This is a genomic window from Rhizobium sp. 268 (genome assembly GCF_036571585.1).
GTDB lineage: Bacteria > Pseudomonadota > Alphaproteobacteria > Rhizobiales > Rhizobiaceae > Rhizobium > Rhizobium redzepovicii.
Map to the genome: position 1 here is coordinate 1 of NZ_JAPPSO010000017.1, position 112,920 is coordinate 112,920.

Here is a 112,920-nt window from a genome sequence, read left to right on the forward strand (position 1 = left end):
CCACCGCATTAGCTGTTCCCCTCTGGAGGTTTTTGACCTTCACAATTACAAGGGCCCTGGTTTTCCGGTGGCCCTCTTTTTTTGCCCAAATTTTGCTCACTCAATAAAACGCACGGCCTCACGCCTCCGTGATTTGCATATCGACGCCTGACGATCAATATATCGATCGAAGACGATTTATAGTTCGGCTAACGACGATGGACAAAGACGAGATTATCAAGGCACTCGCCCATCCCACCCGGATGGACATTCTGAGCTGGCTGAAAAATCCCGAGCAGCATTTTCCTTCGCAGGAGCATCCTTTCGAAATGGGTGTCTGTGCCAGCCAGTTCGAACGCTGCGGCCTGTCGCAGTCGACGGTCTCGGCCCATTTGGGAACGCTGCATCGCGCCGGCCTCGTCACCACCAAACGCGTGGGACAGTGGATCTTCTACAAGCGCAACGAAGAAACGATCGCTGCATTCCTCAAGCAGCTGACGCAGGACCTATAAAATGCCCCTCGCCCTTCTCGTCCTTGCCTTGAGCTCGTTTGCTATAGGCACCACCGAATTCGTCATCATGGGTCTTCTGCCCGAGGTCGCCACCGATCTCTCGGTGACGATCCCGCAGGCCGGGTGGCTGGTAACCGGTTATGCACTGGCGGTCGCAATCGGCGCCCCGGTGATGGCTATTGCGACGGCCAAGCTGAAGCGCCGCACCGCCCTGATCGCGCTGATGGCCTTCTTCATCGCCGGCAACCTGCTTTGCGCGCTGGCAAGCGACTACTGGGTGCTGATGATTGCCCGTGTCGTGACCGCGCTTTGCCACGGCGCCTTCTTCGGCATCGGTTCGGTCGTCGCCGCCAGCCTGGTCGCCGAAGACCGCAAGGCCCGCGCCGTCGCCCTGATGTTTACCGGCCTGACGCTCGCCAATGTTCTTGGCGTGCCGCTCGGCACCGCCATCGGCCAGGCTTATGGCTGGCGCGCCACGTTCGGTATCGTCACCGTCATCGGCGTCGTCACCATATCAGGCCTGATCGCCATCCTGCCCAGGGATAAGCAGCAAGAGAACGGCAGTATCCTGCGCGAGATCGCCGCACTCCGGAATGGTGGCCTGTGGCTGGCGCTGTCCACCACCGTCTTCTTCGCCGCCTCGATGTTCGCGCTCTTCACCTATATCGCGCCGCTGCTGCGTGACGTTACCGGCATTTCCCCGGAAGGCGTCACCTGGACACTGTTCCTGATCGGCCTCGGGCTGACCATCGGCAATCTCGTCGGCGGCAAACTGGCCGACTGGCGGCTTGGCGCGACGCTTGCCGGTGTCTTCGCCGCCATCGCCGTTACGTCGATCGCCTTCAGCTATACCAGCCGCTTCTTCATCCCGGCTGAAATCACGCTTTTCCTCTGGGCCTTGGCAAGCTTTGCCGCTGTGCCGGCGCTCCAGGTCGGCGTCGTCGGTTTCGGTAAGGACGCCCCGAACCTGGTTTCAACCATCAATATCGGCGCCTTCAACACCGGTAACGCGCTCGGCGCCTGGGTTGGCGGCCTGGTCATCGATGCCGGCTTCGATCTTACCCGCGTCCCGCTCGCCGCAGCCTTGATGGCCCTGATCGGCCTCGGCGCGACTGGACTCACCTATCTCTCCGCCAGGGGCCGAGCCGCCCTCGCCCCTGCCGAGTGATCCTCCCGCAAAAGAAAGGACCATCATGGCCAAGCTTTTCGAACCCACCAAGGTTGGCGACATTACAGTCAAGAACCGCATCGTCATGGCGCCGCTCACCCGCAACCGCTCGCCGGGCGCCATCCCCAACGACCTCAATGTCGAATATTACCGCCAGCGCGCCACGGCAGGCCTGATCATTACCGAAGCGACCGCGATCACCCATCAGGGCCAGGGCTACGCCGACGTGCCCGGCCTTTACAGCAAAGAGGCTCTCGACGGCTGGAAGCGCGTCACCGACGCCGTTCACGCGGCCGGCGGCAAGATCGTCGTCCAGATGTGGCATGTCGGCCGCATCTCGCACACTACGCTGCAGCCGAATGGCGGCAAACCGGTCTCCTCTACCGACCGGATCGCCAAGGCCAAGACCTACCTGGTCAATGGCGACGGCACCGGCAGCTTTGCCGACACCTCCGAGCCGCGCGCCCTCGATACCGCTGAAATCCCGGGTATCATCGAAGATTACCGCAAGGCCGCGCGTGCGGCGATCAATGCCGGCTTCGACGGCGTCGAGATCCATGGCGCCAACGGCTACCTGCTCGACCAGTTCATCCGCGACGGCGTCAACGACCGCACCGATCAATATGGCGGCTCGATCGAAAACCGCGCCCGTTTGACCTTCGACGTCGTCGATGCCGTCGTCAGTGAAATCGGCGCAGGCCGAACCGCGATCCGCATATCGCCGGTGACACCGTCGGGCGAAAGCTACGATTCCAATCCGCAGGCGACTTTCACCCGTGTCGTCGAGGGGCTGGCCAAATACGATCTGGCCTATATCCATGTGATCGAAGGCCAGACCGGCGGTGATCGCGACTACCGCCAGGGCGACAATCCTTCCTTCGATTACAAGGCGTTGCGCCAGGCTTATGAAACCGCCGGCGGCAAGGCCGACTGGATGGTCAATAACGGTTATGACCGCGATCTAGCGATCGATGCTGTGGAAAGCGGCCGCGTCGACCTCGTCGCCTTCGGCAAGCCCTTCATCGCCAATCCCGATCTCGTCGAACGCTTGGCGAAGAACCTGCCGCTCAACACGCCCGACCAGTCGACCTTCTATGGCGGCACCGCCAGGGGCTATGTCGACTATCCCGCTCTCGAAAAGGTCGCCTGAACCTTTGGAACACACATTGCGAATCCCGCCGAAAGGCGGGATTTTCATTTCCCACGGATCTTTGTAGGGTGTGCCTATGTTCGCTCCCCATCTTGATCGCTGGTCGCTGATATCAGACGGCGAGCCCATCATCACCCATTCAAGCCGTCTGCTGCCGGTCCTCTGGCAGGAGAAGCCTGCCATGCTGAAAGTGGCCGCCGATGTCGACGAACGATACGGCGCGCTGTTGATGCAATGGTGGGATGGCGACGGCGCAGCCCATGTCTACGCTCATGAGGGCGACGCGGTACTCCTGGAACGGGCGATGGGGGAACGCTCGCTGCTTGCCATGGCGATGAACGGCGAGGACGACGAGGCAAGCCGCATCCTCTGCCGAACGGCCGCAAGGCTGCATGCGCCGCGCGAAAAACCGCTTCCCGATCCCATCCCCCTCAGCCGCTGGTTCCGCGATCTCGAGCCGGCGGCAGGCAAACATGGCGGCACGCTGGCCGAATGCTCGGCGATTGCCAATGCGCTGCTTGCCGATCCGCGCGACCTCACCGTCCTCCACGGCGACATTCACCACGACAATATCCTCGATTTCGAGGCGCGCGGCTGGCTGGCGATCGATCCGAAGCGACTGCATGGCGAGCGCGGCTTCGATTTCGCCAACATCTTCGCCAACGAGGAACTGCCGACCATTACCGATCCGGCTCGCTTCCGCCGCCAGCTCGCCATCGTCTCGGCGGAGGCTCGGATCGAGCCGAAGCGGCTGCTGCAGTGGATTGCCGCCTATTCCGGCCTTTCCGCCGCCTGGTTCCTCGGCGATCCGAACATTGAGCAGGCCGAGACGGCGTTGAAGGTCGCCCGGATTGCGCTGGCAGAACTCGAGGCTTAACCCGCACTCTCGGACGAAGGTGCGATCAAGGCCGCCGCCATCTCACGATGCGGTTCAGGCAGGCAGCCGAGCGCCACGAGCGAAGCTCTGACGGCCTCGTCGATCGGCGTCTGCGGTTCCTTGCCGAGTTCGGCAGTGAGCTTGGTGTTGCTCATCCTCAGCGGCACCTTCCAGAGATACCGCATCTCCTTGATCTCCCGCAGCATCGGAGCGAACGGCGCGGCGAGCGGCACGATCCACCAGGGAAAACGGGCGATCCTGGCTTTGCCGCCTGCGACACGCTTGATCGCTTCGGCCATCTGCATACCGTCTGCATCCCAGAACCCCTCCATATGATAGACGGCAAAGGGGGGCAACCGATCGGCGCGCTCGATGAGCTGGGCCATGGTTTCCGCCATATCGGGCAGATAGGCCCACTGATGGCCGATGCCGCGCTGCCCCGGATTCTTGATCGTGCCGACGGGTTTACCCGGCGTGACCAGGCCCGATGAAAACCAGCTGTTTCCAGTCGTGCCCGGGCCGAAGAAATCCCCTGCCCTGACGATGATCGCTCCAACACCAGCTTCACATGCCGCTTCCAGCCGCTTCTCCATCTCGACGCGGATTGCCCCCTTCTTCGTCAGCGGATGCTGCGGGCTTTCCTCTGTCGGCGCCGGCAGGGCGTCCGGCCCGAAATTGTAGACGTTTCCAGGCAGTACAATGCGGGCGCCGACGGTGCGGGCAGCAGCGATGGTATTGTCCATCATCGGCAGCACCAGCGTTCCCCAATTGCGATAGCCGGGCGGATTGACGGCGTGGACGATCATGCTGACGCCTTCGGCCGCCCTCAGGACGTCACCAGCATTGATCGCATCGCCCTGCACCCATTCGAAAGCCGGCTCGCGCCTCGACACCTTGGCGGCGTCACGGTTAAGCGCCCGGATGCGCCAGCCGCGCGCAAGCAGCTTGCGGGCAACCGCGCTGCCGATACCGCCGGTGGCGCCGAGAACGAGGGCCGTCTTCTTCATTTCGCTGCTCATGACAATCATCTCCTTCGCTTGAATGGAGGGATTATGCCATCGGCCCCAAGTAAACAAAATTGACGAAATAAATGCAGCTGCTATACAAAAATATATGAACATAGAACCGAGCTGGGATTTCTACCGCACCTTCCTGACCGTGCTCAAGCAAGGGTCGCTTTCGGCCGCCGCCCGCGAGTTGGGGCTGACGCAGCCGACCATAGGCCGCCATATTGACGCATTGGAAACGGCAATCGGCGCCGAACTCTTCACCCGATCCCCGAACGGGCTGCTGCCGACCGACGCCGCATTGGCGCTGAAGCCCTATGCCGAGACGCTGGCGGCAACCACTGCCGCGCTTTTGCGCACAGCATCCGGTGAGCGCGAGCGCGTCGCCGGAACCGTCAGGGTCAGCGCCAGCGAGGTCATCGCAGTCGAAGTACTGCCTGGGATTCTCGGCCCGCTGCAGGACGCTTATCCCGAACTCCAGATCGAGCTGTCGGCTTCCGATGCGATTGAGGATCTGGTGAGCCGCGAGGCCGATATTGCCGTGCGCATGGCCGAGCCGCAGCAGGGTGCGCTCGTCGTGCGCCGCATCGGCGATATCCCGCTTGGTTTCCACGCCCATCGCCGCTACCTCGAACGACACGGCATTCCGCAAACCCTGGCCGACCTCGCAAACCACCGGCTCATCGGCTTCGACCGCCAGACGGCCTATGTCCGCCTGGTAACAAAACGCTATGAGGTGCCGGGCATCGACTTCTCCTACAGGACCGACAGCAATCTTGCCCAGCTTTCGGCGATCCGCGCCGGCGTCGGCATCGGTCTCTGCCAGATTGGGCTCGTACGTGACAATCCCGATCTGGTGCACCTCCTGCCCGATGCGTTCAAGATCCCGCTCGGCACCTGGGTGGCGATGCATGAGAGCCTGAAGACCTCGCCGCGCTGCCGCGCCACCTTCGACGCACTGGTCAAGGGGCTTCAGGATTATCACCGATATTCGACCGGCACATAACCTCGAAATCCGGAATCGATTTTTGGAGAGAATCATGCGCACATTTCAACGCAAGAGAGCAACCGAAATCTGCCTTGTCGGACGCGCGGCGCTGTAAGCGGAAGAAAATGATGAGCCACGATCCGGTTGAACTCGTGCCCTACGATCCGCAATGGCCGCAGGCGTTCCGGCGCATCCGTGACAGGTTGCTCGTCTTGCTGCCGCAGGCGCTCTCCATCGATCACATCGGCAGCACCTCCATATCGGGCATGACCGCCAAGCCGCTGATCGATATCGACATCGTTCTTCCCAGCCTCGGGCATATCGAGGCTGCCACCGATGTGCTTCTGGCCGAAGGTTACGAACCGCGCGGCAATCGTTATGACGACGAGGTCTGGGCGTTTTTATCGAGAGGTTTGGTGCCGCGGGAGCGGGTCTACCTTTGTCCAGCCGGCAATGGCACGCATCGAAACAGGCTAGCTTTCCGGGATCATCTCATTGCGCATCCCGAGGCTGCGGCCGAATATGCCGCGCTCAAACGCAGGCTGGCGGGCGAATTCAGGATGGATGGGGACGGCTATACCGCGCATAAGCGCGAATTCGTCGACGCAATCGTCGCGCGGGCATTGGCGGACGATCGCTGACTTCAAAAGCCTTGCGAGGCCCCGGCCCCGCGGTCCTTCCACTGACCGTCTACCACCTCGGTTTCCGGCCGGTCACCGCCTTCGGCATATTCCTCATGCCACTTGCCATTCTCGTCCTGCCAACTGATCTCGGCGGAATCGCCGCCGACCTGCTGTTCGGCCGCGACGATGCGCGCGGCTTCGAGCGCCTCGGCATGAGTGGGGAATGCCTCGGAATAAACGCCTCCGAGCCTGTAAGCCCAACCGCCGTCATGCGGCACGACTTCGTAGACCACCTTGATCATGCATCCGTCTCCTCATCTTCTTGTTGCGCATTCGCACGCTTCCGGACAGGATCCGGATCATCGCGGCCGCTTGACAAGAATTCGAGGACGCCGCGATCTGCTTTCCGGCCCCGATGACATTCAGTATTCCATTAAACGCCGAAGACTGCAAATGGCCCCAGACCGCGGCTTTCTTGATATGCGAAATCAGTGACTTAGATAAAACGCATGAATCGGGACAGGAGCTGAGACTTGGCGATTGCGTCACGCTTAAAAGAAGAGAAGTTTCTGGTCGCCTCAATTGCCGTTGCAGCGATCGCCTATCTCTTGGAACACGCGGTGATCGAGATGGGACGCGGCGTCGCGTTGATTGCCGCCGCCGCCCTGGTCGGCACCATCGTTCTCGCCTCGATCCGCGTTGCCCATCATGCCGAACTGCTCGCCATCAAGGTCGGCGACCCCTATGGCACGATGATCCTGACACTGTCGGCTGTTGCCGTGGAGGTCATCATCCTCGCCATCATGATGAGCGGAGAGAGTTCGCCGACACTGGTGCGCGACACGATCTATTCCGCCCTGATGCTCGATATCAACGGCATTCTGGGTCTCGCCGCCCTGCTCGGCGGCCTGAAGCACGGAGAACAGCCCTACAACGACAATTCGGGCAAGACCTACGGCGTGATGATCCTCACCGCCATGGGCATCTCGATGATAGTGCCGGAATTCGTGCCCCGCGACAAATGGCACTATTATTCCGCCTTCACCATCGTCGCGATGATTGCGCTCTACGGCCTCTTCCTGCGCATGCAGGTCGGCCAGCACAGCTATTTCTTCAGCTACAGCTACCCGCGCTCCGAACGGAAGAAAGGGGCTTCGGATGCGCACGGCGCTGACGAACCGGCCGCGATATCGATCGCCACCATTCTCGTCGGCGTCGTCATCATCGGCCTGCTGGCCGAGTTCATGTCGGCCTTGATGACCGAGGGTTTGCGCGACAGCGGCGCGCCGATCGCCGTCACCGCCGTCGTCGTCGCCGCGATTTCAGCTGCCCCCGAGATCCTGACCGCCTTGAGGGCAGCGCTCAGAAACCGCATGCAGGCGACGGTCAACATCGCCATGGGCGCCTCGCTTTCGACCGTGATCCTGACGGTGCCGGTCATGGAGGCGATCGCGCTCTATACCGGCCAGCCCTTCATCATGGCGATGACCCCGGTGCAGACGGTGATGGTGACGATCACGCTGATTGCCGCAGCGATCAACCTCAATGACGGCGAGACCAACGCCATCGAAGGCATGACGCACTTCATCCTCTTTGCCACCTTCGTCATGCTGACGGCACTGGGGCTTTGAGAGAGCGGTCACGCGCTCGGCAGGTCACGCCCGTCGGCGAGGTCCTGCGTCGGTCAATCCTTAGATTTTTCCAGGAAGCGCTCTTTACGGGTTTTTGGTTTGAAGCGCCGGAAGAAGTTTTCGACGGCGCGGATGGATTTGGTGACGGACATCAGCCTGTCGATCTGGCTGTTCGCATTGTGAAGCCGCTCAGACAGGACTTCGGCCGCCGTCATCGCGATTTCGACCGGCGGCACCTGCGGAAAGCGTTTGGCGAGCGCCGCATAGGGGCTGGCATCGACGCCGCCCATCATCGAGATCGTGCCCATCCTGGCAAAAAGACGCAGGAAGATTTGCTCGAACGTCCAATCGTGTACGTCGAAGACCTTCCACTTCTCGCTTCTCTTTGCCGAAAAGCCGGCAAGCAGGATCTTGCCCGGCAGCTGCAGATCGGCGAGCCAGAGCGCCATCGCAAAGCCGCTCGTCGCGATCTTGCCTGCCGGATAGAGATCTCCGATCATTTGCGTCAGATCGAGGTGGCGGGCGCGAGTGCCGTTGAAGCGGCTCTCCTCGCTGAAGTTCTCCTCGGGGGAAACGCGGATGTTGACCACACCCAGAAAATCATCGCCGGCAAAGAAGCGCAAGACATCCGCCACCTCGCGCCGGTGAACGATATTGGCGCCCATCACACCGCTGCGGGCGACCAGCACCGCATGTCCGGCGAAGGGTTCGTCGAGCACCTTGTAGACGTTGTTGAAGAAGACGTAGAGCGTCGTCTCCGGCAGCTCGCTTCGCAGCCGCTCCAAATCGACAGCCTCGCTGTTTGCCACCAGCACGATGTGGGAATAGCGCGACAGCAGCGCCTTCCACGCGTCCGGCGTCAGGAAATTGAAGCCGCTATCGGCGGCGGCTAGCCTCTGCGTATCACTGGGGATCGATTCCATATCGGCTCACATGCACTTTCCAAGGACGCGCCTTGCTAGCTGTTGCTGAAATAGGCGCGCATCCGTGCAAGCCGCGCCAGCCCGCCGATCTGCTTTCCCATATGCAAGACGAATCCGCCGATCCGGCCCGCAGCCGACGGCTGCCTGCAGAAGGACGCCCAGGGCGTGTTGCGGAGATCCTCGACATACTGCCTGGCCATCCGCCGATGCACCCAGGAAACGGTCGCCTGCCACGGTTTCTTGCGGCCGGTAAAGTGAAAGATGGCCGGCCGATCGACGAAAGGCAAAAGCCCCGTCTGCGTGTTCCAGCGCGGATCGAGCACCAGCCAGTCGCCGTCGAAACTGACGTTCAGCGCATCCTGGTCGTTGTTTTCGAACAGATGCGACCGCTCCTCGAAGATCTCCCGGGTTCTGGCGAAAAGCCCCTTCGCGCGGCAGGCCGACCAGTCAAACAGCAATACGCCGGCATTGAAATAGCGTCCGCCCTCGCCCATACCGATCTTGCGCTGCCGTGCGCCGGCTTTCTCTGGGAAGGCCATGACATAATCGTCGACCGCGGCAAGCGCCTTGCCTCGGAGATCCCTGGTAAAGAGTTCGTCGACGGGCGCCACCGCGAGCACGTCGGCATCAAGGTAAAGCAGGCGCTCGATATGATCGGGAATATGCAGATCCATGTAGAGCCGCGCCAGTGTCGCGCCCGACCAGCGGCCCCGGGCCTGCTTTGCCGTATCCGGGGTATTATAGGGCAGCACAGTGATCGCCATGTCGTGCAACTGCGCGAAACTACCGACCTCGGCGATCTCGTTCGGCTTGAGGTCGATACCGAGAAGCAGGAACTCCACGCCAGGAGCGTCGAGATTGCGCTTGACCGAAAGCAGCGTGCAGCAGGCAGCCGGCAGCATGTTGACATCCGAACAGACGATCACCGCACTCTGCTGCAAAATCCCGGCCCCCCGAAGCGGCAACTTAAACTTGATGCCGGATATCTAGTGGGTTTGGTGGCCGCCCGCAACCGCAGATCACCGGCCGAACCGTCGCTCCTCGTCACGTTTTGAATCGGAATTCAACGACTTGCGAGGCAAAGCGGAATCAACGCCCTAAGGCCTTGAATCGGGACATGAGCCTAAAGTCGCAGCGCCAGCGGATGATCGACGAGCAGGCGGTCGACTGTCGCAAGTTGCAGGCCCTCGACCTTGCATTGCGCCAGCAGCAATCGGTCGAAGGGATCGCGCGTGTCCGGCTCTGGGTCGGCGGCGATGATGACGTGCTGAATTTCGATCCGCAATAATATCAGCCCTATTTCTTCAAGAGACCGCGCGATGTCTTCAAGCGGCATGCCAGTATCCAGCTTTCCCAGACGAGCCTTGATCGCCGTTTCCCAGAGACTTGCGACGCTGACGAAGCCCTCGGTCTTGCTATCACCAAGCAGCGCCGCGATCTCTGGGAACCGTTGTCCCACGTCCTTGCGCAGGATCGCGAGAACGATATGGGTATCGAGGAGAAGCCTCATCGCTACGGCAAAGGTTTCAGGAGAAAATCCTCCGGCAGCGGATCATCAAAATCATCCGCGATGAACGGTACAGGATTGGTGATGCCCCGCGCACGCAGATAAGCCTGACCGGCTTCCAGGTCCAAGCCGCCGCGCTTCTGATGCGGTACAAGATCGAAGACCGGGCGGCCGTTGCGCGTCACGACGATGGTCTCGCCTTCCTCGACCTCGCGGGCAAGCTCGGTCAGGCGGTTCTTCGCGTCGCGGATCGAAACGGTCTTCATGCCACAAATGTAGCTACATGCAGCCACATCGTCAACGTCGCCACAAGCAAAAGGCCCGCCGTCGCCGGCAGGCCTTCGATCGATACTATCGCAGTCCGCTTACTTGCAGGCGGCGCAAAAACGCTGGATGCGGCGGCAGGCTTCCTCGAGAAGATCTTCCGACGTCGCATAGGAGATGCGGAAATTAGGGCCGAGGCCGAAGGCCGAGCCATGAACGACGGCGACGCCTTCCGATTCCAGAAGCTCGGAAACGAAATCCTCATCCGTCTCGATGACTTTGCCGGAGGGTGCGGTTTTGCCGATCAAGCCCTTGCAGGAGGGATAGACGTAGAAGGCGCCTTCCGGCACCGGGCAAACGATGCCCTTGGCCTGGTTCAGCATGGAAACGACGAGATCGCGGCGGCCTTCGAAGATCTTCTTGTTCTCAGGAATGAAGTCCTGCGTGCCGTTCAGCGCTTCGACGGCGGCCCACTGGGCAATCGACGTCGCGCCTGAGGTCTGCTGGCCCTGGATCATGTCCATCGCCTTGATGAGCTGGATCGGGCCTGCGGCATAGCCGATACGCCAACCGGTCATCGCATACGCCTTGGAAACGCCGTTCATCGTCAGTGTGCGGTCATAGAGCTTCGGCTCGACTTCGACGGGCGTAACGAACTTGAAGTCGCCATAGGTCAGGTGCTCGTACATATCGTCGGTCAGCACCCAGACATGCGGATGCTTCATCAGCACGTCTGTCAATGCCTTCAGCTCGGCATGCGTATAGGCCGCACCCGTCGGGTTGGACGGCGAGTTGAAGATGAACCACTTGGTTTTCGGCGTGATCGCCTTTTCCAAATCGGCGGCCTGGAGCTTGAAATTATGCTCCTGGGTCGCGGAAACGAAAACCGGCGTGCCGCCGCACAGCGCCACCATCTCAGGGTAGGAAACCCAGTAAGGTGCGGGGACGACGACTTCATCGCCGGGGTTCAGCGTCGCCATGAAGGCGTTGAACAGGATCTGCTTGCCGCCGGTGCCGACGATTGTCTGCTCCCAGGAATACTCCAGGCCGTTTTCGCGCTTGAATTTGGCGGCGATCGCCTTGCGCAGTTCGGGAATGCCGGAAACCGGCGTGTACTTGGTCTCGCCGCGGTTGATCGCCTCGATGGCGGCCGTCTTGATATTCTCCGGCGTATCGAAATCCGGCTCGCCTGCGCCGAGGCCAATGACGTCACGTCCTTTTGCTTTCAGCTCACGCGCTTTCTGGGAAACGGCGATGGTGGCTGAAGGCTTCACACGGGAAAGAGCATCGGCAAGGAAGGCCATGATATCGGTCCTAATGGTTGATACGGGCAGAAAGCCGCGACCGGAGTTCTGCGGTTAGCTCTATGTCCAATGTATGACGGCATTTCAAGCGTAAAGGCGTGATGGGGGCAATGATTCTTATTGATCCTTTTGCCGCACCGCCCCCCAGTTTGCCGGCGCTTCGGACAGCAGTTGAAGTGCGCGGCGCAACTCTTGCACTGAGATCTGAGACCATTGTGGTTCTCCGTTTCCTCGAAGTCATTCGCGGGCATGTCGAGAAGATCAGGATTATCGCCGGCAACTGGCGCGACCTGACCTTCGTCATCATGCCGATCAGCGAGGGTTGTTGTCACAAAGACAGCGGCGGACGGTCGGCGACATCTCCACAGCGTCCGGCACCTTCGCGGTTGCGATGATCGCGTTTTTCCTCACCTATGTCTTTTTGAAATCAGAGAGATCGCAGGATTTCATCGCCGCCACGAATAAGCCGCAACAAATGCCGGGCCGCGCCGTAATTCGGTCGCGAGCGCGCCGAGATCGAAGCCGCATCATTGACTTATCCAAAATTGGTTATTGAGGGTATGCCAATGTTTCTGGAAGACGAATATGCCATAGGGCGCATACGTGCGCGCCGGATTTCCATTTCATTTCTTGTCGCCGCCACCGCCTTTGTCGCCTGTGTCACGGCAATGCTGGGGCTTGTCTCCGCCGCTCGCGCCGAGACGCAGCAGGCGCCCAGCCAGCTTGCAGCACTGGTGCGGCCGAACGACGTCAACAGCGGTTCGCTGCTGTTTCCTTCGAAGGAGCCGGGCTTCTACGTCGAAGCGCCGCGGCTGAAGAGCGACGTCGCGATCGATGTCTCCGGCCCGATCGCGAGGGTGAAGGTGACGCAGCGTTTCCAGAACCCGAGCAAGGGCTGGGTCGAGGGCACCTACGTCTTCCCACTGCCGGACAATTCCGCCGTCGATGCGCTGAAGATGCAGATCGGCGAACGCTTCATCGAAGGCCAGATCAAGCCGCGCCAGGAAGCCCGCGAGATCTACGAGCAGGCCAAGGCGGAGGGCAAGAAGACGGCGCTGCTCGAACAGCAGCGGCCGAACATCTTCACCAACCAGGTCGCCAATATCGGGCCCGGGGAAGAGATCGTCGTGCAGATCGAATATCAGCAAACCGTCCACCAGTCGGGCGGCGAGTTCTCGCTGCGCTTCCCGATGGTCGTCGCCCCGCGCTACAATCCTGCGCCGATCGTCCAGACCGTCGAGTTCAACAACGGCGCCGGTTTCGCCACGCCGCGCGACCCGGTGGGAAACCGGGATAAGATCGAAGCCCCGGTGCTTGATCCGCGCGACAATGCCAAGATCAACCCGGTTTCGCTGACCGTCGACCTCAAGGCCGGTTTTCGGCTCGGCGAGGTCAAATCCTCCTTCCACGAGGTCGATATCCACCAGGACGGCGACCAGACGAGAACGATCAGCCTGAAGGGGGACGCCGTCCCCGCCGACAAGGATTTCGAACTGACCTGGCAGGCCGCGCCCGGCAAACTGCCGAGCGCCGGACTCTTCCGCGAAGTGATTGATGGTAAGACCTATCTGCTCGCCTTCGTCACCCCGCCGACGGCGCCGGATGCGGCAGCGCCGCCAGCCAAACGTGAAGTGGTCTTCGTCATCGACAATTCCGGCTCCATGTCCGGGCCGTCGATCGAGCAGGCAAGGCAGAGCCTGGCGCTTGCCATTTCCAGGCTGAACCCCGACGACCGCTTCAACGTCGTCCGTTTCGACGACACGATGACCGACTATTTCAAGGGCCTGGTCGCCGCCACCCCGGATAACCGCGAAAAGGCGATCGCCTACGTCAGGGGCCTGACCGCCGACGGCGGCACCGAAATGCTGCCCGCACTCGAGGATGCGCTGCGCAATCAGGGACCGGTTGCAACCGGAGCGCTGCGGCAGGTCGTGTTCCTGACCGATGGTGCGATTGGCAACGAACAGCAGCTCTTCCAGGAAATCACCGCAAGCCGCGGCGATGCCCGCGTCTTCACCGTCGGGATCGGCTCGGCCCCGAACACCTATTTCATGTCCAAGGCCGCCGAAATCGGCCGTGGCACCTTCACTCAGATCGGCTCGACCGATCAGGTGGCAAGCCGCATGGGCGAGCTTTTCGCCAAGCTGCAGAACCCCGCCATGATCGATATCGCCGCAAATTTCGAAGGCATCGCGGCCGAGGATATTACGCCGAACCCGATGCCGGACCTTTATAGCGGCGAGCCTGTCGTTCTCACAGCGGAACTGCCGGGGGATAAGCCCGCCGGCAAGCTTGAAATCATCGGCAAGACGGGCGACCAGCCCTGGCGCGTCCAAATGGATATCGCCAATGCCGCCGACGGCAACGGCGTCTCCAAGCTCTGGGCGCGGCGTAAGATCGATGATTTCGAAGCCCGCGCCTATGAGCGTCAGAATCCGGCCGCGCTCGACAAGGATATCGAGACGGTGGCGCTCGCCCACCATCTCGTCTCCCGCCTCACCAGCCTGGTCGCCGTCGACGTCACGCCGTCGCGACCGGCAAGCGAACCGCTCGGCTCAGCAAAGCTGCCGCTGAACCTGCCTGAGGGTTGGGATTTCGATAAGGTCTTCGGCGAAAACGTTGTTCCTTCCGGTGGCGGAGAACGTCATGGCGCAGCCACCCCTGCAGCAAACGCCGGACCGCAACAGGCCGTGGTCGAAACACCGGATCTCGCCGCATCGCCTGAGCTCGCCAACATGATGGCCGCGGCCCCGACCGCTAAGGCCGCCACCCTGATCGCGCAGAAGAGCTCGACCGTGAACCTGCCGCAGACGGCGACGCGCGCCGACGAGCAGATCATCCGCGGGCTTACCATGCTGCTCCTGGCGCTGACGGCGGCAAGCGGGCTGGCCGTCTGGCGCCGGCGCATCAAGCGGTTGATCGCGGTGGGAGCCAAGCCAAATGGTCTCTAGGCTAGCAGCAAGCCGGAACGAGGAAGCGGCCGAATTCGAGCCGCTTCCGACCTATCTGGAACTCGCCATGGCGGCCGCCACGGCCCACGACAGGCCCAAGGTGCGCCAGAGGAAAGGCTTCTTCCTCTGGCGTCTTTCCCCGATCGAAAAAGCGATCGCCGTCGGTATCGCCGGCCTTGCCCTTTACGGCTTGGCGCTGATCGGCGACGGTTTCCTGCTGAAGGCGAAGGCGGAGCTTTCCCAGGTTCTGCTGAAACGCGCCTTCGCTGCCGAACTCAGGGGCGAAGCGACGAAACCCTGGCCTTGGGCTGATTTCACTACGGAAGCCAAGGTGCGCGCACCGCGCCTCGGCAAGGAGGCGATCGTGCTTTCCGGCGCTTCCGGCGAAGCTCTCGCCTTTGGTCCTGCCTGGCTCGCCAACACGCCGCAGCCAGGCGATGAAGGCACCGCGGTTATCGCCGCCCATCGCGACACGCATTTTCGCTGGCTGCAATATATAAAGCCCGGCGACACCATCGAGGTCACCCGTCGTGACGGCAAGGTCCTGACCTTCAAGGCCGGCGAAGGCCGTATCGCCCCCTGGGATGCCAGCGGCATCGATCCCGCCTCCAACGGCCGCCATCTGGTGCTGACCACCTGCTGGCCCTTCGATGCGACCGAACGCGGGCCGTTGCGCTATATCCTCGAAGCCGAACTGGTCGATGGGCAAGTGACAGGTTCCGTTCAACCGGTAAACACAAAGCCGTTATATCGGATCGAATGAGGGTTGAAGCTCTCCCCTGCCCGCTCCACGTTCCAGCGTGACAGACGACGGGGAAGCAAGATGACCAGAATATCCGCCTTTCAAATCGCCGCAGCGCTGCTTCTGATCGGCGCCTTATCAGCCGGTGCGGACGACACCGTCAACACGCAGGATCTGGCGGTCCGTGTCGACAAGCTTGCCGACGGCCTCGAACATCCCTGGGCGGTCGAGGTGTTGCCCGACGGCGCCTACCTCGTCACCGAGCGGCCGGGTCGGATGCGCATCGTCCGCGACGGCAAAGTCTCCGGCCCGATCGGCGGTGTGCCCAAGGTCAGCGCCCGCGGCCAGGGCGGCCTGATGGATGTGGCGCTGGCTCCGGACTTTGCGACGTCCAGAAAGCTCTATTTCACCGCTGCCATCGCCAATAAACAGGGCTCAGGCACCGAGGCCTTCACCGCCACGCTTTCCGCCGACGAGAAGGCACTCGATGCGGTGACGCCTGTTTTCACCATGCAGCGCTTCACCACGGGCAATATCCAGTACGGCTCGCGCATCGCCATTGCCCGTGACGGTTCGCTGTTCATCAGCGTCGGCGACCGCGGCGACCGCGACCGCTCGCAGGACTGGCGGGACGATGCCGGCTCGATCATCCACATCAATGCCGATGGCAGCATCCCGGCCGACAATCCGTTCAAGGACGGCGGCAAAGCGCTGCCGGAAATCTGGTCGAAAGGCCACCGCAACCCGCAGGGTATCACCTTCGATAGCAAGGACGGCAAGCTTTATACCGTCGAACACGGCGCCCGCGGCGGCGACGAGATCAATGAGCCCGAGGCGGGCAAGAATTACGGCTGGCCGATCATCACCTACGGCCGCGACTATTCCGGCGCCGAGATCGGAGAAGGTACAGCGAAGAAGGGACTGGAACAGCCGCTGCATTACTGGGATCCGTCGATCGCGCCCGGTGCGCTCGCTGTCTATCGCGGCGCCATGTTTCCGGAATGGGACGGCAATTTCATCGTCGCGGCGCTGAAGTTCCAGCTGCTATCGCGCATGCAGCGCGACGAAAGCGGCGCCTTCGTCGCCGAGGAGCGGCTGTTCGAGGGCGAATACGGCCGCATTCGCGATGTCATCGTCGCGCCCGACGGCGCGCTGCTGATGGTGACGGACGAGGATAACGGCGCGCTGCTCAGAGTTTCGCGCGCTGAGGCCAACAACGGCTGAAAGATCACAAGGTCCCGCGAAGTTCCTTGCGGATAACGAATTTCAGCCCGGACCAGATTTCGTCGACGGCGCAGACCTTGACGTCGACAAGACCGGTCGGAAGGAGGATCTTCCGGAGCACGTCCTCGGTGACATCGGTCGGCACCCGCGAACTCTTTTTTGGCCAGGAGATCCAGAGCATGCCATCCGGTTTGAGAACGCCGAAGAGCCTAACCGCGACAGCCTCCAGCGCTGCCCGTTCGGTCACAAACAGATGCACGTAGTCGAAAGCCCGCCGAGGCGTCTCCGGCAGCGCAAGGGCGACCGAGGCAAAACCATCGAAGCCATGGATATCGCCAATCGTTTCGGGAACGCCGAGAAGAGCAGCCGCCTGCCCGCGCCCAAGGCCGAGCTTGCTGGCGAGCGGCCTGCCTGAATAGCCAGCCGTCCCGGACGTTGCAGCCGTATCGCCGGCCGGCCGGCTTTCTTCCTGTCCCATCCTGTCATCTCCGCCGATAGAAGTCTTTGCCCTTGCCTGGAGGAAATGCAACTGCTAACCGCTCCGGCCTACCCTTCCCCATAGAGGACGACATGACGCGCGCTCAGGCGAACCTCCTGCTATTGTTCGCAGCCGCCATCTGGGGCGGCGGCTTCGTTGCCCAGTCGACGGCGATGAAGGCGATCGGCCCCTTCTGGTTCATCGCTCTGCGTTTTACCGTCGCCACATTGGCCGTGCTGCCCTTCGTCGTTTTCGAAGCGCGCAAAGCCAAGGCGAAGACAAGCGCCCGCCATGCGAAACTCTATATCCTCACCGGCCTTGCCCTTTTCAGCGGCGCAGCCACACAGCAGGTCGGGCTGCAGACGACCACGGTGACGAATTCCAGCTTCATCACCGGTCTCTATGTGGTCTTCGTGCCGCTGATCGCCGTGTTCTTCCTGCGCCGTGCCCCGCATTGGATCATCTGGCCGGGCGCGCTGATGGCCGTCGCCGGCATCTATCTCCTCTCCGGCGGTCATCTCTCGGCCCTCACCTCAGGCGATCTCCTGACAGTCGCCTGCGCCGTCTTCTGGGCAATCCAGATCACCCTTGCCGGCACGACCGTTTCTGCGACCGGAAGGCCGCTTGCACTCTCGGCCACGCAATTCGCCGTCACCGCGGTCTGCGCGCTCGCCATTGCCGCAGCCTTTGAACCGATCACGCTGTCGGCAATATGGGCCGCAGGACCTCAGATTCTCTATGTCGGCATTTTCTCCTCGGGCTTGGCCTTCGTGCTGCAGGTGATCGCCCAGCGTTACACGACGCCCTCGCAGGCCGCGATCTTCCTCTCCTCCGAAGCGCTTTTCGGCTCGTCGCTTGCGGCCCTTGTGCTCGGGGAGACGATGCCGGCGACGGGTTATGCAGGTTGCGCGCTCCTGTTTATCGCTATGCTTGTGGTCGAACTCGTGCCCGGATTTGCCCGGCGACGCTTGCCAGCCGTCTGAACACGCCTCCAAATATGGGCGATTGGCGAATCCGAAAAAAAATTAACGAGAGCGGCAAGACGCGTTCACGTTGCATTTTTGGGAAAATCTGCTCGAAACTTATATTGCAGACGATGTAAAACGTTAATCATTCCCTATCGGCGAAGGAAATTTTGCGTTTTTGCGCAAATTGGATATCCGGGCAGGTGTGCCTCGAACGACACGGAAAAAAACTTTTACTTGCCAAAATTCGTTTAACGCAGCACTCTCAGCGCGTTCGGGCATTTTGCGAGCATGGGAAGTCCTAAAGTATTTGCGCGCCGGGAACGCCAATTATCCCGGTCAGCCGGTTCCGATTATGGCGGGCGAAAGTCCTGTCTGGAGCAGGCCGAGGTAGAGGGGACCTTTTTCTCACATTTCAAGAATTGCCTGCCAACGCCTCCCGCAAGGAGGCAATGCTATGATGCTGCCCGTGTGGATGGCGGGCGGAGAGAAAAGGACCTGACGCATGGCAGAGACTGGCACTGTAAAATTCTTCAATACCGACAAAGGCTTCGGCTTCATCAAGCCGGACCGGGGCGGCGCCGATATCTTCGTTCACATTTCTGCCGTTCAAGCCTCCGGACTGGCCGGCCTGACGGAAAATCAGAAGGTAAGCTTCGACACGGAGCCGGATCGCCGCGGCAAGGGCCCAAAGGCCGTCAATCTGCAGATTGCGGGCTGAACCCTTAACAAGGCTGTCGAATTTCGAGTTGAAGCCCGGCAGCAATGCCGGGTTTTGTCGTTCAGCCTTCGTTCAGCTACTGATCTCTACTACCATCATCATCGAGATAGGAACCGGCGTTCGGTTCCCGGGATTGGGATTTATGCTTATGAACAGGCTCGCCAAAACTCTTCTGCTGACGGCAACGGCTGCTGCGCTTACCCTTTCTGTTATCGGCGAGGCATCGGCCGGCGACCGCCATTGGCGGCATCATGGCAATAACGACGCGCTCGTCGGAGGCGCAGTCGGCCTTGCCACCGGCCTGATCGTCGGCTCGGCCATCGCCAACGCCAATAACGGCCCTGTTTACGACGAGCCTCGCTACATCGACCCGCCCTACGAACCCGGATATTACGAGCCGGCTCCGGTCTATCGCGCCCCGCGCCGCGTTTATGTCGAGCAGCCGCAATATGTCGAACAGCCGCGCTATTATGCGCCGGTCCGCACGGCAGTGGAGCCCTGGTCGCCGCAATGGGAGCGTTACTGCTCTTATCGCTACCGCTCCTTCGATCCGCGTAGCGGCACCTATATCGGCAATGACGGCCGCAGCCATTTCTGCACCGCCGGCTGATCTCTCTTCATCGCTGATGCCGAGCGCCGCTTTTTAGCGGCGCTTTCTTTTTGCCCATCTGTCAGCCGAGTTTCTCAAAGGGTCTCGGCATCGGGCTCAAAATCGGTCGAGACGCTGACGGCGCGCCATTCCCGATCAGCCTCAATACGCGCGGCATCGGCTTTTTCGACATTGCTGACCGCATCGCTGCCGAGCAGCAGCCGGAACGGGGGCTGGTCGAGACCGGCGATATGGATAATGACCGCAGCCGCCTTGGCGGGATCGCCGGGCTGGCGGCCATTATACTCACGCTGGAAGCGCACGGTAGCGCCGACCGTCTCCTCATAGTCCTGCCGCCCTTCGGCAAGCATCGTCGAGGCGCCGGCGAAATCGGTTCTGAAGCCGCCGGGCTCGATCACTGTCACCTTGATGCCGAATGGCGCAACCTCTTTCGACAGCACCTCAGAAAAGCCCTCGACAGCAAATTTCGCCGCCGAATAGGCGCCGCGCCCGGCAGGGCCGATACGGCCGCCGACCGATGAGAACTGGATGATGTGCCCCGCCCCCTGCCCGCGCATTAAGGCGATGACCGCCTTGGTCATGATGATCGTGCCGAACAGGTTGGCCTCGACCTGTGCCCGGAAATCGGCGAGACTGGTATCTTCGATCGAGGAAACATTGCCGTAGCCGGCATTGTTGACGAGCACATCGATACGCCCGAACCTCTTCACGCCAGCCTCGACCGCCACTGCTGCCGCCGTCTCGTCGGTCACATCGAGCGCTATCGTCAACACCTGGCCGCCATACCGCTCGGAGAGATCGGCAAGGCGGGCGGGATCGCGCGCCGTCGCCACCAGATTGTCGCCGGAGGCCAAAACCGCCTCCGCCAGCGCCCGGCCGAGACCGCGCGAACTTCCTGTGATCAACCAGACCCTGGACATCGGAAACCTTTCCCTTCTTTGGTTCCCGGCTGATGTATGGTCTGTTGTATCCAATCGAAAGAAGGTACCCAGACGATCTATACACACCTTGAGGTAACTGACATGACCAGTGACATGTTCGACTTCTGCTGCTCCATGACGGACGAACAGGATGCGCGCGCTCGCGAACTGATCGAGCGGGCGGCGGCGAAATGGCCGCTGCGCATCCTGCACGTGCTCGCCGATGCCGGTGCACCCTTGCGCTTCTCGCGCCTCATGGAAAGGGTCGAGGGCATCAGCCAGAAAGTGCTGACGCAGACGCTACGCACCCTCGAAAGAGACGGTCTCATCATCCGCACCCTCTATCCGCAAGTGCCGCCGCGCGTCGAATATGAGTTGACGCCGCTCGGACGCGACCTCCTCATGCAGGTTGCCGCCCTCTGGCGTTGGATCGTCGAACGTTTGGGCGATTTCGATGCGCGCAAGGCCGTGAAGCTGACCGTGACAGGCGTTTAGGCCGGGATGCGGATCGTTGCCCTCAGTCCGCCGAGCGGGCTGTCGCCAAGGGTGACGTTGCCGCCGTGACTGCGGGCGATGTCGCGGGCGATCGCAAGGCCGAGGCCGGTGCCCGAGGCATCGAGATTACGCGCCGCGTCCAGCCGGAAGAACGGCTTGAACACGTCCTCGCGATTCTTTTCCGGAATGCCCGGCCCGTCGTCGTCGAAGATGACGGTCAACCATTTGGCACTGTGCTTGGCCTCAATGTCGAGCCTGCCCGCATAACGCCGCGCATTCGATGCAAGGTTGGTGACGAGACGCATGAAGGCGTTCGGCCTGACCGATATGTCGTCATCGCCTTCGATCGTATAGCTGAATGTCTTGCCGTGCAGGGCGAAATCGGATTCCAGCTTTGCGAAGACCTCGCTGAGTCTTAACTCGCCGACATCTTCTTCGACCTCGCCGCGTGCGAAAGCCGTATAGGCCTCCAGCATGGCCTGCATATCGTCGACGTCGTCGTTCAGCCCATGCAGATCGGGATTGTCGCCGGCGAGCGCCAGTTGCAGTTTGAAGCGGGTCAGGATGGTGCGCAGATCATGGCTGACGCCCGACAGCATCGCAGTGCGCTGCTCGATCTGCCGCTCGATTCGCTCGCGCATCAGGATAAAGGCAAGGCCGGCGCGCCGGACCTCGTCGGCCCCGCGCGGATAGAAATTGTCGGGTTTCTGCCCCTTGCCGAAGCTTTCGGCCGCGCGCGCCAAGGTCAGGATCGGACGGATTTGTCCGCGCAGGAAGAGGATCGAGATGCCGATCAACACCAGCGAGGTGCCGACCATCCAGACGATGAAGATATGGGTGTTCGAGGCATAGGTCTGGCTGCGCTTGGTCAGCACCCTGAGGATCTTGTTGTCAAGCTTGATGCGGATCTCGACGAGGTTCGAGTTGCCGACCGTGTCGATCCAGAAAGGCCGGTGGATCTCGTCGGTGATCTCGTCGCTGAGGATGCCATCGAGGATCGAGAAGAAGGGCTTGACGCGCGGCGGCGGCAGATCGCCGTCCGGCTCGATCGAGATCTGCAGGCTGAGCTGATCGCGGGCGATGCGGACGATCTCGCTATAGTCCGAATTCTGCGGGTAGGTCTCGATGATCTCTATGATCGCGGCAATGTCGCGGGTGACGGCAAGCGACAGCCGCTCCGTCACCATCTGCCAGTGGCGCTCCATGAAGACGGCCGCGACAACGGATTGCAGTAGCACCATCGGAATGATGATAATCAGCAGCGAGCGCGCGTAAAGCCCGGTCGGCAGCCGCCGGCGCAGCCAGCGGACAACCGAGCGCCAGCCTGGCGCAGAATTGCGGTCTTCCCGCCGCAAGCTGTCGATCGTCACCATCAGCGCCGGTCCTGGCCTCTATCCTTAGACCTAAAGCGCGTCGCGACTTTCAGATTCGCTCCTTGCGCTTTAGGTCTTTGTTTTCAGCATGTCGTTGCCGCAAAACCGCTGCACAGTTTTGCGCGACATGCATTAGTCGATGCTCAGCCTGTATCCGATGCCGCGCACGGTCTGCAGCCAGACGGGATTGGCCGGATCATCCTCGATCTTACGCCGCAGCCGGTTGATCTGCACGTCGATCGTCCGTTCGCCCACCTCGGTGTCGTTGCCGATCAGCTCATGGCGGGGGATCGTATCGCCGGCACGCCGCGCAAAGAGCAGCATGATCTCCTGCTCGCGGTCGGTCAGCCGGATCACCTCGCTGGCCTTCTTCAGCTCCTTGCGGGTCAGCGAGAATGTGTAGGGGCCGAACATCACTTGTTCGATCTTCGGTCCCTCCCCGCCGGCATTGCGACGCAGGATATTGTTGATGCGCAGCACCAGTTCCCGCGGATCGAAGGGCTTGGAAAGATAGTCGTCGGCGCCTGCCTCGAGGCCTTCGATGCGGTTGCCGGACTCTGCCAACGCCGTCAGCATGATGATCGGCACATTCTTGATGGCGCGAAGCCCGCGGGTGACGTCGATGCCGGATTCGCCCGGCATCATCACATCCATGATGATCAGGTCGAAATCGAGACCCGCGAGCTTGCGCTGCGCCTCGGCGCCGTCGGCGGCGACGGTCACGCGAAAGCCGTTCTCGGCGAGATAGCGATTGAGCAGCGCGCGGATGCGCGAGTCGTCGTCGACCACCAGCAGATGCGCCGCATCGTCGGAAATACCTGTCTTGACCGCCATTCAATCCGCCTTCTGTCTGTCCCGCATGCCTCTAAGGAAAGCTTTTACGCCCTCCCGCACCTCCGCAGAAGCCCCTTCGAATGCCCGCTCAATGCGGCGCGATTGCGGCTCGGCAAGAGCAAGCGCCAGCTCTCGTCCCGATTTCGTTGGATAAAGCTTGCGCTGCCGCCGGTCCTCCGGCCCCGCCACCTGGCGAATATAGCCTGAATCGATCAGCTGTTTCAGCACCCTTGCAAGGCTCTGCTTGGTGATCTTCAGCGTATCGAGAAGATCGGCCACCGTCATGCCGGGGTTACGGTTGACGAAATGCACGACGCGGTGATGCGCCCGCCCGAAGCCGCTTGTTTCGAGGATGGCGTCAGGATCGGAAACGAAGTCGCGATAGGCGAAGAAGAACAGCTCGATGATCTCGAAATCGATGATGTCGGTATCTTCCATCGGCGTGGCCAGCGGCTCTGACTTGCCTACTTTCGGGCCGGTCTGTCGTGACACGCGGCATTTCCTTTCTCTTCCCGCCCCCGCGGGAAATTTCGCCAAAATATGCCAGCTTTATTGACATAAATTGCGTCACTGTGAGTTTTCCGACCTCTACGGGAGACTCGCACGGACTTTTTTCCTCAGCATTTCCATGAAAACCAAGACCCGCCCGGCACTCCGACGCAATACGCGATTTCCCCTTGCGTCTGTGGATAAAACGTAATGGGGACAACAATCAACAGGCTTGGCGCTTGAAGCGCCGGCTTTAAGGGCGAGCGCGCTGGCCGGATGTTCAAGCTCACCTATATAACCAAACGGTTTCGCCAAGCGCTGCGGCATCGAGGTCATCGAGCGCGCAACCCCGCGGAAGAATTCCCCGGCTTCAGCGAATGCTTCCTCACCGGCTCGGCTGCTGAGGTGACGACGATTTCCGAAAGGCCGATGAACGGCTACCAGCCGCAGTCGCGGCCGGGCAAAATGCGTCATGCGGTCGACACAGTGATTCAAAGCGTTACGGCGCCGCACGGCTGAAAAGACGCGCGGCGCTAGGCTGAACGCCCGCGGGCATTTACCGATGTGCCCGTGCCATGACCAGACCGGCGAGCGTCGAGAGAATGCCGCCGCCGATCAGGCCGCCGATGCCGGCAGCGATCAGGCCGGTCATAGCCGCTTCCCCACCGACCATGCCGAGCAGCATGCCGCCGGCGACACCGCCGATCGCGCCTGCGATCGTTCGAGCGACGACATTGATCGCATGCTGCTTCAAGGCGGCGCTCGCGGCATTGCCGCCAATGGCACCGGCAATCAATTGTATGACGAGCGGAAGTAGCGCTTCCATGACTTTCCTCCTCTGGCGATCTCCCCGATCGCCGCTTTATATGCCGAACCTTCAGCATATTAGCATTTTATCATATTACGAAGGAAAGCGTTAAGAAAAAATCAACCCATGCGGGAGGCAAGGGAAGAAGTTGACAGACGTGAAACGAGGCGGCCAGTTCGACCGCCTCGTTGTATTTTTCCCGGTTCGATTATTGATAAACGTAGACGATCCGGCGTGTACCGGGATCAACCAGAACCGGTCGGTCGTTGATCCTGGTATAGCGGTACTCGTAATCCGGGATCGACTGGAAGGTAACATCGGCGGGCACCTCTGCACCGACGACGACATCGCCGCCGAGCTGCACCGTCTGGCCGGGATTGGTGTCGATATAGGTGCGGACCGTCTCCGGCGGCGTGATGCTCTCGACAGCCCCGACCGGGCCGAGCAACTCGTCGCCCGGGGCCGGCTGCGGGTCAACGGGAACGACGCTGGCGGTCGACTCGTAGGTTACGACAGGAACGCCGATCTCGTCGCGGTGCTGTTCGACGATGACCTGGCTGCCGCCGCGGTCGACCTGCAGATAGTCGGCGTAGACCCAGCCGCGCATCCCGTTGACGTCGACGCGGCACCAGCGGCTGCCTTCGATGCAGCCGTCGAGCACCGCGGTCGAGCCGCGGGTGGCAAGACCGACCGCCGGATATTGCGGGCCGGGGCCGGCACGGACATTGAGATCGTTGACGGTCGTCGCCATCATCTCCGCCTGCGCCAGACCGCCGCTCGCCAGGAGCACGGCTCCGGCCAATAGAATGTTTCTCTTCAAGGTCATCTGAGCGTCTCCTTGGTTTCGATGGGCTGACAACGCGCGGCGTTCCACGATGTTCCCATCGACTGCCTAGCATCAAAGACCGCTTGCAGAATGCACTTCATAAGCAATTGAAAAAATTCAATAAAACAAGGTTTTTCGGCATCTGACGACACCATCGGAAGGCATAAATTCTTGTTGCAGCCCGTCTTCTTGCCGTGAGGCAAGGCAGCAAACACGGAAAATTCCGGCTGTCCTTGACGCGGTTTCGGACTATACCCTGAGCATCCCAGACACCAAGCGAGGCACTTATGGGCATGCTCCAGGCCGGCATCATTCCGGTGACACCCTTCCAGCAGAACTGCACGATCTTCTTCGATCCCGAGACCAAGGAAGGCGTCGTCGTCGATCCGGGCGGCGACGTGCCGCTGATCCTTCAGGCGATCGCGCAAAACGGCTTGATCATCAAGGAGATCTGGCTGACGCACGGCCATCTCGACCATGCCGGCGGTGCCAGCGAGCTAAAGGAAGCCCTGGGCATCGAGGTGGTTGGCCCGCATCAGGACGACCTGCCGCTGCTGCAACGGATCGAGACCCAGGCCGAAAAATACGGCATATCGGGATTGCGCAACGTCCTACCCGACCGCTGGCTGAAGGATGGCGACAAGATCTCTTTCGGCGATCACGAATTCGAGGTCTATCATGCGCCCGGTCATGCGCCGGGCCACGTCATCTATTTCAACCGTGCGCAGAATTTCGCCCATCTCGGCGACGTGCTCTTCAACGGCTCGATCGGCCGCACCGACTTGCCGGGCGGCAATCATCAGCAGCTTCTCGACTCGATCCGCGACAAGGTGCTGCCGCTTGGCGACGACGTCGGCTTCATCTGCGGCCACGGCCCCGGCAGCCGCATCGGCGATGAGCGGCGCAGCAATCCATTTTTGCAGGAAATCAGAACCGGCTGAGCGTTCGGCGCGGGCTCACATCATCTTCCGGCCATTCGGCACGGGCTGCTCGACATCAGCAAGCACGATCGCGCCGTTCTCGTCCTCGAATCCAAGCGTCAGCACTTCCGAGCGGAACGGCCCGATCTGGCGCGGCGGGAAGTTGACGACACCGAGCACCTGCCGGCCAATCAGGCTTTCCGGCGTGTAATGCACGGTAATCTGGGCCGAGGATTTCTTCGTGCCGATCTCGGGACCGAAATCGATGACCAGCTTGATCGCCGGCTTGCGCGCTTCCGGAAACGGACTGGCTTCGATAATCGTGCCGACGCGAATGTCGACGCGCTCGAAATCGGCGTAGGCAATTTCCTCGGACATATCGTCTCCGCTAGCGCATTAATCCTTTGCGAAAATCGCGATCGGTTTTCGCAAAGGATTAATGCGCAAATTCATAATGTCAGAGCGTCCTTAGCGCGTCTTTATAGACGCGCGGCGCTCTAGCCGGCCAGTTCTTCGGCCCGCTTGCGCGCCGCTGCCAGTGCTGCGTCGAACAGAGGCTGCATGCCGTTTTCGGCCATCAGCACGGCGAGCGCAGCCGCCGTCGTGCCGCCAGGAGAGGTCACATTCTGCCGCAGCCGCGAAGCGTCGTCGGGGGACTGGTGCAAAAGTTCACCAGCCCCCGCGACTGTTTCCCGCGCAAGACGCATGGCGAGGTCCGCCTGCAGGCCGAGTTTACGGCCTGCCTCCGCCATGCATTCGACGAGATAGAACACATAGGCAGGACCGCTGCCCGAAAGCGCCGTCACGGCATCGATATCGGCCTCTGCAGGCACCCATTCCACAGGACCCGAGACGCTGAGAAGAGAATGGACACGTTCGCGCTGCTGATGACTGACCCCTGAATTGGCAAAGGCGCCGGTGACGCCGCGCCCGACCATGGCCGGCGTGTTCGGCATGGCCCGCACCATGGCGGCTTTGCCCAGATGTTTCTCGAGGAAAGCGAGCGTCTTGCCGGCGGCCACAGAGACGACGACCGTTTCCGGCCCGACGGCGCTCTTCACCGCCGGCAGCACCGTCTCCATCACCTGCGGCTTGACCGCGAGAAACAGCACGCTTGCCTTCAAATCCGCCGGAGCCGCGGTAACATGGGTCGCGCCGGCCTCGCTGATCGTCGCCAGCATCGCCGGCGACGGGCCAGGATCGACGACAAGAACGGCCGAGCCCGGCACGCCGCTTTTCAGCCAGCCGGAGAGCATCGCCCCGCCCATGTTGCCGGCACCGATCAGGACGACGGGATTTGTCGAGGAGAAAGCGTTCGCGGGCATCTTATGCCTCGCCGACTGTTTCGAACAATACGGCTTCCATCGCCTTCGTCGCTTCCATGCCGGACCAGACGACGAACTGGAATGCCTGGAAATAGGCTTCGCAGGTATCGAGCGCGCTGGAAAGCAGCACTTCCACCTGGCGGTTGGTGGGCTCCGCGCCGCCGGCGAGCAGCAGCGACTGGCGAAAGATGACGACATCTTCCTGGCGCCAAAGGTCGAAATGCCCCATCAGCACTTGCCCGTTGATCGCCGAAAGCAGCTTGACCACCTCGTTGACCCTGATGTCGGGAACTTTGATATCGAAGGCGCAGCCAAGGTGCAGCGCCTCGAATTCCTCCATCCAGGAGAAGGAGACGTGATAGTCCGTCCAGCGACCCTCGACCGTCATCGCGATCTCGTCCTCGCCGGAGCGTTCGAACGACCAGTCGTTGTTGGAGGCAACGTACTCGATCATATCGACCGGGTTCGACTGACGCTCGACTTCCAATTCCATCAGGTTCATGCAGCACCTTCTTGACCGGAACGAATGCGACCTAACTTTGTGTACGCACACAAGAAAGACACACGCAAATACCGGAACCACCACTCGGATGATCGTTGAACCGCTGCCAGACTTAACGCAGATAACCTGCCCGGAGCTTACCAAGTCGCTTCGAATCATCATTTAAAATCAGTGTATAATGCGCCTTGCCCCCTGCCAGCCCCCTGAGGGGAAAATAGGCCGGACCACTGTGGAAAGGCTCTTCGAAATTCAATTCAGAAGGGAGAATAAGCGACTCTGCGAATTGGCTTTTTTGGCAGTGTCCACAGGTGGAAAAACTCACCTGATTTTTTTGTGACGGATGCGGCGTGTGGCATGAAGGCAACGCCGCGTCTGCGTCATATCGGGACTTTCAGCCATGTCGCGCAAAAGTGTTCAGCGGCTTTTGCGCTACATGCGGGAAAACGAAGACCTGCAGCGCAAGGGGCGAATCTAAAAAGACCGCGGCGCGCTTTAGTGCCCTTCGCCGGCAAGCCTCGCCTCGAGCGCCGCGATGCGGGCGGCAAGCGCCTCGTTCTCGTCGCGCGCCTTGATCGCCATCTCGCGCACGGCCTCAAACTCCTCGCGCTTGACGATATCCATGCTGTTCAGCCAACGCTCGGCCTGGGCGTTGAAGGCGGTCTCGATCTCCTTGCGGACGCCCTGGGCAGCACCTGCCGCATCGGTCATCAGCTTGGCGAATTCGTCCATGATGCGGTTCGTTCCGGTCGCCATGGCGTTTTTCTCCCTTCGCATGAGGTGAATTTCAGCCCTTTGGGGCCCCAAGGATTGAGGTAGGGCTTCGCCACCCGCGATGCAAGCGCTTTGCATCGGATCGGCTTGCCGTACCCGGCCGGGAAAGAGCCATCACGAACAATGGACTTGACCGTCCGGGATCGCAGCGGCATGTTCCGCGCGACCAAACAGGTGGGAAAACCTTGCCGACAGCAGCCAATCTCCTTGCTATCATGCCTTTTCCGGACATCGATCCGATCGCCTTTTCGATCGGCCCGCTGGCGATTCATTGGTACGGTCTCGCTTATGTCGCCGGCATCCTGCTCGGCTGGGCCTATGCGCGCCGCCTCGCCGCCAATGACAGTCTCTGGCCCGGCAACGTCTCGCCGATGTCTAAGACGCAGCTCGACGATTTCATCGTCTGGGCGGCCCTCGGCGTCGTCCTCGGCGGCCGTCTCGGCTATATTTTCTTCTATGATCTCCCCGCCGTCCTTCGCAGTCCCATCCGTGCGCTCGAGATCTGGAACGGCGGCATGTCCTTCCATGGCGGCCTGACGGGTACGACGATCGCCATGATCGTCTTTGCCCGCCGCAACGGCATCCCGATCTGGAGCCTGTTCGACATCGTCGCCACCGTCGTTCCCTTCGGCCTCTTCTTCGGCCGCATCGCCAATTTCATCAACGGCGAGCTCTGGGGCCGGCTGACCGACGTGCCCTGGGCGGTGGTCTTCCCGACCGGCGGCCCCTTCGCCCGCCACCCGAGCCAGCTTTACGAAGCCGGCCTCGAAGGCATCGTTCTTCTGCTGGTGCTGGCCGCCTTGGTGTATGGCATGCGCGCTCTGAAAAGCCCCGGCTTCATCACCGGCGTCTTCGTCTCCGGTTATGCCCTGTCGCGCATCTTCGTCGAATTCTTCCGCGAGCCTGACGCCCAGCTCGGTTACCTCCTCGGCACAAACTGGCTGACCATGGGCATGGTGCTCTCCTCCCCGATGATCCTGCTCGGCATCTGGGCAATGCTCAGGGCCCGCCGCCAGGCTGCGCTGCAGCTCTGAAAACGGCAGGACGCGCGATATGACCACCGCTCTAGGCGAAAAGATCAAGGCGATCATCCAGGCCAACGGCCCGATCAGCGTCACCGATTATTTCTCGCTCTGCCTGGCCGATCCTGAACACGGCTACTACCGCACCCGCGAGCCCTTCGGCCGTGCGGGCGATTTCGTGACCGCGCCCGAGGTCAGTCAGATTTTCGGCGAAATGATCGGCGTCTTCATCGTTCATGCCTGGCAGCGCCACGGCACGCCGGCGGGCGTCCGTCTCGTCGAGATCGGACCCGGCCGCGGCACGATGATGGCCGATATGCTGCGCGTCATCTCGCGCATCGCCCCGCCGCTGCTGGATGCTATGACCGTGCATCTCGTCGAAACCAGCGAGCGCCTGCGCGACGTCCAGAGCCAGACGCTCGAAGCTTACGATGATAAGATTGCCTGGCACGACGGCTTCGACGAAGTCCCGCCGGGCTTCACGCTGATCGCCGCCAACGAATTGTTCGACGCCATCCCGATCCGCCAGTTCGTCCGCATGCCGACGGGTTTCCGCGAGCGCATGATCGGAATTGATGCCGATGGGGAGCTGACCTTCTCCGCCGGCGTCGCCGGCCTCGATCCGGCGCTTCTGCCCGAACCGGTGCAGAACCTGCCGCTCGGCACGCTCTTCGAGATCTCGCCTGCCCGCCAGGCTGTCATGATTGCGATCTGCGAGCGGCTGCGCGCTTTCGGCGGCACGGCGCTCGCGATCGATTATGGCCATCTCGTCACCGGCTTCGGCGATACGTTGCAGGCCGTGCGCATGCATGAATTCGATCCGCCGCTCGCCCATCCCGGTGAAGCCGATCTGACGAGCCATGTCGACTTCCAGCAGCTCGCCGAAACCGCACTTGCGGCCGGCGTCCATCTGAACGGCGCCCTGCATCAGGGTGATTTTCTGACCGGTCTCGGCATCCTCGAACGTGCCGCCGCCCTCGGCCACGACCGCGAGCCGCAAACCCAGCAGGTTATCCAGGCGGCGGTCGACCGGCTCGCCGGCGCCGGTGAAGGCCGGATGGGCGAACTCTTCAAGGTGATGGCGGTCTCTCATCCCGCGGTCGACCTCATGCCCTTTCGCCCGGTGGATTGACAGGGCGCACGCGGCTGGTTCAACATCCGCGCGAACAAGAACTTGAAGCGCGCCGCCTGTGCGATGCGCTTGGGATAATAACAAACCCCTTAAAAAACCCCGGAATCACAGATGCAGGAAGCGGCCTCTCCCGCACCGATCGAAAGCGCGCTGCTGAATGAAGCGGCAGGCGGCACTATCCGCCACGGTTATTTCACCCGCGCCGGCGGCGTGTCCGAAGGGCTGTATCGCGGCCTCAATGTCGGCCTTGGCTCCAACGACGAACGCGACAAGGTCCTGGAAAACCGTCGCCGCGTCGCCGCGTGGTTCGACCTGCCGGTCGAGCGGCTGGCGACTGTGCATCAGGTCCATTCCCCTGACGTCGTGACCATCGATGCCGATTACGACGGCGCCCGCCCCGAGGCGGATGCGATGGTAACGCGCACCCCCGGCATTGTGCTTGGCGTGCTTGCCGCCGATTGCGGCCCGATCCTGTTCGCCGACCCGGACAATCGCGTCGTCGGCGCCGCCCATGCCGGCTGGAAAGGCGCGCTGACGGGTGTGCTCGAAAATACCATCGCCGCCATGGAAGCGCTGGGGGCGGATCGCACACGCATTATCGCCTGCCTCGGCCCCTCGATCAGCCAGGCAAGCTATGAGGTCGGTCCTGAATTCGTCGAGCGTTTCGTCGCCGGGAACCCGGAAGATGCGCGTTTTTTCGTGCCTTCCGCAACCTCCGGCCACGCCATGTTCGACCTGCCGGCGCTGACTGTCGACCGGCTGACGAAAGCCGGAGTGCGGGCCGAAAGCCTCGGCCTCTGCACCTATCCGGACAGCGAGCGCTTCTTTTCCTACCGCAGGACGACGCATCGCAAGGAGCCGGACTACGGCCGGCAGATTTCCGCGATATCAATCAGGGAGACGTGAGCAGAATGGCACTGCACTTCGAAAAGGCCGAATTCGCAAGCCGGCTTGCGCGCCTCACCGAGAAGATGAAGGAAGAAAAGCTCGACGCCCTGCTGCTCTTCGCCCAGGAAAGCATGTACTGGCTGACCGGCTACGACACCTTTGGCTACTGCTTCTTCCAGACGCTGGTCGTCAAGAGCGACGGCACCATGGCGCTGCTGACCCGCTCGGCCGATCTTCGCCAGGCCAGGCATACCTCGATCCTCGACGACATCCATATCTGGGTCGACCGGGTCAACGCCGATCCGACGCTTGACCTGAAGAACCTGCTGGTCGAGATGGATCTGCTCGGTGCCCGCATCGGCGTCGAATATGACACGCACGGCATGACCGGCCGTATCGCCCGCCTGCTCGACGCACAGCTGACCACCTTCGGCCAGATCACCGACGCGTCCTATCTCGTCAGTCGCCTGCGCCTTGTCAAAAGCCCGACCGAGGTTGCCTATGTCGAGCGCGCCGCCGTTCTCGCCGACGATGCGCTCGACGCCGCGATCCGGCTGACGAAGCCCGGTGCCGACGAGGCCGATATCCTCGCCGCCATGCAGGGCGCGATCTTTTCCGGCGGCGGCGACTATCCCGCCAACGAGTTCATCATCGGCTCCGGCGCCGATGCCCTGCTTTGCCGCTACAAGGCCGGCCGCCGCAAACTCGACGCCAGCGACCAGCTGACGCTCGAATGGGCCGGCGCTTACGCGCATTACCATGCCGCCATGATGCGCACGATCGTCATCGGCGAGCCGATGCAACGCCACCGCGAGCTCTATAATGCCTGCCGCGAAACCATCGAGGCGATCGAGACGGTGCTGAAGCCGGGCAACAGCTTCGGCGACGTCTTCGACATGCATGCCAGGATCATGGACGAACGCGGTCTTGCCCGGCACCGGCTGAACGCCTGCGGTTATTCGCTCGGCGCCCGCTTCTCGCCCTCCTGGATGGAGCATCAGATGTTCCATGTCGGCAATCCGCAGCCGATCGAGCCGAACATGTCGCTCTTCGTGCACATGATCATCGCCGATTCCGACACGGGCACGGCGATGACGCTCGGCCAGACCTATCTGACGACGGCGGATGCGCCGCGCGCGCTATCCCGCCATCCGCTCGATTTCATCGGTCTTTGACCGATGAGAATCCGGAATTGACAGACGCCCGCCGCCGCCCGCATAAATTCGGGCGGGGCTGATGCGATTGTGGGAAGGACGGATCAAGGGATGACGCGAGCTGCGATTGTGCCCACGCTCCTGGTCTTCACGGCCCTGCTGACCGCCTGCAACACAACCGATGCACTGACACCGCAGGTCGATATCGGCGATTCCTCCGCGCGCGCGTCGTCGAGCCCGGTGACACAGAACGAGGCCGAGCGTCTGGCTGGTTCTCGCCAGCGGGCCTTCGCCCAAAGCTCCCAGCCGGGCGGCTACCATCCAGCTTACGATCAGTCGCAGCAGGCCTACAGGCCCGGCACCGGCGCGCCGCCGACGACAATGCAGCAGCAGGCAGACGCCCTGTCGAGGAGCAGTTCCTCGCCGGCCGCCTCCGCCCCGATCGAGGAACAATCGCTGCCACCGCCGGCTTCCAGCGGTGAGCTTCCCGCACAACCGGCTCAGCCGCCCGCCGTACAACAGCCGCAACGGACCGCCGCCCTCAACACCGGCGCCTCCTCTGTGCGCGGCAACACCGTGCGCTTCTTGCCGATCATCGGCGCGCCGGTTCAGGCGGTGACCCCGCTGTCGCGTCAGCTTGGCGCCGAGGCGCGCGCGCACGGGCTTTCCATCAAGAGCTCGACCGATGCGAGCAGCGATTACATCCTCAAAGGCTACCTCTCAGCCTTCAGCGACGACGGCAAGGTCACCGTGGTCTATGTCTGGGACATTCTCGACAGCGCCGGCGGCCGCCTGCACCGCATCCAGGGGCAGGAAAGCGTGCCGACGGCGGCGGCCGATCCCTGGGCTGGCGTTCCTGCCTCGGTGATGCAGCAGATCGGCTCGAAAACCATCGCGGAATTCTCCTCCTGGCGGCAGACGCGGGGTGGTTAGTCACAAACTTTTCGCAAATATGAAAGCCTGTGGCGCCTTTGCCCTTGCATTCACGGGGAAGCTGGCTAAAAAGCGCGGCTATCAGCGCATAACGGGCGGACCAAAATGAAGGTTTTCGCAGGCAATTCGAACCGGCAACTCGCCGAAGCGATCTGCACCTATCTCAACGTTCCCTTGGGGAGAGCCAGTGTTCGAAGGTTTGCCGATCAGGAAATCTTCGTGGAAATCCAGGAAAATGTGCGCGGCGAGGACGTTTTCCTCGTGCAGCCCACCGCCTTCCCTGCCAACGACCACCTGATGGAACTGTTGATCATGATCGACGCGATGCGTCGTTCTTCAGCCCGCCGCATCACCGCGGTGCTTCCCTATTTCGGCTATGCGCGCCAGGATCGGCGCGCCTCAGGCCGCACACCGATCTCCGCGAAGCTGGTCGCGAACCTCATCACCGAAGCCGGCGCCGACCGGGTGATGACGCTCGATCTCCATGCCGGGCAGATCCAGGGCTTCTTCGATATACCCACGGACAATCTCTTCGCCCTGCCTGTGCTGACGCGCGACATCAAGAGCCATTACGACCTCAGCAACGTTGTGGTCGTTTCGCCCGATGTCGGCGGCGTGGTTCGCGCCCGCGCGCTTGGCAAGCGGCTGGACTGTCTTCTGGCCATCGTTGACAAGCGTCGCGATCGGCCGGGTGAATCCGAAGTCATGAACATCATCGGCGATATCGCCGGCAAGGACTGCCTGCTGATCGACGACATCGTCGATTCCGGCGGCACGCTCTGCAACGCGGCCGACGCGATGCTCGCCAAGGGCGCAGCCAGCGTCACCGCCTATATCACCCATGGCGTCCTTTCCGGCGGCGCGGTCACCCGCGTCACCTCCTCGAAGCTGCGCGAACTCGTCATCACGGATTCGATCCAGCCGACGACGGCCGTGCTCTCGGCGCACAATATCCGCATCGTGACGACGGCGCCGCTGATCGGCGAAGCCATCAGCCGAACGGCCCAGGAAGAGTCCGTCTCCAGCCTCTTCGATTGAAAAGAGCCGGCATTCGACCGGCTCTTTCAATTTCTACATCGGATGGACCTGGCTATTACCGGGCATGCTCGCTGAACAGTATGAATTACCCAGAATAAACCGCCCCGATCATTCGGCGAAGCTTGTCACATAAGGCGTAAAAAGCCGGCACAAGGCCGGCTTCATTAGTTTGTTATCATGACAGACAACGCTCAAGGCTGCTGCGGCGACGCAGGTGCCGCATCCTGGCCCTGATCCTGCTCCTGGTCCTGCTCCAGCCCCTGATCCTGATCCGGAGCGTCCGGCCCCTTGACCACCTGTCCGTTAACGGCAACCGCGCCGTCGCGGCTGACGCTGATATCCCAGCGCGAGCGGCCGTCCGCATCGGTCTTGGCGAAGCCCTTCACCATCATGATGCCGAAGGAAACCTGGTTGAGGTCGGGATCCGTCTTGGCAAGTTCCTGAACCGCGGCAATCGTCTTGTCGAGATCGCGGGCAAGGATGGTCGCCTCCATCGAATAGTCCTTCTCGGTGTCGACCCGTCCCTCGATCTTGCCGGTCACGTCGATGTCGTAGACATTCGACTTGGCGCTGATCATCGGAAAGTCGACCGTGACCCGGCCGTCGCGGAAGAGCTTCTTGCCCATCTCCTCGCCGCTCGCCTCCGGCGCATTTTCCTTGAAATCCATCGCCATCAAGGCATCGCCAAAGCTGGCAAAGTCCAGATTCGGCACGGCAAGCTGCAGATCGAAGCTGGTCGGCATGAATGTCGAATAGCTTGGCGGCATCAGCGGACTGTCGAGGCTGATGTCATGCGCATTCATGCCGAAGCCGAAACGCATCGCGTCGCTCGGCCCGTCCATGGCCACGTTATAGCCGAACTGCTTGACGCCGCCATTGCCCATCTGAGTGCTGACGGTCAGATTGTTGACGCCAATCGTCTCGCTGAAGGAGGCGAGAAGCGGAAAGGCGTCCTTGAGTATCCCCTTCACCTTGGCGCTGTTTTCGGGGCTCAGTTCCTTCTCGTCGGCATGATCGAGAATGAATAAGACCATCTCGCGAATCTGCTTGGCCGGCAGAGCGTTTATCTTGGCTTCGACATCGATCGAGTCGGCGCGGATTTCGACGGGCGGCATTTGCGCGCCGGAGACCTGCTCGACGAAAGTCGATGCCGAGCCGCTGCCTACGATATCGATACGCCCGTTGCCGCCGGCACTGTCGGTCGAACTCAGCTTCTGATCCATGCTGGCGATGCTGGCGCTGACTTCTTCGGTCTCGGACTTGCTGGTGAGCTTGATGTCCTTGGCCGTGGCGGTGCTGGAGCGCAGATAGCTGATCGCCGGATCGAAGACTCCGGCATAGACAAGCGAAGCGATGGAGTAGGAGAAATCCGTCGGCTTTTCGTCGGGTCCTTTGAAATGGCCGGAGACATCAAACTTATTGTCGCCTTCGATGTTCCAGAGGCCGCTGTCGAGCGGTGTGGCAAAGGTCGAGAACGGCGTCAAACCGTTGATAGTGAATTTCGAAGGGTCAGCTTTGGAAAGCAGCTTTGCCAGATCGTAGATGATTTCGTAGCGCGTGCCCGCCGGATTGACGGTGATTAGGCCGCTCTTTGCCAGATCCTCGGGAAGCAGCTTCGTCAGGTTGCCCTTGAGCGCATCGGCGCCGTTCTGGTTGATCTCGACACCCTGGGCGGTGGTGACAAGGCAAAGTGCCAGCAAGCTCGTTGCCGTGACAAGTTTAAGACGCATAGTCCGATTTCTCCTCAGCCGCTTTTTTGATTGCGGCATCCAAAGAGGGGAAGCGCGCCGATGTCAACCTCAGCCATAGCGGGACTGGTGATTTCGCCGCTTTGCGGGGCTGCGGAATTCGCAGCAGGCGCAAACATCGCCTTCCCGAACGCGGCATTCGGCTTGCCGCAAACATGCCTGATCCGCAACTTGCGTTTCCGAGCGACTTATAATATAGGCCACCGGTCCGTGTAGACACCCTTGGAGGCAACGCGGATGAGGATGGGGAAACCCGCCTCCGGTTCGACGGAACAAGGCTTTTGCCCGCCGACGAACTCTCCAAATAACCTCGAAAGGAATAGCCATGAGCCAGGAAACTTACGAGCTCAAGGCCGAGGCGCGCGAACGGGTTGGTAAGGGGTCCGCCCGTGAACTTCGCCGCAACGGTTTGATTCCCGCTGTCATCTATGGTGACAAGCAGGCCCCCATTGCCATCGCTCTCAACACCAATGAGGTGACGAAGCGCATTCATGCCGGTGGTTTCATGACCACCGTGGCGACGATCGAAGTCGACGGCAAGAAGTACAAGGTTCTGCCGAAGGACTACCAGCTCGATCCGGTCCGTGACTTCACGATGCATGTCGATTTTCTGCGCGTCTCCGGCAACACCCAGGTGACCGTTGAAATCCCGGTTCACTTCATCAACGAAGAGAAGTCCCAGGGCCTCAAGGTCGGCGGCGTTCTGAACATCGTTCGCCATGAAGTCGAAGTTCACTGCCCGGCCGATGCGATCCCGGAATTCTTCAACGTTGACCTCAGCGGTAAGAAGATCGGCGACAGCATCCATATTTCGGAAGTCACTCTTCCGAAGGGCGTCACCACCGTGATCGACCGCGACTTCACGATCGCGACCATCATCGCTCCGGCTGCCGGCATCGACGAGAGCGCCGCGGAAGGCGAAGCCGAAGCCTGATAGCTTCGACAACTTGCAAAGCATACGGCCCGCTTTCCCGTGAACTGGGAAGGCGGGCTTTTCATTGCCCGGCAAGCCCCTGTTTCAGCAACATTTAACGTATTCATGAAAGCATGCTTCGTCAGCTGCAAAGAAGCCCGCCTTAGCGCGCGACAGCAGATAAGGGTCGGCCTGGGGGAGTAGACGGAACCATGAACAATTCCGTTGAGAACAGATTTTTTGGAATTGTTTGCGGAGCGCTGCTCGTCTTTGTCGCTCCCCTCTTTGTTCTCTTCCTTTTTCTTTCCTCGGAACGGGCCGACAAGGAAATCCGCGATCACATTTCCGTTCTCCTTGTCGCCAATGCCCAGGCGCTGGCAAAGCCGCTCTGGGATCTTGATGAGGAGAGCGTCACCCAGATCAGCGCGACGGTCGTCTCCCAGGGCGCCATCGTCAAGGTCGAGGTGCGTGACCAGTCGGGTCAGCTCGACATCAGCCAGTCCACCATTCCGCGCTCCTTCGACGGCAAGCTCGTCCAGGTATCGCGCGCCATTATCTACAACACTGTCGACGGCCCGAAGAATCTCGGCAGCATCAGCGTCTACTATCCCGCGCTCGGCTTGTTTTCCGGCCTGAAGCAGGAAGAGGTCGTCTTCATCTCGATCTTCATCTTCGCCGTGCTGACCGTTTTCGGCACCGCGCTGATCGGCAACCGGTTCTTCGTCATCCAGCCGCTGATGCGGTTGACGGCAGCGATCGAGGCCACCCGGCAGCTCGGCTCCCGCCACCATGTCGACTGGCAGTCGAACGACGAGATGGGACGGCTTGCCCGCAGCTTCAACGAGATGCAGACCAAGCTCGAAAGCGAGGAGAAGGAGCTGAAATTCGCCCATCGCCGCGCCACCGACATCTATAATCTGACGCCTGCCATGCTCTTCTCGCTCGACGAGGAAGACCGCATCACCGCCGTCAGCGATTACTGGCTGCTTGCCACGGGTTATAACCGCGCCGCCGTCATCGGCCGCAACTTCGCCGATCTCGTGACATCGACGACCCGCGACAAGTTCGTCAAGCGCCGCCAGGCCGAAAGCGGCATCGCCGTCACCGTCAAGTTCGTCTGCCTGGACGGCCGCACCATGGACGTCCTCATCATGGAGTCGGAGGCGGAAGCCGGCGCTCACGACCGCCTCTCGCTGTCGGTCATGACCGATGTGACCGAACTTAAGGCCTCCGAGGACCGCAACCACCGCCAGGCGATTACCGATCATTTGACCGGGCTGCTCAACCGCCAGGGCTTCGAAGCCGTGCTCGACAGCAAGATCGCCGCTGCCGACGCCGCCGGCCAGGAACTCGCCTGCCTCTTCGTCGATCTCGATCGCTTCAAGTGGATCAATGACAATATGGGTCATGCCGCCGGCGACATGGCGCTGATCGAACTCGTCGAGCGCCTGAAGACCTATCTCGCTCCCTCCGATGAGGCGGCCCGTCTCGGCGGCGACGAATTTGCCATCCTGCTGCCGGCGAAGGACGCCGAAAAACGCGCCAGGATAATGTGCGAGCAGATCGCCTCGATCTTCGAAACGCCGTTTACGCCCGACATGCATCTGAGTGCTTCCGTCGGCATCGCCATTTATCCGCATCATGCCGCAACCGCCGCCGAACTGCTGCAGAAATCCGACCTGGCAATGTATGCCAAGAAACGCGACGGCAAGAACGGCGCCCAGCTTTTCGACAACGCCATGCTCGACCGTGCCCGCAGCCGCGCCGAGATCGAGGCCAATATTGAATCCGGCCTCGTCGACAACTGGTTCGAGGCCTTCCTGCAGCCGATCGTCAATCTGAACGGCCGTGGCATTGCCGGTTTCGAAGCGCTAATGCGCCTCAACCATCCGCAGAAAGGCCTGATGCCGCCGGCCGAGATCATCAGCGTCGCCGAAGAGACGGCAAAAATCGTCCGCGTCGGCAATGTCATCATGGAAAAGGCGATCTGCAATCTCGCCAAAATCTCCCGCATATCAGGCATGCAGGATACCTATCTCGCTATCAACTTCTCGCCCCTGCAGTTCGAGCCGGCGCTGCCGGCCCGGCTTGCAGCCATCGTCGGTCGCCATGGCATCCGGCCGGAGCGCATCGTCGTCGAGATCACCGAAGCCGTGCTGATGCACGACAACCCGCAGATCCGCATGATCGTCACCGAGCTTCGCCACTTCGGCTGCCGTATCGCGCTCGACGATTTCGGCACCGGCTATTCGTCGTTGAGCTACCTCAACCGCTTCCCTGTCGACATCATCAAGATCGACCAGTCCTTCACCCGCGCGATCAACGATGGCGACGACGACGTGCGCCAGAAGAGCCGCATGCTGATCGAAGGCATTACCACGCTCTCTCACAAGATGAACTGCACCGTCATCGCCGAGGGTATCGAGACCGAAGAGGAATGCCGCACGCTCCATCAGATGGGTCTCGATTATGGCCAGGGCTACCTCTTCCATCGTCCGCAACACGCAGCCGTACTCATCGAAGAACTGATGGCCTCGGAATCGGCCGTCGCCCGCGCCTCATAACGAAGGAGACGAGATGATGAAAAAGCTCCTGCTTCTCGCATGCCTGGCGATGCCCTGCGCCGCGCATGCACAAACGGTGACCTTCACCACCGAGGATTATGCCCCCTTCAACTATCGCGACGGCAAGGAGATCAAAGGCGCGACCGTCGAGCAGGTCGAAAAGGTAATGGCCGCGATCGGCGTCGACTACACCATCGAGATCATGCCCTGGGCGCGCGCCTTCGGCCTCGCCCGCACCGCACCGATGACCTGCGTCTTCGCGACCGCTCACAACAGCGCCCGCGACCCCCTGTTCAAATGGGTGGAGCCGCTGCTCATCGACCGCAACATCCTGATTACCCGCAAAGGCTCGGGCGTCATCGCCAGCAATCTGGACGAGGCGAAGAAATATACGATCGGCACGCAGCGCGAGGATTATACCGAGACGATCTTGAAGGAAAAGGGCTTCACCAAGCTGGATGTCGCCAGCGATTTCAACGCGACGCTGCGCAAGCTGCTCGGCGGGCGCATCGACATGATGCCGATTTCCGAACTTTATTTCGAAAAGCTCAAGGCCGACCAGCCGGTGGAAATGGTGACCGTGCTCTCCGCCCAGCCGATGAGCATTGCCTGCGAGAAGAGTTTTCCGGACGATCTGCGCGCCAGGATGCAGGCAGCCCTTAACAAGCTGATCGCCGATGGCGACCAGAAGCAGATCTTCCAGAAATACGGCATGAACCTCTCGGAGTAACGCTGCCGGCGGGCTTGCCCTTTCCGCTTGACTTTGGTCTCGTTTCCGGGTGGTGAACGTGGGCAAAAGTTAAGCGAGGACGACAGGCCATGCTGATCATCGCGGGTCTCGGCAATCCCGGCGGCAAATACGCCGGCAACCGCCACAATATCGGCTTCATGGCCGTCGACGCCATTCATCGGCGTCACAGCTTCTCGCCCTGGTCGAGGAAATTCAGGGCCGAGATCGCCGAGGGCGAACTCGGCGGCGAGAAGGTTCTGCTGATCAAGCCGCAAACTTTCATGAACCTCTCCGGCGAGGCCGTCGGCGAAGCGATGCGCTTCTACAAGCTCCAGCCCGCCGATCTTGTCGCGATCTATGACGAACTCGACCTTCCCGCGGGCAAGGCACGGCTGAAAACCGGCGGCGGCCATGGCGGCCACAACGGCATCAAGTCGCTGGATGCTCATTGCGGCAAGGAGTACCGGCGGCTGCGCCTCGGCATCGGCCACCCCGGCATCAAGGAAATGGTGCAGAACCACGTGCTCGGCGATTTCGCCAAGGCCGACAAGGCTTGGCTGGAGCCGCTTCTCGATACGCTCGCCGACAATGCCGACATGCTGGTGCGAAACGAGGATTCGCAGCTGATGAACAAGATCGCGCTGGCACTCGGCGGCAAGGCCGAGGAGGAGAAGCAGCGCAAGGACAACAAGACTACCGAAAAGAAGCCGGTCGACCAGTCGCATATACACCAGGCGCGCAATCACAATCAGCCGAAGGTGCTGGCCACCGGCCCGATGGCCGATATTCTGAAGAAGATGTTCGGCAACAAGGGGGAATGAGGCCGGTGCCGGATCAGAATTTCGCCATCCGTCCGGCCGCCGCCAGCGACCTTCCCGGGCTGACCACCCTCTACCAGCATTTGAACCCGGCCGATCCGGTTCTCGACAAGGCCATGGCCGAAGAGCTGTTCTCCACCATCCTCGCGCAGCCCGGCATGATCGTATTCATTGGCTTTGCCGGCGATATCGCCGCCGCAACCGCCACCTTGATCGTCGTGCCGAACCTTACGCGCAACGGCGCCTCCTATGCGTTGGTTGAAAACGTCGTCACCCACGCCGATCACCGCCAGCGCGGTTATGCCGGCGCCGTCATCGGTCATGCAGTGACCGAGGCCTGGAAGGCCGGCTGTTACAAGGTAATGCTGCTGACCGGCTCGAAGAACCCGGCAACGCTGCGCTTCTACGAAAATTGCGGTTTCGTGCGGGATAAGACCGGTTTACAGATCCGCCGGCCTGAAGCAGAGCTTATTCCTCCGGCTCCGTCGTAAACATTAGCGGAAAGCCCATCTCCTTGGCGAGATCGATGCCCTCCTTGGCCTTGGTCTCGGCAATGTCCCTGGCGCAGACCACGACCACGCAGGAGCCGAGCTTGTGGGCGGTCATCATCACCCGATAGCCGGTCTCCTCGCTCATGCGGAAGACGGCCTTCAGGATCACGATGACGAACTCACGCGGGGTATAGTCGTCATTGACGAGGATGACCTTGTAGAGCTTCGGCTTGTCCAGCTTCGGCTTCACCTTGGTCTTCGGTTTCAGGGCAACGTCATTGTCACTCATCGGAAAATCCACCCGTCGATGACATGGTCAAGAATCTTCAAAACAACTAATCATTGTCGATGACGAATTTTCGACGGTCCCCGGTCGCTGCTTCCACCAATCAGGAGGAAAGGCCCGCTGGCTTGAGACCCTACCGTTATTGCGGCCAGGCAAGAGCAACCTTGCATCTGACGAAATCCGCAATGCATCGAAACCGAAATCGCCCTCCAAAATAGGGCGCCACTGTTCCGTGAGCAAGTGAGCAACGCTAAAAGCTCGCGAAGACTTGACCACATTGCTCCTTTATCCCATAGGCACCAGCAAGAAATTCAAGAACAGCAGGTTTTAGCCATGGGCTTCAAATGCGGCATCGTCGGACTGCCGAACGTCGGCAAATCGACCCTCTTCAACGCGCTCACCAAGACGGCGGCCGCACAGGCGGCGAACTATCCCTTCTGCACCATCGAGCCGAACACCGGCGAAGTCGCCGTGCCCGATCCGCGCATGCGCAAGCTCGCCGACATCGCCAAGTCGAAAGAACTGATCCCGACCCGCATCTCCTTCGTCGACATCGCCGGCCTCGTGCGCGGCGCCTCGAAGGGTGAAGGTCTCGGCAATCAGTTCCTTGCCAATATCCGTGAAGTCGACGCCATCGTGCATGTGCTGCGTTGCTTCGAAGACAGCGACATCACCCATGTCGAGGGTCGTATCAATCCCGTCGCCGATGCCGAGACCATCGAGACCGAGCTGATGCTCGCCGACCTCGAAAGCCTCGAGCGCCGCACCGAGCAGACGCGCAAGCGCGCCACCAGCAAGGACAAGGAATCGATGGCGATGCTGCCGATCATGGAAGCGTCGCTGAAATTGCTCAACGAAGGCAAGCCGGTGCGCACGCTGCTGTCGACGCTGGATGCCGAGGAAATCGCCATCCTCAAGGGCCTCAATCTCCTGACCTCGCATCCGGTCCTCTACGTCTGCAACGTCGCCGAGGCCGAGGCCTCCACAGGCAATGAATTCACCGAGGCCGTCGCCGCCATGGCTCGGGAACAAGGTGCCGAAACCGTCGTCATCTCGGCGGCGATCGAGGCTGAAGTCGCTCAGCTTCCCGAAGATGAGGCCAAGGAATTCCTCTCCGCGCTCGACCTTGACGAAGCGGGCCTCGACCGGCTGATCCGTGCCGGCTACAAGCTGCTCCACCTCATCACCTATTTCACCGTCGGCCCGAAGGAAACACGCGCATGGACGATCGAGCGCGGCACCAAGGCGCCGCAGGCCGCCGGTGTCATCCATTCGGATTTCGAGCGCGGCTTCATCCGCGCCAACACCATCGCCTATGACGATTACATCAAATACAACGGCGAAGTCGGCGCCAAGGATGCCGGCAAGGCGCGTGACGAAGGCAAGGAATACGTCGTCCAGGACGGCGACGTCATCCACTTCCGCTTCAACACTTAAATAAAAGAGCGCTGCCGCCTTAACCCGGCGGCAGCCTGTTTGCGATGGCCGGCGGTAGTGCGCGCAACACCAGCCGGCGAAGCGGCATCCAGCCGGTGCCGATGATCAAGACGATCGCGCCGACGACAATCAGCGTCGTGAAGATGTAGGTGTTGACCGTGGCGCTTCCCTGCCGGAAGACGCTGAAGATCGCAACGCCGAGCGACAGCAGTCCCGAAGTGACAAAGGCCCGCCGGTCGATGACCAAGCCGATCAGCATCAGCACCGCCACCGTCGCGACGACCACCGGCGTCCGGGCCGACATGTTCGCCAGGTCGAAGATACGGCCGCCTTCTCCGAAAGACATGAGGGAAACAGTGCTATAGAGCAGCGCCGGCGCCGCGCCGAGATGCAGCCAGAACGCAATATCCGAACGCGTAGTCCGGCGCAGCCGGTCGCCGAAATCGAAATAGAGCGCCGTGGCGAAGAGGCCGAGCGAGCAAAGAAGAGAGATCGCCGCCAGCAGGGCAACATGATCGACGAAAAATTCCGGATTGCCGCTTATCCATTGTACGAGACGCAACAACAGGGTGAGTGCCAAGGCAAGCGCCGACATAATGGCAAGCGCCAGCGACAAGGGCACGCGATAGCGGGCATAGTAGACGCCGAGAAGGATCGGAAAGCCGGCAACGAATTGCGTCAGCCCCGCGCCGATTTCGGAGGTCCACGGCGTGAAAACGCGGGACATCAGCAAGAATGTCCAGCAGAATAGGGCGATCGTCAGGCCGACGGCCGGCAAAGCGAGCCGCTGGCGGCGCACCAGGATTTCCGAAAGCACCAGGATCGCGGGCGGCACGGCATAAAGCGGCGCAAGGCCCCAGAGGCCGACGAGCGCCACGACGACGCCGATGGTGATCAGCACGTCGTGAAACCCGCGCACGAAGCGCGGTGTCTCCGTATCAGACCAAGCCTGCTCTTCGGCTGCCTGTGCAGGCTGTGGCTCAATGACAGCCACGCCACGCTCGGTCAGAAACGGCAGAAGCCGCCCGCCCGCCTCCGGCGAAATCAGCCCCTGGCGCGCTGCCTCGTCGAGTATCGACCTCAGATCAGTCATGCCGGTTTATCTCCCCGGAATCATTGAGCCCACGCGGATGCTATTGTAAGCATTGTGCGCTTGATATGGCGGAGGAGCGAATGTCGGCAGAAAAGCTAGCCTTCGAGGATTTCGAACCCGGTCGCCGCTTTCCCCTCGGCCCGAAACCGGTGAGCGCCGAGGAAATCGTCGAATTCGCGCGGGAATTCGACCCGCAGCCGATGCATCTCGACGAGGCTGCTGGCCGCGCCAGCATTCTCGGCGGCCTCGCCGCCTCCGGCTGGCATACGTCCGCGATGCTGATGCGGATGATGGCCGACAGCTACATCCTACATGCGCTTTGCGAGGGTGCGCCGGGCATCGACCTGATGGAATGGCGAAAGCCGGTGCTGTCAGGCGATACGCTGCAGGGTCAATCGACCGTGCTCGAAGCCCGGCCGATGCGCTCGCGCCCCGGCATGGGCATCGTCAAGTTCCGCCACGAGGTGGAAAACCAGCGCGGCGAACTCGTCTGCCTCTCGGAAAATTCGGTCATGATCCGCATGCGCCCGGAGATTGCAACATGAGAATGTCCGAACTTTACCCCATCGGTGAAAAGGCCGAGATCGGCAGCTACACCTTCACCGAGGAAAACATCATCAGTTTCGCCGAGCGCTACGATCCGCAGCGTTTCCACGTCGACAAGGCAGCAGCCAAGGATACCATGTTCGGCGGCCTTTGCGCGTCGGGCTGGCACACCACCGCCGGCTGGATGCGAACCTTCCTCGCCTTCTGGAAAAGCCAGAGCGTCGCGCTTACGCAAAGGGGCCTGAAGGCGCCGAATCTCGGCCCTTCGCCGGGCTTCCAGAAACTGCAATGGCTGCGGCCGATCTTTCCGGGCGACGTCGTGACCTATTCCGTCGCCCTCCTCTCCAGCCGGCCGCTCGCATCCCGGCCGGGCTGGCACCTCAACACCATTCTCTGCGAGGGCGTCAATCAGAACGGCGAAGCCGTCATGCGCTTCGAAAGCGGCGTCTTGGAATTCGACTGACGCCGCAAGAGCAATGCCGGGTCAGTGGCCGGAGAATTCGACCAGCGTGTGCACGACGACGCCGAGCTCTTCCAGCTTCTTGCGGCCGCCAAGGTCCGGCAGATCGATAACGAAGCAGGCGCCGACCACCTCGGCGCCGATCTGCCGCAACAGCTTGGTAGCACCCACCGCAGTACCGCCGGTGGCGATCAGGTCATCGACGAGGATCACCTTCTCACCAGGCTGCACCGCATCGCGATGCATCTCCATTTCGTCGACGCCATATTCCAGGCTGTAGGCGATGCGCACTGTATCGTGCGGCAACTTGCCCTTTTTGCGGATCGGTACGAAGCCGGAGGAAAGCTGGTGCGCCACCGCGCCGCCGAGGATGAAGCCGCGCGCCTCCATGCCGGCAATCTTGTCGATCTTCGTGCCGGCATAGGGCTGCACGAGTTCATCGACCGCTCGGCGGAAAGCGCGGGGATTGCCGAGCAGCGTGGTGATGTCGCGAAAGATGATGCCCGGCTTGGGATAGTCGGGAATGGAGCGGATGCTTGCAGCAAGCTCCGAAGTCATATTCTTGTCCATGGAAAGTCCATATCTGCGAGCGCTTTAAATCGGCCGCACCCTATCAATTGCCAGGGGCGGAACCAACAAAAAAGGCGGCCGAGGCCGCCTTTTGAATGTTGATCGGGAGCGCTCAATGTTCCTTATTGGCATAGACCGAGCGCTTCGTCAGGTAGATCAGCACCGTGAAGATCGCCAGGAAGACCATGACCATGAAACCGGTGCGCTTGCGCTCCTCGAGGTGCGGCTCGGCAGCCCACATCAGGAAGGACGAGACGTCCTTGGAATACTGGTCGACGGTCTGCGGCGCGCCGTCGTCATAGGTCACCTGGCCGTCCGAGAGCGGCTTCGGCATGGCGAGGACGGCGGCAGCATGGAAATACGGGTTGTAATGTCCGCCCTGCGGCACCTGGAAACCGGCCGGTGGTTCTTCGTAGCCGGTCAGCAGCGCGTGGATGTAATCCGGGCCGTTCTCCTGATACTGCGTGAAGATGTCGAAGACGAATTGCGGGAAGCCGCGCTCGACTTCGCGGGCCTTGGCGATCAGCGAAAAGTCAGGCGGAGCCGCGCCGTTGTTGGAAGCGGCAGCCGCCTCCGCATTGGCGAAAGGCGCCGGGAAGTGGTCGGAAGGGACCGCCTTGCGGGTAAACATCTCGCCGGCCGCGTTCGGCCCGTCCTGGACTTCGTAGTTCGCGGCGAAAGCCTTCACCTGCGCCTCGTTATAGCCGAGCTCGTCGAGCATGCGGAAAGGCACGAGGTTCATCGAATGGCAGGCGGAACAGACTTCGGTGTAAACCTTGAGGCCGCGCTGAAGCTGAGCCTTGTCGTAATGGCCGAACGGACCGGCAAAAGTCCATTCCTCCTCCTTCGGCTCCTTCAGCGGATAGTGCGGCGTCGCACCTTCCTCGTGATGGGCAGGTGCTGCTCCATTGGCGGGCGTCGCTTCCTGGGCCAAGGCTGCGCTGCCGAGAACGGCAGCGACTGCGAGCGAAAGAATGCTTGCAACAAGCGTTTTCATATTTCTGTTTCCTTCCGCCGCTCGCTTACGCATTGGCCGCTGCACTGGCAGCAACTGTCTTGTTGCGCTTTTCGAGCACCGCTTCGGTGATCGAGTTCGGGATGCGGCGCGGTGTTTCCACCAGGCCGAGAACTGGCATCGCGACCAGGAAGAAAGCAAAGTAAAGAAGCGTGCAGATCTGTGAAATCGTCGTGAACAGGCCTTCCGCCGGTTGTGAGCCGAGCCAGCCGAGGATGATCGCATTGATCACGAACAGCCAGAAGAACAGCTTGTACCAGGGACGGTAGACGGCCGAGCGGACCTTGGAGGTGTCGAGCCAGGGCAGGAAGAACAGCACGATGATCGCGCCGAACATGACGAGCACGCCGCCGAGCTTGGAGTCGATCGGGCCGACGTTGAAGGTGATCGAGCGCAGCATCGCGTAGAACGGCAGGAAGTACCATTCCGGAACGATGTGGGCCGGCGTCTTCAACGGGTCTGCCGGGATATAGTTGTCGGCATGGCCGAGAAAGTTCGGCAGGTAAAAGACGAAATAGGCATAGACCAGCAGGAAGACGGAGACGCCGAGCGCATCCTTCATCGTCGCATAAGGCGTGAAGCGCACCGTGTCCGTCTTCGTCTTAACCTCGATGCCGGTCGGGTTCGTCTGGCCGGTGACGTGCAGCGCCCAGATGTGCAGGACGACGACGCCGGCGATCATGAAGGGCAGCAGGTAGTGCAGCGAGAAGAAGCGGTTCAGCGTCGGCTGATCGACGGCGAAGCCGCCAAGCAGGAACTGCTGGATCCATTCGCCGACCAGTGGGAAGGCTGAGAAGAAGCCGGTGATGACGGTCGCGCCCCAGAAGGACATCTGGCCCCAGGGCAGAACATAGCCCATGAAGCCGGTCGCCATCATCAGGAGGTAGATGACGACGCCGAGAATCCAGAGGATTTCGCGCGGCGCTTTGTAAGAACCGTAATAGAGGCCGCGGGCAATGTGCAGGTAAACGGCGACGAAGAAGAAGGAAGCGCCGTTGGCATGCATATAGCGCAGCAGCCAGCCGTGGTTGACGTCACGCATGATCTTTTCAACAGAGTTGAAAGCAAGCGACGTGTCGGCGGCATAATGCATGGCGAGCGTAACGCCTGTCAGGATCTGTACGATCAGCATGACGGCGAGCATGGCACCGAAGGTATAGGCATAGTTAAGGTTTCTGGGAACCGGATATGCAATGAAGCTGTCATAGACCATGCGCGGCAAAGGCAGGCGCGCATCGACCCATTTCTCAAGGCCGGTTGATGGCTCGTAGCTGGAATGGCCACTCATTAATCAGTCTCCCCTCAACCGATCTTGATCTTGGTATCGGATATAAATGAAAAGGTCGGAATCGCCAGATTCTGCGGCGCGGGACCCTTACGAATGCGGCCGGCCGTATCGTAGACCGAGCCATGGCAGGGACAGAACCAACCATTATATTCGCCGGCCTGGCCGAGCGGAACGCAGCCGAGATGGGTGCAGGTGCCGATCATGACGATCCAGTTTTCTTTGTCCTTGCCGCCTGAACGGTCAACACCCGTTGCCTGGGCCTCGGGCGGCAGGTTGGCATTGCGGGCGACCGGATCCTTGAGATCCGCCAGCGGAACATCGGCGGCAGCCTTCACTTCTTCAGGCGTACGGTTACGAATGAAGATCGGCTTGCCGCGCCACTTGACCGTCAATGACATGCCGGGCTCGAGGCTCGCGACATCGACTTCGATGGAGGCCAGCGCCAGCGTCGACGCATCCGGTCGCATCTGGTCGACGAACGGCCAGGCAACCGAGACGGCGCCGACAGCGCCCGCCATACCAGTGGTGAGATAAAGGAAATCACGGCGAGTAGGCTCTGTCGAAGCCTCGCTTGTCGTTACGTGTTCGCTCACGGCCTAACCATCCTCTGCGCAAATATTGCGGAATTCCGCCCTGCCCCCTCTGCCGGCGAATCGATCTGGACACAATTCGGCCATAGATTCCCCGGCAATCCGGCGCGTTCTAAGCTTGATCGCAAATTATGTCCAGCCTTGGCAAGGGGACGAGGGCACAATGTCGCGGGAATTTCCGATGAATTTTTTAAGGCAAACACGAGCTTGCCCTCATGTTGCATTGCAACAAAAAAGCCACCGTGATAGGCGCAGTCGCAGCCAAGCCAGCGAGCCGGACCGGAGCGGATGAGAGACACGATTTTTTGCGTATTCAGCGTTCTCACCACCCTCGTCCTCGCTATCGTCTCGCTGCGGTATGTCACCGATTTTTATCTGCTCTCCTTCTTTTACAGCTTCCAGGTCCACTTGGCCGTTGCCGCGGCAGCCGCCTCCGTTGCGGCCCTTCTCGTCAAACGGCACTGGTATGCGCTGCTGACGCTCGGCGTATCCGTCGTCCTTGCCGTCCATGGCGTCGTGATGATGCGCGAGTTCGTCGAGCCGGCTGTCGATCAAAACCGTCCGGCCCTCTTCAAGCTGATGTCCTTCAATATCGAGAATGATAATTTCGCCAATGGCGCCGATATCGCCGACATGGCGATCGCCTCAGGCGCCGACGTCGTCAGCATCCTGGAGGCCGAGCCGCTGCTGCCGGAACTGCCTCGGCTCTTGAAGACTTATCCCTATTATATCGGCTGCGGAGTCGGCATGCAGGAATGCGACACGCTGGTGCTGTCGAAGCGCCCGCTCATCGAACCCCGCATCCGCAATCTCGGACTGCTCTGGCGCAACCGGCTGACGATCTCGACGATCGATTTCGACGGTCAGAAGGTCAATTTCCTCGCCGCGCACCTGACCAAACCCTATTACGACGAATTCCACGGCCTGGAAATCGAAGATCTCGCGGAAATTATTCCGTCCCTGCCGGGGCCACTCGTCCTTGCCGGCGATTTCAACACGTCGATTCTGGCGCCCGACGTGCAGTATCTGATGCGCAGCCAAGGGCTGGGCACGGTCTCGCTGGAGCCGGCGACATGGCCGATCGCAGCAGGCGCCTTCGGCATTCCGATTGATCACGTTTTCAGCCGGGCGCCTCTGCGGCTGAAATCGGTCCGCCGCATCGAGAACAGCTTCGGTTCAAATCATTTTGGCCTCATGGCGGAATTCGCCGTCGACCCTTGAGACCGCGTCGCCGTCCGCCGCGAGGAACCCGCCGGACTGGCGCGCCCAGAGCTCGGCATAGAGCCCGCCGCGGCGAAGCAGTTGATCATGGCTACCCTCCTCGATGATGCGGCCGAGATCGACGACGATCAACCGGTCGAGTGCTGCAATCGTCGATAGCCGATGGGCGATCGCAAGCACGGTCTTGCCCTCCATGATCCGGTGGAGATTGGACTGGATCGCTTCCTCCACTTCCGAATCGAGCGCCGACGTCGCTTCGTCGAGGACGAGGATCGGCGCGTCCTTCAGCATGACGCGGGCAATGGCGATGCGCTGCCGCTGGCCGCCTGACAGTTTGACACCGCGTTCGCCAACATGCGCATCGAAGCCTCTGCGCCCCTGCTGATCCTGCAGACGCTCGATGAAGTCGATGGCTTCGGCGCGTATGGCTGCTTCGACCAACCGCTCCTCACCGGCATCTGGCCGTCCGAACAGGATATTGTCGCGCACCGAACGATGCAGCAGCGAGGTGTCCTGGCTGACGACGCCGATCTGCATTCTGAGCGATTCCTGCGTCACGGCTGCAATATCCTGGCCGTCGATGAGAATGCGCCCGTCCTGAATGTCGTAGAGGCGCAGCAGCAGGTTCATCAGTGTGGACTTGCCCGCGCCCGAACGACCGACGATCCCGACCTTTTCGCCGGGATGGATTGTCAGGGAGAAATTCTCGACGACCGGCAGGTGACCCTTGCCGTAGCGGAAGGAAACATTGTCGAAACGGATGCCGGGCTGCCGGATCACCAGGCTCTTCGCATCCGGCCGATCGACGAGCCCCAGCGGTTGAGAGATCAGCTCGGCGGCGTTCTGGATGGTGCCGAGATTGCGCATGATGCCATTGAACTGCGTCATCAGCCGCCCGAGCAGAAAATTCAGCCTGAGCACCAGCGCCAGCGAGAAGGCCACGGCTCCGGAGCTTACCATGCCGCGCAGCCAGAGATCGACGCTCAGCCCCGCCATCGTCACGATCATCAGGCCGGAGAGCAGCGCCATCGAGGCCCTGACCCCGGTGATGAAGCGCGTGAAGCGCAGCACCGTATCCTGATAGATATCGAAGCCCTGCCGCATATAGCGGTCGCTTTCCTCGTCGCGGGCAAACAGCTTCAGCGTCTGCATGTTGCTGTAGGAATCGACCATCCGCCCGTTCAGCATCGATCCGGCCTCCGCCGTTTCGCGGGAATGCTGGCGGATCCTCGGAACGAAATGGCGGGCAAGCAGGCTGAAGGCGCCAAGCCAGAACAACACTACGGCGGCAAGGGAAAAGTCCAGCCGGGCGACGAGCACGAGCGTCGTCACGGCATAAATGCCGACGAACCAGACGCTTTCCATCAGCGAAGTGACGAGATCTCCGGTCGCCTGCCCGGCCGACCAGACCTTGGTAACGATGCGCCCGGAGAAATCGCTCTGGAAGAACGATAAAGACTGCCTGGAGACATGGAGATAGGATTGCCAACGTGCTAGATTATAGAAGCCCGGCGTGATCACCTGCTGATCCACGAGCGCGATCAGGAAGGCGACGACGAAACGCACGAGCCCGATGAGAGCGAGCATGCCGAACAGCTCGCCGCCATGGGCCGCCAGAAGACCGCTCCAGCCGGCGCCGGGCGTGATACTGCCGAGGATATCGACCAGCCGGCCGACGAACCAGAAAAGTGCCGCCTCGATTGCCGCCGATGTGCCGCCGAGAACGAGCATGGCGACGAAGGGCATCTTCGCCTGGCCGATATAGAACCGGATGAATCCGAGCGTCGAGCCCGGCGGCTGAAGGTTGGCGCGCGGACGGAACGGATCGATCCAGGTTTCGAACAGGCGAAGGATGGGGCGCAGGAACATGGAAGCGATATAGGCGGATTGGGAGGAGCGGCAAAGGGAATGAAAAGCGGACTCAACCTTATATTTTGGTAATGATCGATAACATCGGCGGCATCGCCATTGATTACCCCCGAACCGGTCACAATCTGACGATACGATCGCGCTTCACCGGAGAGAAGGCCCATGGAAACGAAAATGCTCGATGCGCATATTCCGCTTCCGCTCGCGGAAAGGCTCGACGCCCTCGCGCTCGACCTGGCATTGCCGCGCGACGTAATTGTTACCGAGGCCGTTACCGCCTGGCTCGACCACGAGGAGCGCCGCCGCATCGCCACGCTGCGCACACTCGCCGCCGCCAACACCATCATCCTCGTCGAACATGACCGCGTGATCGACTGGGCCGACAGTCTGTGAATAGATAGCGCGGCCGCCAGCAGTCCGCAGCACCGCTGGCAGCCACACTGTAAAGCCAGGATAGGAATTACCGGCCCTCCCCGCCTCCGCCGGGAGGGCCCTTTATCATTCCGCCGCCACTTCCGCTTCCTCGGCGTGATCGGAGAGGAAGCCGCCGGACTGGCGGTTCCAGAGGTCGGCGTAGATGCCGCCGCTCTCGATCAGTTCGCTGTGTGAGCCGGCCTCGATGATCCGGCCCTTGTCGAGCACGATCAGCCGGTCCATCTCCGTCAGTGTCGACAGCCGGTGGGCAATCGCGATCACCGTCTTGCCCTCCATTAGGGCGAAGAGGTTTTCCTGGATAGCCGCCTCGACTTCGGAATCGAGCGCCGAGGTTGCCTCGTCGAGCACCAGGATCGGCGCGTCCTTCAGGAAGACGCGGGCGATCGCGATGCGCTGCCGCTGACCGCCGGAGAGCTTGACGCCGCGTTCGCCGACCTGCGCATCAAGCCCTTGGCGGCCCTGCATGTCGACGAGCCCTTCGACGAACTCCCAGGCATTGGCACGCTTGGCAGCCTCGATGATCTCGGCATCCGAGGCGTCGGGTCGGCCATAGGCGATATTGTCGCGAATTGAGCGATGCAGCAGCGAAGTATCCTGCGTCACCACGCCGATCAGCGAGCGCAGGCTTTCCTGCGAGACGCCGGCGATATCCTGCCCGTCGATGGTGATGCGGCCGCCCTCCAAGTCGTAGAAGCGCAGCAGCAGGTTCATCAGCGTCGTCTTGCCGGCTCCGGAGCGCCCGACGAGACCCACCTTCTCGCCTGCCTTAATATCGAGCGACAGGTTGTCGATCACACCCTTGCTCTTGCCATAGTGGAAGCGGATGCGGTCGTAGTGGATCGCGCCCTTCTTTGCCGTCATGGGAGGCGCGTCCGGCTTGTCGACGATGTCGTGCTGTTTGCTCATCATCTCCATGCCGTCATAGACTGTGCCGATATTCTCGAACAGCGCCGAGACTTCCCACATGATCCATTGCGACATGCCGTTGACGCGCATGGCAAGACCGATGGCGATGGCGATGGCGCCGACCGAGATCGCCCCGTTCAACCAGAACCAGATCGACATGCCCGAGACGACGAACAGCGCAACGCAGTTGTTCAGGTAGACGCTGATATGGAAGAGCGTCACCTTGCGCATCTGCTTGTGCACGGTCTGCAGGAACTCGTCCATGCCTTCCTTGGCATAGACCTCCTCCCGGCCGGCATGTGAAAACAGCTTGACGGTGGCGATATTCGTATAGCTGTCGACCACGCGCCCCGTCATCATCGAGCGGGCATCCGCCTGCGCCGCAGCGATCTTGCGAAGCCGGGGCACGAAATAGGAGACGATGCCGATATAGACGGAGAGCCAGACGAGGATCGGGATCATCAGCCGCCAATCGGCAGCCGCGATGACGATGATCATCGTCAGGAAGTACGTCACGACATAGACGAAGACGTCAAGGATCTTCATCACCGTCTCACGCACGGCGAGCGAGGTCTGCATCACCTTGGTCGCCACACGCCCGGCAAACTCGTTGGCGAAGAAGGTCATGCTGTGGCGCAGCAGGAAGCGATGCATCTGCCAGCGGGCGCTCATGGGATAATTGCCGAGCAGCATCTGGTGCATGATGAGGGAATCCAGGCCCGCCGTCAGAGGCAGGCCGATCAGCACCAGCGCCGCCATCCAGAAAAGCTTGTGGCCTTCCGTCTGCAGGAAGGTGGCGCGGTCGGCATTCGTCAGCCAGTCGACGATATCGCCGAGGAACTGGAAGAGCGCCACTTCGCCGACGGCGATCAGCGCCGTCAGCACGGCCATCAGGCAGAGCCACGGCGCTGCCGGCTTGCTGTAGTGCCAGCAAAAGGCAAAAAGACCCTTTGGCGGAGCGACGGGCTCCTCGCTCGGAAAGGGATTGAGTCGCTGTTCGAACCAGCCAAACATGAAATTGCTCCGAAACGTCAGCGTTTCGGCTCCCGGCTTCGCGCCATCCCGGCGTTACGCAAGCACATATGGGAACCGAACGTTCAAGGGGCGAGGCTGAAGCAGCCGCACAATGGATCAAAAAGGGGGATTCAAGAAGAAAAGCGCTCTAGCGGCGCCATGTCGCCCTAATCGGCATCACGGCGGGAAAGCGCATATCGAGCAAAATATTCATGACGGCCCTCCCTGCTGGCGATTAAAGATGTGCATGGATAACGCGAAAATGGCGAAATTTCCAGCCCTATAATGGCGTAAATTGAACGTTTCTCGGCCAAAACGCGCAGTTGCGGCGAAATGGCAGTTGCTTTAGGTCTTGCCCGTTCTAGCGAAATAAGCAGCGTGTGATGACCGACCTCAGATTGGCACTCTACCAGCCGGATATAGCAGGCAATACCGGCACGATCCTGCGTCTTGCCGCCTGCCTCGGCTTTGCGGTCGATCTGATCGAGCCCGCCGGCTTCGACGTTTCCGATCGCAACCTGAAACGATCCGGCATGGATTATATCGCCGCCGCCGCGCTGACCCGCCATGTCAACTGGGACCGCTTCGAGGCGTGGCGCGCCACGACCGGCCGCCGCCTGATCCTCGCCTCGACCAAGGCGGCCGATCGCTACACCGATCTGGTCTTCCGTTCGGACGACATCCTGCTTTTCGGGCGCGAAAGCGCCGGGGTGCCGGATCATGTGCACGATAGAGCCAATGCCCGCATCCTGATCCCGATGGTCGGCGGACAGCGCTCCATCAACGTCGCCGTCTCGGCTGCCATGATCGTCGGCGAAGCGATGCGCCAGACGGTCTGGGCATAACTGTATCGGTTCGACGCCACGACTATCAGCTCCCGAATATGTCGCAAAACGACGTTGCCAATCCGCCAAAGCGGCGTATATTTATTAGCCGGGCAATCAAAAAGATCGCATTGCTCCTACGATTCCAAGCGGTTGGAACAGCCCAAATCTCGTTAGCTTCGCCTCTTTGGAAGGAAGAATAAAAACAAGAAAATGGATTCCACAATTATCATGATCAACCTGTTCGGTGCCGTGGCATTGCTGCTGTTCGGACTTGCGCAGGTGAAGGACGGTGTGTCCAGGGCCTTCGGCGCACGGCTGAGAACGGGGTTGGCGACCGGCACGCGTGGCGGTTTCCGTTCCTTCCTGTCCGGTCTCGTCGCGACTATTGCACTGCAGAGCTCCACGGCGACGGCGCTGATGACCGCGTCCTTCGTCGAGCGCGATCTGATCAGGCCGCGCATGGCGCAGATCGTCTTGCTCGGCGCCAATGTCGGCACTGCGATCACCGCCTGGATCGTCGCCACCGGCATCGAATGGCTCTCGCCCCTCCTGATCCTGGCCGGCATCGTGCTTTACCGCGGCCGCTCCAGCACCCGCCAGGGCGGCGGCGCAGCGCTGATCGGCATCGGGCTGATGCTGCTGTCGCTGCATCTGCTCGGCCTCGCGACGGAACCGATGCGCGCCTCCCCCGCTCTCGCCGCCTTTATCGGCCTGCTGGACGGCGCGCTGCCCGTAGCGCTGCTCTTCTCGGCGGCCCTTGCCTTCCTCTCCTCATCGAGCCTGGCAGTGGTGGTGCTTATCCTGTCGCTCGCCTCAGCGGGCCTCGTCTCGGCTGAACTCGTCATCGTGCTCGTGCTCGGCGCCAACCTCGGCGGTGCGATCCCGCCCGTTATCGCGACATTGTCCGGCCCGGTTTCGGCGCGGCGCGTCACCCTCGGCAATCTCGCAGTGCGCGCGTTCGGATGCTTCATCGCCCTACCGCTGGCGGGTTATGGCGCCGAACTCATCCAGATGCTGCCCTTTGGTCCGGCCAAGCTTCCGGTCGACGCGCATCTCGCCTTCAACCTTCTGCTCGCAGCACTCGCCTGGCCTTTTTCCCGGCCGCTGGCCACCCTGATGGCTCGGCTGGTGCCGGATCAGCCGGAGCCTGACAACGCCCCGAAATATCTCGATGCGCAGGAGCTTTCGACACCCGTCATCGCGCTCACCAGCGCGACCCGCGAAGTGCTCGGCGTCGGCGACCTCATCGAGCGCATGCTGGTCAGGGTCTCAGAAGCCTTCGAACAGAACGATTCCGGCAAACTTGCTGAAATCCCCGCGCTCGAGGAGCGCGTCGACCGGCTGCAGCAGGCGGTGAAGATCTATCTCTCGAAGCTCGGCCGCGAAGGTCTCAGCGACGAAAACGCCCGCCGCTCAATCGTCGTAATCGACTACGCGATCAATCTCGAACATATGGGCGACATTATCGAGAAAGGCTTGCGGGAAGAGGTGGCGAAGAAGATCTCGCTCGGCCTGAAATTTTCCGACGACGGCCATCAGGAACTGCGCAAGCTGTTCGATCTGACGATCGACAATCTGCGCGTCGCCCAGACGATCTTCGTCACTCGCGATTTCAATCTGGCGCGGCAGATGATGGAGGTAAAGGTCGAAGTGCGCCGGATGGAGAAGCAGTCGGCCGAGCGCCATCTCGAACGCTTGCGCGACGGCCGCGCCGACAGCCTGCAGACGAGCTCGCTGCATCTCGACATGCTGCGCGACCTGAAGCGCATCAATGCCCACATCGTCTCGGTGGCGCATCCGATCATGGATGAGAGCGGCCTCTTGATCGAAAGTCGCGTGCGGCCGGCGGCTGAGTGACGATCAATCGGCCGAAGGCAGGCGGCGCATGGTGAATTCGATCTGGTCGCCGTCGAGCTGACGCCAGCTTTCCACCTCGGTCCAGTAGGCGGCTTTCGGATATTCGTCGAACCATTCGCGCGCCTTGGCGCGTGCATCGAGAAGGCCGAGGCAATATGTCTCACGCACGAAATGGTCTTTCCGCCGGGAGGACGTTTCCGCCCGATGTCTCGCTATCCTGCGCTTCAGGCCGTCGAAGGACGGAGGCCCTGGAACTTTTTTCATCAAACCTACCTCTTCGGAAAAGGTAGTATCGAAATTCGGGATTTGCGAGTCGAATCTTGGAAGCGCGTGGGCGTGCCGCCTTGGCTTGGCGAGACGCGGGGCCACCTGCTAAACGGGGCGGGTAATCGAGAATGAGCGAGTCGCTTCCTATGCAGATGCCGACCGCCGGAGGCGCGACATGGAAAGACCGGAACTGCCGATCGGCTTGCCTGAGGATATCGAAGAGAAGAAGGCCGCCGCCCGCAACTGGTTCGAAGGACTGCGCGATACGATCTGCGCCTCCTTTGAAGCCCTCGAAGACGAGCTGGAAGGCCCGCTCTCCGATCAGGAGCCCGGCCGCTTCACCGCCAAGGACTGGTCGCGCGAAAACGGCGCCGGCGGCGGTGGCCGCATGTCGATGATGGAAGGCCGGGTCTTCGAGAAGGTCGGCGTCCACACCTCCACCGTTCACGGCGAATTCTCCCCGGACTTCCGGGCGCAGATACCCGGCGCCAAGGACGATCCGCGTTTCTGGGCCTCGGGCATTTCGCTCATCGCCCATCCCGTCAATCCCAACGTTCCGGCCGTGCATATGAACACCCGTATGGTGGTCACCACCAGCCGCTGGTTCGGCGGTGGCGCCGACCTGACGCCGGTTCTGTCGCGCCGCCGCACCCAGGAGGACGAGGACAGCCAGCTCTTCCACAAGGCGATGGAGATCGCATGCCGCAATCATGCCGTCGCCGATTACGATGCCTACAAAGCCTGGTGCGACGAATATTTTTTCCTGAAGCATCGCAACGAGGCCCGCGGCATTGGCGGCATTTTCTATGACTGGCTGTATTCGAGCGAGGATGCCGGCGGCTGGGACGCCGATTTCGCCTTCACCCGCGATGTCGGCCGGGCGTTCGCCATGGTCTATCCGAAAATCGTCCGGTCCAACTTCAATAAGCTGTGGACAGAGGCCGATCGCGACGAACAATTGATCCGCCGGGGCCGCTACGTCGAATTCAATCTGCTGTATGATCGCGGTACGATCTTCGGCCTGAAGACCGGCGGCAACGTTGAATCCATTCTCTCGTCCTTGCCCCCCGTCGTCCGCTGGCCATGAGACTGTGATATCTCGTCGATAAATTCGAGTTGATTGACCTTCACGAAAATTAAGCGCGTCCTAACTTTATATGTATGTGCGTAACAATCGGAGGAGGATTGTCATGACGATACAAAGTGGTTCGCCTGCGTCCACGGATGTCCAGGAAACATCCCGCACAATCGACACATCCGAGTTTCTGACACGCATCGCCGAGAAATTGCGGGCCAAGAGCGGCTCGGATCTGCCGCTGTCCTGCTTCATCGAGCAGGTCAAGCTGCAGCTGGCCGGCGGAAAATCCCCGGAACAGCTGCAGAACGAAGCAGCGGCCGCCAATAGCAACATGCCCGGCCAGCTTTCGGATACCTACAAAGCCTGGGCGATGCCCGACTGACACGGCCTCTACTGGCCGGCATATCGATGCCGGCCGGAACCTTCCCTCCCCCCGCACATTCATAAATCGCGTGAGAAGCGCGATCGTCTTTGTGTTTTAAACAGAGGAGAAGACCATGCGACTTTTCGAATGCGGCACTCTCGTCCCGGGCTGCGCCTGGCATACACGGGCGGATAGCGACGCCGAGGTGGTCCGCCGCGCCGTCGAGCACCTGAAAAATGCTCACGGCGAAACCACGATCCGCGAGAACATGGTGGATAATATCAAGTCTCGCATCCGAGACGAGGTCAACGCAGCCTGATTATTGCACTCGTTCCTGCAGCCGGGCGAGCAGCGCCGCCCGGTCGGAAACGAAATTTTCTTCCACCCACTGGTTTTCCAGGCCGGCAAGCAGCTCACCGACGCGCGGGCCGGACGGAATTCCCGCAGACATCACGTCGCCGCCGTTCAGCGGAAATTGCGGCTTCTTCCAGTTCGCGGCCTGATCCAGGAGCTTGGTGAGCCGGGCGGACCGCGCCATTTCGTCGAAATCCCCTTCAGCCTTGCCCCGCGCAACGCCGAGCGCCAGCTTCAGCCGCGTCGTGATGCCGTCGGCACCGTTGCGGTAGAGCAACCGTTCGAAGGCGGCCGACGACATGTCGTCATTGACAGGTGCTGCCATTGCCCAGGCCTTGAGGAAAGCCGCTTCCGCGTTCGCAAGCTTGAGCCGGGCTGCCAGTGCCTCCAGCCGCGCCGCATCGGGCGGCACGATCGCCGCAAGCCGCAGCAGCGGATCCGGCGTCCAGCCGAGCGCCTTTTCAGTGGCGACCAGCGAAGGGATCGCATCGATCCCCCATTTTTCCGATTCCGGCAGGATTTCCGTCAGCACTGCCACCTGCCGCATCCAGAGCAGCGCCCGGCCGGGATCGACAGCACCGAGCAGCTTGCGCAGCTCCGACCAGACCCGCTCCGCCGACAGCGTCTTCAGCTTCGAACGCGCCGCCGAACACGCCTTCAGTCCCTCGGCATCCGGGCGTCCGGAGCCGTAATAGGCAAAGAAGCGGAAGAAGCGCAGGATGCGCAGATGATCTTCCGCAATACGCTTTGCCGCGTCACCGATGAAGCGGATGTTACGTCTCTCGATATCGGCAAGCCCGCCGACCAGATCCACCACCTCGCCTTTGGCATCGGCATAAAGCGCATTGATGGTCAGATCCCGCCGCTCGGCATCGGCCTTCCAATCGGTGCTGAAGGCAACCTTTGCGTGGCGGCCGTCGGTCTCGACGTCGGTGCGAAGCGTCGTCACTTCGAAAGGCTTGCCATCAATGACGAGCGTCACCGTGCCGTGCTGCAGGCCCGTCGGCACCGCCTTGATACCGGCCGCGCCCGCCCGATCCATCACCACCTCCGGCCTGAGCGTGGTGGCGATGTCAATATCGCTGACCGGCAGGTCCATCAGGCTGTTGCGCACCGCGCCGCCGACCACCCGCGCTTCTCCGCCCTCGGCCCCACCATTGGCATTGAGGAGTTCCAGGATGCGGCCGAGCGCCGGGTCGCGGAACCATGCTTGGTCGGCAACACCGGTCATGCATAAAGTCTTTCGTAAAGCGTGCGGACGATGCCGGCGGTGATGCCCCAGATCATTCTGGTTTCATAGGGCATCCGGTAGAAATGCCGGTCGACGCCGTCGACGACACGCCTGTCGCGGGCATGGTTGGCAGGGTCCATCAGGAAAGAAAGCGGCACCTCGAACACGTCGGCCACCTCGGCCGGGTTCAGCGTCAGTGCGAAGCCCGGCGAGACGACGCCGAGGACCGGTGTGATGCGAAAGCCGGTCGAGGCAAGATAATTCGGCAGCCGCCCGACGGTCTCGACGAAGGAACCGGAAAGACCGATCTCCTCTTCCGTCTCGCGGATTGCCGCCATCTCAGGTGAGATATCGGCCGGATCGATCGAACCGCCGGGAAAAGCGATCTGCCCGGAATGTTTGCGCAGCGTCGCCGTTCGCTTGGTAAAGATCACGTGCGCCTCGTCACCGGCATCGACGACGGGCACGAGCACGGCCGCGTCGCGCAGCTTGAAGGTCTCAACCTCGGCGACGATATCCGGATTGAGGACATGATCACCGTGATCGCGCCAGGCATGGTCGACCGGTCCGCCATTCTGGTTGAGCGCGCGGCGGCGGAATTCGGCTGCGGAGAACAGCGGATAACGGTGGGTGATCGCATCATTCATCGGCAAAGAGCATCCAGTTCGTCGGCCGGCATGACAGGAAAAACCTCGCCAGAGGAGCGGATCGCAAACATCGCCCGTCCCTGCACGTCGAGAATCTCGCCAAGCGCGACCAGTTCATACATCACCGCACGCGACACCAGCGCCTCCAGCCGCCCGCGCACATGCAGATAGGGTTTAAGTTCGGCGTTGCCGTCCGCAATGGCAAAGCGCAGCCGATGCTGTCCTCCCGCCTCCACGACATCGCCGACATTGGTTCGCAATGTCAGCACCTGTTTACCCTCCCGATCCGTCACACTCATCTCCACGGCAATGAAGGGAGCGTCGGCGACCCTGATCCCGACCTTTTCCACAGGAGTTACAAGATAGGTCTTCTCATCTTCGTCCTTGCGCAAAACCGTCGAAAACAGCCGCACCAGCGCCGGCCGGCCGATCGGCGTGCCCATGTAGAACCAAGTGCCGTCGGCTCTGATCTCCATATCGATATCGCCGCAGAAAGGCGGATTCCACCGCTCGACCGGCGGTAAGCCGCGTTTTTTTCCGCCGCTTTCGTCAGAGGCGCGCGAAATCATGGCGGCAAGTCCTGCCGCATCCGCCTGTCCGCTGATTTCCTCGGCTGCCATTCTTCCGTCCCGGTTTGTCCTTAACGAAGTGATGTCACGAGATAGTCATTCGCAACGAACTTGTCAGCCCGTCACATCTCCATAACTCTATCGAGTATGAGGCACATGTATAAGTCCGCCGATTCGCTGCCGAATGATTTCAGCCGTTGGAGATGCCTATGGGTATGATGAAGACCGAAGCCAGCCTCGATGAAAAGGCAATCGTCGCCGCCGCCGAAAAGGCGCTCTCCGATATCGCCGCCATCCGCGGAGAGGTCTCGAAGGTGATCTTCGGTCAGGAAAGCGTCGTCGAGAACACCATTCTCGCCGTGCTCTCCGGTGGTCATGCCCTGCTCGTCGGCGTTCCCGGCCTTGCCAAGACCAGACTGGTGACGACACTCGGCGAAGTCCTCGGCCTCGCCGCCAACCGCATCCAGTTCACGCCCGACCTGATGCCCTCGGATATTCTCGGGTCCGAGGTGATGGATCAGGACGACAGTGGACGCCGGTCTTTCCGCTTCGTCAAGGGTCCTGTCTTCGCTCAGCTACTGATGGCCGACGAGATCAACCGCGCCTCGCCGCGGACCCAGTCGGCGCTTCTGCAAGCCATGCAGGAATATCACATCACGATCGCCGGCCAGCGTTATGACCTGCCGGCGCCCTTCCATGTGCTCGCCACCCAGAACCCGCTCGAGCAGGAAGGCACCTATCCCCTGCCCGAAGCCCAGCTCGACCGTTTTCTGCTGCAGGTCGACGTCAACTATCCCGAGCTCGCCGCCGAACGCCAGATCCTGCTCGAGACGACGGGTCTGGGAGAAACCCGGCCGGCAGCCGTCATCGACGCGCAGCGGCTGATCGAGATCCAGACGCTGGTGCGTCAGATGCCGGTGAGCGACACGGTCGTCGACGCCATCCTGGCGCTGGTGCGGTCCGCCCGCCCCGGCCAGGGCAATGCATCGACCGACAAGAACGTCGCCTGGGGTCCGGGTCCTCGCGCCGGCCAGGCGATGATGCTTTGCGCCCGTGCCCGGGCGCTCTATGAAGGCCGCCTGGCGCCCTCGCTCGACGATATTTTTGCGCTGGCCGAACCCATTCTCCAGCACCGTATGGCGCTGACATTCGCCGCCCGCGCCGAAGGCATGTCGGTGCGCGACGTCATCGCCGGACTGGTCAAGCAGGCAAAGGGATAAGGAAGCCGGACGCGTGGCATCTATCGGACAGATCGTCAATCCGACGTCAGGCAGCGATGCCCTTTCCCGCGCCAGGCAGCGGGCCGCCCTGGTGCCGGACTGCCTGGTGGAAGCCAAGCGCATCGCCAATACGGTGATCGCCGGCTGGCATGGCCGCCGCAAGCGCGGCATCGGCGAAAATTTCTGGCAGTTCCGTCCCTATGCCGAGGGCGAAAGCCTGTCGCGCATCGATTGGCGCCGCTCCGCCCGCGACGATCATACCTATGTGCGCGAGCGCGAATGGGAAGCGGCCCACACGATCTGGCTCTGGTGCGACATGTCGCCCTCGATGATGTACAAGTCGAGCTATGGCAGCGTCTCCAAGGAAAGTCGCGCGCTGGTCGTCATGCTGGCGCTGGCCGAGATACTCGCCCGCTCCGGCGAGCGTATCGGCTGCCCCGGCATCATGGATCCCGCCTCCACCCGCAATGCCGCCGAGCGTCTTGCGGCCGCGCTCATGCACACGCCGCTGACCGGCGGTCTGCCTGAAACGGCAATGATTCGCGGCTGGAGCGACCTCGTCCTCATCGGCGATTTCCTCGATGATGCACCGGCGATCATGGAACGCCTCGGCCCGCTTGCCCGCCGCGGCCTGCGCGGCCACGTGGTCGAGATATCGGATCCCGCCGAGGAAATATTCCCCTATAGCGGCCGCACCGAATTCACCGATCCGGAGAGCGGCGCCAAGCTCATCTCCGGCCGCGCCGAACACATCCGCGAAGCCTATCGCAATGCCTACCTCGCCCGCAGGGACAGCCTCGGCCAGTCGCTGCGCCATCTCGGCTGGACCTTTGCGACGCACCGCACCGATCATCTTGCCTCGGAGGCGCTGGTCGCGGTGCACATGTACCTTTCCGGCATGCCGGCCAAGGCAACGCATGGAGGGCAGCTGTGAACGCCCTTCCTTTCGCTTTCGCCTTTCCCGCCATTCTGGGCGCACTCGTCGCCTTGCCGGTCATCTGGTGGCTGCTGCGGCTGACGCCGCCGCGGCCGAAGACCGAGGTCTTCCCGCCGCTGAAAATCCTCGCCTCCGTTTTGAAGCGCGAGGAGACGCCGGCGCAGAGCCCGTGGTGGCTGACGCTGCTGCGCATGCTGCTCGCCGCCACCGTCATTCTTGCGATCGCCGATCCGGTCTTCAATCCGCGCACCAGTTCGCTCGCCTCAGGCGGCCCGCTCGTCCTCTTCGTCGACAACAGCTGGGCGGCGGCCCCAGACTGGGAGCGCCGCATCCAGACGGCCGACGCGTTGATAGACGACGCCGAATCCGCCGGCACGCCGGTGTCGATCGCCTTCACCGCCGATCCGACCAACAACGCCGTTCCAGGCACCGCCGCGGCCGCCCGCGACAAGCTGCGCGCCGCCGAGCCGCGACCGCTGGTGCCGGACCGCGAGCGCGCCTTCCAGGCGCTGCGCGCGGCGTTGAACGGCGTCAAACCCGGGACCCTCGCCTTCCTGACCGACGGCGCCGCTGTCAAGGCCAACGACGCGACGGTGCAAAGGCTCGCGGAACTCCAGCCCGCCGATCTCCGCCTGATCGAGGGCGATGCCGAACGGACGGTCGCGATCACCGCGGCCAACAATGCGGCCGATGCCATGACCGTCAAGGTCACACGGCTTAACAGTTCGCGCGCCGCATCCGTGGCGCTGAATGCGGTCGATACCCAGGGGCGCTCGATTGCCAACGGCAGGGTGGATTTCCGCCCCGGCCAGAGCGTGGCGACAAGTTCGATCACCGCCCCCTTCGAAATGCGCAACGATTTCGCCCGCGTCAGCGTCGACAACGGCGCAACGGCCGGCGCCGTTCACCTGCTCGACGATGCATTCAAGCGCCGCCGTGTTGTCTTGCTGTCTGGTGAAGGCGGGGATGAGTTCCAGCCGCTGCTCTCGCCGCTCTATTATATCCAGCGGGCGCTGCAGCCCTATGCGGATCTGATCCAGCCCAGCGATTCCGACCTTTCGGTCGCCATACCGAAACTTCTCGCCAGCAATCCCTCCATCATCATCATGGCCGATATCGGCCGTCTGCCTGAAGAAACCTACGAACCGCTGACGCGCTGGATATCGAATGGTGGCATGCTGCTGCGTTTTGCCGGTCCGCGCATGGCCGCAGCCCCTGCCGACGATCCGCTGATCCCCGTCATCCTGCGCCAGGGAGAGCGGGCGCTGGGCGGCACATTGTCCTGGAGCGAGCCGCAGTCGCTCGCCGAATTTCCGAGTTTCGGGCCTTTCGCCGGCATAGCGCGTCCCGCCGATGTCGTCGTCAAGCGGCAGGTGCTTGCCGAACCGACGCCCGATCTTGCCGAACGCACCTGGGCGAGCCTGGCTGACGGCACGCCGCTGGTGACGATGAAGCAGCTCGCATCTGGACAGATCGTCCTGTTTCATGTGACCGCGGAAGCGACCTGGTCCGATCTGCCGATCTCAGGCACTTTCGTCGACATGCTGCGCCACCTCCTGCAAATATCGCGCTCGGGCGGCGTCACGTCGGAGGCGCGCGGCAATGCGCGTGTCTCCGAAACCCTGCCGCCATTCCGGATGCTGACGGCCAAGGGCACGCTCGTCTCCGAGACGGGCGCGGCGCGACCCCTCATTCCACAGGCCGGAGCCGAACCGACGGCGAATTTCGACAACCCGCCCGGGCTCTACGGTTCGGAAGACGGTTTCACCTCCCTGAACGTATTGCCTGAGGACGCCGAACTGACGCCGCTCGACACAACCGGGACCAATGCCGTGCGCGAAGGCCTGATTGGCGGCGAGAGCTGGTCGGCAAAGCCCGTGCTTTTTCTCGCAGCCTTTCTGCTGCTGCTGGCCGACAGTCTGGTCGTCCTTTTCATGAACGGCGCGTTCTCACGATTGCGCCCGGCTGCCCGCACAGCGGCGATGATCGCCATTGCGGTCAGTGTCGGCTTCCTCGTGCAACCCGGCATGCTTCATGCCGATGACTCGCAGCCCGGCGACGACCTCATTCTCCAGAGGCTCGACAATACGCATCTCGCCTATGTCGTCACCGGCGAACGGGACGTGGACGAGATATCCGAGCGCGGACTCGAGGGCCTTACCCAGTTCCTGACGTTCCGCACGACGCTGGAGCCGGCGCCGCCCGTCGGCATCGACCCCACCAAAGACGAACTCGCCTTCTATCCGATCATCTACTGGCCGGTTTCGGCAACGGCGCCGATGCCGCCGTCGGCGGCGATCAGCCGCATCGACGCCTATATGCGCAACGGCGGCACCGTGCTTTTCGATACGCGCGATCAGATTAGCTCCCTGGACAATGGCGGCAATATCAGCGCCAACGGCCAGAGGCTGCAGGCAATCCTCGCCAATCTCGACATTCCGCCGCTGGAACCGGTGCCATCGGACCACGTGCTGACGAAATCCTTCTATCTCCTGTCGAGCTTTCCCGGCCGTTACACCGGCAGCCCGCTTTGGATCGAGGCTCGGCAGGGTGGCCGCGAAGCGACCGAAAAATCGGCTGCGACGGCCGACGGCGTTTCGCCGATCCTGATCACCGGCAATGATTTCGCCGGCGCCTGGGCAGTCGACGATAACGGCGTGCCGATGCTGCCGACCGTGCCGTCCGATGAAGCGCAGCGCGAATATGCCTACCGTGCCGGTGTCAACATCATGATGTATATGCTGACCGGCAACTACAAGACCGACCAGGTCCATGTTCCCGACCTTCTCGAACGGTTAGGACAGTGAGATGACCTTCGACTTTTCGCCTTTCCTGCCCTGGCCGGTTCTGGCCGCACTGGCCGCCGTCAGCGTCATCATCGCCGCCTTCGCGATCTGGCGCGGCATTCGCGGCGCCTGGATCAGAACGCTGGCGGCGCTCGCCATGCTGACCGCCCTTGCCAATCCGGTGCTGCTGCAGGAGGATAGGGATCAGCTGTCGACGATCGTCCCGGTTCTCGTCGACCGAAGCCAGAGCCAGCAGACGCCCGATCGCGTCAAGATGACCGACGATGCGCTGGCGGCGTTGAAGGGGCAGCTCGCCCGCTTCCCCCAGATCGAGCCCCGCTTCGTCGATGTCGAAGGCGACGTCAATTCCGATGTGCCGTCGACGCGCCTGTTCGACGCGCTGTCGGCCAACATCGCCGATGTTCCGCCTGCCCGCATCGGCGGCGCCATCATGCTGACCGATGGTGAAGTTCACGATGTTCCGGCCGCCAATCAGGCGCTCGGTTTCGATGCGCCGATCCATGGCCTCATCACCGGCAAAGCCAACGAATTCGATCGCCGCATCGAAGTCATCAAGGGGCCGCGCTTCGGCATCGTCAATGAGGAGCAGCAGGTCGTTCTGCGCGTCTTCGACGACGGCCCGAGCCCCGGCGGCACGGCCAATGTCACGGTAAAGCTGAACGGTGACGAGATCGCCACCCTTCAGGCGACGCCCGGTCAGGATACGCCCTTCTCCTTCAAGGTGCCGGCCGGCGGCAGCAACGTGCTCGAATTTTCCGTTGCCGCACTTCCGGGCGAGGTCACCACTGCCAACAATCGCGCCGTTCACGTCATCGACGGCATCCGCCAGAATCTCCGCGTCCTTCTCGTCTCCGGCGAGCCGCATGCCGGCGAACGCGCCTGGCGCAACCTGCTGAAATCCGATGCCTCGGTCGATCTTGTCCATTTCACCATCCTGCGGCCGCCGGAAAAGCAGGACGGCACACCGATCAACGAGCTGTCGCTGATCGCCTTCCCGACGCGCGAACTCTTCGTCGACAAGATCAAGGATTTCGACCTGATCATCTTCGACCGCTACCAGCACCGCGGCGTGCTGCCGCTGCTTTATTACGATTACATCGCCCAATATGTCGACAATGGCGGCGCGCTGCTGATCGCCGCCGGTCCCGAGCATGCCGGCCCCGACTCCATCGCACTGACGCCGCTTTCCTCGGTCCTGCCGGCAACGCCCACCGGAGAGATGATCGAAAAGGCCTTCTACCCGCGCCTCTCCGAGGAAGGCCGCAAGCATCCCGTCACCCGCGGCCTGGACGGTTCGGGCGAGGATCCGCCGCATTGGGGCCGCTGGTTCCGCAGCGTCGATGTCGATCGGCCGCAGGGCGAGACGATCATGCTCGGTGCTGACAACCACCCGCTGCTGGTGCTGAACCGCGCCGGCCAGGGCCGGGTCGCCATGCTGCTTTCCGATCAGGGCTGGCTCTGGGCGCGCGGCTTCGAAGGCGGCGGACCGAACGTTTCGCTCTATCGCCGTATCGCCCATTGGCTGATGAAGGAGCCGGCGCTCGAGGAAGAAGCGCTGACGGCGCGCGCCGCCGGCCGGACGCTTGAAGTCACGCGCCAGACGATCGGCGACAATCCGGGCAACGCCACCGTGCGTTACCCCTCGGGCAAGACCGAAACCCTGCCGCTCACCCAGGCCGAACCGGGGCTCTACAAGGCCGAGAAGCGGATGGATGAAATCGGCCTCTTCGAAATCCGCAACGGCAAGCTGTCGACGCTTGTCCATATCGGCGCCGTCGACGCACCGGAATTCAAGGCGATGATCTCGACGACCGATGTGCTGAAGCCGGTCACCGAGAGAAGCAAGGGTCTCGTCACCCGCGTCGCCAACGAAAACGGCAGGATCAGCGTGCCGCCGATCCTGCCGGTACGCGGCCAGGTCCGCGTCGCCGACAATGATCGCATGATGATTCGCATGACCAGCGAGACGGTCTTGAAGGGCATCAACACGCTGCCGCTCTTTGCCGGTTTTGCCGGCGTCGGCATCCTGCTGTTGGCCTTCGGAACCATGTGGTGGCGCGAGGGGCGGTAATCTGATGTCGGAATTCGAGCTGACCGCCTCACCCTCGCCGGAGGAACTGGCGGCGATCACCGATGCGCTCTCCGCCTTCAACGCGAGTGATGTCGGCCCCTCCGATCGCCGGCCGCTTGCCGTTCTCATCCGCGATACCGACGGCAAGCTGACCGGCGGCCTGTCGGGCTTTACCGCCTGGGGCTGGCTCTTCACCCAGATGCTCTATATTCCCGACACGTTGCGCGGCACCGGTCTCGCCGGCAAGCTCCTCGCAAAAGCCGAAGAAGAAGCGAAAGCACGAGGATGCCGCGGCGCCTGGATCGACACCTTCAGCCCGCAGGCTCTCAGCGCTTATCTGCGCCAGGGCTATGAAGTTTTCGGCGAGCTTGAGGATTTCCCGGAAGGCCGCACGCGCAGCTTCCTCCGCAAACGTCTGTAAATCATCCGTGCCAGGCGATGATGCCCTTCAGCCGCTCGTGTGCATCCTCGGCGATCGGCACGACGAGCACGCGGCCGGGATCGACGGGGCCTGGAAAGGAAAGCGCGTTGTAGGCAACCTTCTGGAAGCCGAGCGGGCCGTAATAGGGCGGATCGCCGACGAGGATCACGGCTTCCGAGCCCTTGCGTCTGGCCGCCTCCACCGCGATCCGCACCAGTTCGCGGCCGATGCCCTGATTCTTGTGCGAGGGACGGACGGCGAGCGGGCCGAGAAGATGGCCCTTCACCGTGCCGGCCAGCACCGGCGTCATGCGCACGGAAGCGATCGTCTCGCCATTATCGGTGCAGATGAAGGAGAGCGACAGATCGTGCGGCCCCTGCTCGCGAATGCGCGCTGCCGCCCGCGTGAAGCGGCCCGGCCCAAAAGCTTCTTCGTTGATATGTTCGATGGCGGCGTCATGAGACGCGTCTTCGGTGAGGTAGACGAGATCGTGCTTGTACATGATGGCAGAAACCGGATGGACAGATTGATGGGTCTCGAACACGCCTTGGGCGTTCGGGAGCATCAGCGTCGTCGCGGGTTTCTGGCAATAAACATCAGGCAGGAATCCTAAAACCGTGAAAGGCCGATAGCAGGAAAAATTTCCGCCGTCCAACGCAAAATGCACACGACAGCACTGGAAATTATGCAGCGCCAAAACAACGTGACACACTGTTCAACCTTTACCGCCTGCAAAGCCCCGCTATCTCAGCTAACTTCGATCCCGACACGCAACCAAAGGAAATGAAGATCATGGGAATGCTGGTGGACGGCGTCTGGCATGATGTCTGGTACGACACGAAGGAGAGCAAGGGCCAGTTCAAGCGGCAGCCCTCGCAGTTCCGCAACTGGGTGACATCCGACGGTGAGGCCGGCCCTTCCGGCAGCGGCGGCTTCAAGGCCGAGGCCGGGCGTTATCATCTCTATGTCTCGCTTGCCTGCCCATGGGCGCACCGCACGCTGATCTTCCGCAAGCTGAAGAAGCTGGAGGAGCTGATCTCAGTCTCGGTCGTCGACCCGCTGATGCTCGACAATGGCTGGGAATTCAAAGTCGGCGACGGCGCCACCGGCGACCAGCTCTTCGGTTCAGCCACGCTCTGGCAGATCTATGTCAAGGCCGATCCGCATTATTCCGGCCGCGTCACCGTTCCCGTTCTGTGGGACAAAAAGACCGGCACGATCGTCAGCAACGAATCCGCCGAGATCATCCGCATGTTCAACAGCGCCTTCAACGGGCTGACCGGCTCGAAGACCGATTTTTATCCCGAGGATCTCCGCGCCGAAATCGACACGCTGAACGCCACCGTCTACGACACCGTCAACAACGGCGTCTACAAGGCGGGCTTTGCCACCACGCAGGAAGCCTATGAGGAAAATGTCGGCAAGCTGTTCGAAACGCTCGACATGCTCGACGAACGTCTTGGCAAAGGCCGCTATCTCCTGGGCAACCGTCAGACCGAAGCCGACTGGCGCCTGTTCACGACGCTGGTGCGCTTCGACCCGGTCTATGTCGGCCATTTCAAATGCAACATCCGCCGGATCGCCGACTACCGCAACCTGCCCGGCTACTTAAGAGATCTCTATCAGACGCCAGGCATTGCCGAGACGGTGAACCTGACGCATATCAAGCAGCACTATTACCGCAGCCACAAGACCATCAATCCGACCGGCATCGTTCCCGTCGGCCCGGCGCTCGATCTCGACAGCCCGCATGGACGTGCGAAGCTTGCCGCGGCTTAAAAAATGTGGAGCCCTCACCAGCGGTGGTCGGGCTCCTGCTCGCCTCGAAGCTCGGCAAGGCGGCGATGCGTCGCCTTGGTCGTACCCTCAGGCAGGCTGTCGAGCCGGAAGAAGCCGCTGTCGGAGATCTCCCAGTCAGGCGGGCGCGGCGCCGTCTGCTCGACAGTCGCCCGGTAGAACACGACATGGTCGCGGCGAGTATTGGTGGTGTTGAAATAGACCTGGACCAGTTGCGGTTTGCCGATGATCCTGAGGTTGCCCTCTTCGCGCAATTCCTTAGCCAACGCTTCTTCGACCGTCTCGTTGCGTTCCAGCCCGCCGCCCGGCATGTGCCAGCCGCCGATATAGCTGTGGCGCACCAGAAAAATCCGCCCCTCCGCATCGAAGCAGGCGGCCCTGACGCCCATCGTCATGCCGCGGGCGAAGGAGAAATAGACATGCAGAAGGCGCAGGGCCGTTCTGATATGAAGAGGCCGCTTTTCTTTATCCACCATCGTTCCGTTTCAGCCCTTCATCGCGCCGGATGTGTTTGATTTGTCAATAAGCTGGTCTATGTCTCGTAGCATGTTCAAGCTCGCGCATATTTCCGACGTCCACCTCGGGCCGTTACCCCGTCTTTCCATCCAGGAGCTGTTTTCAAAACGCATAACGGGCTTTGTGAACTGGCATCGAAATCGACGCAAGCACCTTTTCGGCAGCACGCTGGATCTGTTGCTCGACGACATCCGCGCCCACGAGGCGGATCATCTGGCAGTCACCGGCGACCTCGTCAATCTCGCGAGCGGTATCGAGATCCGCGCCGCCGCCGCCTGGCTGCGCGCGCTTGGCGATCCGGCCGACACCTCGGTGGTTCCCGGTAATCACGACGCCTATGTGCCCGGGGCCTACGAGAAGTCGATGCGCGCCTGGTACGAGTATGTCCGCGGCGATCTCTCCCCGCCGCAATGGCAGGAAGACCGCCATATTTTTCCCTATCTGCGCATCCGCGACAAAGTCGCGATCGTCGGCTGCTCGACGGCGGTCGCCACCCCTCCCTTTGCCGCCTCCGGCTTTTTCGGTGCGCGCCAGGCCCGCGATACCGTCAACATGCTGCGAGCGGCCGGCGAAGCCGGTCTCTTCCGGGTCGTGATGATCCATCATCCGCCGATCCGCGGCGCCACGACCTTCTACAAGCGGATGATCGGCATCCGCCGCTTCGCCGCGGTGATTTCGACCGGCGGCGCCGAACTTGTGTTGCACGGACACACGCACCTGAACACGCTGCACTGGCTGCGCGGCCAGGTGCAGCCGGTGCCCGTCGTCGGCATCGCCTCCGCCTCGCAAGGACCGGGCAGCATCAAGCCACCCGCCGCCTACAACCTCTTCTCCATCGACGGATCTCCCGGCGCCTGGGAACTCAGCGGCGAACGCTTCAGCGTCAACCGGTCCGGCGATGCCGTGATGGCGGAAAGCGCAGATATTTTCGCGCGTTAGCGCCGGCTCCGGACTCTTTTCCTCCAACACTTGAACCGATATCAGAGGAGGCCCGGCCATCGCCGCAGCAATTGCCATGGCGGCCGCTTACCCTCTTGGTATTTTTAGCGGTAAGCGTACAATCCGGCCAACGCATCGCCTCAGAACGGAGCCCGCCAATGACTTCTTCCTTCCGTCACCTGTCCAGACTTTCGCTCGCCGCCGGCTTTGCCTTCGGCATCGCCACAGCTGCTTTCGCGGTGGGCGACAACAACGATGACACCAATCCGCCGCCGAAGACCCAGACGACCAAGACCTGCACCGGCGGCAAGGTCTGGGACAAAGCCAAGAAGGAATGCGTCAACCCGAAGAAGAGCAGCTTCAACGACGACGATCTCTATAAGTTCGGCCGCGAATTTGCCTATGCCGGCCAGTATGACAATGCCATCACCGTGCTCAATCTCGCCCGCAACCAGAACGACCCGCGCATCCTGAACTATCTTGGCTACGCCAATCGCAAGGCTGGCCGCATGGAACTCGGCATGTCCTACTACCGCAGGGCGCTGCAGGCGGATGAGAACTACATCCTTGCCCGCTCCTACATGGGCATGGCGCTGGTGGAACAGGGAGACATCCAGGGCGCCCGTGTCCAGCTCGTCGAAATCCGCGATCGCGGCGGCGAAGGGACATGGGCCTATCGCGCTCTGCTGCAAAGCTTGAACGGCTACAAGACATATTGACGCAAGTTTTGTGGGCCACAATACGAAAATCCTTTGAGAAAAGGGGATGAAGACAGCCGGATGCTTGCGAAGTGCAGGAGACTTGCTTCATAAAGCACATGCGGCGTCGATAAGGCCGGCTTCGCGGCCGAGGCGAACCCATCGTCCGCGAAACCATTGTGAATGCTTCTTGGATAGACAATGCGTCAACCCGCAACGACCATCGATCTCCGGCGTGATCTCGTCGGCCTTCTGCCCCGCCTTCGCCGCTTCGCGATCACGCTCGCGGGTGAGGCGGCCATGGCCGACGAACTCGTCCAGGCCGTCTGTCAGCGCGCCATCGCAAAGGGCCATCAATGGAGTGGTGAAGGCCGCCTGGAAAGCTGGATCTACATGCTCGCCCGCCAGCAATGGACCGACGATAGCCGCAAGCGCAAGCCGAAGGCTTCCGTCCGCGGCAACGTCACGGATATTCGCGAGGCCGCGCGCGAGCGCTCGGCTGCAGTCGATCCCGACGCCATTCATCGCATGATCGCCGATATGCCGGAAGGCCTTTGCAGCATGTTCCTGCTCGTCGACGTCGAAGGCCACAGCTACCAGCAGGCGGCCGACATCATGGGCACGCCAGTGGCAAATGTTGTCTCGCAACTCGCGACCGCAAGGCTGCATTTTGCCGGGCTTTCCGGCACCCACCCGATCCACAGGTACTGAATTGCTCGATCTTAGGAAATTGCCGCTCGAAGCCCAGCTTACCGCCCTTCTCGATGGCGAGGTCTCGCCCGAACAGCGCCACGAACTGGAGCAGCGCCTGGCAACCGACGAGAATGCGCGACGGCTGCACGAGAAACTGCGCCACGGCGCCGATTTCGGCCGCCGCCGTCTCGACGACATCCTGAAGGAGCCTGTGCCTCTCGCCCTCGTCCGCTCGATCAAGAGCACGCAGCCGCCGAAGACGCCGATCGCGCAGCGCGCCACGCGCCCGCCGGTGAAACTGGCGCCGAGCGGCCCGCAGGCGCTGGCCGCCGCGCTTATTCTCTTCGCCGTCGGTTGCGGTATCGGTTATTTCGTCGGCACCAGCCCGGATGCCGACGAAATCGCCACCACGGCCTCCGCGACGGCGCCGGCCAATACCAGCGACTGGCTGGGCGACGTCACCGCCTATCAGCGCCTGCTGATCCGCCAGCCTCGCCATCTCGTCGAAGTGCCCGCCTCGCAGGCCGAGGAAATCTCCAGCTGGCTGACGACCGCGATCGGCGTGCCCTTCCGCGTGCCTGATCTCAGCGCCGAAGCCTGGACCTTCCAGGGCGCGCGCGTCATCCTCGGCGACAGCCGCCCTGTCGGCCAGCTCGTCTATTCCAACGCCGACGGCGACGTCATCTCCATCTGCTTCCGCAAGGACGCGCAGCCACCGGAGACCGACGACTTCAAAGAAACCATCAAGGACGAGATCGGTCTGGTGACATGGCACAATGCCGGCACCTCCTACGTGCTTGCCGGCCCCTCCGCCGAGGCGGCCCTCGGCCAACTCGCCATGAAGATCGCTACGGCGATATGATGCCGGCTGTCGTCCGTGGCCAATAATTACCGCCTGCGGAGCTGAGGTGGCACCATGGCAAAATCGATTATCAACATCAGCAGCCCCTCATCCGCCTGCCGGCACCTTCTCCCCAAGGGAGAAGAGACATGCGGCAACCTCTCGCTCTTAAAACGTCTGCAGTGGGAAGGCAGGGCAGAAAGCTTGCTCCCCTCTTGTCCCCTCGGGGAGAAGGTGCCCGTAGGGCGGATGAGGGAGCCGCATGGCACGCCTTTCATTGGCTAGCGCTCACCGAAGACTCAACGAAGCCAATCTCCTCATCAGACCGCGCCGCACCGAAGCGATCGCGGCCTGATTCCGTCGAAGATCAAGCCTTGCCGGCCTTCACATCGAGCACGCGGTTGGCCGCCGAGACGATCGCTTCCAGCGATGCCGCGACGATGTTGGTATTGATGCCGGCGCCGAAGAGCTTGCCGCCGGGATAGGAGGTCTCGACGTAGGAGATCGCCGCCGCGTTCGAGCCGTGCTGCAGAGAATGCTCAGAATAATCCTCTACCGACATCTCGATGCCGAGATAATGCGACAGTGCATTGATGAAGCCGTCGATCGGACCGTTGCCGCGCCCTTCGATGCGCTTGATCTCGCCATTGTCGGTGATCTCGGCCGCCACGATCCGCTGGCCCTTGTGCTCGGTATCGGGATAGGTGTGGTGGTCGGCGAATTTGAGGCGTCCATCGGGCTGCGTCACGTAGCGCTCGATGAAACGGTCGTAGATCCGCTTTGAAGGAAGCTCCTTGCCCTCGACGTCGGTAATGCGCTGGATATCCTCGCGGAACTCCACCTGCAGGTTGCGCGGCAGGTTCAGCCCGTAATCCTGCTGCAGAATATAGGCGATGCCGCCCTTGCCGGACTGCGAGTTGATGCGGATGATCGCCTCGTAGGAACGGCCGACGTCACGCGGATCAATCGGCAGGTACGGCACTTCCCAGACGGGGTGGTTGGCGACCTGCGCCGCCTTCATACCCTTGTTGATCGCATCCTGATGCGAGCCCGAGAAGGCCGTATAGACCAGCTCGCCGACGTAAGGATGACGCTCGCCGATCGCCATCTGGTTGGAATATTCGAACACTTCCTTGATACGCTCAATGTTCGAGCAGTCGATCTCGGGATCGACCCCTTGCGTGAACATGTTCAACGCCATAGTCACCATGTCGACATTGCCGGTGCGCTCACCATTGCCGAAGAGCGTGCCTTCGACACGGTCGGCGCCTGCCAGCAATGCCAGTTCGGCAGCGGCGATGCCGGTGCCGCGGTCGTTATGCGGGTGCAGGGAGATGATCAGATTCTCGCGATTGTCGAGGTTGCGGCACATCCACTCGATCTGGTCGGCATAGACGTTCGGCGTCGCCATCTCGACAGTGGACGGCAGGTTGATGATCAGCTTGTTATCGGGCGTCGGCTTGACCACCTCGATGACGCCATTGCAGATTTCCAGCGCCACTTCGAGTTCCGTGCCGGTAAAGCTCTCGGGCGAATATTCGAAACGATAGCCGCCGCCTGCCTTGACGGCCATGTCGGTAATCATCTTGGCAGCATCGACGGCGATCTGCTTGATGCCCTGCACATCCTTGGCGAAGACGACGCGGCGCTGTAGCTCGCTGGTCGAGTTGTAAAAATGCACGATTGGCCGGTTTGCGCCTTCCAGTGCTTCGAAGGTGCGGGTGATGAGTTCCGGGCGGCATTGGACCAGCACCTGCAGGGAGACGTCGGCGGGCACGTTGCCTTCTTCCACGCACCAGCGGGCGAAATCGAAATCGGTCTGCGAAGCGGAGGGGAAACCGATCTCGATTTCCTTGAAGCCCATCTCCAGCAGCAGTTGGAACATCCGGGCCTTGCGGTCGTGGCCCATCGGGTCGACCAGCGCCTGGTTGCCGTCGCGCAGGTCGACCGAGCACCAGACCGGCGCCTTGGTGATGGTCTTTGTCGGCCAGGTGCGGTCGGGAATGTTTACCTGCGGATAGGCCCGGTATTTCACCGCAGCGTCCGGCATGCCTTTTGCGGAGGCCGTTTTTCCCTCGGAGAATTGCGTCTTTGCATTCATCGTATCGTCTCCTCGTCCCGGCATTTGCCCCGCTCTTAGCCGATCGTGTCAGGCTTGGCGATAAACAAATGCGGACCTTTGTCGGTCGTTAGGTCAATTTTGAAAATGAATCGCGAGGAGCAATCGCCGGGCGGGCTTTCGGCCGCCGGGCGCTCCTCAAAGGACCCGGCAACCGCGCGTAAGGCCGAGGAGAAGAAGCGAGGTCAAGGCGCGCGTATTGTCACGCAGGGCGATGCGGCCGCGTGCAATCGTGTCTGAAATTCTGGCGCCAGTGGTCTTCATGGCCGCGCTTATAACCTTGGGCCGGGAAACTGGCAAGCCCTTGCTCGGGCTTTTGGCCGCCGAAGGCGCAGCGCCATTCCGCTACCGCGGCTGGCGTCGGTCTTTCCAAACGCTCACCAGCCGCGACAGCGCCAGCATCAGCCCGCCGGCGATCAGGCCCCAGAAAGCGCCGGAAATGCCGCCGAAGGAAACGCCTGAGGCGGTGACGAGGAAGGTGATCGCCGCCGCCTCGCGCGACTCCGGCGCCTGGAAGGCCGACATCGCCGAGGAGGAGAAAGCCCCGACCAGCGCCAGCCCGGCCACCGCCTCGATCAGGATCGGAGGCGCAAGCGCGACGAAAGCCGTCACCGCGCCGGCAAGCAGCCCGAGGATGACATACCCGACGCCGGCGGTCAGCGACGCCCAATAGCGCCGCTTCGGATCCGCGTGGGCATCCTGTCCGGCGCACATTGCCGCCGTGATCGCCGCCAGATTGACGGCGTGGCCGCCGAACGGCGCCGACAGCAGCGAGAAAAAGCCGGTGACGGCAAAGAGCGGACCGGCCTTCGGATCGTAGTGGTTGACCTTCAAGACGGCGATACCCGGAATGTTCTGCGAGGCCATGGTGACGATGAACAGCGGCAGCGCGATCGAAACAAGGCCGGCGAGACTGAACACCGGCCGGACGATTTCAGCCGCCGGCACCAGCGATTGTTCGAGCGAACTGAGAGAGCCGTCCGGAATATCGACGCCGAAGGTGAGCACCAGCACGAAGGCCGCGAGTGCCGCCGGCACCGCCCAGAGCCGTTTGAAGGCGCCTACGACGATCCAGGCGACGACGATCGGCAGGCCGAGCACGGGATTGAAGCTGATCGCCTTCACCGGCGCGAAGCAGAGGCCGATCAGCACGCCGGAGAGCATCGCATTGGCAAGCGGCGCCGGAATGGCGGCGACCGCCCGGCCGAGCGGCTTGAACAGCCCGGCGACGACGATCAGCGCGCCGCATATCAGGAATGCGCCGACCGCCGCATTGAAGCCGCCCTCAATCGGCCCGGTGCTTGCGAGCAGTGCGGCACCCGGCGTCGACCACGCGATGCTGATCGGCAACCGGGTCACCCCACTGAGCACGATCGCACAGATGCCCATGGAGATAGACAACGCCATCAGCCCCGAGGCCGCCTGCGCATCCGTGGCGCCGACCGCCTCGAGCCCGTGCAGCACGACGGCAAAGGAGCTGGCGGAGCCGACGAAGGCGGTCAGCAGCCCCATGAACAAGGCCTGGACGGAAAAATCTTTGAGCATGGCGGAACTCGAACTGCGGGAATGACGCATGGAGCATGACGGTTGCCGCCCGCGCAAGTCCGAATTCAGCTCCTTCCGTTCAGCACCTGTGTCTTCCGGCAGAAACAAAACGCCCTCGCCTGCTGCTGCAGGCGAGGGCGTTCAATAACACTACATGAGAAAACTCAGATATCGGCCTGCGACGTCACGATCCGCGAGACGAGACCATAGTCCTTCGCCTCTTCGGCCGACAGCCAGTAATCGCGATCGGTATCCTTGGCGATCTTTTCGAGCGGCTGGCCGGTGGCTGCCGCCATGATCTTGTTCAGGCGCTCGTTCATCTTGATGATCTCCCGTGCCTGGATCTCGATGTCGGATGCCATGCCGCGCGTGCCGCCCGAGGGTTGGTGCAGCAGGAAGCGGGTGTTCGGCAGGCACAGGCGCTGCTCCTTCGGAGCGGCGACATATATCAGCGCGCCGGCGGAGGCGACCCAGCCCGTGCCGATCATCCAGACCTTCGGCTTGATGAACTTGATCATGTCATGAATGGAATCGCCGGATTCGACGTGACCGCCGGGCGAATTCACATAGATGCGGATGTCTTCGTCGCTGGCCGCGGCAAGCGCCACAAGCTGCGAGCAGACCTTCTGCGCCAATTCCTGATTGATCGGTCCGTAGATGAAGATCGAACGCGACTTGAAAAGATTCGCCTCCGTTTCCTTGCCGAGCGGCAGTTCCTTCGTCTTGTCGTCCTGGTCTTCGTCGTTCATTCGAACCTCTTGGAGATGAATTCGGCTTCCCCGCACATAGTGCGACTCAATGCCTAAAACAATGTGGGAAAAACACAAGGCACCGAAGCGATGGAGATATCCTTAAGAAGCCGCGGGCCGTTCTGCAAGCCTTACTGAAATGTAACGGTGAAAGGCTTTGAAAAGCCTGAATCGGTTCCTACCTCAACCTCACGCAGCGATAGCTGCACCGAAAAACCATGGAGCGCTTTACGCGTCCGGTCGGATACGAGAGCGCTTCGGACCAACAGGAGGCAGACATGTCACCCGAAGAACGCCAATTGCTGACCGCCCTCTTCGACCGTGTGCGCACAGCAGCGGCCCAGCCGCGCGACCGCGACGCCGAGGCCCTGATCGACCAGGCAACGCGCGAACAGCCCTCCGCCACCTATTATCTCGCCCAGGCCGTCATCGTTCAGGAAAAGGGACTGGAAGCGGCCGCCAATCATATCAAGGAACTCGAAGAGCATGTCCGCCAGCTGGAAGCCGGCGCGAGTGAGCACCGCCAGGCCGAACAGGGCGGCGGCTTCCTGAGCTCGATCTTCGGCAACACCCAGACGCAGCAGCCGGCACCCGTCCCTTCCAATCACGGTCCCTGGGGTCAGCAGTCCCGCGCCTACGACGATTCCCGCGGCTACGACCGCGATGGCCGCCAGCCGCAGCAGCAACAACCAACCGGCCCCTGGAGCCAGCAGGCCTATGCGCCGTCCGCCGGCGGCAGCTTCCTGCGCGGCGCGCTCGGCACGGCAGCCGGCGTTGCCGGCGGCATGCTGCTTGCCAATTCGCTGAGCGGCATCTTCGGCAATCACATGTCCTCGCTCGGCTGGGGCTCGCCCTTCGGCGCCAACCCTTTCGGCAATGCCAGCGCGCCTACCGAGGAAACCGTCATCAACAATTATTATGGCAATGACGACACTGGCCAGGCGTCCGACAATGCGGCCGATAATAACGACAACGACAATGTGCAGCAGGCCGATTATGACGACGGCGACGATTACAGCGATGACTCGTCTAGTGACGACGTTACGGATGTTTGAGGTTCAACCGACAAGGATGGGTGGCAATTGGTATTCGATTGCCGCACCGTATCCCGGCCCTTCGCTTGGGCTCAGGGCGTTCGCCGCTGCAATCGATTCACTGGATCGATTGCTCGGGCTGCGCCCGACCGCGGCTCACCCACGTCCGCGATAGGTGGCGACGCCCTGCTCCGGCAGCCACACACCTTCCGGCGGCTTGCCGGTCTGCCAGAAGACGTCGATCGGAATGCCGCCGCGCGGATACCAGTAGGCGCCGATCCTCAGCCACTTGGGATCAAGCAGCTCGACGATGCGCTTGGCGATGTAGATCGAGCAATCCTCGTGGAAAGCGCCGTGATTGCGGAAGGAATGCAGGAAGAGCTTCAGCGACTTCGATTCCACCAGCCATTCGCCCGGAATGTAATCGATGACGATATGGGCGAAATCCGGCTGTCCGGTCATCGGGCAGAGCGAAGTGAATTCCGGCGCGGTGAAGCGCACGACGTAATCGGTGCCGGCATGGTTGGACGGCACTTTTTCAAGCACTGCCTGCTCCGGCGATTGTGCGGTTTCGGTTTGCTGGCCCAGCATCGAAAGGCTGGAAACATCGGTATTCGGCATCATGCCTCCTTGACGACTTTGACGCGGATTCCATGGGCCTTTTCGCCCTCCGGCTCCACGTGAATGGCTATTTTGGCGCCCTCGTGCACCGCACTGATGGCATCCTCAAGGCGGTCGCATATATCATGCGCCTGCCGCACCGACATAGTGCCGGGAACCACCATGTGAAAATCGATGAAGGTGACGGCGCCGGCCCGCCTGGTCTTCAGGTCGTGTACGCCGATCGAGCCTGACGCATGGGTGGCGATCGCCTGCTTGATCGCCTCCTCCTCGCGCGGCTCAACGGCCTGGTCCATCAGCCCTCCGATCGATTGCGAGATCACCTTCCAGCCCTGGTAGATGATGTTGACGGCAACCAGAATGGCAAGCACCGGATCGAAGATCGCATAACCGGTCGCCAGCGCCAGCAGCAGGCCGGCGAGCACGCCGACGGAGGTCACCACATCCGACAAGATATGCTGCCCGTCCGCGGCAAGTGCGGCCGAGCGATGTTTGCGCCCGGTCCGGATCAGCAGCCGCGCCCAGACCGCATTGATGACACCGGCCGCGAAATTGATCGCAAGCCCGAGCACCGGCGCATCGAGCATGCGGGGCTCGGCGAGGTAGCCGATCGCCTCGTTGACGATCAGGAGTGCGGCGACCACGATCAGTACGCCCTCGGTGACCGCCGACAGATATTCCGCCTTGTGATGGCCGAAGGGATGGTCGTGATCGGCCGGCTTCTGCGCATAGCGAATGACGAAAAAGGCGATGAAGGCGGCAACGACGTTGACCGTCGATTCGAGCCCGTCCGACAGCAGCGCCACCGATCCGGTGACCCACCAAGCCACCATCTTCAGGCCCATGACGCCGAGCGACAGCGGAATGCCCCACATCGCCAGCGTCCTAACCGTAAGATCGCCGTTGTCACTCATATCGTCCTCCTGCGGTTGCGAATGAATTGCAGGGTCCAAGCCATTGAAACGCAAAACCGCCCACGCGAATGTCGCGCAGGCGGCCCAGTTGAGGGTGATATGGGCGATGATGATGGATTTGTCAAAGGAGAATGCCACTCCGTTCACAGGCGTTGCCGCCCCTCGCCGGAAAGCTGCCTTGCGGCGCGACTCAGCCGATCGGGTAGGAAAGGTCAGCCTGCGGCCAGCGCAGGAGAGCGGCCTGCCCTGCCGGCGTCAGCGCGTAGACGCCCTTTTCCTGGCGCTCGAACCATCCATAGACGTTGTCGCGCAGGATCGGACCGGCCTTTGACGTCAGCGCCTTCATATCTCGAGGCCTTACGATTCCCCGATCGAGTGCCGAAGCGCAAAGCAGCGCCTGCTGACGGTAGGCGGTCATGATCGGCGCCCGCGAGCCGCCGCCAACGGCAGGATCGCCGCGGCGGCGCTGATGCTCCTTGACGAGGCGCGTGCGCCGCTTCGGATTGGTGCGCGGCATCGGCGAGACGGAACTGACGATGACGCTGACCTCACCGCCGTCGGAGACGCCGAGCATGCCGATGCCGAGCCGTCGACAGAGGTCGCGGTAACGTTTATCGGCCTCCCGCCCACGCCCCTTGGCCGAAACGCGGGCCGCGATCCAGACTTCATCACTGATGGCGGCGCGGTCGACTGCCTGGAGAAGCAGTTCGAGGTTGAAGGAAAGTTTCAGTTCGCAGACCACCACGACCGGCGGCTCGCCCTCGCTCAAGCCGACGAGATCGCATCCGGCGACCTCGCCCTTCACGACATAACCGGCCGCTTCGAGGAAAGTTTTGACCGGCAGGTAGAGCGACGTTTCCACAGCGAAAACGGCGACTCAGGCGGCGTTGAGATCAGCAATCTCGCCATATCGGGCGAGCAGTCGCGGTGAGGACATGTCGCCGGTTTCTTCGTCGACGATCACGGCATAGGCCGCCACGCCGACGAACCGCTCAGCCATCGCCGAGGCGATCTTTTCAGCGCTGACGGAGTTCGACGCCTGGCGCATTTCGCCGGGCACAAGATTGCCGCGGTTCTTGCGGTAAGGGAGCACGATGAACTTTTCAGCATTGGCCACGGCGATAATTCCCGGTTAATCGTTCCTGAAATGTTCTGATTTGCACGATAAAGTCAACCGCTGAATGGCCGCCCGCCCTTCCCGTGACAAGGAAGGGCGGGGCGGATAGCCATCAAGCAGCCTTCGTCTTCGCCTTGCGGGCCAGATGCGCCACGACATTTTCGATCATCCGCATACCGGCATCGCCGCCGAGCGTCATGATCGATTCCGGATGGAACTGCACTGCGGCGATCGGCTCCTTCTCATGTTCGATGCCCATGATCGTACCGTCTTCGCTTTCCGCCGTGATGATGAACTCGCGCGGCAGCGTCGAAGGATCGGCGAAGATCGAGTGATAACGGCCGACCGTCACTTCCTTCGACAGGCCGGAGAAGACGATGCCCGGCTCCAGCACGCGGATGCGCGACGGCTTGCCGTGCATCGGCAGGGCCAGATGGCGCAGTTCCCCGCCATAGGCTTCGGCGAGCGCCTGCAGGCCGAGGCAGACGCCGAAGATCGGCAGGTTGCGCGCCCGCGCCTTCTTGATCGTCGCCTTGCAGTCGAAATCCTTGGGCGTTCCGGGTCCCGGCGACAGCACGACGAGGTCAGGATTCAGCCGGTCGAAGATCTCGTCCGGCACCGGCGTGCGCACGGTCGAAACCGTCGCCCCGGTCTGGCGGAAATAATTGGCGAGCGTGTGAACGAAGCTGTCCTCATGATCGATCAACAGGATGCTGACACCCTTGCCGACGCTTGCGACGTCGCGCTGGATCTTGCCGGAATTGCCCGTTTTGGCATCGCGGATGGCGGAAAGCATGGCGGAGGCCTTCAATTCTGTTTCGGCTTCTTCTTCCTCTGGAATGGAATCGTTGAGCAGCGTCGCGCCGGCGCGCACCTCGGCGATGCCGTCCTTGATGCGCACGGTGCGTAGCGTCAAACCGGTATTCATATCGCCGTTGAAGCCGACCATGCCGATCGCCCCACCATACCATGCGCGCGGGCTCTTTTCATGGCTCTCGATGAAGCGCATCGCCCAGAGCTTCGGCGCGCCAGTGACGGTGACGGCCCAGGCGTGGCTGAGGAAACCGTCGAAGGCATCCATATCGTCGCGCAGCCGCCCTTCGATGTGGTCGACCGTATGGATCAGGCGCGAATACATCTCGATCTGCCGGCGGCCAATCACCTTGACCGAGCCGGGTTCGCAGACGCGGCTCTTGTCGTTGCGATCGACGTCGGAGCACATGGTCAGCTCGGATTCGTCCTTCTTGGAATTCAAAAGCTTCAGGATCTGCTCGCTGTCGGCGATCGGATCGTCGCCGCGTTTGATCGTGCCCGAAATCGGGCAGGTCTCGATGCGGCGGCCGGACACGCGCACGAACATTTCGGGCGATGCGCCGACCAGATATTCCTGGCTGCCGAGATTGATGAAGAAGGAATAGGGCGACGGGTTGATCGCCTTCAGCCGCCTGGAAATGTCGGAAGGCTTGCTGTCGCAGCGCTCCATGAATTTCTGCCCCGGCACGACTTCGAAGAGGTCGCCCTTGCGGAAACTTTCCTTCGCCTTGGTGACGAGCTCGGCATATTCGCCCGGCCGGTGATCGCTCTTCGGCGGAATGGCATCCGTGTGCTTGAAAGGCTCCGGCGCAATATCCTGCGCCTTGCCCTCGGTCGTCACGCCGCCCTTTTCGAAATCGTAACGGTCGATCCAGGCCTTGGCGGCGTAATTGTCGACGACGAGGATCTCGTCGGGCAGGTAAAGCACCATGTCGCGCTGGTCGGAGGGCCGCGTCAACTTCAGATCGATTGCGTCGAACTGGAAGGCGATGTCGTAGCCGAAGGCGCCGTAGAGCCCGAGGCTCGCATCCGCCTGCGAATAGAAGAGGTCGGTAACGGCGCGCAGCACGGTGAAGACCGTCGGCATCTTCGAGCGCTCTTCCTCGGTGAACACCCGGTCCGGCGTCTTGACGGAAAGGTCGAGGCGCCGGGCGGAGGAAGCGCCGAGCACGAGGTCGGAGACCGTCTTCAGCCGCTCGGTCACGAAGCCGAGAAGCACCTCGCCGCGCTCGTTATAGGCCTCGATCCAGACATCGCGCCCGAAGGAGGAGATGCCGAGCGGCGGATCGACGACGGCGGTATCCCAGCGCGTATAACGGCCCGGATATTCGTAGTTCGACGAGAACACCGCACCGCGGCGCTCATCGAGCTTGTCGATATAGGAAGAGACCGCGTCGCCGTAGGGGATCGCACGCCGCTGCCGCGTGACCGATATCCCGCCCTTGGTCTCGTAGATTTCCGCACCATCATCCCGCAGGATCGTTACCATTGTTCCACTCCGTTATCGGGGCCCGGACGACAGGCGGCGATAAATAAAAAAGCCGCCTCGAAGTTTCGGGCGGCTCACTCGTCGTCGTCTTTGGACACGATTGGTCGAGGCCGCCTTAGCGAGCCCACCACCAAACAGCAATGTTCAAGGACTTGATCATGGAAAAATTGTTAGCCTGAGATCAGCCGCCGCGCAAGAGGCGATTGCGCGAATGAAAGAGGCGGCCCGAAAGCCGCCCTCTCCCCAGCCTCGAAGGCGTATCGACAATCAGAAGGTCTTGGTGAGCGAGACCTTGAAGGTACGGCCAGGCTCGGAATACCAATCGCGCGGCTGCGATGCCGTCGAGACAAGATTGACGTCCCGCACGGCGAGCGCATTGAAATATTCCTGGTCGAAGATGTTGTAGACGCCGGCTTGAACGCGCAGGCCCGGCACCTGTTCCGGCGTCCACCAGCCGGTCAGGTCGACGATTGCATAGCCGGGCGCATCGAAGGTCGTATCGGCGGTCGAGCCGACAGTCTTGAGATGATCGGTGAGCATGCCCGCCGCAAGCGTCGAGGAAAGGTCGAAGCCGAAAGTCTCGTTGCTCCAGCCACCGCCGACGATCGCCTTGAAGGGCGCCACCGAGCGCAGGCGCTGGGCGGTTTCCTCGTTCCTGCCGTAAGCATAGGCAAGTGCGGCGTGCAGGTTGATGCCGTTATTGAACGTCTTGTCGGCGCTCGCTTCGACACCCGAGATCGTCACACTGCTGATGTTGGTATAGTTGAACTCGGTGATACCGGTGGAGGCGTTGACGCTCGTCACCGTTTCAATGAAGTTGTGGTACCGGTTGTGGAAGAGCGCCAGACGACCGTTGAAATCGCCTGTGTCGAAATTGGCGCCCATTTCGACACCGTAGCCGGTCTCGGGCTTCAGGTCGGGATTGCCGAGCTGGGCATAATTGCCGCCCGCATTGTAGAAGCGGCTATAGAGTTCGTCGACAGTCGGGGCGCGGAAGGCCGACGACAACTGGGTGTAGAGTTGCACATCGGGTGTCAGCTCGTAGGTGGCAAGCACCTTCGGCGAAGCATGCTGATCGCTGCGATCGGACAGCGCACCGAATTTTGCAAGCGCGGGGTTGCTGGCGAAACCGCCACCCGTCGACGGATCATAGCTGAACCAGTCGAAACGAATGCCCGGCGTCAGCGCAAAATTCGTATCGCCGAACTCGATTTTGTCCTCGATCGACAGGCCCATCGTCTTGCTGTCAACATCCGGCACTTCCGACTGGTTGTTGAGCGAGGGGCACGTGGTCGGCGTCGGGCAAAGCGCGGAGCTGTACTGGCTCCAGGCCGACGTCGTCGCGTCGAGCGTTGCCTTTACCGAATGGCGGACGTTCGAATATTCGAAATCTTTGGTGACCGTGCCGTGGAAGCCCCAGGTCTTATTTTCGATCTCGTTGTTGCGGCCGTAGGCGACATTGGCCGCTGTGCGTCCCTTGCTGCCCGACTCCTTTTTCAGATCCTGCCAGTAAAGGACGGCCCGTGCGCTGGTGAAGAATGCATCCGAGGACTGTGCTTCATAGTCATAGTCGAGCGATACACGATCGCGGTCGCGCAGTTCGCGGCCGTCATAGTTGTCGATCATGTAGGTGCGTCCGGTTCCCTGCAGATCTCTCAGGTCTGTCTGGAGATCCCGGCGGAACCGTTCCGCCGTCAGGCCGATGCGATGACCGCCTTCCAGGTCCTGGCGGAGCTTGAAGAGCAGGTTGTGCTGGTCGAAATCGGCGGGATCGGCCTCGGTGCGATACCGGCCATAGACGTCGGTGTTGCCCATGTTCGCCCGCTCATGGCCCTTGCGGTAGCCGCCCTGAAACAGGATTGACGTGCCGCCGATCTTCTTCGCCGCGGCCGCCGAGCCGGAAAGGCTGCTATCTTCGCTGTCATAGGTAGACTTGACGATCGCACCCCAGTCACGGCCTTCCGGAATGATATCCTCCGGCTCCAGCGTGTTGACGACGATCGCACCACCGAGCATGCCCGAGCCGCCCTTGCTGGAATCCGCGCCGCGCACGATATCGAGCGACGACAGAGAGTTGAAATCGAACGTGTCACCGCCGCCGTTGGCGTTGGCCGGCGCAAATGCACCCTGGCGTGCGCTGTTCGAGAGATAGGGGATTGGAATGCCATCCACCACGGTCAGGATGCGTGCGCCGGAGAGGCCGCGCAGATTGACGCCGGCATCGCCGCGGGAGAAGTTCACGCCGGGATCGACCCTGCGTCCGAGGTCTTCGAGATTGGTGACCTGTTTCTCGTCGAGTTGCTTGTCGGTGATCTCCGTTGCAAGCGGCGTGTCGGCGACGCTGCCCGGCGCCACGCGTTTGCCTTTGACGACGATCTTCTGCAGGACGGTGCTGTCATCCGTCGTCGCTTGCGGCGTGGTTGCCGCGGCGCTTTGCGCGAAAGACTGCGAAACTGGAAGAACATATGCGGCTGCCGTGCAGACCAATAGCACCGAGCGCCAATACCGGACGATCATAACCTACCCTCTAAATGATGATTACCGGGCTGGCTGGTCGTGGCGCGTCGAACGCTCGAGGGGCTGGCTGGGCTTTTGCGGATGAAGGCGATGCAGAATTCCGCCCTCTTTTTGCCGCATAAAAAACATGACAAGTTCTGTCAACATAAACCGGCAAAATATGTTGAATAAATTGATCAAGTTTTAACCATGTTTCCTGACGTTGCGCAATTGCAACGAAAATCGCCATAATGCGTTACCCCTACGCAATCGACATGACGGAAACGGATGCGTTGAGAAAACTTTCGATACTGGCGATCCTTCTCGCCGCAGCCACCTTTCTTGCCGGTGCCCGCCTGCCGCCGCACGGTCCCCTACCCCAGCCTCGACCGGATGCTGCCGGTTCGACCAGCCCTTCTCCACTCCCTGATAAGGCTGAACCGCCGGCACCGAATGATGTGCCGGCACCTCAGCCAAAACCTGATGTGAAGGAACCGGAGACCCCTGCACCAGACCAGCCGGCGGCGCCGTCCACCGAACCGAAAAAACCCGAATCGGCAAAACCCGAACCGGCGGAACCAATGCAGGGCCCGCCGCTCCCGCCGGGCCAAGGCCCGCAAACGCCGGAGGAAGACAACAAGCCGCCCGCCGAGCAGACGCTCGAAGAGCAGCATCTGACGATCGAACCGGAAAGCGATGCCGAGCACGCCGAATGCACCGCTGCGCTTAAGGCCTTGGGCGTCGTCTTCAAGGATGTCCCACGCATCGACGACGGCAACGGCTGCGGTATCGACAAGCCGATCATCGTTTCCGAAGCCCTGCCCGGCATCACGCTGAAGCCGGAGGCGACGGTCCGCTGCCCGGCCGCACTCGCCCTTGCCCGCTGGATGAAAGAGAATGTTATTCCGGCAGCCTCTGCCGCTCTGCCGGAGCAGGGCCGCCTCACGACAGTCAACCAGGCAACCTCCTATATGTGCCGCCTGCGCAACAGCGCCGGCACCGGCAAGATCTCCGAACATGCCCGTGGCAATGCCATCGACATTGCCAGCTTCCATTTCGAGAAAGGCGAAGACGTCGCCGTCCGCTCCCGCCGCGAGGACGCGACGCTGACCGGCGCCTTCCAACGCACCGTCAGCGCCGCCGGCTGCCTCTATTTCACCACCGTCCTCGATCCCGAAAGCGACGCCGCCCACGAAACCCATTTCCACCTCGACGTGATCGAAAGGAAAGGCGGCTATCGCTACTGCCACTGATCATTCAATGGCCGCGATCCTCGCTTGAATCGTGCAGCGAAAATAACCAAATGGAAGCTGCGACTTGGGGAATGGGGTCAGCGGCCAATGAAAATCATAGCGAGTATCATTTCGGTTCTCCTGATCGTCGCCGTCGGCTTCATTTTTACGGGTCGATTGCATTGGCTTCCTGCTATAGGAATGCTGTTCCTCGGCGCGCTGCAAAGCCTTTTCATCTGGCTGTTCATCGACCCAGACTTTGAAAAGCGTCGCGAGCGGTGTCTGCTCGAGCGCTGGAAAGCCATCCCTGGATCAGAACAACCCCTCGATATAACCCTGCTCATTCAGGAAAATCCGTTCCGCCGACGGTGACTTCGGCAGCCCGGGCATGGTCATGATCTCGCCGGTAATGGCGACGACGAAGCCAGCTCCCGCTGAAAGCCGCACCTCGCGCACGGTAACGATGTGGCCTTCCGGCGCGCCGCGCAGGCTCGGATCGGTGGAGAAGGAATATTGCGTCTTGGCCATGCAGACCGGCAGCTTGCCGTAACCCTGCTCCTCCCATATCTGCAACTGGTCGCGCACCGCCTTGTCGGCCGTCACCTCGCCGGCATGGTAGATCTTCGACGCGACGATCTCGATTTTCTCGAACAGCGAAACATCGTCGCCATAGAGCGGCTGGAATTTCGCCTGGCCGGATTCGGCGAGCTCCACCACCTTGTGCGCCAGTTCCTCGATGCCGGCCGAACCCAGCGCCCAGTGGCGGCAAAGGATCGCCTCGGCGCCGAGCCTCGAAACAAATTCCTTCACTGCCGCGATTTCGGCGTCGGTATCGGAGATGAAATGGTTGATCGCCACGACCACCGGCACACCGAACCGGCGGACATTGGCGACGTGGCGGCCAAGATTGGCGCAGCCCTTTTTCAGCGCCGCGACATCCTCGGTGCCGAGCTCCTCCTTCTTCACCCCGCCATTCATCTTCAGCGCCCTCACGGTTGCGACGATGACCGCCGCATCCGGCTTCAACCCGGCCTTACGGCATTTGATGTCGAAAAATTTCTCGGCGCCGAGATCGGCCCCGAAGCCCGCTTCCGTCACCACATAGTCGCCGAGCTTCAGCGCCGTCTTCGTCGCCGTCACCGAATTGCAGCCATGGGCTATGTTGGCAAACGGCCCGCCATGCACGAAGGCCGGATTGTTCTCCAGCGTCTGCACGAGGTTCGGCTGCATCGCATCCTTCAGCAGCACCGCCATGGCGCCATCTGCCTTGAGATCGCGCGCATGCACCGGCGTCCTGTCGAAGCGGTAGCCGATGATGATGTCGCCGAGACGCCGTTCCAGATCCTTGAGGTCGGTGGCGAGGCAGAGGATGGCCATCACCTCGGAGGCGACGGTGATGTCGAACCCGCCCTGGCGCGGGAAGCCGTTGGCGACACCGCCGAGCGAGGAGACCATGCTCCTGAGCGCTCGGTCGTTCATATCCATCACCCGCCGCCAGGTGATGCGGCGGATGTCGATATTTTCCTCGTTGCCCCAGTAGATGTGATTATCGACCATCGCCGCCAGCAGATTGTGCGCCGAGGTGATCGCGTGGAAATCGCCGGTAAAATGCAGGTTGATGTCTTCCATCGGCACGACCTGGGCATAACCGCCGCCGGCCGCGCCGCCCTTGACACCAAAGCAGGGGCCGAGCGAAGCCTCGCGGATGCAGACGATGGCCTTCTTGCCGATCCGGTTCAGCCCGTCGCCGAGACCCACGGTCGTCGTCGTCTTGCCCTCGCCCGCCGGCGTCGGATTGATCGCGGTGACGAGGATCAGCTTGCCGTCCTTCTTGTCCGCTTGCCCGGCGATGAATTCGGCGCTGACCTTTGCCTTGTCGTGACCGTAGGGGACGAGCTGCCCGACCGGAATGCCGAGCTTCGCGCCGATTTCGAAGATCGGCTTCTTGGCCGCAGCGCGCGCGATTTCGATATCGGATTTGATTGATGGCATGGATGTTCCCCGTCCCGGCCTACCGCGGGGCGCGGAGGCGTTTTCCCTCTCATCGGGATAGCGAAATATCGGCGAGGTGTGAATAGCACTGCGCCTTGCAGCGGCCACGCCGGATGTTTATGTGGCGGTCAACGATCGCGGTTTTATAGGGTGAAGACATGAAGGCACTGGAACTGATCATCGAGCGCATCATCCTGTCGAGCCGCTGGATACTCGTCGCCTTCTATATCGGCCTGGTTGGGGCACTCGCCGTCTATGCCGTTTCCTTCGGCTACAAGCTGCTGAAGATCGCTTCCGGCGTCTTCGCCCTCGACGAGGCGGAGATGATCCTTGCCATGCTCAGCCTGATCGATGCGGCTCTCGTCGCGAGCCTGATCGTCATGGTGATGATTTCGGGCTATGAAAATTTCGTCAGCCGCTTCGATGAAGCGAGCGAAGCCGACAACGAAGTCTCCTTTCTCGGCAAGCTTGATTCAGGCAGCCTGAAGATCAAGGTCGCCTCCTCGATCGTCGCCATCTCCTCCATCCACCTGCTGCAGGTCTTCCTCAACGCCGACAAATACGCCGACGGCAAGATCATGTGGCTGACGCTCATGCACCTCGCCTTCGTCGCCTCCGCCGTCATGCTCGGCTTCCTGGAGAAGCTGATGAGCGTGACGTCGAAGAATGATTTGAAGGATAAGGAGTAGCCGGCGGAAGAAAAACAATTTCAGACCGGCAACAAGCAGTCGCCCACGGGCAACAGCGATGGGCCATCAGGAAATGTTCTTCCGCAGTCCGATATCAATTTGCCAACGCTGTGGCAGGAACGATCCCGGCCTTCTGATTTCCGAGGCATCGGAGACTTTCCTTCGCGTCTGGCCCACAGAAATGCAGGCCGGGCTCTTCACCGTAAGGAATGATACCATTGATGATGCCGAGATCGAATGCCTGCGAACGCAGTATCTTGTCTCGCTCGATCGACGTCGCGAACATCATCGTCTCATATGTCTGGGGACCGACGCCCATCTCTTCGAAATAGGCGAAGAATTTCGTATATTCAGCTGTCGTGGGCCGGACGAGGCCGATATCGGAATATCCGACAAGCCGCGGCATTCCGCTCATCAGGACAAGAGTACAGCTCGAAAGGCAGTATGCACCGCCGGCGGAGACCTCGCCTCCAGTCGGTCCGCTTTTGACCATGCTCGCCTTGCAACGCGGGTCCAGCGTCGGGCAGTGGGGCAACCGCGTTCTGCCAATCGAAGTCTCTAGACCAGCAGCCCGGATTGCACGCCCCATCGCAAAAGCCGCGTCCATGTCTCCGCCATAGGATTGCAGGACGACCGGCAGCTTTCGTTCACCAAGCGTTTTCAAGATCGCCTGCAGCCGAGCCGGTGTCTCCGGCGTAATCTCTCCTTCGGCAGAAATCCATTGGGTGCACTCGTCCTTGCAATTGCCGTTGTACATCAGCAGAAAATCCATCGGCCGGTTTTCCGGTGGAGTCTCGCTTGTGACCGCGGCCACATCCTGCGCCGGCGCCTTGGATACAGGCGTCGCAGCCACCACGGGCGCTTGGGCGACCGGGTGGCCGTGACAGACTGCCTCGGCCGCTGCATCCCTCGCGCAGAGCGGCATGCCGGGCCACTCATTGTAGGAGAGCATATCGGTGATGAGACCCGTCCGAAGTGCCTCCGCGGGCAGTACGATGTTGATATTCTCAGGCGTGGCGCTCATCATCAGGCCGATCACATCCTGGCTGACGCCCATTTCCTTCAAATAGGCTGTCAACGCAGCACCGGCCTTCTTGCCGAGCTTGGTGGAACTGCTCTGCCCTGCTGATTTGCGTCCAACCTCCTTGCGGGAGATTTCCTTCTTCTTGCCGTTCACGATCTTGTATTCGATGCGGTAGGAGACACGCACCTTGTTATAAACTGTCGTGATCTGGTGAACGCCGATCAAAGCCCATTGCGACGCGACACGCGACGTACCGCCGGCCAATACAAGCGGACAGGCGGAAAAACAATATGCACCTTCCGAATAGGCGTAGCCAAGCGCGGTCCCATCCTTTGTGATAGCGGCATCGCAACGCAGATCGTCGGCCGGGCAATCCTTCAGCCGTGCGCCACCGACCGCCGTCTCAAGACCGGCTTTGCGGATCATCCGGCCCATCGCATAAGCGGCCTCGACATCACCGCCCTCGGACCGGAACACGATCGGCAGTTTCCGGCCGCCGACCTTCTTCAGCATTTTTCGGAGTTGGGCCGGTGTATCAGAAGTTATGCGACCCTCTGCCGACACCCATCCCGGGCAGTCTTCCGTGCAGAGGGGATGGTGCACGAGGATGAAGCGCATTGGCGGCTGCCCTGCCTGCTTCTTCTCTCCGGCAGCCTGCGAGGTTGCAGCTCCGATCGGCAGAGTCAAAAATAATAAAACAAGTAGTATCGGGGAAAGCAGGGACTGCACGAAAAAAGAAATCGCAGAGCGCACGATTAAATTGCCTCAATTATACATGGCAAGATGCTTAGCAATTGCCTTGATCGCCAGCAAGCCGGATTTCAGCACCTGTTGCCGCCGCCTCCCCCAAGTGATTCTCTCCGTGCATCACTGCGCAAGACCCATGGCTATGCGGCGTGAAGGAGATCGAAGATACCGTAACGGTATATCTGCAAGTCAAAACTCAACTAAAGCGCGATCGCCCCTCAATAATTTTACACAATTCGAGTAAATCAGCTTGCGCTAAGTCAATTGGGACTAGCATCCCGCCGGCTTTCTGTGTTTGATAGCGTTAACATTGGGGCAGCCGGGGGCGTACAGATGTCTTATATGACTACCTCTGAAAGACAATCATCGCTTTCGGCAGAGCTTGCCACTGCACGGACGCGCAGCCTGTTTGCGCAAGCGCTCGGCAGGGTCTCCGCCGCCTTCGGACTGTCGCATGCGACCCTGATGCACGCGCCCTCCCCGGAAGACCTCCTGCTGAAACCCCTGCTGATCGAGAGCTCGCTTCCGGCCGCCTATATCAAGGAGTTCGACCGCGCCCACATGATGCGCGGTTGTCCTTTCGGCTTGCGGCTGAGGGAATCCGCCGTCCCCCCGGCATGGCATCTGAACGACGCCGCCAATGGTCAAGCCTTCCCCGCCGAACTGCGCGCCCTGATGCTGCGCCATGACATACCGGCGGGCGTTGCCATGCCGACCATTGCTGCAAATGGCCAGCGCCTGGTCTTCTGGTTCTGTGGCGAGCGCGCCGCACTCGGCCAGAGCGAGGTCAACGAGCTGGCAATGATCATTCTGCATGCGCTCGATGCATATAATGCAGTCAAGCGGAATGAGGAATGCGCGCATAACGCGCTGTCGACCAGAGAACTGGAAGTTGTGCGATGGACTGCCCAGGGCAAGACCTCGATCGAAATCGGCCAGATCCTGGCGCTCTCGGATCATACGGTAAACGCCTACATGACCAACGCGATCAAAAAACTCGATTGCGTCAACCGCACCCAGTTGGTCGCTAAGGCAATTCGATTGAAGCTGATCAACTGAGGTATCGGAACAGAGTCTGGACGTCGTCCCGTAATCTGGGGACCCGTGATCTGGGGGAAACGTGTCTCTTCGCTTCGAACAGCCCGTCAGCGACAAGACTGAGCAATCCCGCGCCCACATCGGCATCACCGATGCGGAAATCGTCCAGATGCTTGCTGCCTATCGCCTTTTCGGCTTCTGGCGCATCGACATCGAGGCGGGACATTTCTTTGCAAGCGAGGACGTGCACGCGATTTTCGACCTCCCCTACAGCGACGGCCCCGTCAATCTGGCCGAGCTGATGTCGCGCATCCATGAGGACGACCGCAGCCTGATCGCCCAGACCTTCGAAGAGGCGAGCCTTCACGGCGTCGGGTTCCATTTCGTATACCGCGTCTGCAATCGGCTTGGCGGCCACAAGCTGGTGCGCAGCGTCGGCCGTTTCCGGGACGGTCAAAGCGGCGGCGGCATAGTCGGCGTCACCTATGAGTTCGTCGAGAGGCTGCGCGTCGTCGGCTTCGAGGACGATACGAGACTGCGCTGCCCCCCGAATTTTAGCGGTCGAGCACCGAGCGGATCTCGACGAGGTTCGAGCGCACCCTCAGAATATAGAAACCCATGGTGGCGAGATGGCTCGGCATGATCCAGCCGTCTTCGCGCCCGTTCGAGATGATCGCCGGCTGAATGCGCAGCGCTGCCTGGAACTGCCGCATCGTGCTGCCCCACACCGCTCCGAGATTGCGCTCCTGCACCACCTGCGAGAAATCCGCCTGCGCGGCGGCAAGGATGGCGTAGTAGGCGTAGAGCTGGCCATAGGCAAACCAGAACCGGTCGTCGGCGCGCGTATCGAACCAACCGCGGTTGTGATTTTCCGAACGTTCGGCGAGCATGTCGGACGTACCGCCGAGATCGTTGGCGATGCGGTCGATGAACTGCATGAGGTTGTCGGCGCGGCCGTCGAAAATGACGCTGCAGGCGGAAAGATCGGTGTTGAACTGGCGCAGGCTGCCGATCGCCGAGCGGTAGTAAGAGGGCGTCGGCGTCTTCGGCCCGAAGGGATTGAGCCCGAAATACCAGCTGTATTCGTCGAACTGCAAGTTACCGCGGGCGCTCTGCAGATCGTTGTTGATGCCCGACGTGCCGCGCACCCGCCCCAGCGTATCGACAAGCTCCGCCGACGTCCGGCGGACCGCCTGATTGATGCCGCGCTGGAACGACGCCTTATTATCAAGGAAAGGCGTGTGATCCCAGTCGATGCCGAAAAAGCCCATTTTATAGAGCAGCATCGAGGAGATCCATGCGTTCTGATTGACGTTGAAGTCGGTCAGGTCGGCCGTGACGTCAACGATGGCGGAACGCTGGCAGGTCTTGGCGGCTGAGCTGTTGCTTCCCTCCGCGACCGGCACGTCCTGTCCCGCGGCAACCTTGCGCTCGGAAAGCCGGTATTGGTCGACGAAGGCGGTGTTGAAATTCGACCAGACCTGCGTCTGCCAGAAGAAATAGCCGTAGAGCACGACGAAGAGCGCCACGAGCGCGATGACCGGCAGCCGGATCATCCAGCTCCGGCGCTGATACCAGCCATGCGCGGCAAGAAAGGGCCAGAAGGCCCAGGCGGAAAACAGGCGGGCCCAGCGACCGATCGTCTGGCCGATCAGCCTGAAAAAACCGGCTATCCGATCAAGCATCGTCGTCTCCTGTCAGGCGAGGCAAACGCCACAGCGCCGCGCGTCTTTTCAGACGCGCTAAGGACGCTGTAACACTTTCAATTACTGCAGAATTCCTTAAATCGATTCCGATTTAAGGAATTCTGCAGCGGGACATTGCCATCCCCACATATGCGCTCGACGGGCCGAGCACAACACGAGCCCTCGATTTTTCGGATGAATGCATCGCGACAGCGGCGCGAACGGCCTCGCGGGTCAGGAACGCAGGAAAGGCAGGCTGAAACGGAAGGACCTGCGTACCGTGTCGATCAGAGGCGCTCCCGATGTCTCCGGCAGCGGTTCGGCATAGGCGGGAAACCTGCCGGCGAATTCCAGATCGGCGCGGCTCTTGCGCCGCTCCAGATCCTGGGCGACCAGCATGCCCTTCTCGAACAGCCCGATCGGCGCGGCGATATCGGGAAAGAGTTCCGGCTTGATCCGCATCTTCATGCCCGGCCTGTCGGTATCGACCTGCGCCTGGTAGATGATCAACCGCTCCTCGACGTCGATCATCAATTTGCGCAGCAGCACGTTGCAGGCGGCGATCCGGCCGTTCAGCGAATCCACAAAGCTCTGGAACAGACCGATGAACCGTTCGCGCCGCTGGCTGTCGTCGCGCATCTCGTGCTCTCCGGCGGAAATCTGCTCGGCCTCCGCCTTCAGCGCCCGCCGCTCCGCCTCCATCTGCTCCCAATGCGCCCTGTTGCCGTAGACGCCGATACGGCCCTGCGTCGTTAGCGCCTTGGCGTTGAGCTCCTTCATCTTGAGACGGGCGATATCGATGGAATCGACCAGCCGGCGCCGTTGCTCGACGATGTCGACGAGACCGCGTTCGGCGACCCTATGCCGCCCTATGATCGCAGCGCGCTGGCCGGCGATCAGCCTGGCGAGCGCATCCGATTTCGTCAGAAGCTCGAGCAGTCGTTCGATGACCGGAGCCTCGCGCACGCGTTCGGTGTACATGCGCCACATCCGCTGGCGCGACGTCCAGCCGGCCATCTTCTCGCGCAGCGTCAGCCCCCGAAAGCTGTCGAGATCGGCGGAAACCTCGGCCGTCAGCCGGTCGAGGGAAAAGACCAGCTCGGCCTGCAGCGCGTCGAGTGCTTCAGCATCGGCGATATGCGCCTGGAACCGAGCGTTCTGCTCGAGGAAAACCTCGTCGGCCGACCGTGCTTCATCGCCGCTAAACGCGCTGATCGCGCCCACACAATAGGCTCCGTCGACCGCAACCCTCTCGGCAAGGCTGCCGGCAGCTTCGTATTGGCTTTGGAATGGCGGAGGTTTGCGCACAGGCGTCTCCAGGGAATCTCATATCGCCCAAGCTAGAGCATGATGCCGAAAAGTGTGAAGCGGTTTTCCGCCCGGAATTGCGTAAAATGGAAAGCAGGTCGCTTGCGGCGCCAAAGAAACAGGCGGCAGCCGCGTCTTCAGACCGGCTCGGCAATCCAGGCCCCGTTCATCGCTTCATCCCAATGCCTGCGGCAGAGCGAGACATATTTCTCATTGCCGCCGACATCGATCTGCGCGCCTTCGTGCAGCACTCTCCCCTCCGCGTCGAGCCGCACCACCATCGTCGCCTTGCGCCCGCAATGGCAGATCGTCCGCACCTCACGCATTTCGTCGGCGATCGCCAATAGTTCCTGCGAGGCCGGAAACAATTTGCCCTGGAAATCGGTTCGGAGCCCATAGACCATCACAGGAATGCCGAGCCTGTCGACGACGCGGGCAAGCTGCCAGACATGGACGGGCGTCATGAAATGCGCCTCGTCGACGAAAACACAGGCAATCGGCGCCCCCTCTCCGCTCAGCGTCGCGATCAGCCGGAACAGGTCCTCATGCGGCTCGAAGGGGATGGCGCTTGCCTCCAGCCCGATCCGCGAGCCGATGACGCCCCGGCCGGTGCGCTCGTCGAAGGCGGCGATCAGCTGCACCGTGCGCATGCCGCGCTCCTGGTAATTATAGGAGGCCTGCAGCAGCATCGTCGACTTGCCGGCGTTCATCGTCGAGTAGTTGAAATAGAGTTTTGCCATCCGATCTCTCCTTGATCGGTTTATTGAAGCTCATAATGGCAAAGAAAAGCCCCCTGGCGGCGATAATCACAGGAATCCCAGCCCGAAAATCGCCGAGCCGCCTGAAAACCAGGTGCCGCGAAAAATCCGCCGACGTCGCAATCGCATGGGTCGATACGACGCAAACGCACTGAGGTCGCTTGTCAAACTCGGCTATTGGTGGTTGGCTTGGGAACTTAAAGACTGGGAGTCTAAAATGAAAACAACAAGCACGTTCAAACTGGTTACTGCAACTGCCGTCGCCGCCCTCTCCGTTGCGACCGCCGCCTTCGCCGCCGATCCTGACAGCTGCTCCACGGTCCACTTCTCGGATGTCGGCTGGACGGATATTACCGCCACCACCGCCACCGCAGCCGTCGTCCTGAAGAGCATCGGCTATCAGACCGACGTCAAGGTTCTCTCGGTGCCGGTCACCTACACCTCGCTGAAGAACAAGGACATCGACATCTTCCTCGGCAACTGGATGCCGACGCAGGAAAAGGACGTCCGCCCTTATCTCGATGACAAGTCAGTCGAATCCTTCGGCCCCAACCTCGTCGGCGCCAAGTACACACTCGCCACCAACGCCAAGGGCGCCGAACTCGGCATCAAGGACTTCAAGGACATCGCCGCCCACAAGGACGATCTCGACGGCAAGATCTATGGCATCGAGCCCGGCAACGACGGCAACCGTCTGGTCATGGACCTGATCGAAAAGAACACCTTCGGCATGAAGGAGATGGAAGTCGTCGAATCCTCGGAACAGGGCATGCTCGCTCAGGTCGCCCGTGCAGAGAAAGCAGGCAAGCCCGTCGTCTTCCTCGGATGGGAGCCCCATCCGATGAACACCAACTTCAAGCTGACCTACCTCACCGGCGGTGACGACGTCTTCGGTCCCGACTTCGGCGGTGCCAAGGTCTATACCAATGTCCGCGCCGGTTATCTCGATGAATGCCCGAATGTCGGCACGATGCTGAAGAACCTGAAGTTCTCCCTCGACATGGAGAACCAGATCATGGGCAAGATCCTCGATGACGGCAAGGAGCCGGAAGCTGCCGCTTCCGAATGGCTGAAGGCGAACCCTTCTGCGCTCGAGCCTTGGCTCGCAGGGGTCAAGACCCGCGACGGCAAGGGCGACGCATTGGCGGCCGCCAAGACCGGTCTCGGCCTTTGATGTTATGAACGGGGCGGCGAGCCGCCCCGTTTCATTTTGTCCATTGTTGATTTTTTCTGGATAGGCGCGCGCTCTTGAATTGGATCACCGACTTTAAGATTCCCATCGGCCCCTGGGCAAAATCCTTTGTGGACTGGCTCACCTCGAACGGCGCATGGTTCTTCGACCAACTCGCCTCCGTGCTGTCGCACGTTATCGACGGGCTGCTTTTCGTGTTGCAGAAGCCTCACCCGCTGATCGTCATCGCCGTCATCGCCGCCATCGCCTTCTGGCTGCGCCGATCGATTGCGGTGACCCTCTTCACCTGTCTTGGTCTGTTGCTGATCATGAACCAGGGCTACTGGAAGGAAACGACGGAGACGCTCGCTCTTGTGCTGGCCTCCACTTTCGTCAGCATGGTGATCGGCATTCCGCTCGGGATTGCAGCCGCCCGCCGCGCCTGGATTTATGCCGCCATGCGCCCAGCGCTCGATCTCATGCAGACCATTCCGACATTCGTCTATCTCATTCCGGCGCTCATCCTGTTCGGCCTCGGCATGGTGCCGGGGCTAATCGCCACCGTCATCTTCGCAATCCCCGCCCCTATCCGGCTGACGCGCCTCGGCATCATCTCGACGCCGCCTTCGCTTGTGGAAGCCGCCGTCGCCTTCGGCGCGCGGCCGATGCAGGTGCTGCGCAAGGTAGAACTTCCCTTCGCCGCGCCGCAGATCATGGCGGGCCTCACCCAAACCATCATGCTGTCCTTGTCGATGGTGGTCATCGCCGCCCTCGTCGGCGCCGATGGTCTCGGCGTGCCTGTCGTGCGGGCGCTGAACACCGTCAATGTTGCGAAAGGCTTCGAAGCCGGTCTCTGCATTGTCATCCTGGCCATTATTCTCGACCGCATGTTCCGCGCGGCAGGTGAAGGAGACGGAGCATGACCGCGGTAAACTTCAAGGATGTCAGCATCATCTTCGGCGACCGGCCGGAAACAGCGCTTGCCATGGCCGATCAGGGCAAGACACGTGACGAAATCGGCGCTGCTACCGGCCTCGTGCTCGGCGTCGCCAATGCCTCGCTGACGATCGAGGAAGGCGAGATTCTGGTGCTGATGGGCCTTTCCGGCTCGGGCAAGTCGACGCTGCTGCGCGCCGTCAACGGGCTCGCCCCGGTGGTGCGCGGCGATGTCGCGGTCTCCACGGCCACCGGCTCCGTCAATCCCTACAAATGCAATGCCAAGGCCCTGCGGGAGCTGCGCACCCACACCGTCTCCATGGTGTTCCAGCAATTCGCTCTTCTGCCCTGGCGCACGGTCGCCGAGAATGTCGGCTTCGGCCTCGAACTCGCCGGCATGCCGGAGGCCGAACGCAAACAGCGCGTCGGCGAGCAGCTCGAACTTGTCAACCTGGCGAAATGGGCCGACCGCAAGGTCAACGAGCTCTCGGGCGGCATGCAGCAGCGCGTTGGACTGGCCCGTGCCTTTGCCACCGGCGCCCCGATCCTGCTGATGGACGAACCGTTCTCGGCGCTCGATCCGTTGATCCGCACCCGCCTGCAGGACGAACTTCTGGAGTTCCAGCGGCGGCTGAAGAAGACCATCCTGTTCGTCAGCCATGATCTCGACGAGGCCTTCCGCATCGGCAACCGCATCGCCATCATGGAGGGCGGCCGCATCATCCAGTGCGGAACGCCGCACGACATCGTCAAGAACCCCGCCGACCAGTATGTCGCCGATTTCGTGCAGCATCTCAATCCGATCAGCATGCTGACGGCGGCCGACGTGATGCAGTCCGGACTCGGTCAGACAGCCGCCGGCATGAGTGTCAGCGCCACGGCCCGCGCCGAGACCCCGCTCGTCGATATCCTCGATGCCCTTGCCCGCCAGCCGGGCAGCATCGGCATCGTCGAGAACGGCACGATCGTCGGTACCATCTCGGCCCAGGATATCGTCGCCGGCCTTACCCGCCATCGCCGCAAGCAGGACGCTTGATGTTTTCAATCCGCTTTGCCACAAAGCGGATATGAAAGATCAGCCCTCGCCCATACGCGAAACCGACGACGACGCCCGCAAACTCGCCCGCGTGCTTCTGCGCTCCGCGCGGCACGCGGCGATTGCCGTTCTCGACCCCGAGACCGGCTTTCCCTTCGCCAGCCGCGTGCTCGTCGCGACCGATATTGACGGCACCCCCGTCATTCTCGTTTCGAAACTCTCGGCCCATACCAAAGCGCTCGGCCATGACGCGCGCGCCTCGCTCCTGGCCGGCGAGGCCGGCAAGGGCGATCCGCTTGCCCACCCTCGCCTGACGACCCAATGCCTGGCGGAACCCGTCGAGCGCGGCAACGCCTTCCACGAGCGTCTGCGCACGCGTTTTCTCGCTCGCCACACCAAGGCAAAGCTTTATATCGACTTTCCCGATTTCCTCTTCTTCCGCCTCAAGCCGGAGCAGGCCAGCCTCAATGGCGGCTTCGGCCGCGCCTACCAGCTCAATGGGAACGACCTCATCATCCAGTCGGCTGCCAATGAGGAGATTGCCGCCGGCGCGGCAGAAACAGTGCGAGATTTAGTAGAACGGCACCCCGATGTGGCCGAGGCCCTTGCTGCCAGGCTGAAAGCGCCGGAATCGGCTTCCTGGCGCATTTGTGGTATCGATCCCTCAGGTTTCGATATGATTTCCGGCGATTTTCTGCTGCGGTATGAATTCGAAACCCTCGCTCGGGATGCCGATCACATTTGTTCAAACATGTCTAAAATAGCATACTCGATACCTTAAATTTAGGTATATACAATCTTCGACCCCAATTGCTAGTTTTTGGGCGTCGGTCAAAATCCGACTGACGGCCAGTGCCAACAAGCATGATGTACGTTTCGCATTAGGAAGATAACAATATGGAAACCACAGATTTGGCCGATCACACCAATGTGGCGGCAGCTCTATTGTCGGCTATGGCAAATCCCAAGAGATTGCTGATCCTGTGCAGCCTGGTGAAGGGCGAAGTGGCCGTCGGCGTGCTTGCAACGCAGGTCGGCCTCAGCCAGTCGGCACTCTCCCAGCACCTGTCGAAGCTGCGCGCACAGAAGCTGGTGAAGACCCGGCGTGACGCACAGACCATTTATTATTCCAGCACCTCCGAGCCGGTCATGAAGATCCTGGCAACGCTCGAAGACATCTACCTGGTGACAAACAGGAATAGATCCGCCGCTTGATGATAGCGCTGACATGAATGTCGGCCGATGCCATGCCGCAAGGGGATGTTCCCGGAGGCGCGGCAACGATATTTCAGCACCTGAACCTTATGGCACGACCGGTAAATCTTGCGATTTGCCGGTCGTGCCCTTTTTTTCTGCACCTGCCGGTCCCGGGATATGCTCAAACTCAAGGCTTCCTGTCCCGAGTGGCTCTCGGGCGTTTTACCGTTGACGCTTCAAGAAGCCCTGATAATTTGACCGGGCAGTCAAAATATGGGCGTGAAGCCCCGGGAACGGGCCGTCAGCGGCCAGGAGAACAGCATGTCCAATCGCCTCAACGCACCGAACGATCTTCGCGCCTTCTGGATGCCGTTCACGGCCAATCGCCAATTCAAGAAGGAGCCGCGTATGTTCGTCGGCGCCAAGGACATGTATTATACGACCCATGACGGCCGCCAGGTGCTGGACGGCACGGCCGGCCTCTGGTGTGTCAATGCCGGCCACTGCCGCCCGAAGATCACCGAGGCGATCCGCGAGCAGGCCGGCGAGCTCGATTACGCCCCCGCCTTTCAGCTCGGCCACCCCAAGGCCTTCGAGCTGGCGAACCGGCTGGTTGACATTGCGCCGGAAGGCCTGAACCACGTTCTCTACACCAATTCCGGATCCGAATCCGTCGAGACGGCGCTCAAGGTGGCGCTCGCCTATCACCGCGTGAAGGGCAATGGTTCACGCTTCCGCCTGATCGGCCGCGAGCGCGGCTATCATGGCGTCAATTTCGGCGGCATCTCCGTCGGCGGCATCGTCACCAACCGCAAAATGTTCGGCACGCTGCTGACCGGCGTCGATCACATGCCGCACACCCATCAGCCCGGCAAGAACAACTTCACCCGCGGCGAACCCGAGCATGGCGGCGACATTGCCACCGAACTGGAGCGCATCGTCGCCCTGCATGACGCCTCGACGGTCGCGGCCGTCATTGTCGAGCCGGTGGCCGGCTCCACCGGCGTTCTGATTCCGCCGAAGGGCTATCTGCAGAAGCTGCGCGAGATCTGCACCAAGCACGGCATCCTGCTGATCTTCGACGAGGTCATCACCGGTTTCGGCCGCCTCGGCGCCCCCTTCGCCGCGCAATATTACGACGTCAAGCCCGACATGATCACCGCCGCCAAGGGCCTGACCAATGGCGTCATTCCGATGGGCGCCGTCTTCGTCACCTCCGAGATCCATGATGCCTTCATGAACGGCCCGGAGCACATGATCGAGTTCTTCCACGGCTACACCTATTCCGGCAATCCGATCGCTTCCGCCGCCGCCCTCGCCACGCTCGATACCTACAAGGAAGAAGGGCTGCTGACGCGTGCCGCCGAGCTTTCCGGCTATTGGGCCGACGCGTTGCATTCACTCAAGGACTGCCCCAACGTCATCGACATCAGGAACACCGGCCTGATCGGCGCGATCGAGCTCGATCCGATCGCCGGCGAGCCGACCAAGCGCGCCTTCACCGCTTTCCTGAAAGCCTATGAAAGCGGCCTGCTGATCCGCACCACCGGCGATATCATCGCGCTCTCCCCGCCGCTGATCATCGAGAAACACCATATCGACGAACTCTTCGGCAAGCTGCGGACGATCCTGCAGAACAACATCTGAAGACGCGTTCATAAGCGCTTCGGGCCCGCGGCGGACAAAATCCCCGCGGGTCTTTTCGTTTCGGCGCAGAAAAAACCTCAGGTCACGGAGGCGACGGAAAGGCAGAGGGCGAATTTCTTCAGGAGCCGGCGATCGAAGTGCCCTTCATTGCCGAACATCCACTTCAGTGCCTCGCTCGCGTTCCACGCCGCCTTGTATGACCGCACCGAGGTGATGGCGTCATAGACATCGCAGATCGTGGCAATTCGCGCATGGAGGCTCAACTCTCTGCCGGACAGCCGATGCGGGTAGCCCTTGCCGTCGATGCGCTCATGATGATTGAGGCAGACATCGAGAACGATCTCCGACATGCCCTCCTGCCGCGACAGGAAAGCGTGTCCCTTCTCCGGATGGCCGCGGATCAGGGTGATCTCGTCCTTTTCCAGAGGCCCTGCCTTGTTGAGCACCTCAAGCGGAATTTCAAGCTTGCCGACATCATGCAGCAACCCCGCGGTGCCGAGCAGTTGGACCGTCTGCTCGTCGAGTCCGAGATGGCGGCTGAACAGGATCATCAGCGCGCTCACCGAAATGGAATGGAGGAAGGTCACTTCGTCTTTCGATTTCAAACGCGTGACGTTCAGGAAAACCGAGGGGTTTTCCTCCATCGACTTGGAGACCGAAGAAATCACCGGCGCCACATGCGCGACACTGATCGCATCGCCATTCCGCAGCCTGGCGAAAGCCTCGTCCAGCACCTGCACGGATTTCTGGACGGTCTCGCGCGCGGCCTGGATATCGATCTCGATGTCACGTCCCGGCAGGCCGTTGGTATCGAGCCCCTTGCTGGTGTTGATGACGACGCTGGCAGTGCCGCATTTGCGAATTTTCGCGGCATCGACCTCGCGCCGCAGCGAAAACCTGCGTTTGGACAAAAGCGGATCCTGCCACAGGCCCTCGACGGCCTCCACAAACATTCCGATACGCACCTGGCTGGCGTCGATACGCTTGAGCATCCAGTCTCTGTTTCCCGATGTGTCTATCTAATTATCTGTCTGGGTCTCTTTTTCAATACTGCGGTATTTCGGGTATCGGGGGATACTACTGCCATCAGCCAAACTAACGGTTAATGGGAAAGATAAAGACAACCCTACGAGGTGGTTTCGCTTAGGCGGAGGCGCTTCCCTTCGCAGCTTTGCCGATGAGAAATCACCGAAAAGCAGAGAAAGTAACCGCCTTCGCAGAGTTTCCGGCCGCATCGATCGCATTTCGCTTCCCATTTGTTATAAACTTGCGCAATCCCGTCAAAATTCCTAGAAATCTCGTCATGAGCCTTCCCGAGTCAAATATGGCCGGCAGCTCACTGATCGCGCCCTTGTCGATCGTCCTTGGCACGGCCCAAAGGGCCGTGGAATGATCGGAAAAACCGGCGCGGCACCTCATCGCGGGTCGAAGGACCCCACCCAAGGAGACAGACAATGACCCTCAAGACATTGACGGCGACACTCGTCGCGTCGCTTGCCTTCGCGCCGCTTGCCCATGCCGATATCACCATCGGCCTGATTGCGCCGCTGACGGGCCCCGTCGCCGCCTATGGCGACCAGGTGAAGAACGGCGCTCAGACCGCCGTCGACGAGATCAACAAGAAAGGCGGCATTCTCGGCGAGAAGGTCGTCCTCGAGCTGGCCGACGATGCCGGCGAACCGAAGCAGGGCGTTTCCGCCGCCAACAAGGTCGTTGGCGACGGCATTCGCTTCGTCGTCGGCCCGGTGACCTCGGGTGTTGCGATCCCCGTTTCGGACGTTCTGGCTGAAAATGGCGTCCTGATGGTCACCCCGACCGCGACCGCCCCCGACCTCACCAAGCGCGGCCTCACCAATGTGCTGCGCACCTGCGGCCGCGACGACCAGCAGGCCGAAGTCGCCGCCAAATACGTGCTGAAGAATTTCAAGGACAAGCGGATCGCCATCGTCAACGACAAGGGCGCGTATGGCAAAGGGCTTGCCGACGCCTTCAAGGCGACGCTGAACGCCGGTGGGATGACCGAAGTTGTCAATGACGCGATCACTCCCGGTGACAAGGATTTCAGCGCGCTCACCACCCGCGTCAAATCGGAAAAGGTCGACCTGGTCTATTTCGGCGGCTATCACCCGGAAGGCGGCCTGCTCGCCCGCCAGCTGCATGACCTCGCCGCCAACGCGACGATCATCGGCGGCGATGGCCTCTCCAACACCGAGTTCTGGGCGATCGGCACGGATGCGGCGGCAGGCACGCTGTTCACCAATGCCTCCGACGCCACCAAGAACCCGGATTCCAAAGCTGCCGCCGATGCGCTCGCTGCCAAGAACATCCCGGCCGAGGCCTTCACGCTCAACGCCTATGCCGCCGTCGAAGTGCTGAAAGCCGGCATCGAGAAGGCCGGCAGCGCCGAGGATGCCGAAGCCGTCGCGGCCGCGCTGAAAGACGGCAAGGAAATCCAGACCGCTATCGGCAAGGTCACCTACGGCGAAACCGGCGACCTCACCTCGCAGAGCTTCTCGCTCTACAAATGGGAAGGCGGCAAGATCGTCGCCGCTGAATAAACTATCGCTGATCGCCATCGACCGGGCGCCCCCTGTGGCGCCCGGTTTCGTTTGTGGCACTCGCTTGTGGCGGCAGATCGGCTATAAAGTTTAGGAATCGGTTGCAATGTGAGCAAGGCCATGACCAGCAAACTCGAACGCCTCATCGACCAAGGGGTCGGCCGCGTGCCGGCCGATATCGTGCTGAAGGGCGGCCGTTTCTTCGACCTCGTCACCGGCGAACTCGTCCGCTCCGATATCGCCATGGGAGCCGATCGCATCGTCGGCACCTCAGGCAATTATCAGGGCGAAACTGAGATCGACATATCGGGAAAAACAGTCGTTCCCGGCTTCATCGACACGCATCTGCACATCGAATCCTCGCTCGTCACGCCGCACGAATTCGACCGCTGCGTTCTGCCCTATGGCGTCACCACCGCGATCTGCGATCCGCACGAAATCGCCAATGTGCTCGGCGCCGCCGGCATCGAATTCTTTCTCCAATCCGCGCTCGAGACGATCATGGACATCCGCGTCCAGCTCTCCTCCTGCGTGCCGGCAACACATCTTGAAACCTCTGGCGCCGATCTGCCGATCGAGCGCCTCCTGCCCTTCCGCCATCACCCGAAGGTCATCGGCCTTGCCGAATTCATGAATTTCCCCGGCGTGATCCACAAGGATCCCGTCTGCATGGCTAAGCTCGACGCCTTCCAGGGCGGCCATATCGACGGTCATGCACCGCTTCTGTCCGGCAACGACCTCAACGGTTATCTCGCAACCGGCATCCGCACCGAGCATGAATGTACGACCGCCACCGAGGCGCTGGAAAAGATCCGCAAGGGCATGCATATCCTCGTGCGCGAGGGGTCCGTGTCGAAGGATCTCGCTGCACTGATCCCCATCATCACCGAGCGGCTATCGCCTTATCTCGCGCTCTGCACCGACGACCGCAATCCGCTCGATATCGCCGAACAGGGCCATCTCGATCACATGATCCGCGCGGCGATCGCTAACGGCGTCGAGCCGCTGGCGATCTATCGCGCCGCCTCGATCTCGGCCGCCCGTGCCTTCGGCCTCCGGGACCGCGGCCTGGTGGCGCCGGGCTGGCGCGCCGATCTCGTGGTTCTCGACAGTCTGGAAAACTGCCGTGCCGACATGGTCTTCTCCGCTGGCCGCCGCGTCACCGACGCGCTCTTTTCCACGCGCAAGCCGGTCGCTCCGATCGGCCTCGACAGCGTCAAGGCCAGACCGGTCAACGCGGCCCATTTCGGCGTGCCGGCCAGGGAGGGCGAGACATCGGTCATCGGCGTCATGCCGGGCAAGATCATCACCGAGCATCGCCGTTACCGGCTGCCCGTCAAAGGCAACGAAACGGCGGTCGATCTTGCCAACGACATCATCAAGGTCGCCGTCATCGAGCGCCACGGCAAGAACGGCAATCACGCCAACGGCTTTGTCCAGGGCTTCGGCCTGAAGAAGGGCGCGATCGCCTCCACCGTCGGCCATGACAGCCACAATATCTGCGTCGTCGGCGTCGACGAGGACGACATGGCGCGCGCCGTAAACCGCCTCACCGAAATCAAGGGCGGCTTCGTCGTCGTGGAGGGCGGCAAGGTCACGGGCGAAATCGCCCTGCCCATCGCCGGCCTGATGAGCCTTGAGCCTTACGAGACAGTCCGGGACACCCTGCACCATCTGCGCAAGGCCGCCTTCGCGCTCGGCGCCACGCTGGAAGAACCCTTCCTCCAGCTCGCCTTCCTGCCGCTGCCGGTCATCCCACACCTGAAAATATCCGACCGCGGCATGGTCGATGTGGACAAGTTCGCGCTGATCGGGTGATGGAATCCATAGCAAATTCCGCGCCAGCACCTATTTTGCGATATCGCTGGAGCAAATCATGACCAAGCTGGAACAGATTGAAAAATCCGTGACCGAACTCGACAAGCAGGAGTTCCAGGCCTTTTCAGCGTGGTTTGAAGCCCTTAAGGCCGAACGCTGGGATCGACGGATGGAAGGGACGCCGCGAGCGGCAAGCTCGATCGTTTCGCGGAGAAGGCCTTGGCAGATTTTCGCGCCGAAAAAACAAGGCCGCTCTGAAACACCATGCAACTCCCTCCTTCTGAGTGGCCTATGACGGCTTGCGTAAGCAGATCCGGAAGCTGCCGACGAAAATTTCGATCGGCGCAAACAAGAACCCAGACATCCATCCCTGCATTTCAAGCGCGTCGGCCGCTTTTGGTTGGCACGCGTTGGCGCGTCCTGGAGAGCTTTAGCCGTCCGCGATAGCGACGACCTCATCTGGTTTTGGATCCGCTCCCATGGGGATTACGACAAACTGCTGATTGATCCTCAAAGCCGCGCACAGAACCCGTCCAGCGCCGCAAGCTTCACCAGCCCCGAAACCGACACCGCCTCGAACCCGGGCATCTCGAGCGGTTCGCCCAACACCATGCCTTCAGGCAGACGGAATTCCGCCGGTTTGCGCGTCAGGTTGAAAACGAAGAGTAGTTTTTCGCCGTCCTTTTCCCGGGTGAAGACGAGCAGATCCTGATTGGTGCCGATGAAGGTCATTTCGCCGTCGATCAGTGCCGGATGGCTCTTCCGGAATGCGAGCGACTTGCGATAGTGATGCAGCACCGAGCTGTCGCTCCCCTCCTGTGTATCCACGGAAAGTGCCGCCTGCTCGTAAGGCACCGGCAGCCAGCTCTTTTCGGCGGAGGTAAAGCCCGCATGCGCCTTGCCCGCCTCCCAGGGCATCGGCGTGCGGCATCCGTCGCGGCCTTTGAAGGCCGGCCAGAAGCGGATGCCGTAGGGGTCACGCAGATCTTCGAAGGCAAGCTCCGCCTCCGGCAGGCCGAGCTCCTCGCCTTGATAGAGGCAGATTGAACCGCGCAGCGCCGAAAGAACCGAGATTGCCAGTTTGGCGATGACGGGTCGCTCTTCCTCCGTCACCGCAAAACGGCTGACATGGCGCATGACGTCGTGATTTGAGAAAGCCCAGCAGACCCAGCCGTCTGTCACGGATTTTTGGAAAGCTTCGACGCAGCCGCGAATATGCTCGGCGGTAAAATCCGGTCCCAGCAGATCGAAGGTGTAGCACATGTGCAGCTTGTCGCCGCCGCTCGTATAGGCCGCCACCGTCTTCAGCGAACGCGCGCCGTCGCCAACCTCGCCGACGGTGGTACGATCCTCATATTGGTCGAGCAGCACCCGGAAGCGTTTGAGGAAATCGACGTTTTCCGGCTGCGTCTTGTCATAGAGATGGTTCTGCATGCCATAGGGATTGCTGTCGGGCGCATCGAGGCCTGCATCATCCTCATCGGGCTCGTGCGGCGGATTGCTTCTGAGCTGCTTGTCGCAGAAATAATAGTTGACGGTATCCAACCGGAAGCCGTCGACGCCGCGGTCGAGCCAGAACTTCACCGTCTCCAGCACCGCATTCTGCACTTCCCTGCTATGGAAATTGAGGTCCGGCTGCGAGGTCAGGAAATTGTGCTGGTAATATTGCCGGCGCACGCCGTCCCACTCCCAGCCCGGCCCGCCGAAGATCGACAGCCAATTGTTCGGCGCGGTGCCATCCGGCTTCGGATCGGCCCAGACATACCAGTCCGCCTTCGCATTGGTCCGGCTCGTCCGGCTCTCGACGAACCAGGGATGCCGGTCCGATGTGTGCGAGATCACCTGGTCGATGACGACCTTGATGCCGAGCCTGTGCGCCTCCGCCATCATCTCGTCGAAATCGGCGAGCGTCCCGAAGATCGGGTCGACGTCGCAATAATCGGAAACATCATAGCCCATGTCGGCCATCGGCGACCTGAAGAAGGGCGAAAGCCAGATCGCGTCGACACCGAGACTGGCGATATGCGGCAGCCGGCGGGTGATCCCCTTGAGGTCGCCGAGCCCGTCGCTGTTGGTGTCCTGAAACGAGCGCGGATAGACCTGATAGATTACCGCGCCGCGCCACCAGTCCGCATTCCTGCCTGCCTGCAATGCCATCGGCTACATCTCCTGCCTCGTTAGCGCCCGCCACACTAAAGCGGACGAAACAAAAGACAACATGTGAGACCGTCATGGAGGTGCCGGAGATGTCGCAATGTGTCGTCGCGATCCAACAAAGGGGAGACGTATATAGGCTTGTCCACAACCCGTTTCCAGCCTCCGGATTTGGGGTTGCAACGCGATTCCTTTGCGATAAGGTGCGCACTGACCTGCACGTAAGAGGTCAAAATCTCGGGAACAGATGTCTAATAAAGGCGCAAAGCCTAGAAAGGTGGACCCACCATGAACCAGTTCACGAAAAAATTTCTCGCCTCCGCAATGTTTGGCACATTGCTGGCGTTTTCAGCGCATGCGGCCACGCTGAATATTCACAATGGCGGCGACCCGCAATCGCTCGATCCGCAGAAGCTGTCCGGCGACTGGGAGAATCGTATCGCCGGCGACATTTTCGAAGGCTTGGTCACGGAAGACGCCAAGGACAATCCGGTCCCCGGCCAGGCCGAAAGCTGGACGATTTCGCCTGACGGCAAAGTCTACACCTTCAAGCTTCGCGACGGCATCAAGTGGTCCGATGGCCAGCCGGTAACGGCAGGAGACTTCGTCTTCGCCTTCCAGCGCCTCGTCGACCCGAAGAACGCCGCCGATTATGCCTATCTGCAGTTCACCATCAAGAATGCCGAAAAGATCAACAAGGGTGAGATCACTGACCTCAACCAGCTCGGCGTCAAGGCGATCGACGACAAGACGCTGGAAATCACCCTCGAAAACCCGACGCCCTATTTCCTCAACGCTCTGATGCACTACACCGCCTATCCGCTGCCGAAGCACGTCGTCGAGGCGAAGGGCCAGGATTGGGTCAAGATCGGCAATATCGTCACCAACGGACCTTACAAGCCGGTCGAATGGGTTCCGGGCTCGCATGTCACCACGGTCAAGAACGACCAGTGGTACGGCACCAAGGACCTGAAGATTGACGGCGCCAAGTTCTTCGTGCTCGAGGATCAGGAAGCCGCACTGAAACGTTACCGCGCCGGCGAATTCGATATCCTGACCGATTTCCCCACCGACCAATACGAGTGGATGAAGAAGAACCTTCCGGGCCAGGCGCATGTCGCTCCCTTCTCCGGCCTCTATTACTATGTCATCAATTCGACCAAGCCGCCCTTCGCCGACAAGCGCGTTCGCCAGGCTCTCTCCATGGCGATCAACCGCGAAGTCATCGGCCCGCAGATTCTCGGCACCGGCGAACTGCCGGCCTATTCCTGGGTCCCGCCGGGCACGGCAAATTACGGCGAACCGGCCTACGTCTCCTGGAAGGATCTTCCCTATAAGGACAAGGTCGAAGAAGCCAAGAAGCTGCTGAAGGAAGCCGGTTTCGGTCCGGATCATCCGCTGACCGCCGAGCTCAAGTACAACACCAACGACAACCACAAGCGCATCGCCGTGGCGATCGCCTCGATGTGGAAGCCGCTCGGCGTTAATGTCGAACTCGTCAACGCCGAGACTAAAGTCCATTATGACCAGTTGCAGCGCGGCGAAGTGCAGATCGGCCGCGCCGGCTGGCTGGCCGACTACAACGACCCAGACAACTTCCTGAACCTCCTGGTCACAGGCGTTCAGATGAATTACGGCCGCTGGTCCAATCCTGATTACGACAAGATGATCAAGGACGGCAACGCCGAGACCGATCTCGCCAAGCGCGCCGCAATCTTCAAGAAAGCCGAACAGCTGGCGCTGGATGATTCCGCCGCCCTTCCGATCTACTATTATGTTTCGAAGAACGTCGTCTCACCGAAGATCGAAGGTTTCGTCGATAACATTCAGGACATCCACCGCACCCGCTGG

The 112,920-nt window shown here is 61.4% G+C and carries 113 protein-coding genes and 2 pseudogenes (1 of these 115 only partly in view); 63 read left to right on the plus strand and 52 right to left on the minus strand.

Annotated features, from left to right (window positions below; translation table 11 throughout):
* Window positions 1–197 precede the first annotated feature (197 nt).
* From OS035_RS27375 to OS035_RS27390, 4 genes are all read left to right on the plus strand, one after another.
* Window positions 198–491: an ArsR/SmtB family transcription factor gene (locus OS035_RS27375; protein ID WP_097626774.1), complete on the plus strand. Its 294-nt coding sequence runs from the start codon at window positions 198–200 to the stop codon at window positions 489–491.
* Between the two features lies 1 nt (window position 492).
* Entirely contained in the window at window positions 493–1,659 is a 1,167-nt protein-coding gene (locus tag OS035_RS27380; protein ID WP_097626772.1) for an MFS transporter, read from the plus strand.
* Window positions 1,660–1,684: 25 nt separating this feature from the next.
* Window positions 1,685–2,809 (plus strand): alkene reductase, encoded by a 1,125-nt coding sequence (locus OS035_RS27385; RefSeq protein ID WP_097626770.1) that lies wholly within the window; start codon window positions 1,685–1,687, stop codon window positions 2,807–2,809.
* Between the two features lie 76 nt (window positions 2,810–2,885).
* Window positions 2,886–3,686, plus strand: a complete 801-nt coding sequence (locus OS035_RS27390) for an aminoglycoside phosphotransferase family protein (RefSeq protein ID WP_097626768.1) — start codon at window positions 2,886–2,888, stop codon at window positions 3,684–3,686.
* On the opposite strand, the gene OS035_RS27395 is transcribed toward OS035_RS27390, so the two are convergent.
* Window positions 3,683–4,705 (minus strand): NAD-dependent epimerase/dehydratase family protein, encoded by a 1,023-nt coding sequence (locus tag OS035_RS27395; protein WP_131711516.1) that lies wholly within the window; start codon window positions 4,703–4,705, stop codon window positions 3,683–3,685. The genes OS035_RS27390 and OS035_RS27395 overlap by 4 nt on opposite strands.
* Window positions 4,706–4,799: 94 nt before the next feature.
* On the opposite strand from OS035_RS27395, the gene OS035_RS27400 reads away from it, so the two are divergent.
* Window positions 4,800–5,699 carry a LysR family transcriptional regulator gene (locus OS035_RS27400; protein WP_331814265.1) on the plus strand — a complete coding sequence of 300 codons (900 nt, stop codon included), beginning with the start codon at window positions 4,800–4,802 and terminating at the stop codon, window positions 5,697–5,699.
* A gap of 107 nt (window positions 5,700–5,806) precedes the next feature.
* Window positions 5,807–6,322, plus strand: coding sequence for a GrpB family protein (locus OS035_RS27405; protein WP_041671490.1), 516 nt, complete (start codon window positions 5,807–5,809; stop codon window positions 6,320–6,322).
* A 2-nt stretch (window positions 6,323–6,324) separates the two neighbouring features.
* Here OS035_RS27405 and OS035_RS27410 read toward each other — a convergent pair whose 3' ends face one another.
* Window positions 6,325–6,606, minus strand: a complete 282-nt coding sequence (locus OS035_RS27410) for a DUF2188 domain-containing protein (protein WP_097626760.1) — start codon at window positions 6,604–6,606, stop codon at window positions 6,325–6,327.
* A 231-nt stretch (window positions 6,607–6,837) separates the two neighbouring features.
* Between OS035_RS27410 and OS035_RS27415 the strand changes: the two genes are divergently transcribed.
* Window positions 6,838–7,935 carry a calcium:proton antiporter gene (locus OS035_RS27415; protein ID WP_310805203.1) on the plus strand — a complete coding sequence of 366 codons (1,098 nt, stop codon included), beginning with the start codon at window positions 6,838–6,840 and terminating at the stop codon, window positions 7,933–7,935.
* A 53-nt stretch (window positions 7,936–7,988) separates the two neighbouring features.
* Here the strand turns inward: OS035_RS27415 and OS035_RS27420 are convergent, their stop codons facing one another.
* The 5 genes from OS035_RS27420 to OS035_RS27440 all read right to left on the minus strand — a co-directional run bounded on the left by OS035_RS27420 (window position 7,989) and on the right by OS035_RS27440 (window position 11,933).
* Entirely contained in the window at window positions 7,989–8,858 is an 870-nt protein-coding gene (locus OS035_RS27420) for a 3-deoxy-manno-octulosonate cytidylyltransferase (RefSeq protein WP_097626756.1), read from the minus strand.
* Window positions 8,859–8,893: 35 nt separating this feature from the next.
* A complete protein-coding gene (locus tag OS035_RS27425; protein ID WP_097626754.1) occupies window positions 8,894–9,799 on the minus strand; it encodes a glycosyltransferase family 8 protein in 906 nt (301 codons plus the stop codon).
* A 182-nt stretch (window positions 9,800–9,981) separates the two neighbouring features.
* Window positions 9,982–10,368, minus strand: coding sequence for a type II toxin-antitoxin system VapC family toxin (locus OS035_RS27430; RefSeq protein WP_331814266.1), 387 nt, complete (start codon window positions 10,366–10,368; stop codon window positions 9,982–9,984).
* 2 nt (window positions 10,369–10,370) lie between these two features.
* Window positions 10,371–10,631 carry a type II toxin-antitoxin system Phd/YefM family antitoxin gene (locus tag OS035_RS27435; RefSeq protein ID WP_064839929.1) on the minus strand — a complete coding sequence of 87 codons (261 nt, stop codon included), beginning with the start codon at window positions 10,629–10,631 and terminating at the stop codon, window positions 10,371–10,373.
* 99 nt (window positions 10,632–10,730) lie between these two features.
* A complete protein-coding gene (locus OS035_RS27440) occupies window positions 10,731–11,933 on the minus strand; it encodes a pyridoxal phosphate-dependent aminotransferase (RefSeq protein WP_097626750.1) in 1,203 nt (400 codons plus the stop codon).
* Window positions 11,934–12,043: 110 nt separating this feature from the next.
* Here OS035_RS27440 and OS035_RS27445 point away from each other — a divergent pair, with 110 nt between their 5' ends.
* From OS035_RS27445 to OS035_RS27460, 4 genes are all read left to right on the plus strand, one after another.
* Entirely contained in the window at window positions 12,044–12,328 is a 285-nt protein-coding gene (locus OS035_RS27445) for a hypothetical protein (protein WP_131711515.1), read from the plus strand.
* 171 nt (window positions 12,329–12,499) lie between these two features.
* Window positions 12,500–14,884 carry a marine proteobacterial sortase target protein gene (locus tag OS035_RS27450; RefSeq protein WP_183777602.1) on the plus strand — a complete coding sequence of 795 codons (2,385 nt, stop codon included), beginning with the start codon at window positions 12,500–12,502 and terminating at the stop codon, window positions 14,882–14,884.
* Window positions 14,874–15,647: a class GN sortase gene (locus tag OS035_RS27455; RefSeq protein ID WP_097626746.1), complete on the plus strand. Its 774-nt coding sequence runs from the start codon at window positions 14,874–14,876 to the stop codon at window positions 15,645–15,647. The genes OS035_RS27450 and OS035_RS27455 overlap by 11 nt, the downstream gene beginning before the upstream one ends.
* A gap of 60 nt (window positions 15,648–15,707) precedes the next feature.
* Window positions 15,708–16,850, plus strand: a complete 1,143-nt coding sequence (locus OS035_RS27460; protein ID WP_097626745.1) for a PQQ-dependent sugar dehydrogenase — start codon at window positions 15,708–15,710, stop codon at window positions 16,848–16,850.
* Window positions 16,851–16,854: 4 nt separating this feature from the next.
* On the opposite strand, the gene OS035_RS27465 is transcribed toward OS035_RS27460, so the two are convergent.
* Window positions 16,855–17,328, minus strand: coding sequence for a DUF3052 domain-containing protein (locus OS035_RS27465; RefSeq protein WP_097626742.1), 474 nt, complete (start codon window positions 17,326–17,328; stop codon window positions 16,855–16,857).
* Between the two features lie 92 nt (window positions 17,329–17,420).
* On the opposite strand from OS035_RS27465, the gene OS035_RS27470 reads away from it, so the two are divergent.
* From OS035_RS27470 to OS035_RS27480, 3 genes are all read left to right on the plus strand, one after another.
* Entirely contained in the window at window positions 17,421–18,311 is an 891-nt protein-coding gene (locus OS035_RS27470) for a DMT family transporter (RefSeq protein ID WP_097626740.1), read from the plus strand.
* Window positions 18,312–18,798: 487 nt separating this feature from the next.
* Window positions 18,799–19,014, plus strand: a complete 216-nt coding sequence (locus tag OS035_RS27475) for a cold-shock protein (protein WP_003561293.1) — start codon at window positions 18,799–18,801, stop codon at window positions 19,012–19,014.
* A gap of 148 nt (window positions 19,015–19,162) precedes the next feature.
* A complete protein-coding gene (locus OS035_RS27480; protein ID WP_097626829.1) occupies window positions 19,163–19,624 on the plus strand; it encodes a BA14K family protein in 462 nt (153 codons plus the stop codon).
* Between the two features lie 74 nt (window positions 19,625–19,698).
* Here the strand turns inward: OS035_RS27480 and OS035_RS27485 are convergent, their stop codons facing one another.
* Window positions 19,699–20,544 (minus strand): oxidoreductase, encoded by an 846-nt coding sequence (locus OS035_RS27485; RefSeq protein WP_097626738.1) that lies wholly within the window; start codon window positions 20,542–20,544, stop codon window positions 19,699–19,701.
* Between the two features lie 36 nt (window positions 20,545–20,580).
* On the opposite strand from OS035_RS27485, the gene OS035_RS27490 reads away from it, so the two are divergent.
* Complete coding sequence (locus tag OS035_RS27490) at window positions 20,581–21,039, plus strand: winged helix-turn-helix transcriptional regulator (RefSeq protein ID WP_097626736.1); 459 nt, start codon at window positions 20,581–20,583, stop codon at window positions 21,037–21,039.
* Here the strand turns inward: OS035_RS27490 and OS035_RS27495 are convergent.
* The 3 genes from OS035_RS27495 to OS035_RS27505 all read right to left on the minus strand — a co-directional run bounded on the left by OS035_RS27495 (window position 21,036) and on the right by OS035_RS27505 (window position 23,738).
* Entirely contained in the window at window positions 21,036–22,412 is a 1,377-nt protein-coding gene (locus OS035_RS27495) for an ATP-binding protein (RefSeq protein WP_097626734.1), read from the minus strand. The two genes, OS035_RS27490 and OS035_RS27495, sit on opposite strands and share 4 nt — an antisense overlap.
* A 132-nt stretch (window positions 22,413–22,544) precedes the next feature.
* Window positions 22,545–23,246 (minus strand): response regulator, encoded by a 702-nt coding sequence (locus tag OS035_RS27500; protein ID WP_003581129.1) that lies wholly within the window; start codon window positions 23,244–23,246, stop codon window positions 22,545–22,547.
* Window positions 23,247–23,738 carry a MarR family winged helix-turn-helix transcriptional regulator gene (locus OS035_RS27505; protein WP_097626732.1) on the minus strand — a complete coding sequence of 164 codons (492 nt, stop codon included), beginning with the start codon at window positions 23,736–23,738 and terminating at the stop codon, window positions 23,247–23,249.
* A gap of 307 nt (window positions 23,739–24,045) precedes the next feature.
* Between OS035_RS27505 and OS035_RS33615 the strand changes: the two are divergent.
* Window positions 24,046–24,158, plus strand: a pseudogene (locus tag OS035_RS33615) (branched-chain amino acid aminotransferase); the annotation flags it as partial.
* A 133-nt stretch (window positions 24,159–24,291) separates the two neighbouring features.
* On the opposite strand, the gene OS035_RS27515 reads toward OS035_RS33615, so the two are convergent.
* The 3 genes from OS035_RS27515 to OS035_RS27525 all read right to left on the minus strand — a co-directional run bounded on the left by OS035_RS27515 (window position 24,292) and on the right by OS035_RS27525 (window position 25,584).
* The gene (locus tag OS035_RS27515) at window positions 24,292–24,561 is read right to left on the minus strand and encodes a hypothetical protein (protein ID WP_097626728.1); all 270 of its coding nucleotides are present in this window, start codon (window positions 24,559–24,561) and stop codon (window positions 24,292–24,294) included.
* Window positions 24,562–24,751: 190 nt separating this feature from the next.
* Window positions 24,752–25,369 (minus strand): DUF1236 domain-containing protein, encoded by a 618-nt coding sequence (locus tag OS035_RS27520; protein ID WP_331814267.1) that lies wholly within the window; start codon window positions 25,367–25,369, stop codon window positions 24,752–24,754.
* Complete coding sequence (locus OS035_RS27525; protein ID WP_131711514.1) at window positions 25,366–25,584, minus strand: hypothetical protein; 219 nt, start codon at window positions 25,582–25,584, stop codon at window positions 25,366–25,368. The genes OS035_RS27520 and OS035_RS27525 overlap by 4 nt, the downstream gene beginning before the upstream one ends.
* A 72-nt stretch (window positions 25,585–25,656) precedes the next feature.
* On the opposite strand from OS035_RS27525, the gene OS035_RS27530 reads away from it, so the two are divergent.
* A complete protein-coding gene (locus OS035_RS27530) occupies window positions 25,657–26,310 on the plus strand; it encodes an MBL fold metallo-hydrolase (RefSeq protein WP_097626726.1) in 654 nt (217 codons plus the stop codon).
* A 15-nt stretch (window positions 26,311–26,325) separates the two neighbouring features.
* Here the strand turns inward: OS035_RS27530 and OS035_RS27535 are convergent, their stop codons facing one another.
* From OS035_RS27535 to OS035_RS27550, 4 genes are all read right to left on the minus strand, one after another.
* Window positions 26,326–26,667 (minus strand): tRNA-binding protein, encoded by a 342-nt coding sequence (locus OS035_RS27535; RefSeq protein WP_097626724.1) that lies wholly within the window; start codon window positions 26,665–26,667, stop codon window positions 26,326–26,328.
* 119 nt (window positions 26,668–26,786) lie between these two features.
* Window positions 26,787–27,614 (minus strand): pyrroline-5-carboxylate reductase, encoded by an 828-nt coding sequence (gene proC / locus OS035_RS27540; RefSeq protein ID WP_097626722.1) that lies wholly within the window; start codon window positions 27,612–27,614, stop codon window positions 26,787–26,789.
* A 1-nt stretch (window position 27,615) separates the two neighbouring features.
* Window positions 27,616–28,116, minus strand: coding sequence for a YbjN domain-containing protein (locus tag OS035_RS27545; protein ID WP_003541709.1), 501 nt, complete (start codon window positions 28,114–28,116; stop codon window positions 27,616–27,618).
* Window positions 28,117–28,608: 492 nt separating this feature from the next.
* Entirely contained in the window at window positions 28,609–28,869 is a 261-nt protein-coding gene (locus OS035_RS27550) for an accessory factor UbiK family protein (protein WP_097626720.1), read from the minus strand.
* A gap of 203 nt (window positions 28,870–29,072) precedes the next feature.
* Between OS035_RS27550 and lgt the strand changes: the two genes are divergently transcribed.
* From lgt to OS035_RS27580, 6 genes are all read left to right on the plus strand, one after another.
* On the plus strand, window positions 29,073–29,921 hold the full coding sequence (gene lgt, locus OS035_RS27555) for a prolipoprotein diacylglyceryl transferase (protein WP_097626718.1): 849 nt from the start codon (window positions 29,073–29,075) through the stop codon (window positions 29,919–29,921).
* A 19-nt stretch (window positions 29,922–29,940) separates the two neighbouring features.
* Window positions 29,941–31,041: a class I SAM-dependent methyltransferase gene (locus OS035_RS27560; RefSeq protein ID WP_097626716.1), complete on the plus strand. Its 1,101-nt coding sequence runs from the start codon at window positions 29,941–29,943 to the stop codon at window positions 31,039–31,041.
* Between the two features lie 111 nt (window positions 31,042–31,152).
* Complete coding sequence (gene pgeF, locus OS035_RS27565; RefSeq protein WP_097626714.1) at window positions 31,153–31,947, plus strand: peptidoglycan editing factor PgeF; 795 nt, start codon at window positions 31,153–31,155, stop codon at window positions 31,945–31,947.
* A gap of 5 nt (window positions 31,948–31,952) precedes the next feature.
* Complete coding sequence (locus tag OS035_RS27570) at window positions 31,953–33,104, plus strand: M24 family metallopeptidase (RefSeq protein ID WP_097626712.1); 1,152 nt, start codon at window positions 31,953–31,955, stop codon at window positions 33,102–33,104.
* Window positions 33,105–33,194: 90 nt separating this feature from the next.
* Window positions 33,195–34,016 (plus strand): hypothetical protein, encoded by an 822-nt coding sequence (locus OS035_RS27575; RefSeq protein WP_097626710.1) that lies wholly within the window; start codon window positions 33,195–33,197, stop codon window positions 34,014–34,016.
* A gap of 105 nt (window positions 34,017–34,121) precedes the next feature.
* Entirely contained in the window at window positions 34,122–35,054 is a 933-nt protein-coding gene (locus OS035_RS27580; protein WP_331814268.1) for a ribose-phosphate pyrophosphokinase, read from the plus strand.
* Window positions 35,055–35,245: 191 nt separating this feature from the next.
* On the opposite strand, the gene OS035_RS27585 is transcribed toward OS035_RS27580, so the two are convergent.
* Window positions 35,246–36,784 (minus strand): hypothetical protein, encoded by a 1,539-nt coding sequence (locus OS035_RS27585; protein ID WP_097626708.1) that lies wholly within the window; start codon window positions 36,782–36,784, stop codon window positions 35,246–35,248.
* 343 nt (window positions 36,785–37,127) lie between these two features.
* On the opposite strand from OS035_RS27585, the gene OS035_RS27590 reads away from it, so the two are divergent.
* From OS035_RS27590 to OS035_RS27610, 5 genes are all read left to right on the plus strand, one after another.
* Entirely contained in the window at window positions 37,128–37,736 is a 609-nt protein-coding gene (locus tag OS035_RS27590) for a 50S ribosomal protein L25/general stress protein Ctc (protein ID WP_097626706.1), read from the plus strand.
* Window positions 37,737–37,927: 191 nt separating this feature from the next.
* Window positions 37,928–40,279 carry an EAL domain-containing protein gene (locus OS035_RS27595; RefSeq protein ID WP_097626704.1) on the plus strand — a complete coding sequence of 784 codons (2,352 nt, stop codon included), beginning with the start codon at window positions 37,928–37,930 and terminating at the stop codon, window positions 40,277–40,279.
* Between the two features lie 16 nt (window positions 40,280–40,295).
* Window positions 40,296–41,009 carry a substrate-binding periplasmic protein gene (locus OS035_RS27600; RefSeq protein ID WP_097626827.1) on the plus strand — a complete coding sequence of 238 codons (714 nt, stop codon included), beginning with the start codon at window positions 40,296–40,298 and terminating at the stop codon, window positions 41,007–41,009.
* Between the two features lie 89 nt (window positions 41,010–41,098).
* The gene (gene pth, locus OS035_RS27605; protein WP_097626701.1) at window positions 41,099–41,830 is read left to right on the plus strand and encodes an aminoacyl-tRNA hydrolase; all 732 of its coding nucleotides are present in this window, start codon (window positions 41,099–41,101) and stop codon (window positions 41,828–41,830) included.
* Window positions 41,827–42,318 carry a GNAT family N-acetyltransferase gene (locus OS035_RS27610; protein WP_097626699.1) on the plus strand — a complete coding sequence of 164 codons (492 nt, stop codon included), beginning with the start codon at window positions 41,827–41,829 and terminating at the stop codon, window positions 42,316–42,318. Before pth ends, OS035_RS27610 begins: the two co-directional genes overlap by 4 nt.
* On the opposite strand, the gene clpS is transcribed toward OS035_RS27610, so the two are convergent.
* Window positions 42,296–42,607 carry an ATP-dependent Clp protease adapter ClpS gene (gene clpS, locus OS035_RS27615; protein WP_003593075.1) on the minus strand — a complete coding sequence of 104 codons (312 nt, stop codon included), beginning with the start codon at window positions 42,605–42,607 and terminating at the stop codon, window positions 42,296–42,298. The genes OS035_RS27610 and clpS overlap by 23 nt on opposite strands.
* Before the next feature lie 330 nt (window positions 42,608–42,937).
* On the opposite strand from clpS, the gene ychF reads away from it, so the two are divergent.
* Window positions 42,938–44,041 carry a redox-regulated ATPase YchF gene (ychF, locus tag OS035_RS27620; protein WP_097626697.1) on the plus strand — a complete coding sequence of 368 codons (1,104 nt, stop codon included), beginning with the start codon at window positions 42,938–42,940 and terminating at the stop codon, window positions 44,039–44,041.
* Between the two features lie 19 nt (window positions 44,042–44,060).
* On the opposite strand, the gene OS035_RS27625 is transcribed toward ychF, so the two are convergent.
* Complete coding sequence (locus OS035_RS27625) at window positions 44,061–45,134, minus strand: hypothetical protein (RefSeq protein ID WP_097626695.1); 1,074 nt, start codon at window positions 45,132–45,134, stop codon at window positions 44,061–44,063.
* Window positions 45,135–45,214: 80 nt separating this feature from the next.
* Here OS035_RS27625 and OS035_RS27630 point away from each other — a divergent pair, with 80 nt between their 5' ends.
* A complete protein-coding gene (locus OS035_RS27630; protein WP_097626693.1) occupies window positions 45,215–45,679 on the plus strand; it encodes a MaoC family dehydratase in 465 nt (154 codons plus the stop codon).
* On the plus strand, window positions 45,676–46,143 hold the full coding sequence (locus OS035_RS27635) for a MaoC family dehydratase (RefSeq protein WP_097626691.1): 468 nt from the start codon (window positions 45,676–45,678) through the stop codon (window positions 46,141–46,143). Before OS035_RS27630 ends, OS035_RS27635 begins: the two co-directional genes overlap by 4 nt.
* Window positions 46,144–46,164: 21 nt before the next feature.
* On the opposite strand, the gene OS035_RS27640 is transcribed toward OS035_RS27635, so the two are convergent.
* The 4 genes from OS035_RS27640 to petA form a co-directional block, all read right to left on the minus strand.
* Window positions 46,165–46,710, minus strand: a complete 546-nt coding sequence (locus tag OS035_RS27640; protein ID WP_049736186.1) for an adenine phosphoribosyltransferase — start codon at window positions 46,708–46,710, stop codon at window positions 46,165–46,167.
* A gap of 112 nt (window positions 46,711–46,822) precedes the next feature.
* The gene (locus OS035_RS27645; protein WP_003593065.1) at window positions 46,823–47,707 is read right to left on the minus strand and encodes a cytochrome c1; all 885 of its coding nucleotides are present in this window, start codon (window positions 47,705–47,707) and stop codon (window positions 46,823–46,825) included.
* 25 nt (window positions 47,708–47,732) lie between these two features.
* Window positions 47,733–49,013 (minus strand): cytochrome b, encoded by a 1,281-nt coding sequence (locus OS035_RS27650; RefSeq protein ID WP_097626689.1) that lies wholly within the window; start codon window positions 49,011–49,013, stop codon window positions 47,733–47,735.
* 14 nt (window positions 49,014–49,027) lie between these two features.
* On the minus strand, window positions 49,028–49,606 hold the full coding sequence (petA, locus tag OS035_RS27655; RefSeq protein WP_097626687.1) for a ubiquinol-cytochrome c reductase iron-sulfur subunit: 579 nt from the start codon (window positions 49,604–49,606) through the stop codon (window positions 49,028–49,030).
* 285 nt (window positions 49,607–49,891) lie between these two features.
* Here petA and OS035_RS27660 point away from each other — a divergent pair, with 285 nt between their 5' ends.
* A complete protein-coding gene (locus OS035_RS27660; RefSeq protein WP_131711512.1) occupies window positions 49,892–50,824 on the plus strand; it encodes an endonuclease/exonuclease/phosphatase family protein in 933 nt (310 codons plus the stop codon).
* Here OS035_RS27660 and OS035_RS27665 read toward each other — a convergent pair.
* Window positions 50,780–52,693, minus strand: coding sequence for an ABC transporter ATP-binding protein (locus OS035_RS27665; RefSeq protein ID WP_097626683.1), 1,914 nt, complete (start codon window positions 52,691–52,693; stop codon window positions 50,780–50,782). The genes OS035_RS27660 and OS035_RS27665 overlap by 45 nt on opposite strands.
* A gap of 162 nt (window positions 52,694–52,855) precedes the next feature.
* Between OS035_RS27665 and OS035_RS27670 the strand changes: the two genes are divergently transcribed.
* A complete protein-coding gene (locus tag OS035_RS27670) occupies window positions 52,856–53,086 on the plus strand; it encodes a CopG family transcriptional regulator (protein WP_097626681.1) in 231 nt (76 codons plus the stop codon).
* Between the two features lie 105 nt (window positions 53,087–53,191).
* On the opposite strand, the gene OS035_RS27675 is transcribed toward OS035_RS27670, so the two are convergent.
* Window positions 53,192–55,048, minus strand: coding sequence for an ABC transporter ATP-binding protein (locus OS035_RS27675; RefSeq protein ID WP_097626679.1), 1,857 nt, complete (start codon window positions 55,046–55,048; stop codon window positions 53,192–53,194).
* 383 nt (window positions 55,049–55,431) lie between these two features.
* Here OS035_RS27675 and OS035_RS27680 point away from each other — a divergent pair, with 383 nt between their 5' ends.
* Both OS035_RS27680 and OS035_RS27685 read left to right on the plus strand, forming a co-directional pair.
* Window positions 55,432–55,893, plus strand: a complete 462-nt coding sequence (locus OS035_RS27680) for a tRNA (cytidine(34)-2'-O)-methyltransferase (RefSeq protein ID WP_097626677.1) — start codon at window positions 55,432–55,434, stop codon at window positions 55,891–55,893.
* Between the two features lie 192 nt (window positions 55,894–56,085).
* Complete coding sequence (locus OS035_RS27685) at window positions 56,086–57,732, plus strand: Na/Pi cotransporter family protein (RefSeq protein WP_131711510.1); 1,647 nt, start codon at window positions 56,086–56,088, stop codon at window positions 57,730–57,732.
* A gap of 3 nt (window positions 57,733–57,735) precedes the next feature.
* Here OS035_RS27685 and OS035_RS27690 read toward each other — a convergent pair whose 3' ends face one another.
* A complete protein-coding gene (locus OS035_RS27690) occupies window positions 57,736–57,996 on the minus strand; it encodes a hypothetical protein (protein WP_003565536.1) in 261 nt (86 codons plus the stop codon).
* Window positions 57,997–58,174: 178 nt separating this feature from the next.
* Between OS035_RS27690 and hemF the strand changes: the two genes are divergently transcribed.
* The 3 genes from hemF to OS035_RS27705 all read left to right on the plus strand — a co-directional run bounded on the left by hemF (window position 58,175) and on the right by OS035_RS27705 (window position 59,760).
* Complete coding sequence (gene hemF, locus OS035_RS27695) at window positions 58,175–59,086, plus strand: oxygen-dependent coproporphyrinogen oxidase (protein ID WP_097626673.1); 912 nt, start codon at window positions 58,175–58,177, stop codon at window positions 59,084–59,086.
* A gap of 103 nt (window positions 59,087–59,189) precedes the next feature.
* Complete coding sequence (locus OS035_RS27700; RefSeq protein ID WP_064840017.1) at window positions 59,190–59,459, plus strand: hypothetical protein; 270 nt, start codon at window positions 59,190–59,192, stop codon at window positions 59,457–59,459.
* 115 nt (window positions 59,460–59,574) lie between these two features.
* Window positions 59,575–59,760 (plus strand): DUF1059 domain-containing protein, encoded by a 186-nt coding sequence (locus tag OS035_RS27705; protein WP_003593041.1) that lies wholly within the window; start codon window positions 59,575–59,577, stop codon window positions 59,758–59,760.
* Here the strand turns inward: OS035_RS27705 and OS035_RS27710 are convergent, their stop codons facing one another.
* From OS035_RS27710 to OS035_RS27720, 3 genes are read right to left on the minus strand one after another with little or no spacing between them, the layout of a single operon-like run.
* Window positions 59,761–61,026 (minus strand): CCA tRNA nucleotidyltransferase, encoded by a 1,266-nt coding sequence (locus OS035_RS27710; RefSeq protein WP_331814269.1) that lies wholly within the window; start codon window positions 61,024–61,026, stop codon window positions 59,761–59,763.
* On the minus strand, window positions 61,023–61,673 hold the full coding sequence (locus OS035_RS27715) for a CoA pyrophosphatase (RefSeq protein ID WP_097626670.1): 651 nt from the start codon (window positions 61,671–61,673) through the stop codon (window positions 61,023–61,025). The genes OS035_RS27710 and OS035_RS27715 overlap by 4 nt, the downstream gene beginning before the upstream one ends.
* Window positions 61,670–62,293: a DUF1285 domain-containing protein gene (locus OS035_RS27720; RefSeq protein WP_097626668.1), complete on the minus strand. Its 624-nt coding sequence runs from the start codon at window positions 62,291–62,293 to the stop codon at window positions 61,670–61,672. The genes OS035_RS27715 and OS035_RS27720 overlap by 4 nt, the downstream gene beginning before the upstream one ends.
* Before the next feature lie 158 nt (window positions 62,294–62,451).
* Between OS035_RS27720 and OS035_RS27725 the strand changes: the two genes are divergently transcribed.
* From OS035_RS27725 to OS035_RS27745, 5 genes are read left to right on the plus strand one after another with little or no spacing between them, the layout of a single operon-like run.
* Window positions 62,452–63,462, plus strand: coding sequence for an AAA family ATPase (locus OS035_RS27725; protein ID WP_003593035.1), 1,011 nt, complete (start codon window positions 62,452–62,454; stop codon window positions 63,460–63,462).
* Window positions 63,463–63,475: 13 nt separating this feature from the next.
* On the plus strand, window positions 63,476–64,396 hold the full coding sequence (locus OS035_RS27730) for a DUF58 domain-containing protein (protein WP_097626666.1): 921 nt from the start codon (window positions 63,476–63,478) through the stop codon (window positions 64,394–64,396).
* Complete coding sequence (locus OS035_RS27735; protein ID WP_183777598.1) at window positions 64,393–67,206, plus strand: DUF4159 domain-containing protein; 2,814 nt, start codon at window positions 64,393–64,395, stop codon at window positions 67,204–67,206. The genes OS035_RS27730 and OS035_RS27735 overlap by 4 nt, the downstream gene beginning before the upstream one ends.
* Before the next feature lies 1 nt (window position 67,207).
* Window positions 67,208–69,277, plus strand: a complete 2,070-nt coding sequence (locus tag OS035_RS27740) for a hypothetical protein (protein WP_183777597.1) — start codon at window positions 67,208–67,210, stop codon at window positions 69,275–69,277.
* A gap of 4 nt (window positions 69,278–69,281) precedes the next feature.
* Entirely contained in the window at window positions 69,282–69,698 is a 417-nt protein-coding gene (locus tag OS035_RS27745) for a GNAT family N-acetyltransferase (protein ID WP_097626660.1), read from the plus strand.
* A gap of 1 nt (window position 69,699) precedes the next feature.
* On the opposite strand, the gene OS035_RS27750 is transcribed toward OS035_RS27745, so the two are convergent.
* Entirely contained in the window at window positions 69,700–70,263 is a 564-nt protein-coding gene (locus OS035_RS27750) for a GNAT family N-acetyltransferase (protein WP_097626825.1), read from the minus strand.
* A 227-nt stretch (window positions 70,264–70,490) separates the two neighbouring features.
* Here OS035_RS27750 and OS035_RS27755 point away from each other — a divergent pair, with 227 nt between their 5' ends.
* Complete coding sequence (locus OS035_RS27755; RefSeq protein ID WP_183777596.1) at window positions 70,491–71,477, plus strand: glutathione S-transferase family protein; 987 nt, start codon at window positions 70,491–70,493, stop codon at window positions 71,475–71,477.
* A 14-nt stretch (window positions 71,478–71,491) separates the two neighbouring features.
* Here OS035_RS27755 and OS035_RS27760 read toward each other — a convergent pair whose 3' ends face one another.
* A complete protein-coding gene (locus OS035_RS27760; RefSeq protein WP_183777595.1) occupies window positions 71,492–71,971 on the minus strand; it encodes an NUDIX domain-containing protein in 480 nt (159 codons plus the stop codon).
* A gap of 70 nt (window positions 71,972–72,041) precedes the next feature.
* Between OS035_RS27760 and OS035_RS27765 the strand changes: the two genes are divergently transcribed.
* The 4 genes from OS035_RS27765 to OS035_RS27780 all read left to right on the plus strand — a co-directional run bounded on the left by OS035_RS27765 (window position 72,042) and on the right by OS035_RS27780 (window position 75,203).
* Window positions 72,042–72,950, plus strand: coding sequence for a metallophosphoesterase family protein (locus OS035_RS27765; protein ID WP_054182557.1), 909 nt, complete (start codon window positions 72,042–72,044; stop codon window positions 72,948–72,950).
* Window positions 72,951–73,108: 158 nt separating this feature from the next.
* On the plus strand, window positions 73,109–73,669 hold the full coding sequence (locus OS035_RS27770) for a tetratricopeptide repeat protein (protein ID WP_183777594.1): 561 nt from the start codon (window positions 73,109–73,111) through the stop codon (window positions 73,667–73,669).
* 180 nt (window positions 73,670–73,849) lie between these two features.
* On the plus strand, window positions 73,850–74,359 hold the full coding sequence (locus OS035_RS27775; RefSeq protein ID WP_183777593.1) for an RNA polymerase sigma factor: 510 nt from the start codon (window positions 73,850–73,852) through the stop codon (window positions 74,357–74,359).
* 1 nt (window position 74,360) lies between these two features.
* The gene (locus tag OS035_RS27780; RefSeq protein ID WP_183777592.1) at window positions 74,361–75,203 is read left to right on the plus strand and encodes an anti-sigma factor family protein; all 843 of its coding nucleotides are present in this window, start codon (window positions 74,361–74,363) and stop codon (window positions 75,201–75,203) included.
* Window positions 75,204–75,549: 346 nt separating this feature from the next.
* On the opposite strand, the gene leuA is transcribed toward OS035_RS27780, so the two are convergent.
* The 3 genes from leuA to OS035_RS27795 all read right to left on the minus strand — a co-directional run bounded on the left by leuA (window position 75,550) and on the right by OS035_RS27795 (window position 79,595).
* Window positions 75,550–77,283, minus strand: a complete 1,734-nt coding sequence (gene leuA / locus OS035_RS27785) for a 2-isopropylmalate synthase (RefSeq protein ID WP_097626648.1) — start codon at window positions 77,281–77,283, stop codon at window positions 75,550–75,552.
* Window positions 77,284–77,646: 363 nt separating this feature from the next.
* The gene (locus tag OS035_RS27790; protein ID WP_097626646.1) at window positions 77,647–78,876 is read right to left on the minus strand and encodes a benzoate/H(+) symporter BenE family transporter; all 1,230 of its coding nucleotides are present in this window, start codon (window positions 78,874–78,876) and stop codon (window positions 77,647–77,649) included.
* A gap of 134 nt (window positions 78,877–79,010) precedes the next feature.
* Window positions 79,011–79,595, minus strand: coding sequence for an ATP-dependent Clp protease proteolytic subunit (locus OS035_RS27795; RefSeq protein ID WP_097626644.1), 585 nt, complete (start codon window positions 79,593–79,595; stop codon window positions 79,011–79,013).
* 278 nt (window positions 79,596–79,873) lie between these two features.
* Here OS035_RS27795 and OS035_RS27800 point away from each other — a divergent pair, with 278 nt between their 5' ends.
* On the plus strand, window positions 79,874–80,650 hold the full coding sequence (locus OS035_RS27800) for a DUF2076 domain-containing protein (protein ID WP_183777591.1): 777 nt from the start codon (window positions 79,874–79,876) through the stop codon (window positions 80,648–80,650).
* A 135-nt stretch (window positions 80,651–80,785) separates the two neighbouring features.
* Here OS035_RS27800 and queF read toward each other — a convergent pair whose 3' ends face one another.
* From queF to OS035_RS27835, 7 genes are all read right to left on the minus strand, one after another.
* Window positions 80,786–81,250: a preQ(1) synthase gene (queF, locus tag OS035_RS27805; RefSeq protein WP_003581211.1), complete on the minus strand. Its 465-nt coding sequence runs from the start codon at window positions 81,248–81,250 to the stop codon at window positions 80,786–80,788.
* Window positions 81,250–82,164, minus strand: coding sequence for a CDF family cation efflux transporter EmfA (emfA, locus tag OS035_RS27810; protein WP_097626642.1), 915 nt, complete (start codon window positions 82,162–82,164; stop codon window positions 81,250–81,252). Before emfA ends, queF begins: the two co-directional genes overlap by 1 nt.
* Window positions 82,165–82,354: 190 nt before the next feature.
* Window positions 82,355–83,026 (minus strand): DUF2161 domain-containing phosphodiesterase, encoded by a 672-nt coding sequence (locus OS035_RS27815; protein ID WP_097626640.1) that lies wholly within the window; start codon window positions 83,024–83,026, stop codon window positions 82,355–82,357.
* 15 nt (window positions 83,027–83,041) lie between these two features.
* Window positions 83,042–83,281 (minus strand): hypothetical protein, encoded by a 240-nt coding sequence (locus tag OS035_RS27820; protein ID WP_003561395.1) that lies wholly within the window; start codon window positions 83,279–83,281, stop codon window positions 83,042–83,044.
* A 112-nt stretch (window positions 83,282–83,393) separates the two neighbouring features.
* Entirely contained in the window at window positions 83,394–85,583 is a 2,190-nt protein-coding gene (locus tag OS035_RS27825) for an anthranilate synthase (protein ID WP_183777588.1), read from the minus strand.
* A 267-nt stretch (window positions 85,584–85,850) separates the two neighbouring features.
* Window positions 85,851–88,100: a TonB-dependent hemoglobin/transferrin/lactoferrin family receptor gene (locus tag OS035_RS27830; protein ID WP_310805228.1), complete on the minus strand. Its 2,250-nt coding sequence runs from the start codon at window positions 88,098–88,100 to the stop codon at window positions 85,851–85,853.
* A gap of 10 nt (window positions 88,101–88,110) precedes the next feature.
* Window positions 88,111–88,329 (minus strand): hypothetical protein, encoded by a 219-nt coding sequence (locus tag OS035_RS27835; RefSeq protein ID WP_183777586.1) that lies wholly within the window; start codon window positions 88,327–88,329, stop codon window positions 88,111–88,113.
* 25 nt (window positions 88,330–88,354) lie between these two features.
* Between OS035_RS27835 and OS035_RS27840 the strand changes: the two genes are divergently transcribed.
* Window positions 88,355–89,332 carry an extensin family protein gene (locus OS035_RS27840; RefSeq protein WP_183777657.1) on the plus strand — a complete coding sequence of 326 codons (978 nt, stop codon included), beginning with the start codon at window positions 88,355–88,357 and terminating at the stop codon, window positions 89,330–89,332.
* Here OS035_RS27840 and OS035_RS27845 read toward each other — a convergent pair whose 3' ends face one another.
* Window positions 89,333–89,494, minus strand: a complete 162-nt coding sequence (locus tag OS035_RS27845) for a hypothetical protein (protein WP_183777585.1) — start codon at window positions 89,492–89,494, stop codon at window positions 89,333–89,335.
* Window positions 89,495–89,623: 129 nt separating this feature from the next.
* A complete protein-coding gene (locus tag OS035_RS27850; protein ID WP_097626635.1) occupies window positions 89,624–91,303 on the minus strand; it encodes a formate--tetrahydrofolate ligase in 1,680 nt (559 codons plus the stop codon).
* A 158-nt stretch (window positions 91,304–91,461) separates the two neighbouring features.
* Between OS035_RS27850 and OS035_RS27855 the strand changes: the two genes are divergently transcribed.
* On the plus strand, window positions 91,462–91,992 hold the full coding sequence (locus tag OS035_RS27855; protein ID WP_183777584.1) for a TIGR00645 family protein: 531 nt from the start codon (window positions 91,462–91,464) through the stop codon (window positions 91,990–91,992).
* A 94-nt stretch (window positions 91,993–92,086) separates the two neighbouring features.
* Here OS035_RS27855 and OS035_RS27860 read toward each other — a convergent pair whose 3' ends face one another.
* Window positions 92,087–93,769 (minus strand): hypothetical protein, encoded by a 1,683-nt coding sequence (locus OS035_RS27860; protein WP_331814270.1) that lies wholly within the window; start codon window positions 93,767–93,769, stop codon window positions 92,087–92,089.
* A 327-nt stretch (window positions 93,770–94,096) separates the two neighbouring features.
* On the opposite strand from OS035_RS27860, the gene OS035_RS27865 reads away from it, so the two are divergent.
* Together OS035_RS27865 and OS035_RS27870 are read left to right on the plus strand one after the other, a co-directional pair.
* Window positions 94,097–94,822, plus strand: a complete 726-nt coding sequence (locus tag OS035_RS27865) for a helix-turn-helix transcriptional regulator (RefSeq protein ID WP_183777582.1) — start codon at window positions 94,097–94,099, stop codon at window positions 94,820–94,822.
* A 61-nt stretch (window positions 94,823–94,883) separates the two neighbouring features.
* Window positions 94,884–95,342, plus strand: a pseudogene (locus tag OS035_RS27870) (PAS domain-containing protein); the annotation flags it as partial.
* A 13-nt stretch (window positions 95,343–95,355) separates the two neighbouring features.
* Here OS035_RS27870 and OS035_RS27875 read toward each other — a convergent pair.
* The 3 genes from OS035_RS27875 to OS035_RS27885 all read right to left on the minus strand — a co-directional run bounded on the left by OS035_RS27875 (window position 95,356) and on the right by OS035_RS27885 (window position 98,534).
* Entirely contained in the window at window positions 95,356–96,486 is a 1,131-nt protein-coding gene (locus tag OS035_RS27875; protein WP_183777581.1) for a DUF2333 family protein, read from the minus strand.
* Between the two features lie 234 nt (window positions 96,487–96,720).
* Entirely contained in the window at window positions 96,721–97,794 is a 1,074-nt protein-coding gene (locus tag OS035_RS27880) for a hypothetical protein (protein ID WP_131711384.1), read from the minus strand.
* Window positions 97,795–97,931: 137 nt separating this feature from the next.
* Window positions 97,932–98,534 carry a thymidine kinase gene (locus tag OS035_RS27885; protein WP_331814271.1) on the minus strand — a complete coding sequence of 201 codons (603 nt, stop codon included), beginning with the start codon at window positions 98,532–98,534 and terminating at the stop codon, window positions 97,932–97,934.
* Between the two features lie 235 nt (window positions 98,535–98,769).
* On the opposite strand from OS035_RS27885, the gene OS035_RS27890 reads away from it, so the two are divergent.
* The 6 genes from OS035_RS27890 (at window position 98,770) to OS035_RS27915 (ending at window position 104,539) form a co-directional block, all read left to right on the plus strand.
* On the plus strand, window positions 98,770–99,726 hold the full coding sequence (locus tag OS035_RS27890) for a choline ABC transporter substrate-binding protein (protein ID WP_097626620.1): 957 nt from the start codon (window positions 98,770–98,772) through the stop codon (window positions 99,724–99,726).
* Window positions 99,727–99,800: 74 nt separating this feature from the next.
* Window positions 99,801–100,646 (plus strand): choline ABC transporter permease subunit, encoded by an 846-nt coding sequence (gene choW / locus OS035_RS27895; RefSeq protein ID WP_003592987.1) that lies wholly within the window; start codon window positions 99,801–99,803, stop codon window positions 100,644–100,646.
* The gene (gene choV / locus OS035_RS27900; RefSeq protein WP_097626618.1) at window positions 100,643–101,695 is read left to right on the plus strand and encodes a choline ABC transporter ATP-binding protein; all 1,053 of its coding nucleotides are present in this window, start codon (window positions 100,643–100,645) and stop codon (window positions 101,693–101,695) included. Before choW ends, choV begins: the two co-directional genes overlap by 4 nt.
* Before the next feature lie 31 nt (window positions 101,696–101,726).
* Window positions 101,727–102,476 carry a HugZ family pyridoxamine 5'-phosphate oxidase gene (locus OS035_RS27905; protein ID WP_097626616.1) on the plus strand — a complete coding sequence of 250 codons (750 nt, stop codon included), beginning with the start codon at window positions 101,727–101,729 and terminating at the stop codon, window positions 102,474–102,476.
* A gap of 116 nt (window positions 102,477–102,592) precedes the next feature.
* Entirely contained in the window at window positions 102,593–102,910 is a 318-nt protein-coding gene (locus OS035_RS27910; RefSeq protein ID WP_003592984.1) for an ArsR/SmtB family transcription factor, read from the plus strand.
* Between the two features lie 303 nt (window positions 102,911–103,213).
* A complete protein-coding gene (locus OS035_RS27915) occupies window positions 103,214–104,539 on the plus strand; it encodes an aspartate aminotransferase family protein (RefSeq protein ID WP_097626819.1) in 1,326 nt (441 codons plus the stop codon).
* 77 nt (window positions 104,540–104,616) lie between these two features.
* Here the strand turns inward: OS035_RS27915 and OS035_RS27920 are convergent, their stop codons facing one another.
* On the minus strand, window positions 104,617–105,531 hold the full coding sequence (locus OS035_RS27920) for an HD-GYP domain-containing protein (protein WP_097626614.1): 915 nt from the start codon (window positions 105,529–105,531) through the stop codon (window positions 104,617–104,619).
* A 462-nt stretch (window positions 105,532–105,993) separates the two neighbouring features.
* On the opposite strand from OS035_RS27920, the gene OS035_RS27925 reads away from it, so the two are divergent.
* The 3 genes from OS035_RS27925 to OS035_RS27935 all read left to right on the plus strand — a co-directional run bounded on the left by OS035_RS27925 (window position 105,994) and on the right by OS035_RS27935 (window position 109,210).
* Window positions 105,994–107,097, plus strand: a complete 1,104-nt coding sequence (locus OS035_RS27925) for a branched-chain amino acid ABC transporter substrate-binding protein (RefSeq protein WP_097626612.1) — start codon at window positions 105,994–105,996, stop codon at window positions 107,095–107,097.
* A gap of 120 nt (window positions 107,098–107,217) precedes the next feature.
* Entirely contained in the window at window positions 107,218–108,915 is a 1,698-nt protein-coding gene (gene ade, locus OS035_RS27930; RefSeq protein ID WP_097626610.1) for an adenine deaminase, read from the plus strand.
* 58 nt (window positions 108,916–108,973) lie between these two features.
* Window positions 108,974–109,210 carry a hypothetical protein gene (locus OS035_RS27935; protein WP_239620149.1) on the plus strand — a complete coding sequence of 79 codons (237 nt, stop codon included), beginning with the start codon at window positions 108,974–108,976 and terminating at the stop codon, window positions 109,208–109,210.
* 215 nt (window positions 109,211–109,425) lie between these two features.
* On the opposite strand, the gene bglA is transcribed toward OS035_RS27935, so the two are convergent.
* Window positions 109,426–111,072, minus strand: a complete 1,647-nt coding sequence (bglA, locus tag OS035_RS27940) for a beta-galactosidase BglA (protein WP_183777580.1) — start codon at window positions 111,070–111,072, stop codon at window positions 109,426–109,428.
* Between the two features lie 285 nt (window positions 111,073–111,357).
* Between bglA and OS035_RS27945 the strand changes: the two genes are divergently transcribed.
* Window positions 111,358–112,920, plus strand: partial view of a peptide ABC transporter substrate-binding protein gene (locus OS035_RS27945; RefSeq protein WP_003592969.1) — the 5' portion only. It continues 18 nt past the right edge of the window; 1,563 of the gene's 1,581 nt are visible here — the first part of the coding sequence; it begins with the start codon at window positions 111,358–111,360; its stop codon lies off the right edge, out of view.

Coding starts and splice junctions, on each gene's coding strand:
- OS035_RS27385 (WP_097626770.1), top strand. CDS start 1,685: ATGGCCAAGCTTTTCGAACCCACCAAGGTTGGCGACATTACAGTCAAG.
- leuA (WP_097626648.1), bottom strand. CDS start 77,283: ATGAATGCAAAGACGCAATTCTCCGAGGGAAAAACGGCCTCCGCAAAA.
- OS035_RS27560 (WP_097626716.1), top strand. CDS start 29,941: ATGACCACCGCTCTAGGCGAAAAGATCAAGGCGATCATCCAGGCCAAC.
- OS035_RS27570 (WP_097626712.1), top strand. CDS start 31,953: ATGGCACTGCACTTCGAAAAGGCCGAATTCGCAAGCCGGCTTGCGCGC.
- bglA (WP_183777580.1), bottom strand. CDS start 111,072: ATGGCATTGCAGGCAGGCAGGAATGCGGACTGGTGGCGCGGCGCGGTA.
- OS035_RS27640 (WP_049736186.1), bottom strand. CDS start 46,710: ATGGACAAGAATATGACTTCGGAGCTTGCTGCAAGCATCCGCTCCATT.
- OS035_RS27705 (WP_003593041.1), top strand. CDS start 59,575: ATGCGACTTTTCGAATGCGGCACTCTCGTCCCGGGCTGCGCCTGGCAT.
- OS035_RS27855 (WP_183777584.1), top strand. CDS start 91,462: ATGAAGGCACTGGAACTGATCATCGAGCGCATCATCCTGTCGAGCCGC.
- choV (WP_097626618.1), top strand. CDS start 100,643: ATGACCGCGGTAAACTTCAAGGATGTCAGCATCATCTTCGGCGACCGG.
- OS035_RS27440 (WP_097626750.1), bottom strand. CDS start 11,933: ATGGCCTTCCTTGCCGATGCTCTTTCCCGTGTGAAGCCTTCAGCCACC.
- OS035_RS27435 (WP_064839929.1), bottom strand. CDS start 10,631: ATGAAGACCGTTTCGATCCGCGACGCGAAGAACCGCCTGACCGAGCTT.
- OS035_RS27380 (WP_097626772.1), top strand. CDS start 493: ATGCCCCTCGCCCTTCTCGTCCTTGCCTTGAGCTCGTTTGCTATAGGC.
- OS035_RS27795 (WP_097626644.1), bottom strand. CDS start 79,595: ATGAACGACGAAGACCAGGACGACAAGACGAAGGAACTGCCGCTCGGC.
- OS035_RS27405 (WP_041671490.1), top strand. CDS start 5,807: ATGATGAGCCACGATCCGGTTGAACTCGTGCCCTACGATCCGCAATGG.
- OS035_RS27765 (WP_054182557.1), top strand. CDS start 72,042: ATGTTCAAGCTCGCGCATATTTCCGACGTCCACCTCGGGCCGTTACCC.
- OS035_RS27455 (WP_097626746.1), top strand. CDS start 14,874: ATGGTCTCTAGGCTAGCAGCAAGCCGGAACGAGGAAGCGGCCGAATTC.
- ychF (WP_097626697.1), top strand. CDS start 42,938: ATGGGCTTCAAATGCGGCATCGTCGGACTGCCGAACGTCGGCAAATCG.
- OS035_RS27475 (WP_003561293.1), top strand. CDS start 18,799: ATGGCAGAGACTGGCACTGTAAAATTCTTCAATACCGACAAAGGCTTC.
- OS035_RS27480 (WP_097626829.1), top strand. CDS start 19,163: ATGAACAGGCTCGCCAAAACTCTTCTGCTGACGGCAACGGCTGCTGCG.
- OS035_RS27635 (WP_097626691.1), top strand. CDS start 45,676: ATGAGAATGTCCGAACTTTACCCCATCGGTGAAAAGGCCGAGATCGGC.
- OS035_RS27600 (WP_097626827.1), top strand. CDS start 40,296: ATGAAAAAGCTCCTGCTTCTCGCATGCCTGGCGATGCCCTGCGCCGCG.
- OS035_RS27890 (WP_097626620.1), top strand. CDS start 98,770: ATGAAAACAACAAGCACGTTCAAACTGGTTACTGCAACTGCCGTCGCC.
- OS035_RS27750 (WP_097626825.1), bottom strand. CDS start 70,263: ATGCTCCCGAACGCCCAAGGCGTGTTCGAGACCCATCAATCTGTCCAT.
- OS035_RS27790 (WP_097626646.1), bottom strand. CDS start 78,876: ATGCGTCATTCCCGCAGTTCGAGTTCCGCCATGCTCAAAGATTTTTCC.
- OS035_RS27390 (WP_097626768.1), top strand. CDS start 2,886: ATGTTCGCTCCCCATCTTGATCGCTGGTCGCTGATATCAGACGGCGAG.
- OS035_RS27755 (WP_183777596.1), top strand. CDS start 70,491: ATGGGAATGCTGGTGGACGGCGTCTGGCATGATGTCTGGTACGACACG.
- OS035_RS27680 (WP_097626677.1), top strand. CDS start 55,432: ATGACCGACCTCAGATTGGCACTCTACCAGCCGGATATAGCAGGCAAT.
- OS035_RS27905 (WP_097626616.1), top strand. CDS start 101,727: ATGAAAGATCAGCCCTCGCCCATACGCGAAACCGACGACGACGCCCGC.
- OS035_RS27770 (WP_183777594.1), top strand. CDS start 73,109: ATGACTTCTTCCTTCCGTCACCTGTCCAGACTTTCGCTCGCCGCCGGC.
- OS035_RS27595 (WP_097626704.1), top strand. CDS start 37,928: ATGAACAATTCCGTTGAGAACAGATTTTTTGGAATTGTTTGCGGAGCG.
- OS035_RS27450 (WP_183777602.1), top strand. CDS start 12,500: ATGTTTCTGGAAGACGAATATGCCATAGGGCGCATACGTGCGCGCCGG.
- OS035_RS27590 (WP_097626706.1), top strand. CDS start 37,128: ATGAGCCAGGAAACTTACGAGCTCAAGGCCGAGGCGCGCGAACGGGTT.
- OS035_RS27925 (WP_097626612.1), top strand. CDS start 105,994: ATGACCCTCAAGACATTGACGGCGACACTCGTCGCGTCGCTTGCCTTC.
- OS035_RS27740 (WP_183777597.1), top strand. CDS start 67,208: ATGACCTTCGACTTTTCGCCTTTCCTGCCCTGGCCGGTTCTGGCCGCA.
- OS035_RS27865 (WP_183777582.1), top strand. CDS start 94,097: ATGTCTTATATGACTACCTCTGAAAGACAATCATCGCTTTCGGCAGAG.
- emfA (WP_097626642.1), bottom strand. CDS start 82,164: ATGAGTGACAACGGCGATCTTACGGTTAGGACGCTGGCGATGTGGGGC.
- pgeF (WP_097626714.1), top strand. CDS start 31,153: ATGCAGGAAGCGGCCTCTCCCGCACCGATCGAAAGCGCGCTGCTGAAT.
- OS035_RS27725 (WP_003593035.1), top strand. CDS start 62,452: ATGGGTATGATGAAGACCGAAGCCAGCCTCGATGAAAAGGCAATCGTC.
- OS035_RS27630 (WP_097626693.1), top strand. CDS start 45,215: ATGTCGGCAGAAAAGCTAGCCTTCGAGGATTTCGAACCCGGTCGCCGC.
- OS035_RS27420 (WP_097626756.1), bottom strand. CDS start 8,858: ATGGAATCGATCCCCAGTGATACGCAGAGGCTAGCCGCCGCCGATAGC.
- OS035_RS27920 (WP_097626614.1), bottom strand. CDS start 105,531: ATGCTCAAGCGTATCGACGCCAGCCAGGTGCGTATCGGAATGTTTGTG.
- OS035_RS27515 (WP_097626728.1), bottom strand. CDS start 24,561: ATGGAAGCGCTACTTCCGCTCGTCATACAATTGATTGCCGGTGCCATT.
- OS035_RS27665 (WP_097626683.1), bottom strand. CDS start 52,693: ATGTTCCTGCGCCCCATCCTTCGCCTGTTCGAAACCTGGATCGATCCG.
- OS035_RS27490 (WP_097626736.1), top strand. CDS start 20,581: ATGGTCTGTTGTATCCAATCGAAAGAAGGTACCCAGACGATCTATACA.
- OS035_RS27410 (WP_097626760.1), bottom strand. CDS start 6,606: ATGATCAAGGTGGTCTACGAAGTCGTGCCGCATGACGGCGGTTGGGCT.
- OS035_RS27610 (WP_097626699.1), top strand. CDS start 41,827: ATGAGGCCGGTGCCGGATCAGAATTTCGCCATCCGTCCGGCCGCCGCC.
- OS035_RS27580 (WP_331814268.1), top strand. CDS start 34,122: ATGAAGGTTTTCGCAGGCAATTCGAACCGGCAACTCGCCGAAGCGATC.
- OS035_RS27400 (WP_331814265.1), top strand. CDS start 4,800: ATGAACATAGAACCGAGCTGGGATTTCTACCGCACCTTCCTGACCGTG.
- OS035_RS27690 (WP_003565536.1), bottom strand. CDS start 57,996: ATGAAAAAAGTTCCAGGGCCTCCGTCCTTCGACGGCCTGAAGCGCAGG.
- OS035_RS27575 (WP_097626710.1), top strand. CDS start 33,195: ATGACGCGAGCTGCGATTGTGCCCACGCTCCTGGTCTTCACGGCCCTG.
- OS035_RS27625 (WP_097626695.1), bottom strand. CDS start 45,134: ATGACTGATCTGAGGTCGATACTCGACGAGGCAGCGCGCCAGGGGCTG.
- OS035_RS27935 (WP_239620149.1), top strand. CDS start 108,974: ATGACCAAGCTGGAACAGATTGAAAAATCCGTGACCGAACTCGACAAG.
- OS035_RS27840 (WP_183777657.1), top strand. CDS start 88,355: ATGACGGAAACGGATGCGTTGAGAAAACTTTCGATACTGGCGATCCTT.
- OS035_RS27720 (WP_097626668.1), bottom strand. CDS start 62,293: ATGGCAGCCGAGGAAATCAGCGGACAGGCGGATGCGGCAGGACTTGCC.
- OS035_RS27535 (WP_097626724.1), bottom strand. CDS start 26,667: ATGTCCGAGGAAATTGCCTACGCCGATTTCGAGCGCGTCGACATTCGC.
- OS035_RS27910 (WP_003592984.1), top strand. CDS start 102,593: ATGGAAACCACAGATTTGGCCGATCACACCAATGTGGCGGCAGCTCTA.
- OS035_RS27650 (WP_097626689.1), bottom strand. CDS start 49,013: ATGAGTGGCCATTCCAGCTACGAGCCATCAACCGGCCTTGAGAAATGG.
- OS035_RS27485 (WP_097626738.1), bottom strand. CDS start 20,544: ATGTCCAGGGTCTGGTTGATCACAGGAAGTTCGCGCGGTCTCGGCCGG.
- OS035_RS27760 (WP_183777595.1), bottom strand. CDS start 71,971: ATGGTGGATAAAGAAAAGCGGCCTCTTCATATCAGAACGGCCCTGCGC.
- OS035_RS27460 (WP_097626745.1), top strand. CDS start 15,708: ATGACCAGAATATCCGCCTTTCAAATCGCCGCAGCGCTGCTTCTGATC.
- OS035_RS27660 (WP_131711512.1), top strand. CDS start 49,892: ATGAGAGACACGATTTTTTGCGTATTCAGCGTTCTCACCACCCTCGTC.
- OS035_RS27470 (WP_097626740.1), top strand. CDS start 17,421: ATGACGCGCGCTCAGGCGAACCTCCTGCTATTGTTCGCAGCCGCCATC.
- OS035_RS27395 (WP_131711516.1), bottom strand. CDS start 4,705: ATGAGCAGCGAAATGAAGAAGACGGCCCTCGTTCTCGGCGCCACCGGC.
- OS035_RS27745 (WP_097626660.1), top strand. CDS start 69,282: ATGTCGGAATTCGAGCTGACCGCCTCACCCTCGCCGGAGGAACTGGCG.
- OS035_RS27465 (WP_097626742.1), bottom strand. CDS start 17,328: ATGGGACAGGAAGAAAGCCGGCCGGCCGGCGATACGGCTGCAACGTCC.
- OS035_RS27495 (WP_097626734.1), bottom strand. CDS start 22,412: ATGGTGACGATCGACAGCTTGCGGCGGGAAGACCGCAATTCTGCGCCA.
- hemF (WP_097626673.1), top strand. CDS start 58,175: ATGGAAAGACCGGAACTGCCGATCGGCTTGCCTGAGGATATCGAAGAG.
- OS035_RS27885 (WP_331814271.1), bottom strand. CDS start 98,534: ATGGCAAAACTCTATTTCAACTACTCGACGATGAACGCCGGCAAGTCG.
- OS035_RS27845 (WP_183777585.1), bottom strand. CDS start 89,494: ATGCAATCGACCCGTAAAAATGAAGCCGACGGCGACGATCAGGAGAAC.
- OS035_RS27715 (WP_097626670.1), bottom strand. CDS start 61,673: ATGAATGATGCGATCACCCACCGTTATCCGCTGTTCTCCGCAGCCGAA.
- OS035_RS27675 (WP_097626679.1), bottom strand. CDS start 55,048: ATGTTTGGCTGGTTCGAACAGCGACTCAATCCCTTTCCGAGCGAGGAG.
- pth (WP_097626701.1), top strand. CDS start 41,099: ATGCTGATCATCGCGGGTCTCGGCAATCCCGGCGGCAAATACGCCGGC.
- OS035_RS27825 (WP_183777588.1), bottom strand. CDS start 85,583: ATGGTAACGATCCTGCGGGATGATGGTGCGGAAATCTACGAGACCAAG.
- OS035_RS27800 (WP_183777591.1), top strand. CDS start 79,874: ATGTCACCCGAAGAACGCCAATTGCTGACCGCCCTCTTCGACCGTGTG.
- ade (WP_097626610.1), top strand. CDS start 107,218: ATGACCAGCAAACTCGAACGCCTCATCGACCAAGGGGTCGGCCGCGTG.
- clpS (WP_003593075.1), bottom strand. CDS start 42,607: ATGAGTGACAATGACGTTGCCCTGAAACCGAAGACCAAGGTGAAGCCG.
- OS035_RS27585 (WP_097626708.1), bottom strand. CDS start 36,784: ATGCGTCTTAAACTTGTCACGGCAACGAGCTTGCTGGCACTTTGCCTT.
- OS035_RS27550 (WP_097626720.1), bottom strand. CDS start 28,869: ATGGCGACCGGAACGAACCGCATCATGGACGAATTCGCCAAGCTGATG.
- OS035_RS27520 (WP_331814267.1), bottom strand. CDS start 25,369: ATGACCTTGAAGAGAAACATTCTATTGGCCGGAGCCGTGCTCCTGGCG.
- OS035_RS27445 (WP_131711515.1), top strand. CDS start 12,044: ATGATTCTTATTGATCCTTTTGCCGCACCGCCCCCCAGTTTGCCGGCG.
- OS035_RS27700 (WP_064840017.1), top strand. CDS start 59,190: ATGACGATACAAAGTGGTTCGCCTGCGTCCACGGATGTCCAGGAAACA.
- OS035_RS27375 (WP_097626774.1), top strand. CDS start 198: ATGGACAAAGACGAGATTATCAAGGCACTCGCCCATCCCACCCGGATG.
- OS035_RS27835 (WP_183777586.1), bottom strand. CDS start 88,329: ATGGCGATTTTCGTTGCAATTGCGCAACGTCAGGAAACATGGTTAAAA.
- OS035_RS27500 (WP_003581129.1), bottom strand. CDS start 23,246: ATGGCGGTCAAGACAGGTATTTCCGACGATGCGGCGCATCTGCTGGTG.
- OS035_RS27645 (WP_003593065.1), bottom strand. CDS start 47,707: ATGAAAACGCTTGTTGCAAGCATTCTTTCGCTCGCAGTCGCTGCCGTT.
- OS035_RS27915 (WP_097626819.1), top strand. CDS start 103,214: ATGTCCAATCGCCTCAACGCACCGAACGATCTTCGCGCCTTCTGGATG.
- OS035_RS27685 (WP_131711510.1), top strand. CDS start 56,086: ATGGATTCCACAATTATCATGATCAACCTGTTCGGTGCCGTGGCATTG.
- OS035_RS27430 (WP_331814266.1), bottom strand. CDS start 10,368: ATGAGGCTTCTCCTCGATACCCATATCGTTCTCGCGATCCTGCGCAAG.
- OS035_RS27875 (WP_183777581.1), bottom strand. CDS start 96,486: ATGCTTGATCGGATAGCCGGTTTTTTCAGGCTGATCGGCCAGACGATC.
- OS035_RS27670 (WP_097626681.1), top strand. CDS start 52,856: ATGGAAACGAAAATGCTCGATGCGCATATTCCGCTTCCGCTCGCGGAA.
- OS035_RS27850 (WP_097626635.1), bottom strand. CDS start 91,303: ATGCCATCAATCAAATCCGATATCGAAATCGCGCGCGCTGCGGCCAAG.
- OS035_RS27710 (WP_331814269.1), bottom strand. CDS start 61,026: ATGACCGGTGTTGCCGACCAAGCATGGTTCCGCGACCCGGCGCTCGGC.
- queF (WP_003581211.1), bottom strand. CDS start 81,250: ATGCCGAATACCGATGTTTCCAGCCTTTCGATGCTGGGCCAGCAAACC.
- OS035_RS27775 (WP_183777593.1), top strand. CDS start 73,850: ATGCGTCAACCCGCAACGACCATCGATCTCCGGCGTGATCTCGTCGGC.
- OS035_RS27545 (WP_003541709.1), bottom strand. CDS start 28,116: ATGAACCTGATGGAATTGGAAGTCGAGCGTCAGTCGAACCCGGTCGAT.
- proC (WP_097626722.1), bottom strand. CDS start 27,614: ATGCCCGCGAACGCTTTCTCCTCGACAAATCCCGTCGTCCTGATCGGT.
- OS035_RS27830 (WP_310805228.1), bottom strand. CDS start 88,100: ATGATCGTCCGGTATTGGCGCTCGGTGCTATTGGTCTGCACGGCAGCC.
- OS035_RS27530 (WP_097626726.1), top strand. CDS start 25,657: ATGGGCATGCTCCAGGCCGGCATCATTCCGGTGACACCCTTCCAGCAG.